110 protein-coding genes and 2 pseudogenes (2 of these 112 cut by a window edge) are annotated in these 115,343 nt (G+C 34.0%); 36 read left to right on the forward strand and 76 right to left on the reverse strand.

Annotated features, from left to right (window positions below):
• A protein-coding gene (locus SOM12_RS03810; RefSeq protein WP_320492442.1) for a pectate lyase family protein crosses the window boundary here: on the reverse strand, positions 1 to 227 show its beginning. The gene continues 889 nt to the left of window position 1, outside the view; 227 of the gene's 1,116 nt are visible here — the first part of the coding sequence; the start codon lies at positions 225 to 227; its stop codon lies beyond the left edge, outside the window.
• A gap of 238 nt (positions 228 to 465) precedes the next feature.
• Here SOM12_RS03810 and SOM12_RS03815 point away from each other — a divergent pair, with 238 nt between their 5' ends.
• The gene (locus SOM12_RS03815; RefSeq protein WP_229352141.1) at positions 466 to 1,038 is read left to right on the forward strand and encodes a Crp/Fnr family transcriptional regulator; all 573 of its coding nucleotides are present in this window, start codon (positions 466 to 468) and stop codon (positions 1,036 to 1,038) included.
• A gap of 276 nt (positions 1,039 to 1,314) precedes the next feature.
• Here the strand turns inward: SOM12_RS03815 and SOM12_RS03820 are convergent, their stop codons facing one another.
• Positions 1,315 to 1,863 carry a HutD family protein gene (locus tag SOM12_RS03820; protein WP_320492443.1) on the reverse strand — a complete coding sequence of 183 codons (549 nt, stop codon included), beginning with the start codon at positions 1,861 to 1,863 and terminating at the stop codon, positions 1,315 to 1,317.
• A gap of 245 nt (positions 1,864 to 2,108) precedes the next feature.
• Complete coding sequence (locus SOM12_RS03825) at positions 2,109 to 2,615, reverse strand: GNAT family N-acetyltransferase (protein ID WP_320492444.1); 507 nt, start codon at positions 2,613 to 2,615, stop codon at positions 2,109 to 2,111.
• 529 nt (positions 2,616 to 3,144) lie between these two features.
• Between SOM12_RS03825 and SOM12_RS03830 the strand changes: the two genes are divergently transcribed.
• Positions 3,145 to 3,918: a hypothetical protein gene (locus tag SOM12_RS03830; RefSeq protein WP_320492445.1), complete on the forward strand. Its 774-nt coding sequence runs from the start codon at positions 3,145 to 3,147 to the stop codon at positions 3,916 to 3,918.
• Here SOM12_RS03830 and SOM12_RS03835 read toward each other — a convergent pair.
• From SOM12_RS03835 to SOM12_RS03845, 3 genes are all read right to left on the reverse strand, one after another.
• Positions 3,915 to 4,148 carry a hypothetical protein gene (locus tag SOM12_RS03835; protein WP_320492446.1) on the reverse strand — a complete coding sequence of 78 codons (234 nt, stop codon included), beginning with the start codon at positions 4,146 to 4,148 and terminating at the stop codon, positions 3,915 to 3,917. The genes SOM12_RS03830 and SOM12_RS03835 overlap by 4 nt on opposite strands.
• The gene (locus SOM12_RS03840) at positions 4,132 to 4,656 is read right to left on the reverse strand and encodes a hypothetical protein (RefSeq protein ID WP_320492447.1); all 525 of its coding nucleotides are present in this window, start codon (positions 4,654 to 4,656) and stop codon (positions 4,132 to 4,134) included. Before SOM12_RS03840 ends, SOM12_RS03835 begins: the two co-directional genes overlap by 17 nt.
• A gap of 343 nt (positions 4,657 to 4,999) precedes the next feature.
• Entirely contained in the window at positions 5,000 to 5,305 is a 306-nt protein-coding gene (locus SOM12_RS03845) for a hypothetical protein (protein WP_129748557.1), read from the reverse strand.
• 163 nt (positions 5,306 to 5,468) lie between these two features.
• On the opposite strand from SOM12_RS03845, the gene SOM12_RS03850 reads away from it, so the two are divergent.
• Positions 5,469 to 5,852, forward strand: a complete 384-nt coding sequence (locus SOM12_RS03850; protein ID WP_320492448.1) for a helix-turn-helix transcriptional regulator — start codon at positions 5,469 to 5,471, stop codon at positions 5,850 to 5,852.
• A 229-nt stretch (positions 5,853 to 6,081) separates the two neighbouring features.
• On the opposite strand, the gene SOM12_RS03855 is transcribed toward SOM12_RS03850, so the two are convergent.
• The 4 genes from SOM12_RS03855 to thrA form a co-directional block, all read right to left on the reverse strand.
• Positions 6,082 to 8,844, reverse strand: coding sequence for a hypothetical protein (locus tag SOM12_RS03855; protein WP_320492449.1), 2,763 nt, complete (start codon positions 8,842 to 8,844; stop codon positions 6,082 to 6,084).
• Positions 8,845 to 9,052: 208 nt separating this feature from the next.
• Positions 9,053 to 10,342: a threonine synthase gene (gene thrC, locus SOM12_RS03860; protein WP_320492450.1), complete on the reverse strand. Its 1,290-nt coding sequence runs from the start codon at positions 10,340 to 10,342 to the stop codon at positions 9,053 to 9,055.
• Positions 10,343 to 10,818: 476 nt separating this feature from the next.
• Positions 10,819 to 11,739 carry a homoserine kinase gene (locus tag SOM12_RS03865; protein WP_198857192.1) on the reverse strand — a complete coding sequence of 307 codons (921 nt, stop codon included), beginning with the start codon at positions 11,737 to 11,739 and terminating at the stop codon, positions 10,819 to 10,821.
• A 150-nt stretch (positions 11,740 to 11,889) separates the two neighbouring features.
• Positions 11,890 to 14,337 carry a bifunctional aspartate kinase/homoserine dehydrogenase I gene (thrA, locus tag SOM12_RS03870; protein WP_095930869.1) on the reverse strand — a complete coding sequence of 816 codons (2,448 nt, stop codon included), beginning with the start codon at positions 14,335 to 14,337 and terminating at the stop codon, positions 11,890 to 11,892.
• A gap of 650 nt (positions 14,338 to 14,987) precedes the next feature.
• Between thrA and hutH the strand changes: the two genes are divergently transcribed.
• The 4 genes from hutH to SOM12_RS03890 all read left to right on the forward strand — a co-directional run bounded on the left by hutH (position 14,988) and on the right by SOM12_RS03890 (position 19,337).
• Complete coding sequence (hutH, locus tag SOM12_RS03875; RefSeq protein WP_320492451.1) at positions 14,988 to 16,502, forward strand: histidine ammonia-lyase; 1,515 nt, start codon at positions 14,988 to 14,990, stop codon at positions 16,500 to 16,502.
• Positions 16,503 to 16,551: 49 nt separating this feature from the next.
• Positions 16,552 to 17,196, forward strand: coding sequence for a DUF47 domain-containing protein (locus tag SOM12_RS03880; RefSeq protein WP_008462731.1), 645 nt, complete (start codon positions 16,552 to 16,554; stop codon positions 17,194 to 17,196).
• Positions 17,197 to 17,226: 30 nt separating this feature from the next.
• Positions 17,227 to 18,567, forward strand: coding sequence for an inorganic phosphate transporter (locus SOM12_RS03885; protein WP_320492453.1), 1,341 nt, complete (start codon positions 17,227 to 17,229; stop codon positions 18,565 to 18,567).
• 362 nt (positions 18,568 to 18,929) lie between these two features.
• The gene (locus SOM12_RS03890; protein ID WP_320492454.1) at positions 18,930 to 19,337 is read left to right on the forward strand and encodes a hypothetical protein; all 408 of its coding nucleotides are present in this window, start codon (positions 18,930 to 18,932) and stop codon (positions 19,335 to 19,337) included.
• A gap of 13 nt (positions 19,338 to 19,350) precedes the next feature.
• Here the strand turns inward: SOM12_RS03890 and SOM12_RS03895 are convergent, their stop codons facing one another.
• The 3 genes from SOM12_RS03895 to SOM12_RS03905 all read right to left on the reverse strand — a co-directional run bounded on the left by SOM12_RS03895 (position 19,351) and on the right by SOM12_RS03905 (position 24,023).
• Positions 19,351 to 19,869, reverse strand: a complete 519-nt coding sequence (locus tag SOM12_RS03895; protein ID WP_320492455.1) for a DUF421 domain-containing protein — start codon at positions 19,867 to 19,869, stop codon at positions 19,351 to 19,353.
• A 99-nt stretch (positions 19,870 to 19,968) separates the two neighbouring features.
• On the reverse strand, positions 19,969 to 21,336 hold the full coding sequence (gene rimK / locus SOM12_RS03900; RefSeq protein ID WP_095930862.1) for a 30S ribosomal protein S6--L-glutamate ligase: 1,368 nt from the start codon (positions 21,334 to 21,336) through the stop codon (positions 19,969 to 19,971).
• Positions 21,337 to 21,476: 140 nt separating this feature from the next.
• Complete coding sequence (locus SOM12_RS03905; RefSeq protein WP_095930861.1) at positions 21,477 to 24,023, reverse strand: ATP-dependent Clp protease ATP-binding subunit; 2,547 nt, start codon at positions 24,021 to 24,023, stop codon at positions 21,477 to 21,479.
• A gap of 257 nt (positions 24,024 to 24,280) precedes the next feature.
• On the opposite strand from SOM12_RS03905, the gene gyrA reads away from it, so the two are divergent.
• Together gyrA and SOM12_RS03915 are read left to right on the forward strand one after the other, a co-directional pair.
• Complete coding sequence (gene gyrA / locus SOM12_RS03910; RefSeq protein ID WP_320492456.1) at positions 24,281 to 26,920, forward strand: DNA gyrase subunit A; 2,640 nt, start codon at positions 24,281 to 24,283, stop codon at positions 26,918 to 26,920.
• 39 nt (positions 26,921 to 26,959) lie between these two features.
• On the forward strand, positions 26,960 to 28,228 hold the full coding sequence (locus SOM12_RS03915; protein WP_320492457.1) for a tetratricopeptide repeat protein: 1,269 nt from the start codon (positions 26,960 to 26,962) through the stop codon (positions 28,226 to 28,228).
• 60 nt (positions 28,229 to 28,288) lie between these two features.
• Here the strand turns inward: SOM12_RS03915 and SOM12_RS03920 are convergent, their stop codons facing one another.
• From SOM12_RS03920 to SOM12_RS03950, 7 genes are all read right to left on the reverse strand, one after another.
• Positions 28,289 to 28,708, reverse strand: coding sequence for an OsmC family protein (locus tag SOM12_RS03920; protein WP_320492458.1), 420 nt, complete (start codon positions 28,706 to 28,708; stop codon positions 28,289 to 28,291).
• A gap of 424 nt (positions 28,709 to 29,132) precedes the next feature.
• The gene (locus SOM12_RS03925; protein ID WP_320492459.1) at positions 29,133 to 31,112 is read right to left on the reverse strand and encodes a DUF349 domain-containing protein; all 1,980 of its coding nucleotides are present in this window, start codon (positions 31,110 to 31,112) and stop codon (positions 29,133 to 29,135) included.
• A gap of 250 nt (positions 31,113 to 31,362) precedes the next feature.
• Entirely contained in the window at positions 31,363 to 32,109 is a 747-nt protein-coding gene (locus SOM12_RS03930) for a lipid A phosphoethanolamine transferase (protein ID WP_320492460.1), read from the reverse strand.
• A gap of 68 nt (positions 32,110 to 32,177) precedes the next feature.
• On the reverse strand, positions 32,178 to 32,930 hold the full coding sequence (locus tag SOM12_RS03935) for a shikimate dehydrogenase family protein (protein WP_095930855.1): 753 nt from the start codon (positions 32,928 to 32,930) through the stop codon (positions 32,178 to 32,180).
• Positions 32,931 to 32,932: 2 nt separating this feature from the next.
• Positions 32,933 to 34,327, reverse strand: a complete 1,395-nt coding sequence (locus SOM12_RS03940; protein WP_095930854.1) for a tetratricopeptide repeat protein — start codon at positions 34,325 to 34,327, stop codon at positions 32,933 to 32,935.
• A gap of 264 nt (positions 34,328 to 34,591) precedes the next feature.
• The gene (locus SOM12_RS03945) at positions 34,592 to 35,785 is read right to left on the reverse strand and encodes an aspartate aminotransferase family protein (protein ID WP_095930853.1); all 1,194 of its coding nucleotides are present in this window, start codon (positions 35,783 to 35,785) and stop codon (positions 34,592 to 34,594) included.
• Positions 35,786 to 35,977: 192 nt separating this feature from the next.
• On the reverse strand, positions 35,978 to 37,657 hold the full coding sequence (locus SOM12_RS03950; RefSeq protein ID WP_414655668.1) for an OstA-like protein: 1,680 nt from the start codon (positions 37,655 to 37,657) through the stop codon (positions 35,978 to 35,980).
• A gap of 286 nt (positions 37,658 to 37,943) precedes the next feature.
• On the opposite strand from SOM12_RS03950, the gene SOM12_RS03955 reads away from it, so the two are divergent.
• Positions 37,944 to 39,815, forward strand: coding sequence for an alpha-amylase family protein (locus tag SOM12_RS03955; RefSeq protein WP_320492461.1), 1,872 nt, complete (start codon positions 37,944 to 37,946; stop codon positions 39,813 to 39,815).
• Positions 39,816 to 39,987: 172 nt separating this feature from the next.
• On the opposite strand, the gene SOM12_RS03960 is transcribed toward SOM12_RS03955, so the two are convergent.
• The 8 genes from SOM12_RS03960 to rsfS all read right to left on the reverse strand — a co-directional run bounded on the left by SOM12_RS03960 (position 39,988) and on the right by rsfS (position 46,737).
• Positions 39,988 to 41,046: a glycoside hydrolase family 130 protein gene (locus SOM12_RS03960; RefSeq protein ID WP_320492462.1), complete on the reverse strand. Its 1,059-nt coding sequence runs from the start codon at positions 41,044 to 41,046 to the stop codon at positions 39,988 to 39,990.
• Between the two features lie 65 nt (positions 41,047 to 41,111).
• Positions 41,112 to 41,891, reverse strand: a complete 780-nt coding sequence (locus tag SOM12_RS03965) for a superoxide dismutase (protein ID WP_095930850.1) — start codon at positions 41,889 to 41,891, stop codon at positions 41,112 to 41,114.
• A gap of 6 nt (positions 41,892 to 41,897) precedes the next feature.
• Complete coding sequence (locus tag SOM12_RS03970) at positions 41,898 to 42,167, reverse strand: acyl-CoA-binding protein (protein ID WP_095930849.1); 270 nt, start codon at positions 42,165 to 42,167, stop codon at positions 41,898 to 41,900.
• Positions 42,168 to 42,821 carry a phosphatidylserine decarboxylase family protein gene (locus SOM12_RS03975; protein ID WP_320492463.1) on the reverse strand — a complete coding sequence of 218 codons (654 nt, stop codon included), beginning with the start codon at positions 42,819 to 42,821 and terminating at the stop codon, positions 42,168 to 42,170.
• Positions 42,811 to 43,701 (reverse strand): phosphatidate cytidylyltransferase, encoded by an 891-nt coding sequence (locus SOM12_RS03980; protein WP_320492464.1) that lies wholly within the window; start codon positions 43,699 to 43,701, stop codon positions 42,811 to 42,813. The genes SOM12_RS03975 and SOM12_RS03980 overlap by 11 nt, the downstream gene beginning before the upstream one ends.
• Before the next feature lies 1 nt (position 43,702).
• Positions 43,703 to 44,308, reverse strand: a complete 606-nt coding sequence (locus SOM12_RS03985; protein ID WP_095930846.1) for a lactate utilization protein B/C — start codon at positions 44,306 to 44,308, stop codon at positions 43,703 to 43,705.
• A gap of 116 nt (positions 44,309 to 44,424) precedes the next feature.
• Positions 44,425 to 46,350: an ATP-dependent zinc metalloprotease FtsH gene (gene ftsH, locus SOM12_RS03990; RefSeq protein ID WP_095930845.1), complete on the reverse strand. Its 1,926-nt coding sequence runs from the start codon at positions 46,348 to 46,350 to the stop codon at positions 44,425 to 44,427.
• Positions 46,351 to 46,365: 15 nt separating this feature from the next.
• Complete coding sequence (gene rsfS / locus SOM12_RS03995) at positions 46,366 to 46,737, reverse strand: ribosome silencing factor (RefSeq protein WP_095930844.1); 372 nt, start codon at positions 46,735 to 46,737, stop codon at positions 46,366 to 46,368.
• A 92-nt stretch (positions 46,738 to 46,829) separates the two neighbouring features.
• Here rsfS and SOM12_RS04000 point away from each other — a divergent pair, with 92 nt between their 5' ends.
• Positions 46,830 to 47,558 (forward strand): biotin--[acetyl-CoA-carboxylase] ligase, encoded by a 729-nt coding sequence (locus SOM12_RS04000; RefSeq protein WP_320492465.1) that lies wholly within the window; start codon positions 46,830 to 46,832, stop codon positions 47,556 to 47,558.
• A gap of 197 nt (positions 47,559 to 47,755) precedes the next feature.
• On the opposite strand, the gene SOM12_RS04005 is transcribed toward SOM12_RS04000, so the two are convergent.
• Both SOM12_RS04005 and pyrE read right to left on the reverse strand, forming a co-directional pair.
• Entirely contained in the window at positions 47,756 to 48,148 is a 393-nt protein-coding gene (locus SOM12_RS04005; RefSeq protein WP_095930842.1) for an orotate phosphoribosyltransferase, read from the reverse strand.
• Between the two features lie 230 nt (positions 48,149 to 48,378).
• Positions 48,379 to 49,023, reverse strand: a complete 645-nt coding sequence (pyrE, locus tag SOM12_RS04010; protein ID WP_320492466.1) for an orotate phosphoribosyltransferase — start codon at positions 49,021 to 49,023, stop codon at positions 48,379 to 48,381.
• 7 nt (positions 49,024 to 49,030) lie between these two features.
• Here pyrE and SOM12_RS04015 point away from each other — a divergent pair, with 7 nt between their 5' ends.
• Positions 49,031 to 49,681: an NUDIX hydrolase gene (locus SOM12_RS04015; protein ID WP_320492467.1), complete on the forward strand. Its 651-nt coding sequence runs from the start codon at positions 49,031 to 49,033 to the stop codon at positions 49,679 to 49,681.
• A 178-nt stretch (positions 49,682 to 49,859) separates the two neighbouring features.
• Here the strand turns inward: SOM12_RS04015 and SOM12_RS04020 are convergent, their stop codons facing one another.
• From SOM12_RS04020 to SOM12_RS04035, 4 genes are all read right to left on the reverse strand, one after another.
• A complete protein-coding gene (locus SOM12_RS04020; protein WP_320492468.1) occupies positions 49,860 to 50,195 on the reverse strand; it encodes a cyclic-phosphate processing receiver domain-containing protein in 336 nt (111 codons plus the stop codon).
• Positions 50,196 to 50,215: 20 nt separating this feature from the next.
• Positions 50,216 to 50,956 carry a DUF6882 domain-containing protein gene (locus SOM12_RS04025; protein WP_320492469.1) on the reverse strand — a complete coding sequence of 247 codons (741 nt, stop codon included), beginning with the start codon at positions 50,954 to 50,956 and terminating at the stop codon, positions 50,216 to 50,218.
• Positions 50,957 to 51,011: 55 nt separating this feature from the next.
• Positions 51,012 to 51,242, reverse strand: a complete 231-nt coding sequence (locus SOM12_RS04030) for a DUF4287 domain-containing protein (protein WP_095930836.1) — start codon at positions 51,240 to 51,242, stop codon at positions 51,012 to 51,014.
• Between the two features lie 119 nt (positions 51,243 to 51,361).
• Positions 51,362 to 52,282 (reverse strand): hypothetical protein, encoded by a 921-nt coding sequence (locus tag SOM12_RS04035; protein ID WP_320492470.1) that lies wholly within the window; start codon positions 52,280 to 52,282, stop codon positions 51,362 to 51,364.
• Positions 52,283 to 52,576: 294 nt separating this feature from the next.
• Here SOM12_RS04035 and SOM12_RS04040 point away from each other — a divergent pair, with 294 nt between their 5' ends.
• From SOM12_RS04040 to SOM12_RS04050, 3 genes are all read left to right on the forward strand, one after another.
• The gene (locus tag SOM12_RS04040) at positions 52,577 to 52,795 is read left to right on the forward strand and encodes a hypothetical protein (protein WP_320492471.1); all 219 of its coding nucleotides are present in this window, start codon (positions 52,577 to 52,579) and stop codon (positions 52,793 to 52,795) included.
• 94 nt (positions 52,796 to 52,889) lie between these two features.
• Positions 52,890 to 54,260 (forward strand): hypothetical protein, encoded by a 1,371-nt coding sequence (locus SOM12_RS04045; protein WP_320492472.1) that lies wholly within the window; start codon positions 52,890 to 52,892, stop codon positions 54,258 to 54,260.
• 10 nt (positions 54,261 to 54,270) lie between these two features.
• Complete coding sequence (locus tag SOM12_RS04050) at positions 54,271 to 54,936, forward strand: hypothetical protein (RefSeq protein WP_320492473.1); 666 nt, start codon at positions 54,271 to 54,273, stop codon at positions 54,934 to 54,936.
• A 72-nt stretch (positions 54,937 to 55,008) separates the two neighbouring features.
• Here the strand turns inward: SOM12_RS04050 and SOM12_RS04055 are convergent, their stop codons facing one another.
• The 3 genes from SOM12_RS04055 to SOM12_RS04065 all read right to left on the reverse strand — a co-directional run bounded on the left by SOM12_RS04055 (position 55,009) and on the right by SOM12_RS04065 (position 57,350).
• Positions 55,009 to 55,233 (reverse strand): cyclic-phosphate processing receiver domain-containing protein, encoded by a 225-nt coding sequence (locus SOM12_RS04055; protein WP_320492474.1) that lies wholly within the window; start codon positions 55,231 to 55,233, stop codon positions 55,009 to 55,011.
• Positions 55,214 to 55,348 (reverse strand): hypothetical protein, encoded by a 135-nt coding sequence (locus SOM12_RS04060; RefSeq protein WP_320492475.1) that lies wholly within the window; start codon positions 55,346 to 55,348, stop codon positions 55,214 to 55,216. The genes SOM12_RS04055 and SOM12_RS04060 overlap by 20 nt, the downstream gene beginning before the upstream one ends.
• A 274-nt stretch (positions 55,349 to 55,622) precedes the next feature.
• Positions 55,623 to 57,350: a M14 family metallopeptidase gene (locus tag SOM12_RS04065; protein ID WP_320492476.1), complete on the reverse strand. Its 1,728-nt coding sequence runs from the start codon at positions 57,348 to 57,350 to the stop codon at positions 55,623 to 55,625.
• A gap of 287 nt (positions 57,351 to 57,637) precedes the next feature.
• On the opposite strand from SOM12_RS04065, the gene SOM12_RS04070 reads away from it, so the two are divergent.
• Both SOM12_RS04070 and SOM12_RS04075 read left to right on the forward strand, forming a co-directional pair.
• On the forward strand, positions 57,638 to 59,002 hold the full coding sequence (locus SOM12_RS04070) for a DEAD/DEAH box helicase (RefSeq protein WP_320492477.1): 1,365 nt from the start codon (positions 57,638 to 57,640) through the stop codon (positions 59,000 to 59,002).
• A gap of 214 nt (positions 59,003 to 59,216) precedes the next feature.
• Positions 59,217 to 59,660, forward strand: a complete 444-nt coding sequence (locus tag SOM12_RS04075; protein ID WP_095927830.1) for a hypothetical protein — start codon at positions 59,217 to 59,219, stop codon at positions 59,658 to 59,660.
• Positions 59,661 to 59,928: 268 nt separating this feature from the next.
• On the opposite strand, the gene SOM12_RS04080 is transcribed toward SOM12_RS04075, so the two are convergent.
• The 6 genes from SOM12_RS04080 to SOM12_RS04105 form a co-directional block, all read right to left on the reverse strand.
• Positions 59,929 to 60,507, reverse strand: a complete 579-nt coding sequence (locus SOM12_RS04080) for a PhnA domain-containing protein (RefSeq protein WP_095927829.1) — start codon at positions 60,505 to 60,507, stop codon at positions 59,929 to 59,931.
• Between the two features lie 76 nt (positions 60,508 to 60,583).
• Positions 60,584 to 61,042: a pantetheine-phosphate adenylyltransferase gene (coaD, locus tag SOM12_RS04085; RefSeq protein WP_250835616.1), complete on the reverse strand. Its 459-nt coding sequence runs from the start codon at positions 61,040 to 61,042 to the stop codon at positions 60,584 to 60,586.
• A 129-nt stretch (positions 61,043 to 61,171) separates the two neighbouring features.
• Complete coding sequence (locus tag SOM12_RS04090; protein ID WP_320492478.1) at positions 61,172 to 61,864, reverse strand: DUF421 domain-containing protein; 693 nt, start codon at positions 61,862 to 61,864, stop codon at positions 61,172 to 61,174.
• Positions 61,865 to 61,909: 45 nt separating this feature from the next.
• Positions 61,910 to 62,086, reverse strand: coding sequence for a hypothetical protein (locus SOM12_RS04095; RefSeq protein WP_320492479.1), 177 nt, complete (start codon positions 62,084 to 62,086; stop codon positions 61,910 to 61,912).
• 53 nt (positions 62,087 to 62,139) lie between these two features.
• Complete coding sequence (locus SOM12_RS04100; protein ID WP_320492480.1) at positions 62,140 to 62,562, reverse strand: zinc-ribbon domain-containing protein; 423 nt, start codon at positions 62,560 to 62,562, stop codon at positions 62,140 to 62,142.
• A 97-nt stretch (positions 62,563 to 62,659) separates the two neighbouring features.
• Positions 62,660 to 63,631 (reverse strand): D-alanine--D-alanine ligase, encoded by a 972-nt coding sequence (locus SOM12_RS04105; RefSeq protein ID WP_320492481.1) that lies wholly within the window; start codon positions 63,629 to 63,631, stop codon positions 62,660 to 62,662.
• Positions 63,632 to 64,059: 428 nt separating this feature from the next.
• Between SOM12_RS04105 and SOM12_RS04110 the strand changes: the two genes are divergently transcribed.
• Together SOM12_RS04110 and SOM12_RS04115 are read left to right on the forward strand one after the other, a co-directional pair.
• Entirely contained in the window at positions 64,060 to 64,680 is a 621-nt protein-coding gene (locus SOM12_RS04110; protein WP_095927824.1) for a PASTA domain-containing protein, read from the forward strand.
• Positions 64,670 to 65,713, forward strand: coding sequence for an RluA family pseudouridine synthase (locus SOM12_RS04115; protein ID WP_320492482.1), 1,044 nt, complete (start codon positions 64,670 to 64,672; stop codon positions 65,711 to 65,713). The genes SOM12_RS04110 and SOM12_RS04115 overlap by 11 nt, the downstream gene beginning before the upstream one ends.
• A 184-nt stretch (positions 65,714 to 65,897) precedes the next feature.
• On the opposite strand, the gene SOM12_RS04120 is transcribed toward SOM12_RS04115, so the two are convergent.
• The 7 genes from SOM12_RS04120 to SOM12_RS04150 all read right to left on the reverse strand — a co-directional run bounded on the left by SOM12_RS04120 (position 65,898) and on the right by SOM12_RS04150 (position 72,058).
• Complete coding sequence (locus tag SOM12_RS04120) at positions 65,898 to 66,515, reverse strand: family 16 glycoside hydrolase (RefSeq protein ID WP_320492483.1); 618 nt, start codon at positions 66,513 to 66,515, stop codon at positions 65,898 to 65,900.
• Positions 66,516 to 66,690: 175 nt separating this feature from the next.
• On the reverse strand, positions 66,691 to 67,914 hold the full coding sequence (locus tag SOM12_RS04125; RefSeq protein WP_320492484.1) for an ATP-binding cassette domain-containing protein: 1,224 nt from the start codon (positions 67,912 to 67,914) through the stop codon (positions 66,691 to 66,693).
• A 16-nt stretch (positions 67,915 to 67,930) separates the two neighbouring features.
• Positions 67,931 to 68,779, reverse strand: coding sequence for a sulfurtransferase (locus SOM12_RS04130; protein WP_320492485.1), 849 nt, complete (start codon positions 68,777 to 68,779; stop codon positions 67,931 to 67,933).
• Between the two features lie 34 nt (positions 68,780 to 68,813).
• Positions 68,814 to 69,614, reverse strand: coding sequence for a hypothetical protein (locus tag SOM12_RS04135; RefSeq protein WP_320492486.1), 801 nt, complete (start codon positions 69,612 to 69,614; stop codon positions 68,814 to 68,816).
• A 56-nt stretch (positions 69,615 to 69,670) separates the two neighbouring features.
• Positions 69,671 to 70,528: a ThuA domain-containing protein gene (locus tag SOM12_RS04140; protein WP_095927818.1), complete on the reverse strand. Its 858-nt coding sequence runs from the start codon at positions 70,526 to 70,528 to the stop codon at positions 69,671 to 69,673.
• 14 nt (positions 70,529 to 70,542) lie between these two features.
• The gene (locus SOM12_RS04145) at positions 70,543 to 70,932 is read right to left on the reverse strand and encodes a DUF1398 domain-containing protein (protein WP_095927817.1); all 390 of its coding nucleotides are present in this window, start codon (positions 70,930 to 70,932) and stop codon (positions 70,543 to 70,545) included.
• A gap of 136 nt (positions 70,933 to 71,068) precedes the next feature.
• Positions 71,069 to 72,058: an alpha/beta fold hydrolase gene (locus SOM12_RS04150; RefSeq protein WP_172426834.1), complete on the reverse strand. Its 990-nt coding sequence runs from the start codon at positions 72,056 to 72,058 to the stop codon at positions 71,069 to 71,071.
• A 282-nt stretch (positions 72,059 to 72,340) separates the two neighbouring features.
• Here SOM12_RS04150 and SOM12_RS04155 point away from each other — a divergent pair, with 282 nt between their 5' ends.
• Positions 72,341 to 73,033, forward strand: a complete 693-nt coding sequence (locus SOM12_RS04155) for a hypothetical protein (RefSeq protein ID WP_250835625.1) — start codon at positions 72,341 to 72,343, stop codon at positions 73,031 to 73,033.
• 94 nt (positions 73,034 to 73,127) lie between these two features.
• Here the strand turns inward: SOM12_RS04155 and SOM12_RS04160 are convergent, their stop codons facing one another.
• The 5 genes from SOM12_RS04160 to SOM12_RS04180 form a co-directional block, all read right to left on the reverse strand.
• Positions 73,128 to 73,565, reverse strand: coding sequence for an acyl-CoA thioesterase (locus SOM12_RS04160; RefSeq protein ID WP_057122622.1), 438 nt, complete (start codon positions 73,563 to 73,565; stop codon positions 73,128 to 73,130).
• 121 nt (positions 73,566 to 73,686) lie between these two features.
• Positions 73,687 to 74,472: a TlpA disulfide reductase family protein gene (locus SOM12_RS04165; protein WP_320492487.1), complete on the reverse strand. Its 786-nt coding sequence runs from the start codon at positions 74,470 to 74,472 to the stop codon at positions 73,687 to 73,689.
• 65 nt (positions 74,473 to 74,537) lie between these two features.
• The gene (locus SOM12_RS04170; RefSeq protein ID WP_095927813.1) at positions 74,538 to 74,993 is read right to left on the reverse strand and encodes an SRPBCC family protein; all 456 of its coding nucleotides are present in this window, start codon (positions 74,991 to 74,993) and stop codon (positions 74,538 to 74,540) included.
• A gap of 57 nt (positions 74,994 to 75,050) precedes the next feature.
• A complete protein-coding gene (locus SOM12_RS04175) occupies positions 75,051 to 75,518 on the reverse strand; it encodes a hypothetical protein (RefSeq protein WP_095927812.1) in 468 nt (155 codons plus the stop codon).
• A 41-nt stretch (positions 75,519 to 75,559) separates the two neighbouring features.
• Positions 75,560 to 76,837 carry a Na+/H+ antiporter gene (locus SOM12_RS04180; protein WP_095927811.1) on the reverse strand — a complete coding sequence of 426 codons (1,278 nt, stop codon included), beginning with the start codon at positions 76,835 to 76,837 and terminating at the stop codon, positions 75,560 to 75,562.
• A 365-nt stretch (positions 76,838 to 77,202) separates the two neighbouring features.
• On the opposite strand from SOM12_RS04180, the gene dnaK reads away from it, so the two are divergent.
• The 5 genes from dnaK to SOM12_RS04205 all read left to right on the forward strand — a co-directional run bounded on the left by dnaK (position 77,203) and on the right by SOM12_RS04205 (position 82,296).
• The gene (gene dnaK, locus SOM12_RS04185) at positions 77,203 to 79,086 is read left to right on the forward strand and encodes a molecular chaperone DnaK (protein WP_320492488.1); all 1,884 of its coding nucleotides are present in this window, start codon (positions 77,203 to 77,205) and stop codon (positions 79,084 to 79,086) included.
• A 204-nt stretch (positions 79,087 to 79,290) separates the two neighbouring features.
• Positions 79,291 to 79,845 (forward strand): helix-turn-helix domain-containing protein, encoded by a 555-nt coding sequence (locus tag SOM12_RS04190; protein WP_320492489.1) that lies wholly within the window; start codon positions 79,291 to 79,293, stop codon positions 79,843 to 79,845.
• On the forward strand, positions 79,842 to 81,098 hold the full coding sequence (locus SOM12_RS04195; protein WP_320492490.1) for a site-specific integrase: 1,257 nt from the start codon (positions 79,842 to 79,844) through the stop codon (positions 81,096 to 81,098). Before SOM12_RS04190 ends, SOM12_RS04195 begins: the two co-directional genes overlap by 4 nt.
• Complete coding sequence (locus tag SOM12_RS04200; RefSeq protein ID WP_320492491.1) at positions 81,098 to 81,847, forward strand: hypothetical protein; 750 nt, start codon at positions 81,098 to 81,100, stop codon at positions 81,845 to 81,847. Before SOM12_RS04195 ends, SOM12_RS04200 begins: the two co-directional genes overlap by 1 nt.
• A gap of 107 nt (positions 81,848 to 81,954) precedes the next feature.
• Positions 81,955 to 82,296, forward strand: a complete 342-nt coding sequence (locus SOM12_RS04205) for a helix-turn-helix domain-containing protein (RefSeq protein ID WP_320492492.1) — start codon at positions 81,955 to 81,957, stop codon at positions 82,294 to 82,296.
• Between the two features lie 491 nt (positions 82,297 to 82,787).
• Here the strand turns inward: SOM12_RS04205 and SOM12_RS04210 are convergent, their stop codons facing one another.
• Both SOM12_RS04210 and SOM12_RS04215 read right to left on the reverse strand, forming a co-directional pair.
• Positions 82,788 to 86,096 carry an ABC transporter permease/M1 family aminopeptidase gene (locus SOM12_RS04210; RefSeq protein WP_320492493.1) on the reverse strand — a complete coding sequence of 1,103 codons (3,309 nt, stop codon included), beginning with the start codon at positions 86,094 to 86,096 and terminating at the stop codon, positions 82,788 to 82,790.
• 63 nt (positions 86,097 to 86,159) lie between these two features.
• Entirely contained in the window at positions 86,160 to 87,047 is an 888-nt protein-coding gene (locus SOM12_RS04215; protein ID WP_320492494.1) for an ABC transporter ATP-binding protein, read from the reverse strand.
• Positions 87,048 to 87,251: 204 nt separating this feature from the next.
• Between SOM12_RS04215 and SOM12_RS04220 the strand changes: the two genes are divergently transcribed.
• Both SOM12_RS04220 and SOM12_RS04225 read left to right on the forward strand, forming a co-directional pair.
• Positions 87,252 to 88,082 carry a sensor histidine kinase gene (locus SOM12_RS04220; protein ID WP_320492495.1) on the forward strand — a complete coding sequence of 277 codons (831 nt, stop codon included), beginning with the start codon at positions 87,252 to 87,254 and terminating at the stop codon, positions 88,080 to 88,082.
• Positions 88,082 to 88,786 (forward strand): LytTR family DNA-binding domain-containing protein, encoded by a 705-nt coding sequence (locus SOM12_RS04225; RefSeq protein ID WP_320492496.1) that lies wholly within the window; start codon positions 88,082 to 88,084, stop codon positions 88,784 to 88,786. The genes SOM12_RS04220 and SOM12_RS04225 overlap by 1 nt, the downstream gene beginning before the upstream one ends.
• Here SOM12_RS04225 and SOM12_RS04230 read toward each other — a convergent pair.
• Both SOM12_RS04230 and SOM12_RS04235 read right to left on the reverse strand, forming a co-directional pair.
• A complete protein-coding gene (locus tag SOM12_RS04230) occupies positions 88,781 to 89,485 on the reverse strand; it encodes a LytTR family DNA-binding domain-containing protein (RefSeq protein WP_320492497.1) in 705 nt (234 codons plus the stop codon). The genes SOM12_RS04225 and SOM12_RS04230 overlap by 6 nt on opposite strands.
• Positions 89,482 to 90,600: a sensor histidine kinase gene (locus tag SOM12_RS04235; RefSeq protein WP_320492498.1), complete on the reverse strand. Its 1,119-nt coding sequence runs from the start codon at positions 90,598 to 90,600 to the stop codon at positions 89,482 to 89,484. Before SOM12_RS04235 ends, SOM12_RS04230 begins: the two co-directional genes overlap by 4 nt.
• A gap of 216 nt (positions 90,601 to 90,816) precedes the next feature.
• Here SOM12_RS04235 and SOM12_RS04240 point away from each other — a divergent pair, with 216 nt between their 5' ends.
• Positions 90,817 to 92,070 (forward strand): S41 family peptidase, encoded by a 1,254-nt coding sequence (locus SOM12_RS04240; protein WP_320492499.1) that lies wholly within the window; start codon positions 90,817 to 90,819, stop codon positions 92,068 to 92,070.
• Between the two features lie 467 nt (positions 92,071 to 92,537).
• Here the strand turns inward: SOM12_RS04240 and SOM12_RS04245 are convergent, their stop codons facing one another.
• Positions 92,538 to 94,046, reverse strand: coding sequence for a PAS domain-containing sensor histidine kinase (locus SOM12_RS04245; protein ID WP_320492500.1), 1,509 nt, complete (start codon positions 94,044 to 94,046; stop codon positions 92,538 to 92,540).
• Positions 94,047 to 94,244: 198 nt separating this feature from the next.
• Here SOM12_RS04245 and SOM12_RS04250 point away from each other — a divergent pair, with 198 nt between their 5' ends.
• Positions 94,245 to 94,436, forward strand: a complete 192-nt coding sequence (locus tag SOM12_RS04250) for a cold-shock protein (protein WP_320492501.1) — start codon at positions 94,245 to 94,247, stop codon at positions 94,434 to 94,436.
• 323 nt (positions 94,437 to 94,759) lie between these two features.
• On the opposite strand, the gene SOM12_RS04255 is transcribed toward SOM12_RS04250, so the two are convergent.
• A complete protein-coding gene (locus SOM12_RS04255) occupies positions 94,760 to 95,122 on the reverse strand; it encodes a winged helix-turn-helix transcriptional regulator (protein ID WP_320492502.1) in 363 nt (120 codons plus the stop codon).
• Positions 95,123 to 95,247: 125 nt separating this feature from the next.
• Here SOM12_RS04255 and SOM12_RS04260 point away from each other — a divergent pair, with 125 nt between their 5' ends.
• Complete coding sequence (locus SOM12_RS04260; protein ID WP_320492503.1) at positions 95,248 to 95,691, forward strand: nuclear transport factor 2 family protein; 444 nt, start codon at positions 95,248 to 95,250, stop codon at positions 95,689 to 95,691.
• Positions 95,692 to 95,974: 283 nt separating this feature from the next.
• Here SOM12_RS04260 and SOM12_RS04265 read toward each other — a convergent pair whose 3' ends face one another.
• From SOM12_RS04265 to SOM12_RS04275, 3 genes are all read right to left on the reverse strand, one after another.
• Positions 95,975 to 96,322, reverse strand: coding sequence for a carboxypeptidase-like regulatory domain-containing protein (locus SOM12_RS04265; protein WP_320492504.1), 348 nt, complete (start codon positions 96,320 to 96,322; stop codon positions 95,975 to 95,977).
• An 80-nt stretch (positions 96,323 to 96,402) separates the two neighbouring features.
• A complete protein-coding gene (locus tag SOM12_RS04270; RefSeq protein WP_320492505.1) occupies positions 96,403 to 97,068 on the reverse strand; it encodes a hypothetical protein in 666 nt (221 codons plus the stop codon).
• Between the two features lie 151 nt (positions 97,069 to 97,219).
• On the reverse strand, positions 97,220 to 98,095 hold the full coding sequence (locus SOM12_RS04275) for an AraC family transcriptional regulator (RefSeq protein ID WP_320492506.1): 876 nt from the start codon (positions 98,093 to 98,095) through the stop codon (positions 97,220 to 97,222).
• A gap of 537 nt (positions 98,096 to 98,632) precedes the next feature.
• Here SOM12_RS04275 and SOM12_RS24120 point away from each other — a divergent pair.
• The 6 genes and pseudogenes from SOM12_RS24120 to SOM12_RS24170 all read left to right on the forward strand — a co-directional run.
• Positions 98,633 to 98,975, forward strand: a pseudogene (locus SOM12_RS24120) (recombinase family protein).
• A 670-nt stretch (positions 98,976 to 99,645) separates the two neighbouring features.
• Positions 99,646 to 99,813 carry a TIGR04149 family rSAM-modified RiPP gene (locus tag SOM12_RS04285; RefSeq protein WP_320492508.1) on the forward strand — a complete coding sequence of 56 codons (168 nt, stop codon included), beginning with the start codon at positions 99,646 to 99,648 and terminating at the stop codon, positions 99,811 to 99,813.
• Positions 99,814 to 99,964: 151 nt separating this feature from the next.
• Positions 99,965 to 101,113, forward strand: a complete 1,149-nt coding sequence (locus SOM12_RS04290) for a lanthionine synthetase LanC family protein (protein WP_320492509.1) — start codon at positions 99,965 to 99,967, stop codon at positions 101,111 to 101,113.
• A 46-nt stretch (positions 101,114 to 101,159) separates the two neighbouring features.
• Positions 101,160 to 104,018 (forward strand): thiopeptide-type bacteriocin biosynthesis protein, encoded by a 2,859-nt coding sequence (locus tag SOM12_RS04295; RefSeq protein ID WP_320492510.1) that lies wholly within the window; start codon positions 101,160 to 101,162, stop codon positions 104,016 to 104,018.
• A complete protein-coding gene (locus tag SOM12_RS04300; protein WP_320492511.1) occupies positions 104,015 to 105,670 on the forward strand; it encodes a S41 family peptidase in 1,656 nt (551 codons plus the stop codon). Before SOM12_RS04295 ends, SOM12_RS04300 begins: the two co-directional genes overlap by 4 nt.
• A gap of 387 nt (positions 105,671 to 106,057) precedes the next feature.
• Positions 106,058 to 106,141 (forward strand): annotated as a pseudogene (locus SOM12_RS24170) (IS1 family transposase); the annotation flags it as partial.
• A gap of 824 nt (positions 106,142 to 106,965) precedes the next feature.
• Here SOM12_RS24170 and SOM12_RS04305 read toward each other — a convergent pair.
• The 12 genes from SOM12_RS04305 to SOM12_RS04360 form a co-directional block, all read right to left on the reverse strand.
• Positions 106,966 to 107,139: a hypothetical protein gene (locus SOM12_RS04305; RefSeq protein ID WP_320492512.1), complete on the reverse strand. Its 174-nt coding sequence runs from the start codon at positions 107,137 to 107,139 to the stop codon at positions 106,966 to 106,968.
• A 128-nt stretch (positions 107,140 to 107,267) separates the two neighbouring features.
• Entirely contained in the window at positions 107,268 to 107,831 is a 564-nt protein-coding gene (sigZ, locus tag SOM12_RS04310; RefSeq protein ID WP_320492513.1) for an RNA polymerase sigma factor SigZ, read from the reverse strand.
• A gap of 33 nt (positions 107,832 to 107,864) precedes the next feature.
• Positions 107,865 to 108,428, reverse strand: a complete 564-nt coding sequence (locus tag SOM12_RS04315) for a hypothetical protein (protein ID WP_320492514.1) — start codon at positions 108,426 to 108,428, stop codon at positions 107,865 to 107,867.
• 73 nt (positions 108,429 to 108,501) lie between these two features.
• Positions 108,502 to 109,074 carry a Crp/Fnr family transcriptional regulator gene (locus SOM12_RS04320; protein WP_320492515.1) on the reverse strand — a complete coding sequence of 191 codons (573 nt, stop codon included), beginning with the start codon at positions 109,072 to 109,074 and terminating at the stop codon, positions 108,502 to 108,504.
• A gap of 34 nt (positions 109,075 to 109,108) precedes the next feature.
• Entirely contained in the window at positions 109,109 to 109,240 is a 132-nt protein-coding gene (locus SOM12_RS04325; protein WP_320492516.1) for a hypothetical protein, read from the reverse strand.
• A 6-nt stretch (positions 109,241 to 109,246) separates the two neighbouring features.
• Entirely contained in the window at positions 109,247 to 110,332 is a 1,086-nt protein-coding gene (gene arsB, locus SOM12_RS04330) for an ACR3 family arsenite efflux transporter (RefSeq protein WP_320492517.1), read from the reverse strand.
• Position 110,333: 1 nt separating this feature from the next.
• Positions 110,334 to 110,948, reverse strand: coding sequence for a protein-tyrosine-phosphatase (locus SOM12_RS04335; RefSeq protein WP_320492518.1), 615 nt, complete (start codon positions 110,946 to 110,948; stop codon positions 110,334 to 110,336).
• 42 nt (positions 110,949 to 110,990) lie between these two features.
• Positions 110,991 to 111,464 (reverse strand): DUF6428 family protein, encoded by a 474-nt coding sequence (locus SOM12_RS04340; RefSeq protein ID WP_320492519.1) that lies wholly within the window; start codon positions 111,462 to 111,464, stop codon positions 110,991 to 110,993.
• A 31-nt stretch (positions 111,465 to 111,495) separates the two neighbouring features.
• Positions 111,496 to 111,981, reverse strand: coding sequence for an N-acetyltransferase family protein (locus SOM12_RS04345; RefSeq protein ID WP_320492520.1), 486 nt, complete (start codon positions 111,979 to 111,981; stop codon positions 111,496 to 111,498).
• A gap of 10 nt (positions 111,982 to 111,991) precedes the next feature.
• Entirely contained in the window at positions 111,992 to 112,324 is a 333-nt protein-coding gene (locus SOM12_RS04350) for an ArsR/SmtB family transcription factor (RefSeq protein ID WP_219071321.1), read from the reverse strand.
• 358 nt (positions 112,325 to 112,682) lie between these two features.
• On the reverse strand, positions 112,683 to 114,119 hold the full coding sequence (locus SOM12_RS04355) for a TolC family protein (protein ID WP_219071325.1): 1,437 nt from the start codon (positions 114,117 to 114,119) through the stop codon (positions 112,683 to 112,685).
• Positions 114,109 to 115,343, reverse strand: partial view of an efflux RND transporter permease subunit gene (locus SOM12_RS04360; RefSeq protein ID WP_320492521.1) — the end only. Its footprint extends 1,972 nt past the window's final position; the window shows 1,235 of its 3,207 coding nt (coding positions 1,973-3,207); the start codon falls outside the window, past its right edge; its stop codon occupies positions 114,109 to 114,111. Before SOM12_RS04360 ends, SOM12_RS04355 begins: the two co-directional genes overlap by 11 nt.

Genomic DNA, 115,343 nt, shown 5'->3' on the forward strand with positions numbered 1-115,343 from the left:
TCAGCAGCAGAGCCACCACCAGTTGTACCTCCGTTTTGAGAAGCCCATCCTGGAACCTCAGCGCAGTTTCCGATTTTACCCGTTGGGTTGGTTGCAGCTGTTTCAACGGTTGTTTCATTGCTTTGAATCCCTGCTTCTGTGTTTGAAGCGATTTCTTCAGAATTACATGCTGTAAATCCGAAGATCAATGCTGCAGCGAACATTGAAAGTTTTGATTTTAAGTTCATAATAAGTTTGGTTATTTAAAAAAAGTTTAACAGGGCAAAACTCAGTATTATTTGTAGGAAAAAAGTTGAACAAGTTCAAACTTTTACAAAAAAATCTACGAAATGTGTTTTTTTAACACTTGTAAATTTACAAAAATGCACAAATAGCGTATTTTTACGTAATCGATTACATTGGTTAAGCCCCTAATTAATGATGAAGCGATAACAAACTTATTCCTTAAACAAAAACCACAAAAAAATGTACAACCTACTAAGAAAAAACATTGAAAGGAAAATTCCGCTCACGGATGAAGAATGGGACATTATTGTCTCTAAAGCCGAATTGATAAAGCTGAAAAAGAATCAGTTTTTGCAAATTCAAAATTCTCAGAATAGTTATGAGGGATTCATTTTAAAAGGATCATTTAAAACCTACATTCTAAACGAAAACGGAACAGAAACGGTTATTTTCTTCTCTTTCGAAAATGAATGGATGTGTGATCTAGAAAGTTTCTACCACCAAAAGCCCACAACGTACAACATTAAAGCCATTGAAGACAGTGAAATAGTGGTCATCAATAAAATGCAAAAAGCGTATTTGTTTGCTGTAATTCCGAAACTTATTAAGTTTCATGTCCTGATGATCGAACGAGCCAATGTTGCCATTCAGCAGCGGCTTTTAGATGTGCTCAACAAAACCTCAAAACAGCGTTATCTTGATTTTAAAGAGCGTTATCCGCAAAAGGTAAGTTCTATAAATAATAAGAATCTTTCGTCGTATTTGGGTGTTTCGCACGAGTTTCTTTCGAAGATAAAAAGAACAGTTTCTTAGTTTTTGAGGTTCAAAGTTGCAGAGATTCAAAGTGACAAAGGTTTTTCTGGAGAGACGCACTGCGGTGCGTCTAGGAATTTGCCACAGATTAAAGAGATTAAAATGATTTTTGTTTCACGCAGATTTTGCAGATTAAGGCAGATGTAATTTAATAAATGATCTATTTTAAATCTGCTTAAATCTTTTTAAATCTGCGTGAAAATCTCTGCGTCTTTGCGAGATTAAAAAACTTCCCGCCTTTGTGTCTTCGCGGCAAAACGACTTAAAAACAAAGAATTAAAAATCCAATATCCCAAACAAGCATTCATTAGAAAAATGAAGCATTATATTTTCTTTTTCTTCATTTTCAATAACCAATAAATCATAAGGTTCTAGATTATATGGTTTCTCATCAATTGTAATAACTGTTGAACGCAAAGAAAATAAAATTACTACGTCAGCATTACAATTCTGATTACTATTAGTTACTTCCAGTTTATGATGGGATATTTTTTCAGAAACCATCCAATTAAAATCAGTGCCTTTTGTATAAGAAGTCACATTATCATCGGAGTTAAATTCCATGATTTCATATTTCTTGTATGTTTTCTTTTCTTTGTTTACCTCAACTTTTAAGTCTTTATCAAGCATAACCAGGTATCGATAATAGCCTTTAAATTTGGTAAACTCTGAAGACACTTCCTCTATTGTAGCACTGCTTATTCTAAAACCAAAATCTCTACCGGCATAAATGGCTGTTTTTGGAAAGATCATATATTCGTATGTCAATCCGCCACTCCAAATAGAGGGTTTAGTGTTTTTTTTAGAGAAAAGCTGTATGTTCATTTATTGAATATTTTAATAATTTAGCCTCATTTTTTGTCCTCCTGAGCGAAGTCGAATGATTATAAGTAGCTCGACAAAGAAAAAAACTTTGCTGAATAGCTTGGCGATCCTTCGACTTCGCTCAGGAAGACAAACCGTATAAAAAAAACTTCGCGTCTCTGCTCCCGATAGCTATCGGGATTGCGAGATTTAAAAAAAAATAGCGAATCTCTGCGTAATTCTTTGCGAATCTTTGCGGTATAACCCTACAACACTTTCTCCAAATAAATAAACTCCAAAGGAACTTCAGAAACTGTAACATGAATTTCACTTTCAGGGAAAGCCTCACGTTTTCCAGTATCTACATAACCATGACGTTTGTACCACGCTACAAGCTCTTCGCGAACCGAAATAACCGTCATAATGATACTCGATAATCCCAAAGATTTTGCATGATTTTCGGCTTCTGCCAACAGTTTTTTCCCGATGCCGCTGTTTTGAAGTTCTGGCGAAACCGTCAGCATTCCTAAATACAATTGATGCACTTTTTCGACCAATAAAACCGAACCGATAATCTTGTCATTCTCTGTAAATTTCAGAATCGTATTTTTTGGATCAAGAAAGATTTCGGTCATTTCTTGTTCGTCGGTTCTTTTTCCTTCTAGTAAATGCGCTTCGGTTGTCCAGCCTTTTTTTGAGGTTTCGCCTCTGTAAGCGGAGTTTATTAAGATGGTTAATGCGGGAATGTCTTCGATTGTTGCTTTTGTAATCATGTTAATCTGTATTATAAATAGAAATGATTTCCAGTTTTAATTGGAAAATATATGAATTGTCACCAGCGTTAACTGGAGAAACAAAATTACATTAGAAAATGTCTTTCGGTTCAATTATCGTTTAATATTCTTTTGTTTGCGATTTATCAAATAACAATAGGTTAAATGAGATGTTAAAACTAATACCAAACCAATGTTCCAATAGATTTCAAAATAGGCAAAGGCATTGTATAAACAAAAAAATGAATTTTTGGTTTCATCTACAATTTGAAAATGAAGAGGAAAAACAAATAAAAAAAGCATTAGAAAAATAGATAGGACGGTAAGACGGCCATATTTTATTTTATAAAAGTCAACTACTCCGTAAGATAACATTTGCATGATTAATATAATTACAAAAAATCCTTCCATTTTTATTTAAGTTTTTATGTACGATTATATTCTTTTTACTTTCAAAAATTTATTAAATGTAGGGAAATATTTAAATAAAAATTCTTGAAATTTGTATAGATCACAAAATCAATAAAGTATGGGCAGAATACATTTATTTGAGTTCGAAGACCAGCAATGGCTTCCAGAGTTTATTAGAAATTACATGACCGATTTTTTGCAGTTTCTTTCGAATAAAACAGCCATGTATAAAGGCATTGTTCCTATAATTGAAAAAGCTTTAAAAGAAACCCAAACCAATCAAATTATTGATCTCGCATCAGGTGGCGGTGGCGGACTGATTTGGCTGAATAACGAATTGCGAAAAAACAATCCCGATTTAAAAATTCTGCTGACCGATTATTTTCCCAATATTCCCGCATTCGAACATACACAAAAACAAGCCGATAATTTCGATTTTGTAAAAACCTCTGTTGATGCCAGAAACGTTCCTGAAAACCTAAAAGGACTCCGAACGCAATTTTTATCCTTTCATCATTTTAAACCCAAAGATGCACAGAAGATTCTGCAAAATGCGATTGATAGTAATAGTTCCATCGCGATTTTTGAAGGGCAGGAGAGGAGCGTTCCGAGTATTGTAGCGATGATACTGTCGCCGATTTCTGTTTTGCTGACAACGCCTTTTATTAGACCTTTTAAAATTGGCAGAATTATTTTTACGTATCTGATTCCAATTGTGCCCATTTTGGTTTTGTGGGATGGTGTGGTTTCTTCTTTAAGAACCTATTCTGTTGAAGAAATGAACGAATTGATTTCTAAATTAAATAATAAAGAAAGTTTTAATTGGGAAGTTGGAAAAGTAAAATCTGGACCCGCAAAGATTTTGTATTTGTTGGGAACAAAGAAGAACTAATTATTTTTCTGTGATTCAATCAAATCTAAACGATTTTTGATTCGTTCAATAATATCTAAATCATTGTCCCCATGAATATCTCTAATATTATAACTTGGATTTCTAGGATCAGTAGTTTTCTGAAATTCATTAATATTAAGATTGAACAATGCCTGTCCAAATCTCTGAGTTGGATTTTTTTCCAAATAAGATTCAAGTAACTCAAGGATAAGTTTATGCTCTGGTTTCATCTGTATTATTTTTACTTAAATCTTCAAAAAATTGTATTGGATCATTTAAAAATCTTGTAGCATTCGAGGCTTTAATACTTTTGAAAATATCGTGTAAATTTGGTTGGAAAATTTCTCCCTTCAAGTCAATTAAAATCAATTGATTTTTTTTGCAGAGATCTAAAACGGATTGCAAAACTTCTGTAATGTTGGAAGATTTTCTAAGATCAATTCGAAATTGAAAACTTTCAATTTTTGCTTTATCATCGATTAAACAAATACAAGCATCATTATCTTCCTCATCATTTCCATTTCCTTTCCAATTCAAATAAGTATCATTCCCCCAATTTGCCTTTGGAATAATTTGATCAAGCTCTGAAATGATTGAAGAAATGTCACCATTAAAATTTTTCCAAAAAACATCAGTCTCTGGTAGAAATTTTGTTTTGTTATTTTTAAATATACATTCGTAATTGCTATCAATAGAATCTTTAGGAACTACGATTAAAAGGTATTGCCAAACTGCCATTTTAGGATAAGATTAATAATTGGTAATTATTCTAGAGCTGGCTAATATAGAAATTATGAAAATAGTATCTTACAAAAACAGCTTTCTTTTTTTACCGAAACTCATGCTGTGCGAAGTCTCGTAACTTCGTACACGCTTCTATATTCCGTTCCAATATATTGTAATTTGCGTTGTGGCTAATTGGAACGGGTGCGAAGTCGGGAGACTACGCACAGCGATTGTAATACTTCGTAGAACGGGTTTACACTGATTAAATTAAAAAATCCTTATAATCCGCGCTATCGGAGCAACTTTTATTAATAACGGTGTTCCGTGATCGATCTTGCAAAATTGTCTGCTAGTGTTAGTCATGAAGCACTTTATACAACTCATCCAACAATTCCATTTCATCAGAAGGCAAAAGCTGTATCGCGATTTCAAGAAGAAGCATAACATCAATGGCAGTTTTAGAATCTTCCTGTTGAAGCGTGTTAATACTTGTTCTTAATAGCGAAATAATGGTTTGCATTAATTCGTTGTAACACGATATCGTCATTTTGGTTTTAAAAGAGTTTCTGTTCTTTTTACTGGGTTTTAATTGTGTAAAATAGTTAACTCTGGCTGCAAATTCTAAAAAATCGGTTATTGATAATTTACTTGATTCTGTCATGGCTTATAGTTTTAATTGATGTAAAAATCTTACTTTTGTATGATTAGCGGCAAGTAAGCCAGAGATTTTGAGTTACAAAAATATTTACGTTTGTATATCACAAATGGACTTAGTTTTTTACAAAAATCTATTTTTCCTTAAGAATTTTAAATATCTTTGAATTATGAGTACAGCAACAAAACCAAAACATATCGGCAGAAATATAAGCCGTATCAGAGAGCTTAAAGATATGAAGCAGGATGCACTGGCACTGGCTTTAGGGATAAGTCAGCAGATGGTTTCGAATATTGAAAACAGCGAAACGGTTGAAGAACCAAGACTAAGTGAGATAGCAAAAGCTCTTGGTGTTTCTGTTGAAGCAATTAAGAACTTTTCGGAAGAAGCGGTTTTTAATATTATTGGAAATACTTTTCAAGATCAAAGTGCAGTTTACAATTGCAATTGTACTTTTAATCCTTTAGATAAAGTTGTTGAACTTTACGAACGTTTGGTGCAAGCTGAAAAAGATAAAGTTGAGTATTTGGAGAAATTATTGAATGGGAAATAAACGTTTTTAAACATATATTAATTGTAAAAAAGAGATCTTAATAAAGATCTTTTTTTATGCTTTTTTCTTATGCTGTGCGAAGTCTCCCGACTTCGTACCCGTTCCAATTAACCACAAAGCAAATTACAATACATTAAAACGGATATTAGGAGCGGGTACGAAGTCGGGAGACTTCGCACAGCGATCGTAATACTTCGTAGAGCGGGGTAGATTGTTTCAAAAATATATTTTAATATTGATCAATTTCTATAATCTCAGTAGCAGCATTTGGTTTACCTGGAATATTTAAATCGATAAATTTTATTGCTAAAGAGTTTCCTTCCTTGATATAACCCCATCTGTTCCAGCCTTCTTCAAAGTTATTTACAGAAAGATAGAATTCTTTATTATTATCATTTTTAGCAAACATAAAAGTTGACATCCCATATCCTTTATCTTCAGGAATGTGATAAACTTTTACAATTTCATAACCATCGGCAACTAATTCCTCAATATGTTCCTTATCATAAACATTTTCTGTTTTATCTGAAATAAACCATTTTACACTATGTATAGGATTGTCTTTTATCTCGCAGTTATATAGTTTAGTTATAAATTCTTGATTTTCAGGACTATTAATCGTTTCGTTCCTTAGCTTCGAAATGATGTTAAAATAATGAATAGACACAAAATTTAAATAGATATTTATAATATTGTTTGAATATTTATATGAAGGATTAATTATAAAAATTAATTCTTTAATAATTTTATTTGATTCAACACACGCTGTTTCAAAATAAGTTTCACTTGTAAAAATATGATGAAAAATATTTAGAATTTCAATAATGATATTTTCTATACTTTCAGAAGAATTATATTTATGTTCTATTTTTCTTTTAAGGGCTGTCGCTCTAGAAATACCAAGAATGCCAGACCAAAAATCTTCAGATTTCCAATTACTTGTCTTATCTATAATTTTGTCATATTCGCCCAAATAAATTAGTGATAAATAATAAAGTTTAATTACTGTAAAACTAAATTTTTTATTTGCTGTATTTGGATTATGAAAATTGTGATCAAGTAAGTATTCAAAATATGGTACTGCATCTTCATAGTCATTGTTTTGAAAATATCTGATTGCAATTGCTAGTTTTATTCGGGGAGAATCTGAAAGGAAATAGTCAGCTTTTAAAAGATAGTTCAATTCATTAGGAGTATCTTTAAGAGCTTTAAATATCCTTGAAAAATGAAATAAAATTAAAGCATCATTGTTTTTATATCTAATTATTTCATTGAATCTATCTTTAATTGCTATTAATTCAGGATGATTAGAGAATTGACCATCTGTTTTTCCTATGCATTTGTTAAGATCAGCTATGAGGCTATATGTTGAACTATCAATGTTTTCAGGAATATACTCATCATCAAATTCCGATAATCCTAATTGTTTAATTCTTGTCGATTGTTCTAATATTTTACTTTTTCGTCTTTTTATGTCTTCGGTTATATTATTTCTAACCTCGATATTTTTAGGATTAGTTAAAAGTAGATCTCGAATTGAATCGCTTAATTTATATGAATCATTACCGAATTCATCAGTACTACGAATAATTAAACTAGTTTTAGCTAATTCATTAATTGATTCAATAATTTCATCTTTACTTATACCAATGAAATCCATTAAATCTGATTTATTTGGATTTCCTATAGCGTAAATAGCTTCCAAAATTGTTATTGAAGTGGATTTTAATGATTCAATTAGATTTTTGTAAGAGAATGATGCAATATCCTTTTGAGATTTGTTTATGGAGTGCGAGATATCGCCACCTTTTAAGTACAAATCAATTGTTAAACGAATCGCTAAAGGATTATTATTAGCAGTATCTGCGATCTTTTCTAAATCTTCAAGTTTGAAATCGACAACTCCTCTTTTTTTAAGATAATTTCTACTTAAATTAACTGCATGTCTTTTAACCAAAGGCTCAATAGGAACAGTTGTTGCGGAATCGATTGATATTCTGCTTGTTACTAAAACTCTCCATTTTAAAGGTAGTGATTGGTTAAATTCTATAAATTCTTTTTGAGAATCAATTAACAAGGTTTCTAAGTTATCAATACAAATTAAGATTTTTTCATCTTCTAATTTTTCTTGAGCATCTTCAAATGAATTAAGTTGAAATTTTGAATAAATTTTTTTTAAATCCTTTAAGATTGATTCTTTTATCTGTTCAATACCATTTAATGCATCAATAGCTTCTATACCATTTACTGTTAATTTTTCATTTTTAAGCGTGCAAAATATGATAGAACTTAATTTTGAAGACCATGCAGGACTAAGACTTAAATCTTTTAAATATTGTAAAACTAAAGCAGTTTTACCAATCCCACCTGGTGCCACAATAGCAATTAGATTGTTTCTCTGCTTAGATAACACACTTTCTAAATCTTTAAATTCTTTATCTCTTCCTAATAAACCTGTAATTTCATGATCGAAGGAAGAAGGAAGGGTATTTGGGATGGCCCAATTAACATTATCTAACCACTCATCAGGAGGTATATTTAAGTTTTCCTCAATCGCAGAATTTAAAGCATTTCGAACAGAAGTTAAATTTAGTTTCTCAATTAGAGGATCACTAGCAATTGTGGCTGCTCTAAACCAATATGAATCAGGGAAGGGTCTGTTAGGATGACTTACCGCGTTTCGTATATTAAATATTCCTAAAATAGAGCAAAGTTGCTTTAATTCAATCATATGTAAATTTAAACTGGTTCCTTCAGTTATATTTATTGCAAAATTGAAAATTTCATCAAGATAACTTGCTTCAATTATTAAATTAAAATCTCCTTTGCTAATTTCATTTCCTCTACTTTTTTCTCTTTCAACAATAGAATCAAAAGAAGTTTCAGGAATTGTATTTATTTGCTCATTATCCATGATGTAATTACCTAAAGATAGCTCAAGTTCATATACGATCATAGCAGTTTTTATTCTTAATTTTTGAGTATAATCCATCTATCTTTTTAGTTAAAAATTTTGATTAATAATGAGTAAATAATTTAAAAAATTGAGTAAATTTTCATGTAATTCTTTTTATTTTTATCAAACATAATAATTTTACTTACAAAAAACTAATTCCATTTATAAATAAAAAGACCACTAATTACATCAAAATAAATCTGTGTAATTAGTGGCATATAAAATTTATAAAGAAAACAAATATTTACCCCAAAAACGCCTTCAATTCCTCATAAGTCTTAATCTTCACACTAACTTTATCCTCATTCATAACACTTTCAATTTGTGTTGGAATTGGAAGCGTAATTCCCAAAGCAGGTTCAACTACATCTAAGAATTTAATAGGATGTGCTGTTTCTAAGAAAATACCAATAGCGTTCGGGTGTTTTTCTAGTTCTTTTTTCAAACCTAAATAACCAACAGCACCGTGCGGTTCTGCAATGTAACCGTCTGTATTGTAGATTTTCTTTAGCGCTTCAAGCGTTTCTTCGTCAGTATAACTATAAGAAGAAAAGTCTTTTTCGAAAGCTTTTAAGTCGTTATTGTATAATTCCTGAATTCTAATAAAGTTACTTGGGTTTCCAACGTCCATGGCGTTAGAGATTGTGGCTTTAGAAGGTTTCGGGTCGTATTTTCCGTTTTCTAAGAATCTTGGCACGGTGTCGTTTACGTTTGTAGAAGCAACGAAATGTTCAATTGGCAAACCTAATTTCTTTGCCATAATTCCAGCGCAGATATTCCCGAAGTTTCCGCTTGGGCAAGAGAAAACTAAAGGTTTGTTTTGGCTTTTCAACGCTTTGTAAGCAAAGAAGAAATAAAACATTTGCGGTAACCAGCGCGCAATATTAATAGAATTTGCCGAAGTCAGGTTTTTGTGCGCTAAAGTTTCATCTAAAAACGCTTTTTTCACCATATCCTGACAATCGTCAAAAACACCGTCTACTTCAAGCGCTTTAATGTTTTGCCCTAAAGTAGTCAATTGTTTTTCCTGAATATCGCTCACTTTTCCTGACGGATATAAAATAACAACATCAACGCCGTCAACGCCTAGAAATCCGCTGGCAACAGCTCCACCTGTGTCTCCAGAAGTGGCTACTAAAACCGTGTTTTTAGCGTCTTTTTTATCTTTATTGAAATAGCCCAGACAGCGTGACATAAATCGTGCTCCAACGTCTTTAAATGCCATTGTTGGTCCGTGAAATAATTCTAGCGAATAGATTCCGTCTTCGACTTTCACAACCGGAAAATCAAAAACTAAAGTTTCGGCAATGATTTCTTTTAGTTTTTCTGCAGGTATTTCGTCACCAACAAATTGTTTTATCGCTTCAAAAGCAATTTCTTCGTGGCTTAAACTTTCGATTTTATCAAAAAATGAAGGATCAAGCGGTGTTATGCTTTTTGGGAAATATAATCCTTTGTCAGTTGCTAATCCTTGTATAACAGCTTCTTGAAAAGAAACTTTTGGGGCATTATGGTTTAAACTGTAGTATTTCATTTCTAAATTTTAGATTTTAGATTTTAGATTTTAGATTTTAGATTTTTTGGAGAGTAAATACCAATGCTAAAATTCCAAAATCCAATGGTTTGTGTTTTTAACCGCAAAGAGCGCAAGGAATTGGTTTCTTTTGAAAACGCAGAGTTCGCAAAGCTTTGTGGTTATTTAAATTGTTTTTTTATTTCAATAGTTATTTTTAAGCATTTTTGTCATTTCGACGTTAGGAGACCCGAGCGTTAGCGAACAGGCGAAGCAAATCTTCGTAAGTAACTCCGCAACGTTAATCCAATCTTTGTCGAGCTTCTCGTGTGATCCTTCGTTCCTCAGGATGACAAACTGTGCGGTTATGACAAACTGCAAGGTTATGTATTGTGTCTATACTTTGCGTGGGCTTCGACGGAGTTTATCCTGAGGAACGAAGGGCTCAGCCTGACAAACTTTGTCTTAATACTTAATTCTTTGTACTTAATACTCTTCTACAAAATTCTTACACCATCAGGATTTATCTTCGAAACATGAATCTCATACGGTAAATTCATTTTTTCGTAAACGTCGCTCATGGCTTTTGCGATTTGGTCGGCGGTTTCTTTTCCTCTGCTTAAAGCGAAAATTGACGGGCCAGAACCTGAAATTCCAGAACCTAAAGCGCCGTTTTCGTAAGCCGTTTGTTTAATTTGATCAAAACCTGGAATTAAAACACTTCTTAAAGGCTCAACAATTTCGTCATGAAGCGAACGCCCGATTAATTCGTAATCTTTAGTGTAAAGACCTGCAACTAATCCGCCCACATTTCCCCATTGCATAATGGCGCTTTTTAGGGAAACATTTTGTTTTAAAACCGAACGAGCGTCAGATGTTTTCAATTCAATTTGCGGATGAACCACTGTTGCGTACAATTCCTCTGGACTATCAATTCTGATAATATCAAGTGGTGCATAACTTCTTACTAAAGTAAATCCGCCTAAAAGGGCAGGAGCAACGTTGTCGGCATGCGCGTTTCCGCTGGCCAGTTTCTCGCCTTGCATCGCAAACTGAACTAAATCTTTACGAGAATATGGTCTTCCTAATAATTCATTAATTCCGAAAACCGCTCCGGCAGAACTTGCAGCACTGCTTCCGATTCCGCTTCCGGCTTTTATATTTTTATAAATTTCGATTTCAAATCCAAAATCTAATTCATCTAAAGTTTCTAACATTGCCAAAGCCGCAACTCCAGAAACGTTTTTCTCGGTTTCCAAAGGCAAATCGGCACCTACAATTTTAGTGATTCGAACTCCTTTTTGATCGACTTTTCGAACAATCATTTCATCGCCCGCATTGTCTAAGCAAAGTCCGAGTACGTCAAATCCGCATGAGAGGTTGGCAATAGTTGCTGGGCAAAAAAGTTTAATTTCCATTTCTAAGGTTCTGAGGTTCTAAGATGCTAAGATTCTAAGGTTTCTATAGCAACTTTTTATTTTTTAGTTTCTAAGGTTTCGAGATTCTAAGAGGCTAAGATTAGTTTTGAAAAAAACTCAGAACCTTAGCATCTTAGAACCTTAGCACCTTTAAATATTCCCTATTCTAATTACATCTGCAAAAATTCCCGAAGCTGTTACTGCTGCTCCTGCACCGGCTCCTTTGATCAATAAAGGCTGATCTACGTAACGATCTGTGTAGAACAATACGATATTATCTTTTCCTTCTAGGTTGTAGAAAGGATGATCTTTTGGAATGAATTGCAGACCTACGCTTGCTTTTCCGTTTTCGAATTGCGCAACGTATTTCAATCTTGAATCTTTGGCTAAAGCTTCTTTATAAATACCTTCAAAATGAGCAGCGTGTTTGATTAACGATGCGAAAAAGTCTTCGTTGTTTGTTGTTGCTAAACACTCTGCTGGCAGGAACGATTCGTTTGCAATGGCGTCAATATCCATTTCGTAACCGCTTTCGCGAATAAGAATCAGGATTTTACGAGCTACGTCGATTCCGCTTAAGTCAATTTTTGGATCTGGTTCTGTGAAACCTTGAACTCCCGCTTCTTTTACCACATCGTGGAAAGAATTATTTTCGTCAAAATTGTTGAAAATAAAGTTCAAACTTCCAGATAAAACCGCTTGAATTTTATGCACTTTATCTCCAGATGCAATTAGATTTTTTACTGTATCAATAATTGGCAATCCCGCACCAACATTCGTTTCAAACAAGAAAGGAGCATTGTATTGGCGAGATAAGCTTTTTAATTTTTTATAATTGTCGTAAGCAGAAGAACAAGCAATTTTATTGCAAGTTACAACTGCAATACTTTCTTTTAAGAACTTTTCGTAAGCTTCAGAAACCGTTGCATTTGCAGTAATATCTACAAAAATACTGTTACGTAAATTCAATTCTTTGGCTTTTTTAATGAATTCTTCAATACTCGCTGGTTCACCTTCGCTTAAAGCGGCATCCCAATTTTTTAATGAAATTCCGTCTTCATCAAATACCATTTTTCTTGAGTTTGATAAAGCAATTACGCGAACATTAATCTTTAAATTATCTTTTAAGAACTTTCTTTGATTGTGGATCTGTTCGATGAATTTTTCTCCCACATTTCCAACTCCCATTACAAATAGGTTCAGCTGTTTTGTGTTTTCTTCAAAGAAGTTTTCGTGTAAAGTATTCAATGCTTTTTTAACATCTCTTTCGTTAATTACAGTCGAAATATTTCTCTCAGAAGCACCTTGCGCAATGGCACGAATGTTTACGTTGTTTTTTCCTAAAGTCGAGAACATTCTTCCGCTTAAACCTTGGTGGTTTTTCATGTTTTCACCCACCAAAGCAATAATGCAAAGATCTTTTTCTACATAACAAGGATCGATTTTGTTCTGCGAAATTTCGATTTCAAAAGCTCTGTTAATCGCAATTTCAGCATTATCAGCATCCGAATTCAAGATTCCGATACAAATTGAATGCTCAGAAGAAGCCTGAGTAATAAAAATTACGTTGATTTTTTCTTGAGACAATACTTCAAACAAACGTCTAGAAGAACCTGCAACTCCAATCATTCCTGGACCTTCAAGTGTAAGAAGCGAAATATGATCGATATGGCTGATTCCTTTAACGACAGTATCTTTAGATTGAACATGACTAGAAATTAAAGTTCCCTCAGCTTCTGGCTCAAAAGTATTTTTGATTAAAATTGGAATATTTTTTCTTAAAACAGGCTGAATGGTTGGCGGATACAACACTTTTGCACCAAAATGCGACAATTCCATCGCTTCCTGATACGAAATGTTTGCAATTGGCTGTGCTTGTTTTACAATTTTTGGATTTGCAGTAAACATTCCGTTTACATCAGTCCAGATTTCCAGTTGTTCAGCATCGATTGCTCCCGCGATAATGGCCGCAGTATAATCAGATCCGCCGCGCCCTAAAGTCGAAGTGATTCCGTCTAAAGTTTGCGCAATAAATCCTGGAAGAATATTTATTTTTGATTTATTCGAAGCGAAATATTCCTGAATTAACTGATTCGAAACTTCAAAGTTTACCACAGCTTTTCCGAAGTTACTATCCGTTTTAATCAATTCACGGCTGTCTTTGTAAACCGCATCTTTTTCAGTTTGCTGAAATGCCTGAGCAATGATAAAGGAAGAAAGCAATTCTCCAAAACTCAAAATGGTATCGGCAGTTCTTGGAGATAATTCACCTAATAAGAAACATCCGTCTAGTAAAGTCTCTAAATGGTTAATGATTCTTTTTACATGACTCAACAAACTGCTTTGCTCGCTTACCGGAATAAGTTCTTTTAATGTATCAAGGTGTTTTTTCTCGATTTCGGCAACCACTTCTCTAAAGCTTTCGTCGTTTGCAGCTGCTTTTGCCGCTGCCAATTGCAGTAAATCAGTCACTTTGCTCAGGGCAGAAACTACAACGACTAATTGGTCTTGTTTTGTTTTTTGGTTAACAATTTCGAGAACGAGTTTTATATTTTGAGCATTGGCAACCGAAGTTCCGCCAAATTTTAATACTTTCATTTTGTTTGATATTTTTTAATAAGGTGCAAAGATTTTGAGTAACAAATGTTCAAAGGTTATCAACTGCGAACTGAAACTGAAAACTGCAACTATTTTTTTTTCTTTGTAAATGTTTTTTATGTATCCAATAACTCTCTTCTTTCAAGAAAAAAGTATAGGTAACCTAGGATGATATGTAAAAATGTATACCCCTAAGGGGTAGTAGTTGTTGTAGTAGAAATAATGGTAGCAGCAATTGCAACTCTCGTTTGAGCTGTAATAATTGTAGATTGATATTTTATGCTGTTACTTTTCATTTTTGATTTTTCAAAAGTACAGCTTTTTATAAGAGTTAAAAACTTAAAAGGCTTTTTTACGAATATTTTAATAATTCAAATCTCTATAAATCAATATTGAGTATTTGTTAAAATTGCAGATGTTAAATTGATGTTTTAATATATTTAGGACAGCGTTTTTTTAAGATTTAACCCGCGCAAGAGATTGATGTTTAGCCCAAAAAGAACTTAAAAACGGGATATAGCTGGATATTTTGATTTGAAAAGCAATTAAATGTATGTTAAGAGTTCTTATAGAAATTTTAATTATTGTGATAAAATGTTGCTTTTTAATATTGATTTGTTGAATTTTGGCGTTTAAAATTTAAAATCATCATGAGAGAGATCCATTATATAAGTTCAGAAACCATCACTTTAGAAACGTTACAAGAAATTTTAAGCCAAAATAAAATACTTGAATTATCTGAAGAAGCTAAAGTAAATGTTCAGAAATGCCGTGATTATTTAGATAAAAAAATGGCATCGCATACGGCGCCAATTTACGGAATCAATACAGGTTTTGGATCTTTATATAGTGTAAAAATCTCAAATGAAAACTTATCTAAGCTTCAAGAGAATTTAGTAAAGTCGCACGCCTGCGGAACAGGAGAGGAAGTTCCTACGGAAATCGTGAAAATGATGCTTTTGCTTAAAATCCAATCTTTAAGCTACGGACATTCTGGAATTCAGTTAATCACATTGCAACGTCTGGTTGACTTTTACAATAATGATATTCTGCCTATTATTTATACGCAAGGTTCACTTGGGGCTTCAGGAGATTTAGCGCCGCTGGCACATTTGTCTTTGCCTTTAATTGGAGAAGGAATTGTATTGTTTGAAGGAAAAAAAGTGGCTTCTGCTGAGGTTTTAAAGCATTTCAACTGGGAACCGATTGTACTTCAATCCAAAGAAGGTTTGGCTTTACTGAACGGAACGCAGTTTATGAGTGCTTACGGAGCTCATATTTTAATTAAAGCGTATAAATATTCGTATTTGGCAGATTTAATCGGAACCATTTCTTTGGAAGGTTTTGATGGAAGAATTGAACCATTCAACGAATTGATACATTATATACGTCCGCACAAAGGACAAATCGTAACGGCACAAAGAATTACAGAATTTTTGGACGGAAGCGAAATCATTACTCAAGAGAAGAAACACGTTCAAGATCCGTATTCTTTCCGTTGTATGCCACAGGTTCACGGAGCTTCAAAAGATGCGATCGATTATGTTCGCAAAGTATTCAAAACAGAAATCAACTCAGTTACCGATAATCCAAATATATTTATAGAAGCCGATCAGATTATTTCTGGCGGAAATTTCCACGGACAGCCTTTAGCTTTAGCTTTAGATTTTATGGCAATTGCTTTGGCCGAATTAGGAAGTATTTCAGAAAGAAGAACCTATCAGTTAATTTCAGGATTGCGTAATCTTCCAGCATTTTTGGTTGATAATCCAGGATTAAATTCAGGTTTCATGATTCCGCAATATACGGCTGCTAGTATTGCCAGTCAGAACAAACAATTGGCAACTCCAGCGAGTATCGACAGCATTGTTTCAAGCAACGGTCAGGAAGATCATGTGAGCATGGGAGCAAATGGAGCAACAAAAGCCTTACGTATTTTAGATAATTTAGAGCGCATTTTGGCAATTGAATTATTAAATGCTTCACAGGCTATTGCTTATAGAGAGCCTCTAAAATCAAGTGATTTTATCGAAATGTTCTTAAATAGTTATAGAGAAGTTGTGCCTTTGGTAAAAGAAGACAGGATCTTACATAATGACATAGAAAACACAGTGTTATTCCTTGAGAGTTTTCAAATTGAAAACGATTTGTTAACAATGGCTTAACACTGAAACGTGTTATTGAAGGTAATTTTGCACTATCAAAAATAAAACAATGTCAATAAACAGTATTTTCCAATTTTTAGTGCCGAAAGACAAAAAATTCTTTCCACTTTTTGAAGAGGCTTCTAGCAATTTAATTGAATTAGCTTCTAACTTACACGAAGCTGTAAATTTACCATTAAAAGAAAGAGAAATTCTTTTTCAAAAGATTGACGAATTAGAACAAAAAGGAGAAGACATTACTCGTCAGACTAACCTTGAGTTAAGCAGAAACTTTATTACTCCATTTGATAGAGAAGACATTCACACGTTAATTACTTCAATTGACAACGTTGCCGATTACCTTCATGGTGCATCTAGCCGTATGAGATTGTATCAAGTTGATAAGATTACAAAATCTATCAGAAAGATGACAGAAATCAACCTTGAAGCTTGTCAAAACATTGACAGTGCGGTAAAAGAGTTGAGAAACTTACAAAATTTTAAAGTTATTAAAGACGCTTGTGCTAGAATCAACAAACTAGAAAACAAGTCTGATAACGTATATAACAAAGCAGTTTTTGAAATTTTTGAAAACGAAACAGACGCTAAAAATATCATTAAATATAAAGAGGTGTTATCTGTTTTAGAATCAGCAACAGACAAATGTAAGAGTGTTGCGAACATACTAGAATCTATTTCTGTAAAACATTCTTAATTCAATTTTTCAATCTGAAGTTATAATTTTATGACGCTACTTATATTAATTATAGTATTAGCCTTAATTTTTGATTACATCAATGGTTTTCATGATGCGGCAAATGCTATAGCGACTGTTGTTGCAACAAAGGTTTTGACACCTTTTCAGGCGGTTGTCTGGGCAGCATTTTTTAACTTTCTGGCTTATTGGGTTTTTGGATTTGGTGTTGCGGATACTGTTGCCAAAACAGCGCACACAATGGAAATTAACCTTGTTGTTATCCTAGCCGGAGTAATTGCAGCAATCTGTTGGAATTTATTGACTTGGTGGTTAGGAATCCCTTCAAGTTCTTCGCATACCTTAATTGGAGGTTTCGCAGGAGCAGCTGTAGCGCACGCTATTGCCGTTCATGGTTTCTCTGGTTATGTTGGAGAAGACGGAGCAACTCACTACTGGTACGAAATTGTAAGCTGGTATAAGGCTGGTAAAGATGGCGGAATGCCCTCGGGAGTCCTCATTATTATTGCTTTTATTGTATTAGCGCCGCTTTTAGGAGTTATTGCATCTTACTTAATTTCTATTTGGTTATTAAATGCTTCACGTAAAAGTATCGGACCAAAAATCTTTACTGTTGCTTTAATGCTTGCAACTATTTGGTTTGTTTACGTTCAAATGGTTTCTTATGAAGAGATTCTAGAGCACGGAAAACCTCGTTTCGAATCTCATTTCTGGAGCGTTGTATTCGATTCTCATAATATTAAATGGTTCTTAGTAGCCTTCATTATCTTAACAGTAAGCGCATTTTGTTTAATATTCAGCAGTTTGAATCTTCATCAGGCAGATGCTGCTTTAAAGAAAATGCAGTTATTATCTTCTGCGGCATTTAGTTTAGGTCACGGAGGAAACGATTCTCAAAAAGTAATGGGTATTATCGCTGCTGCTGTAGCGGTTTATATTAATACAAATCCAGGAGTTCATATGGATGCTTGGTTAGATGTTGTGCTTCCAAACGATGACGCAGGTATTAAAGGTGTAATGCCAAGTTGGATTCCTCTTGCGTGTTATTCTGCTATTGCTGCAGGAACTTTGAGCGGTGGATGGAAAATCGTTAAAACAATGGGTTCTAAGATCACTAAAGTAAGTTCGTTTGAAGGTGTTGCTGCTGAAACTGCAGGTGCTTTGACACTTTACTTTACAGAACACTTAAAAATTCCAGTAAGTACAACGCACACCATTACGGGATCTATCATTGGTGTTGGATTAACTAAACGTGTTTCTGCTGTAAGATGGGGAGTTACGGTAAGTTTAATCTGGGCTTGGATCTTAACTATTCCAATTTCGGCTATTTTGGCAGGTTTGGTTTATTTTATTCTAAGTGTATTTATGTAATAAAATGATGATTGTAAAATGATGATTGTAAAATGTGAGATGTAAATTGCATTTTATCTAAATATTTAAAAAGCCGATTTCAATTTGAGATCGGCTTTTTTGTTGGGTCAGATTAATAAAAAAATGTCTTCAAATAACATTTTTTTAATTTTTACTAGCAATTGTTAGTATTCTATAGATTGATATTTGCGCAATTATTCATGGTATGTTTCATTAGAAAAAGTTATTGAAACAGCTCTGAGCAACAGCAAATTTCAAAAGGAATGTTCAGTATAAAAAATATTATAAGTTCGAGATTCTATTGCTTAATTATTGTTTTTTCATTGTTTTCTTGCCAAGAACATGATATAAGAAGAATTCGTTTGCAAGTAGATCAAAAGAAGGTAACGAGTAGTCCAAATGAAGAGTCAGATTTAATTTCATATTTTATTAAAGAATCAATCAGCAGGTCTTTAAAAGGGATAGATACAGGTAAGTTAAAATATTATTCAGTAGAAAGAAATGATACGATCTTGGTAATAGTTAAAGTTACTGATATGATAGGAATTGAAAAGTCTTCACGGAAGAAATTGCTATTTGTAATTAATGACTGTTTTTTAACTTCTGAAAGTTACAACATGAAAAAGATTTATATTGATGTGGAAGGGAATTTTAGTACATTACTGGTAAAAACTCCTTTACAGTATGATCTTGATGGAAAGTTTGCAAATGAAGATTTACTTCTATCTTTTTATGGAAAGTCAAAAAGTTCATTTAAAAATAAAAGATAATTTTTTTTTGCGATTAAAATTTTTGAAGGTTTTTATGGTTATGCTTGCGTTTGTAATGTGTCTGTTTAAGGTGTTTTTGATCTTTAGAAATGATGCTTATGGTGCCGTCAATTTCAAGCATGGCGAGTTTAATATCAGTTAAATGTTCTAAACCATGTTCACGCGCAGCTTCTTTTAATTCTTCGTGCGAAACATCTAATCGGCTCAAAGTTTTAAAATCTAACACACCGTCGTGAATTAATATTTCTGGTTTGTCGAGCAATAAGTCGCCGAGGGTTTTGAATCTCTTTGTCAGTTTTTTGATAGCAAAGTTTATGGTAAACAAAACTAAAGCTGCGACTAGACCTCCAATAAGACTGGTGTCAGGACCAACCATTGCATTCTGAACAGAGTTGCTTATTAATAAAATCAAAATAATGTCGGCAGTATTTAATTGTGAAAGTTCTTTTTTGCCGAATACGCGTAAAGCAATTGTCATGAAGAAATAAACGGCAACACTCCGAATAATTATATCTAAATAAGGAAAAGTCATGTTTTTTATTTTAAAGTTAAATAAAAAAGCTTTGCCAAGTTTTAAAGTTCGGCAAAGCTTCTAAATTATTTATGGGAAATTAAGTTTAAATGAACTTAATTATAATTTAAAATTTTTCTCAATAGCTCTAATCATTTCTCCTGCCACATCTTTATTAGTTGCACCTTCAATTCCTTCCAAACCTGGAGAAGAGTTTACTTCAAGCAATAACGGACCTTTAGACGAACGGATAATATCAACTCCAGCAACTTTCAAATCCATTGCTTTTGCTGCTTTAATGGCTATTTTTTTCTCTTCGGCAGTTACTTTGATTACAGATGCAGTTCCGCCAAGGTGAATATTAGCTCTAAACTCGCCTGGCATCGCTTCGCGCTGAATTGCGGCAACGACTTTTCCGTCAATTACAAAACAACGAATATCTTTTCCGTTAGCTTCCTTAATAAATTCTTGAACTAATATATTGGCATTTAAACTTTTAAAAGCATTGATTACACTTTCTGCCGCCTTTTTCGTTTCGGCCAAGACAACGCCTTTTCCTTGCGTTCCTTCTAATAATTTTACAATTAGTGGTGATCCGCCAACCATTTTAATTAAGTTGTCTGTATCAAGCGGAGAATTGGCAAATCCGGTAGTCGGAATATCGATTCCGCTATTCAGTAATAATTGTAAAGAATATAGCTTATCTCGTGATTGCGTTATGGCTGTAGCCGAATTTAAAACAAAGACTTTTAAAGCTTCAAATTGACGTGTCAAGGCGCAACCATAAAAAGTGATACTTGGGCGAATTCTCGGAATAATAGCATCAAATTCGTTTAGGATTTTTCCGCCGCGGTAATGAATTTCAGGTTTTTTTGCATCCAATTTCATGTAGCATTCCTTGATGTTTAAGAAATGCATTTCATGCCCGCGCATTTCCCCGGCTTCCATAATTCTTTTATTACTGTAAAGCTCTGGATTGCTAGCTAAAAGACCAATTCGTAGGCCTGTAGTTGCTTTTTCTGAGTTTTGGTACAATTCTTTTAAAGATTCTGCTGTTGGCTGTCCTAAAAGATATTTTTGCTCGGGATCGACTAAAACCCTGCCGCTCATAGCTTCGCGTCCTAAAAGCATTCTAAAGCCCATAGAATCGCGATTGGTCAAAGTCATTTCGATTGGCCATTTGGCATCTCCAATTTTTAAGTTGGTTTGGATCACATAACGATGTTCTCTAAATCCGCTCGAACTTTTTACAATTCGTTTATCAACCAAAGGCGCTTCACAATGAATAATGGTTTTGATATTATTCTGAATCGGATTAATGTCGAATTTAACCCAATTGGCATCATTTTTTATAAAAGGAGCTATGTTTAAAGCGTGCATTGCCGAAGTTTTGGCACCAGAATCGACACGAGCCTTAATTGTCGGGATTCCAAGTTCTGGAAATGAGCACCATTCTTCGCTACCTAAAATGACTTTGTTTTGAAGCATATTTTGTTTTTTATTATAGAATTTAAATTCAAAAATAGCTATTTGCTTTTACTAAAGATAGTGATTTTTGATAAAAAAAATACCCGTTATGTTATGAAAACGTAACGGGCATATTATGAATGTTATAAATTTTGACTAATTTATTGATTCGTTGGCTCTTCGGCTTTATGAATCTCAACGGATAATTCTTGAGAATCTTCTTTTAAGTCCATCATAATTTCATCACCAGAATGTATTTTAGAAGTAATGATTTCTTCAGCCAATAAATCTTCAACGTATTTCTGAATGGCTCTTTTTAGCGGTCTTGCTCCAAATTGCTTATCAAAACCTTTTTCTGCGATAAACGCTTTTGCTTTATCAGTTAAGCTTAATTTGTAGCCTAACTCTGCAATGCGAGAATACAGTTTTTTCAATTCGATTTCGATAATCAAATCAATATCAGCTTTTTCTAATGCATTAAATACAATTACATCATCAATTCTGTTTAAGAACTCAGGAGCAAAAGTTTTCTTCAAAGCGTTTTCGATAATGCTTTTTGAGTTTTCATCGGCCTGAGCTGTTCTTGCAGCTGTACCAAATCCAACACCTTGTCCGAAATCTTTCAACTGACGAGCACCAACGTTAGAAGTCATGATAATGATAGTGTTTTTAAAGTCAATTTTACGACCTAAACTATCTGTTAAATATCCGTCATCTAAAACTTGAAGCATCATGTTGAATACATCTGGGTGGGCTTTTTCGATCTCATCTAAAAGAACCACACAGTATGGTTTTCTACGAACTTTCTCAGTCAATTGACCACCTTCTTCGTATCCTACGTATCCTGGAGGCGCTCCAACTAAACGAGAAATCGCAAATTTCTCCATGTATTCACTCATATCAATACGAACCAAAGCATCTTCAGAATCAAATAATTCTTTTGCTAATACTTTAGCCAACTGTGTTTTACCAACACCAGTCTGACCTAAGAAAATGAATGAACCAATTGGTTTGTTCGGATCTTTAAGTCCAGCTCTGTTACGTTGAATAGAACGAGCGATTTTTAAAACAGCTTCATTTTGACCAATTACTTTATTTTGAATCAATTCAGGCAATTGAGCCAATTTGTTGCTTTCTGTTTGAGCAATTCTGTTAACAGGAATTCCAGTCATCATAGAAACAACATCGGCTACATTATCTTCTGTAACTTCAATTCTGTTGTTTTTAGAATCTTCTTCCCATTGTTCTTGTGCTGTAGCAAGATCTTTTTCAATACGTTTTTCATCATCGCGAAGTTTGGCTGCTTCTTCATATTTTTGCTTTTTAACAACCATATTTTTCATTTCGCGAACTTCTTCTAACTGACGTTCTAAATCCAAAATTTGTTTTGGAACATCGATGTTAGTGATGTGTACACGTGAACCTGCTTCGTCCATCGCATCGATCGCTTTGTCTGGTAAGAAACGCTCAGACATATATCTGTTTGTTAGCTTAACACAAGCCTCGATTGCTTCTGGAGTATAAGTTACGTTGTGGTGATCTTCGTATTTATCTTTTACGTTGTTCAAAATCGCGATTGTTTCTTCAACAGAAGTTGGTTCCACAATTACTTTTTGAAAACGTCTTTCTAAAGCACCATCTTTTTCAATATATTGTCTGTACTCATCAAGAGTAGTAGCGCCAATACATTGAATTTCTCCTCTAGCTAAAGCAGGTTTGAACATGTTTGAAGCATCAAGCGAACCTGTTGCTCCACCAGCGCCTACAATAGTGTGGATTTCGTCAATAAAAAGAATAATATCGTCGTTTTTCTCCAGCTCGTTCATTACGGCTTTCATTCTTTCCTCAAATTGTCCTCTGTATTTTGTACCCGCAACTAAGCTTGCAAGGTCAAGAGTTACAACACGTTTGTGGAAAAGGATACGCGATACTTTCTTTTGGATAATACGTAGCGCCAGTCCTTCTGCAATAGCAGATTTACCAACTCCAGGTTCTCCAATAAGAAGCGGATTGTTCTTTTTTCTACGGCTTAAAATTTGCGATACACGCTCAATTTCTTTTTCACGTCCTACAACAGGGTCTAATTTTCCTTCTTCGGCCATTTCTGTTAAATCTCTCCCAAAATTATCTAAAACCGGAGTCTTAGATTTTTTGTTTGACTTATTGGCGGGATTATTAAAGCTGCTTTCTTTAAGACTGTCATCTTGTCCTGAATCATCATTATATGATTCGTTTCTTGGCAAGTTTTCTAAGAATTCTTCTTCGTTTGGAGTCATATTTAAATACTGTTCTTTAGCTACGTCATAATCTATTTTTAGTTTATTCAATAGCTTGGTTGTTGGATCGTTTTCGTTTCTCAAGATACATAACAGCAAATGTGCCGTGCTTATCGATGAACTTTGAAATACTTTTGCTTCAAGAAAAGTGGTCTTCAGGGCTCTTTCTGCCTGTCGGGTAAGATGAAGGTTTTTCTTTTCTGCATTTACTTCAACGCTCAAGTTGGCAGGGCTAAGTACTTCTACTTTTCTGCGTAAATGATCTAAATCGACAGCTAGGTTATTAAGTATATGAATAGCTTTTCCGTTACCATCTCTTAAAATACCTAGCATAAGATGCTCTGTGCCAATAAAGTCGTGCCCTAAACGAAGAGCTTCTTCCTTACTGTACGTAATTACATCTTTTACTCTTGGTGAAAAATTATCATCCATAATATATAATTGGTATTGTAAATTTAGTGAATTACTGTTTTAAAAACAAAAACCGTACCTTCAAGAACTACTGTCAGCTAATAGACGAAAAAAAAGAGAATAAAAGAGTTAAAAAACGCTTAATTTATTAACTAAAAGCCGAAATAAAGTTGTTAATAAATCATTTAAATAAGTGTAAGGAAATAGCTGAAAAAATTTTAAAAAAACGTATCTTGGCACGCTTTGAAACTAATGTAATTATTAAAACATAACAACTTATGTCTGAAGGAGAAAAGTTAATTCCTATTAACATTGAAGATGAAATGAAATCAGCTTACATCGATTATTCGATGTCAGTAATTGTATCGAGAGCGCTTCCTGATGTTAGAGATGGCTTGAAACCAGTGCATCGAAGAGTTCTTTACGGAATGTATGATTTAGGTGTAACATCAAGATCTGCCCACAAAAAGTCTGCGAGAATTGTAGGGGAGGTTCTGGGTAAGTACCACCCGCACGGAGATACTTCTGTATATGATGCAATGGTGCGTATGGCTCAGGAATGGAGCATGCGTTATTTATTAGTTGATGGTCAGGGTAACTTTGGTTCTGTCGATGGAGACAGTCCTGCAGCAATGCGTTATACTGAGGCCAGAATGCGTAAAATCTCAGAAGATATTATGGCAGATATCGAAAAAGAAACAGTTGATTTTCAGCTGAACTTTGACGATACTTTATATGAGCCAAAAGTAATGCCTACACGAGTTCCTACTTTATTAGTAAATGGAGCAACTGGTATTGCGGTTGGTATGGCGACTAATATGCCACCACACAATTTAACAGAGGTTATCAATGGTACTTTAGCATACTTAGATAATAATGATATTGAGGTTGACGAATTAATGACACATATTAAAGCTCCTGATTTTCCAACGGGAGGTGTAATATATGGTTATGAAGGCGTTCGTGAAGCTTTTAAAACGGGTAGAGGGCGTATTGTAATGCGTGCTAAAGTTGGTTTTGAAGAAGTGGACGGAAGAGAGTGCATCATTGTTACTGAAATTCCATATCAGGTTAACAAAGCCGAAATGATCAAACGTACGGCTGATTTGGTTAACGAGAAAAAAATCGAAGGTATTGCGAACATTCGTGACGAATCTGACAGAAACGGTATGCGTATCGTTTACATCTTGAAACGTGATGCTACACCAAACGTAGTTTTAAATACCTTATACAAGTATACGTCATTACAATCTTCTTTTAGTGTAAATAATATTGCATTAGTAAAAGGCCGTCCGCAAATGTTGAATCTGAAAGATATGATTCATTATTTTATTGAGCACCGCCACGAAGTTGTAGTTAGAAGAACACAGTTTGAATTACGTAAGGCAGAAGAGAGAGCTCATATCTTAGAAGGGTTAATTATTGCTTCTGACAATATCGACGAGGTAATTGCGTTAATTAGAGGATCTAAAAATACAGATGAAGCTAGAGAAAAATTAATCGAAAGATTTAAATTATCAGATATTCAAGCTCGTGCTATTGTTGAGATGCGTTTACGTCAGTTAACAGGTCTGGAGCAAGATAAATTAAGAGCTGAGTTTGAAGAATTAATGAAGTTAATTGAGCATTTGAAAGCTTTATTGGCAGATGTTAATTTGAGAACAGATTTGATTAAAGAAGAGCTTACAGAAATTCGTGATAAATACGGTGACGAAAGACGATCTCAAATTGAATATTCTGGAGGAGATGTGAGTATTGAAGATTTGATTGCTGACGAAAATGTGGTTATTACAATTTCACACGCAGGTTACATCAAACGTACAAACCTTACAGAATACAAAACGCAAAATAGAGGTGGAGTTGGGCAGAAAAGTGCTGGAACAAGAGATCAAGATTTCTTAGAGCACATGTTTGTGGCAACAAACCACCAATATATGATGTTCTTTACCCAAAAAGGAAAATGTTTCTGGATGCGTGTTTATGAAATTCCAGAAGGAAGTAAAACAGCAAAAGGTAGAGCAATTCAGAACTTGGTAAACATTGAAAGTGATGATAAAGTAAAAGCTTTCATTTGTACGCAAGATTTAAAAGACAAAGATTATATCAATACGCATAATCTTGTAATGGTTACCAAACAAGGTCAGGTAAAGAAAACTTCTTTAGAGAAATATTCTAAACCAAGAGCAAATGGAGTTGCTGCCATTACAATTAAAGAAGGAGATGAATTAATTGGAGCTCAGTTGACAAACGGAGAAAGCCAAATTATCTTAGCGGTTAAATCTGGTAAATTAGTTCGTTTTGAAGAAACTAAAACACGTCCGATGGGAAGAACAGCTTCTGGAGTTCGTGGAATTACTTTAAAAGATGAAACTGACGAGGTAATCGGAATGGTTACTGTAGATAAAAACGATATTTCTACCTCTCAAATCTTAGTTGTAACGGAGAACGGATACGGAAAACGTACTAAATTGGTTGACGACGACGGAGAAGACGTGTACAGAATTACAAACCGTGGAGGTAAAGGGGTTAAAACACTTAATATCACGGATAAAACAGGTAAATTGATCTCGATCAACGCTGTTACTGATGCAGATGACTTAATGATTATTAATAAATCTGGATTAACGATTAGAATGGCAATCGAAGATTTACGTGTTATGGGACGTGCAACTCAAGGTGTTCGATTGATTAATCTTAAAGGAAAAGATTCTATCGCTGCTGTAACAACTGTAATGAAAGATGATGCCGAAGAAGTAGAATTGGATGAAGATGGAAATGTAATTGGTGCAATTGAGAGAGTTAAGCCAGATTTGGAGGTTCTAGAAGATGACGGATCTGTAGAAGAGGAAGATGACCCTGATGATGAAGTAGAAGAGGAAGACGATGCTGAAGCAGAAGACGAAGAGTCTGAAGAATAAGTGAAAACAGAAAATTAAATACAAACAAATAATACCATTATGAAAAGTAAATATGTAATACTTGCATCAGCATTACTGATCTCTGTAGCTACGTTTGCTCAGAAAGATCAAATTAAGAATGCTGAAAAGGCATTAAAAGGCGGAGACGCACAAGGCGCTATTGCTCAATTGAAAGATGCAGAGAACTTAATTGCAAATGCTAAAGATACAGAACAGGCACAATACTATTTCGTTCAAGGAAATGCTTTTCTTGACCTTGCAAACAAAAAGGTTGAAGAAGGTAAAAACTTATTAGCAGCAGCAGACAGCTACAAGAAATTAATTGATGTAGAAAAAGCTTCAGGAAAACAAAAATATTCTACACAAGCAGCGGCATCAATTACTAACATTAAAGGATTATTAATTAATTCTGCAATTGCTGACACGCAAGTAAACAAACATGCTGAAGGTGCAAAGAAATTGTTTGAGGCATATGAGTTAGATAAAAAAGATACAATCAACTTGTATTATGCGGCTTCTACAGCTGTAAATTCACAAGATTACGATCTTGCTTTGCCAATGTATGAAGAGTTGAAAAAATTAAACTTTTCTGGAAAAGGAACTTTATACTTAGCTGTAAACAAAGCTAACGGAAGCGAAGATAACTTTGCTAATGCTAAAGAAAGAGATTTAGCTGTTAAATTAGGAACTCACGAAAAACCTAAAACGGAAGCTATTCCTTCTAAAAGAGGTGAAATCTACAAAAACTTAGCTTTAATTTTAGTTCAGAAAGGACGTACTGAAGATGCTAAAAAAGCAATCTCTGATGCTAGAAAAGCAAACCCAGAAGATTCTTCTTTAATTCTAACTGAAGCGAATTTATACTTAGAAAGCAAAGATTACGAGACATACAAAAAATTAGTTGGTGAAGCTTTAGAAAAAGACCCAAAAAATGCTGATTTAGTATTCAATTTAGGAGTAATTAGCTCTGGAGCTAAAAACAATGCTGACGCAGAGAAATATTACTTAAAAGCAATTGAAATCAACCCTGAGTATACAAATGCTTACTTAAATCTTGCTGCTTTAAAATTAGAAGCTGAAAAACCAATCATCGACGAGATGAATAAATTAGGTACTTCTGCTAAAGACATGAAACGTTACGATGTTTTAAAAGCACAAAGAGAAGCTGTTTTCAAAGGAGTTATTCCTTACCTTAAAAAAGCTAACGAATTAGATCCTAAAAACGAGGATGTTTCTAAAACATTATTAGGAGTTTACAACGCTCTTGAAATGACTGCAGAAGCTAAAGCTTTGAAAGCAAAAATGTAATTACAAGTTTTAAAATATAAAAAAAACCATTCACCGCGGTGAATGGTTTTTTTTATGCTTTTAGCTGATTAATTCAGCAGATAAAGTAATGGTGGTATTTAATAGTTTTGAAATCGGACAGATTTCTTTTGCTTTGGCAGCTGTTGAAGTAAACTCTTCTGCAGAGATTGAAGGAACTTTTCCTTTTAAATCTAAATGAATTAAAGTGATAGATCCGTCTTCAAAAGTTACTGTCGCTTCTGTGGTTAAATCATCGGCTGTAAAGCCTGCTTCGTTCAATAAAAAACTTAATTGCATGGTAAAACAGCCCGAATGCGCTGCTGCAACCAATTCTTCTGGATTTGTACCAACGCCATCAGCAAATCTTGTTTTAAAAGATAGTTGTGCATTATCTAAAGTGGTGCTTTGCGTGCTTATTGTTCCTTTTCCTTCCATACCGGTTCCTTGCCAGTTGGCGTGTGCTTTTCTTGTAAATTTCATATTCTCCTTATTTAAAAATTAGTATTAAATGTTATTTGTTTGATTGCCAGTTAATAGTGGTAACTCAAATATAATCAATATTTTGCAGAATAGTTTTATGAAATTTAATTGTATTGTTAAGTTTTGGGTTTTAGGCTGGAGTGATTTTTAACCGTAAATGCGCAATCCCGATAGTTATCGGGAACGCAAATCACGCAAAGTTTTTAAGTTTGTTCGAGGTTTTGTAATCTTTGTCAAAGTTTAAAACTTTGACAAAGTTTTGTATCATAATATTAAGACAGCATTTTGCGAACTTTGTGGTTTAAAAAAAAAGATGCAATGATACTCATTGCATCTTTTAAATTATAAAGAAAATAAAATTCCAAATTCCAATTAAGCGTTGCCAATTGGAATTTGGAATTTAAAAAATTGGAATTTCAAGTATTTATTCTTGTCCCAAGTTTCTTAATTGTTTCAATTTATCTTTCCAAACTTCAAGGCTTTCTTTGTGAATGGCAATGTTTTTACGAACCTCTGTAACTATTGAATTCTCTTTTTTAGCATTTTTAGTATTGGTAAAGAACTGAATGTTGTTTTCTAACTGGAAGATTTCATTTTGAACTTCTTCAATTTTACGCATAATAAAGATTTTTTCATTGTCTAATTTACGCGTATCATTGCTGTCAGATAAAGAATCAATTCGGTTTGCAAAACGCATCATTTCAGATTCTTTTTTGCTTAAGCTTAGTTTCTCAAAAAGAGCATCTAAGATTTTATTGAACTTCCCTTCGATATGCCTTCTAGAGAAAGGAACTTTACCAAATCCTTTCCAAGTTTCAATATGTGCTTTTATGGCATCCAAATCTGTTTTGTGATCTCCAGTCAATTGGAAAGATCTTAAAGTGTCTAAGTATGCTTTTTTGTTGTCAAAAGCAGCAACTTCTTCACTGTTTTCTTCCGATTTATGCTCTTTTAATTTATCAAAATAATGGTTGCAGGCATCCTTAAATTCTTTCCAGATTTTATCGGAATATTTTTTAGGAACATGGCCAATTTGTTTCCATTCTTCCTGAATCTGTTTCATTACTGGAGTTGTAGCTGAGAAATCAGTGCTTTCCTGTAATTCTTTAGCTTTTGCAACAAGAGCCAATTTTTTATTTAAATTATCGTTTTGGTCTTTTTTGATATCCTTATAGAAAGAATTTTTGAAAGCGTTGAAGTTTCGAACAGCAGTTTTAAAAGTAGCCCAAGTTTCTTCATTTACTTCAGAAGGAACTTTTCCTGCAGCAAAAAACTCGTTTCTTAACTCTTCTACTTTCTGAATCTGAATAAGCCATTGTGAATGAGAATTTACTTTTTCGCTTCCAAGCGCTTCTATTTTAGCAATAATTTCTTTTTTAGTTTCAAGATTTTTTTGCTCGTTTGCTCTTTGGCTTTCAAATAAAAGTTCTCTTTTATCGTGTATTTTTTTAGTCAATTCGCTAAATTGATTCCAGATGGCATCACGGTGCTCTTTAGAAACGGGGCCGATTTCTTCTTTCCAGATTCTGTGTAAATCCTGTAATTCGCGGAAAGATTTACTTACATCGGTATCGTTTACCAATTCTTCAACGCGCGCTATAATCTTTTGTTTTAGTTCTAAATTATGTTTAAAATCTAAATCTCTAGCCTCGCGATCTAAGTGTAGATAATCGTAGAAGTTTTCTACATGAAAATGGTAATTGTTCCAAACGTGATTGTATTTGTCTTTTGGAATTGCTCCAGCATTTTTCCATCTTTCTCTTAATTCATTAAAATGCTTAAGAGTGTCTTTGATGTTTTCTTGCGGATTGATTAATTCCTTTAATTCTTCAACAATAGCCAGACGATTCTCTAAATTGCTTTTTAGATTGGTCTGTAAATGTTTAAAATGAGCATTTCTTTTATCTCTAAAAACATTATAATATTCGTCAAATTTTGATTTTAAAGGAAGGTGATATTCAAATTCTTCATTAGGATCTGGATTAGAAGCTAAAAATTCTTCTTTTTTCTCCTCTATAAGATGGTGATACTGTAGTAAAAATGCTTTTTTGATTTCTTCAATATGATCTTTTACAGACATTACTTTGTCTATATTAACCAATTTTTTAAGTTCATCAACAAGAGCATCAAGTGAGAAAGTGTTGTAATCCTGCATAGGAATGTCATGACGATCCTTTAAAGTTTCGTCCTCACTTTCAGCAGCATTTGAATTTGTAATGACATCTAATGCTTCTTGATGATCATTTTCTTGTTTTTCTACTTCATTTTCAGTTTCTGAGACCAAATCTTCGGTCAAAGTTTCAGAATCTGATGTTTCGATTGCATCATTTGCTACAGAATCATTTATTTCGATTCCAGATTTTCCGTCTGCTTCATGCAGGTTATCATTCTTTTCTTCTAACATCTTTAAAATGTATAAGGTTTTTATTTTAAACAATGCGAAAGATAGTAAAGGTGTTTCTAACTACAAAATAAATCACTTGTTTATACGGTATTTTACGACGAAATTCCTATTCTTTCCGGAAGTTTTCTAGTATGTTGAATCTGTTTTTAGTGAATTACTGAAGGATATATAAATTCAAAATTGGCATTGTATCTAAAATAGACTCTTAATAATCCATTTTTTTGGGACTTATATTGCTATTTCTTTAAAATTAAAAAAGAATCAACACTCCAACTTCCATTCCCCAATTATAGGTTCTGTTAGGGCCGAAACCAGCGCTGGGGTGTATGTAAACAAGATTTGAGGGTGTAATTTTTCGTCCAAATTCAACAAAAGCATTATTTTGGAAACCTTTAATAACAGTATTATATCGAAGTGCTACATCTCCAGAAATCCAGTTTTTTCCAAAAAAATGCATTAATAGATTTTCTAAAAGAGCAGTACTAATGTCGGAACGATCACTATTTCCGGCAAAACTCTGCTGATATTCAACGGTAGTTAATAGCAGAAACTTTTTTTGATTGAAGTATCTTCCGTAAACCATAGCAGGCATGACAACCCATTTTCCGGTTCCAAAATTTGGATCTTCGGCTGTGTTAGAATAAACTCTGGTTCTTACCGCAATACCATTGTTATTTCTTAAGTAAGGAATAAAACTGATTCCGCCTCCAACATCTCCAATGGCCGTCTTGTTGGTTGAAGTTGTGTTGGTAGAAACCAAAGGAAGATCAAAACGTAGATTCCAGGCTTTATTGCCAATTGGCAGTAAAAATCGAACCTGTGTGGTGTTAAAAGAACCTTTATCGGTATCTAGATACTCATTGTAAAACAGAATTGTTTTAAGAAAATAATGGTAACGAGGCTCAGATAACGGACTTTTGAGAGTGTCTGCGTTTTGAGCTGAAAGTAGGTTGTGTAATAAAAAAAATAAAATGCTAAGTAATTGTATTTTCTTCATAACCACTTGTTAGTTAGTGGATTAAAAATACAAAAAATACGTTAACATTTTATTTTTTGATACTTATTTTATTTGTTCCAGATTTTCCATGCTTTTTCAGCTTGAAAAATAAGCATATCGTGCCCATTTTTAATTACAGCTCCCATTTCTTTTGCTTTTCGTAAGAAAGTGGTTTCTGCTGGATTGTAGATTAAATCGTAAGCAATGTGTTTTTCTGTGAAATACTCATACGGCAAATTCGGACAAGCTTCAATATTTGGGCTTGTTCCAACTGGCGTACAGTTGATTATAATTTGAAAATTGTCAAAAGTGGTAGCATTAATTAAATCATAGTCAATGATGTTTTCTTTCGCTTCTCTAGAAACAAAAGTGTACGGAATATCCAATTCATCCAAAGCAAAAGCTACGCCTTTCGAAGCGCCTCCTGTTCCTAAAATAAGCGCTTTTTTGTGATGCGGCTCTAATAATGGCTTAAGAGACTTTTTGAATCCGTAATAATCGGTATTGTAGCCTTTTAATTTGCCGTTTTTGGTAAATTTAATGGTATTAACAGCGCCAATTAAAGTGGCTTTTTTTGATAATTTATCTAAGAATGGAATAACTTGTTCTTTGTACGGAATAGTAACATTTAAACCCTTTAAATCAGGATTGTTTTTAATTAATTCTGTGAAGTAATTAATCTCCGAAATGTCAAAATTCTCATAGCTGTTACCAGCAAAAACTTCATTATTAAATTTTTCTGTAAAATAACCTTTTGAAAAAGAGTAGCTTATGTTGCGTCCTAATAATCCAAAACGTCTTCTTAATAAAATATCAACCATTCTTATTTACGATGTTTTTCTATATAATTTTTTACTGTTTTTTTTGCCCAAACAACAGGGAATAAGTCTTCAATTAAGATATAATTATCAAAATTTAGACGTAAGCCATTGCTTAAGTGAAATTTAGCTTTTGTATTGTCTTGAATCATAAAATACAATCCAGCCAAACGATATTCAATTTCGTTTTCTTCAGGGAAATATTCTGAAGCTTGCAATAAAGTTTGAATAGCCGTTTCAAATTCTCCTAAAAACTGAAGAATATCAACCCAGTACAGCCAAGTGTCTAATGCATAATCTCCAAATTCAACCGCTTTTCTAAAACCAAATTCGGCTTCTTCAAAGAAATTCATTTGTTTGTTGATTGTAGCATATCTTTTCCAGTACAAACGATTCTGATTGTCAATCGCTAAAGCTTTATTCACAAAAAATAATGCTTTTTGATAGTTTTTCTGGCGAAGGTGAAAATCTGTAATCGCAATCCAGCCTTTGTCTAAAAGCGGATCTTCATGTACAGTTTGGTTATAATATTGAATTGCTTTCGCTAAATTTCCAAGTTTTTCATAACATTTTCCAATTCGAAGAAGGGCATACGAAGTCGCATCGTCCAATTCGATGGTTCTGTTATAACTTTCAATTGCTTCATTGTATTTTTTTAGACGCTCGTAAGCTTTTGCTTTTTCCATAAAAGCGCCTAAAAATTCATCATCAATCAGAGTTGCATAATCAAATGCACGAATTGCTGCTTCATATTCTTTTATGCCATAATGAAGGCGTCCAAGCTGATGCCAAGCGATTTCGCTGTAAGGGTTTCTGTTGATATAATCGTTTAGATAAATAATAGCTTCTTGATTTTGGTCTAAAAACTCAAAGCAATACACTACGTTATAGAGAGCAGATTGATCTTCTAAGTCTTCTTCAAGACATTTGATAAAACTGTCCTTTGCAAGCTCAAGGTTATCCATAAAAAGATATTCCATTCCGATCAAATTGTACACATCAGCGTAATCATCAGTATATTGAAGTGCGATTTTTAACAGTTCAACCGCTTTTTCGTGCTGATCTCTTTTTGAGCAGATATTGGCTTTCTGGATGTAGATTTCCTCGTTGTTGGGTTCAATTGCGTATAACTCATTCAAAAGCTTTTCAGCAATGTCGAGTTTGTCATCATAAACCAGCATTTCTACTTGTACTAACTTTAAGCCTGTAGATTTTGGATGCTGGTCTAATGCAAGTTTTAAGGCCTTTTTTGCTAAATTAGCCTTACCTATGTCTAAGTAATGAAGAATAATTTCTTCGAATTCTTCAGAATCAAAAAAGAGCACTTTGTTAGTTTTTAACATCGACTCAAATTTGGATAGGGATAGGTTATAATCTTCTTCTTCGTTGCTTAATTGCATACTTCGTATATTTGAAATTAGCCTGTTATAAATTTAGGCAACCATATAATCGCTGTAAGGATAAGAAATTAATTGTTTTGAACAATTTAATTAACAATATATGGCGTTTTTTATTCTGTTTTGGGAAGAAATCTCTTTTGTTGTCAAGGGATTAGCTTCGGTTTTGTCATTTTTTTATTTGTAGCAGAAGACTTTTTTGAAATAGAAATGGAGATTTAATTTCTGTCAGTTTTATTAAAACAGCGCTCCAAATAGTTTTGTATTTTAGTTATTGCTCTTCTGCATTATTTCGTCCATTACGTCTAAAATAATGGCACAACCTTCTCTAATTTCGTATTCAGAAATAGTCAAAGGAGGTGTAATTCGTATCGCGCATCCTTCAAATAAAAGCCAGAATAAAATAAGTCCTCTGTCTTGACAGGTTAAAATGACTTCGTTTGTAATATCTGCCGATTCTGTCATAGCGGCAAGCATTAATCCTTTTCCTCTAACTTCTTTAATCAAAGGATGTACCAAAAGCGATCTGAAGAGTTTTTCCTTCTCCAACGTTTCTGCCATTAAATTTGTTTCAGTTAATTCTTGCAAAGTAGCCAAGCAAGCTGACGCAATGACAGGGTGACCTCCAAAAGTGGTAATATGTCCCAGTTTTGGATTTTCTGTTAAAAGATCCATTTTTTCGGCAGAAGCAGTAAAAGCACCAACCGGCATTCCGCCGCCCATTCCTTTACCCATAACCACAATATCTGGAACAACATCATAATTTTGGAAGCCAAAAAGTTTTCCTGTTCTTCCAAAACCGGGCTGAATTTCATCTACAATCATTAAGGCTCCAACTTCATCACAGCGTTTACGGACTTTTTGAAGGAAATTATCTTCTGGCTGAATAAAACCAGCGCCTCCTTGAATAGTTTCTAAAAGAATGGCTGCCGTTCTTGTAGTGATTTTTTGCAGATCTTCTTCGTTATTGAAAGTAATAAAATCAACATCTGGAAGCAAAGGTCTGAAAGCTTGTTTTCTTTCTTCAAATCCCATAACGCTCATCGAACCCATGGTGTTTCCGTGATACGCATTATGACATGAAATAAGCTGACTGCGTCCTGTAACTCGTTTGGCTAATTTTAAAGAGCCTTCAATCGCTTCTGTACCAGAATTGACCAAATAGGTTTTGTTTAAAGATTCTGGAAGTAGAGAGGCCATTAATTTGCAATATTGAACGGCTGGACTCTGAGAGTATTCTCCGTAAACCATTACATGAGAATATTTGTCTAATTGATCTTTTATCGCCTGATTTACTCGTGGATGCTGATGTCCTAAAGTACAAGCTGAAACTCCAGCAACAAAATCTAAATATTTTTTATCGTTTGTGTCGTATATGTAAGAGCCAATGGCATGCGAAACTTCCATTCCGAGTGGGTAAGGAGAGGTTTGCGCTTGGTATTTTATAAAATCTGGATTCATTTTTTTAAGTTGCTAAGGTACTGAGATACTATGATTCTAAGTTTTTTTAACTTTACGCTTAAGTTAACTTTTTTTAGACGTTCAAAGTTGTAAAGGTACTGAGGTTCTAAGGTTTTTAAACTTTACACTTCAGGTTATCGTTCATGAACTAATTATTCTCAAACCACTGTAAACTATGACTGTGAATGAAAACTACTTAATTTTAGGCTTCGGTTCCGCTTTGGCAGCTGGTTTCTTCTTGTCGTAATTCAAGGTTTCTTTCCTAATTTTCAGTGGAACGTTTTTGCCTTTTTCCTCTTGATCTTTTCCTTCTTTAATCAGTTTTTCATTGAGTTCATTATCTTCTGCAGAAAAAATATCCTCTTTAGATTTTATTCTTTCATCGCCTCGCCATTTCATTCCTCGAAGTTTTCGAGCATTTTCTGGAAGTTCATCTTCAGGAAAAATATCACCGTCCACTTTATTAAAGAAAGTAATGGTTTCGATCGCATTATTTTCCAATATCATGTTGATTTTACTGCTGACATTTTTATTGATACCAATTAATTCGTTGGCATCATTTCTCATGTAATAAATGACTTCGGTGTTTTTAATGACATCAACATCATGCAGTTTTCCATCCCGGAATTTTCCAAACAAATTAATTCCCTTGACCTGATTGAAACCTGTTCCGAGCGTGTCCTTGGAGAGGACAAAAGTATTATTTAGCACCTTCAAAGAATCAATTTTCCTCGTTTTATTGTCGCCAATTAAGTGCATTACATCGCCCGTAATTTGGTTGTCGCCATTCCAAAGAATCGGATTTCCTATAAGTTTTGTCAAAGCGCTTTTAGAATCTGAATGTATAGAATCGCACTTACCGCTCATATCTGTTTTATAAAAACGGACATTGTTAAAAGCGCGCAGAATTCGTTCGCCTTCTTTTCCTGTTACCATTAATTTTTTTCCGTGAATGTAAACCGAGTCATTCTCAACTAAATTGATGGCAACAGCTCTTTTGGTTACAAACATCGAATCCTTGAGTTTGTAAAGCTCTGCATAATGGCCTTTTACGATTCCTTTGTTAATCGAATCGGTAATTTTTACATTCCGCGTTGCCGATGCAAATTCGATATTTCGATTATAATACAAACTATCACCTTCTATAAGTCGGTCATCGTACTTAATGTAGGACCTTCGTAGAAAATGGGCTAAGTTTTTCTTTGTATCATAAAATCCTTTTTCAGTATAAATGTAATTGGCTTTACTTGTAATGGTTGAAGGACCAAGAAGATACGTATGTCCAGAATTGCTGTAATAATCCAAATGGTTTGATTTAATCACATATTTCGGATTCGTAATCGTAACTTCAGTCAAGAACTGGAATTTCTTTTCTTTTACATAATATCTTCCAGATTTACTCACCAAAGTATTGTCTTTGTTTACAATCGTACCTTTTGTATTATAAAATGCTTCTTGAATATTTCTGTCAAAATTAATGGTATCAGTTTGCAAAGTGGCGTCAGGAGAAGTTAAAACCGCATTTCCTGTAGCAAAAGCTTTTTTTTCATTTCCGCTATATTCTGCATATTTACTATTCAAGAATAAAGTATCTCCTTGTACTAATTGTACATTTCCGAATGCTTTTAAATAATTTTCTTTTTGAAAAAAGTAAGCTTTGTTGCAAGTTAGCACAACACCATCATGATTCACTTTTACATTTCCAGTAAGTAAAAGCGCATCAGGTACATTAACTTGATCCACATCAGAAAAGTCAGCATTCTCGATGACAATTGTTTTCGGAGATTGAGCAGGTTTTTTTGCTTGCGCGAAAGTGAATTGAACGCTTAAAAAAGACAGACAAGTAAATATGAAAAAGAGTGATTTCTTCAACTGATTAAATTTTTGTCAAATTTATAAAAAAGGATAGAACCTGTGGCGGTTATTAGCATTAATTTATAATTAGTCATTAACAGTCTCAAGTTGAAATTGGGCATTATTTAATTTTTCAACAAAATAGCAAACTCTCACGTTGTAGTAGTTGTGTTTTGAGCTGAAAACGGTGTAAATTAGATAAATCGTTTTCGAAGTTTTAAAAAATGAGCTATTTTTAGAAAATTGTTTTCATGCTTTTTAGCGATGAAACCAAAGAGACAGGATAAGAATAGCCCAAAAAAATATGATAAGTAAAAAAATAATAGCAGTCGGAATTACATTAACTGTACTTTTTTCAGCCTGTAAGACAAAAGATTTAAAAATGAGTACTGCAAACGAAAATGCTACAACAGATAAAAAAGTTGTAGTCTATCAAGTATTTACACGCCTTTTTGGAAATAAAAATACAACTAATAAACCGTGGGGAACTATTGAGGAGAACGGTGTTGGAAAGTTTAATGATTTTACAGATAAAGCTCTTCATGAAATAAAAGATTTAGGGGTTACTTATATTTGGTATACGGGAGTTCCGCATCATGCTTTAGTACGTGATTATACGACGTACGGAATTTCAAATGATGATCCAGAAGTGGTAAAAGGGCGTGCAGGTTCTCCTTATGCCGTAAAAGATTATTATAATGTAAATCCAGATTTGGCTGTAAATCCTGCAAAGCGATTAGAAGAATTTGAAGCTTTAATAAAACGCACTCATAATGCCAATTTGAAAGTGATTATTGATATTGTACCCAATCATATCGCAAGAAAATATGAAGGAAAATCGAATCCAGAAGGGGTAAAAGATTTTGGAGCAGATGATGATATTACGGTGGAATATAAACGAGACAATAATTTTTACTACATTCCGAAACAGCATTTTGAAATTCCAGACGGAGATATTCCTTTAAACGGAGAAAAAAATCCAATGATTGATGGTTTTTTTGACGAAAATCCGGCAAAATGGACAGGGAATGGTTCTCGTAAAATTAAACCAGATCAAAACGACTGGTACGAAACGGTAAAAGTAAATTACGGAGTGCGTCCAGACGGAGCTAAAGATTTTCCTGAACTTCCTGCTGGCTTTGACCAGAAATCCTATCAGGAACATTTTGCTTTTTGGCAAGACAAAGAGGTTCCCGATTCTTGGAAAAAGTTTAGAGACATCGCGTTATACTGGACAGCAAAAGGTGTCGACGGATTTCGTTACGATATGGCCGAAATGGTTCCGTATGAATTTTGGAGTTATATGAACTCTTCGATTAAAATGAAAAATCCGAATGCATTTTTGTTAGCTGAAGTCTATAATCCAAATGAATACCGCAATTATATTCGCTTAGGAAAAATGGATTATCTGTATGATAAAGTAGAGACGTACGATAAGCTGAAAGACGTTATTCGCGGAAAATCTTCGCCTGATGAATTAACAAAAATCCAAAACGGAATGTCGGATATTGAGCATCACATGCTTCATTTCCTAGATAATCATGACGAACAGCGTTTAGCAAGTCCAGAATTTGCAGGAACTCCAGAAAGAGGAAAGCCTTTAATGGTAGTTTCGGCAACAATTAGCACTTCGCCAACAATGATTTATTTTGGGCAAGAAGTAGGAGAGGCAGGAAATGAAGATGCAGGTTTCGGAAAACGCTCGAGAACCTCGATTTTTGATTATATCGGAGTTCCAAATCATCAGCGCTGGATGAATGAAGGTAAATTTGACGGAGGAAAGCTTTCTGACTCAGAAAAAGAATTACGTGATTTTTATAAACGTTTATTGAATTTTACAATCAAAAGCAGTGCTTTAATGGGAAGTTTTGAAGAGATTCAATCTGCAAATAGACAAAATAATGAAGGTTACGATGCGCTGTTGTATTCTTACGCACGTTGGTCTGAAAATCAAAAACTGATCGTAATTGCTAATTTTTCTTCTGAGAAAGGAAATGAATTCAATTTGAAAGTTCCGTCATCGCTTATTTCAAAATGGAATTTAAAAGATGGAGAATATCAATTGAAAGAGCAACTGTATCAAAACAAAACATTGGTATTGAAAGTGCAAAATGGAGAAGGAGTAGCCAAAGTTTCTATTCAGCCTTCAGAATCTTTGATTTTGGAATTAAAATAAACTAGCTCATCTTTTGAGTTGATTTTTAACACATAGAAACATAGCTTAGAAAGCTTGAAAAAGGCGTTTCACTAGTTTAAATGCATATAGTTTATGTGTGGAAACTAGTTTCTTTCGTATTCTTTTTTTAGTATAAAATCTATGTTTCTATGTGTTAAATATTTTTTTGTTTTTAAATCTTTTTAAGCAACGAAAGAATCTCTTTAATAGAAAATGTTGCGCCGCAGACAAATTCGTCCGAAGCGCCGTAATAAACAGTTAGTGTATCGCCATCTGGATCAAGAATATGACCGTTTGTGAAAACGACATTTCCAAAGAAACCGCTCAGTTCGTAACTTGTTTTAGGAAACATAATAGGAGTTTCGGTTCTCGAAATCACTTTTGTGGGATCTTCTAAATCCAATAAAAAAGCGCCTAAAGAATATTGATGAAATTCGTTGGCTCCATGATAAATTTCTAGCCAGCCTAATTCTGTTTTTATCGGTGCGGCTCCTGCGCCAACTCTTTTGCTGTCCCAACTATCTTTTCTGGTTTTGATAATGCATTTATGATTTCCCCAATGAATTCCATCTGGAGAAGAAGCAATCCAAATGTAATTTCCGCCAATGTCTACACTACTAGGGCGATGAAGGGCATAAAACAAGCCGTTTATTTTTTCTTCAAAAATGGCACAGTCTTTATTGTGAGGAGGAAATATCAGTCCATGTTTTTCGAAATTCTTCCAATCGGTTGTGGTTCTTAAGCCAACGCCCACGCCGCTAGGAGAAACAGATGTAAAAGTGAGGTAATATTTTCCTTCAATGAAAGAAACCCGGCAATCTTCAATTCCGAACGTTTCTAATATTCCTTCGCCAACCAAATGCGGATAATCTTCAGGTTCATAAAATCGTTTTCCGTCTTCGCTGCATAATAATCGAATGTGCGATAAAGTGGTTAAATAATCAATGCCTTGATAATTAATGACGCGTGCATCTGTTGCGATAAGTTCAGGATGATCTTTTAAAATTTCAATAATCTGAATGGTTCCTGCTTCTGTTAGTATCGGAAAGGAAATAATGTTTTGAACTTGCTTTGGTCTTTCGGCAACACGCACCGCTAGCCAGATTTTGTTTTGAAACTGAAACACACCCGGATTCAATAGACAGGTAATTTCGAGACCTTCTCTGCTTGGCGGTATATCCGACGGCGATAATATTGGGTTTTCGGTAAAACGATTGGCAATGTCTTTCATGATCTTCGTTTAAGTACCTAAAAGGTATAAAAAAAAGCTGATACTTAATTGCATCAGCTTTTTTTCTATACTTTTTTAACCTTTTTGAGTGCTTCAACGTAATATTCGTTCACTTTTTCCCAATTTATATGATTGTAAAAAGCGTCAATATAACTGCCTTTTCGGTTTTGATAATCTAAATAATAAGCATGTTCCCAAAGATCAATTCCCATAATTGGAGTTCCTGGAATCAAAGCATTCTTCATCAATGGATTATCTTGGTTGTCGGTTGTGGTAATTTGTAATTTACCATATCGGTCTACAACCAGCCAAACCCATCCAGAACCAAACTGCTTTTCTGACTGTGCTTTAAATTGATTGGTCAGATTGTTAAAAGAACCAAATTCTTTATTGATAGAACCAGCAAGAGTGTCTTTTGGGGTCTGCTCTTTTGGTGTCAGAATATTAAAATAAAGCGTATGATTGTAATATCCTCCAGCATTCTGACGGAGTTTTAAATTGGTAAGAGGCATTTTTTTTAAAATGTCTTCAATAGGCATGTTTTCAAACTCAGTCGAAACAATTTCTTTATTAAAAGCGTTGGTGTACGACAGGTAATGTTTAGAATAATGTGTTTCTAAAGTTAAGGTTCTAATGTCGGGAGCAAGACCGTCATAATTAAATGGCAGTTTTGTCATTTCAAAAGAGCCTGGATCGGCTTTAACATCATTTGGTGAACCAATAGTAATTTTTTCTTCTTTTGTTGGAAGAGGAACTTCAACTACTTCTGTCAGTTTATCTTCTTTACAAGAAAATAATAGTAAAAATGAAGTTAAAGTGCTTAAAATAACAACGTTTTTCTTCATAATGTTTTATTTTGATGTTAATGAATTGATGATCTCGATATAATTTTCTTTGGCTTCATCTACAGACATGTGGCTAATTTGCATCCAAGCATTGGTTTTAAAAGCATCTCTTAAATCAAAATTTTCAGATTGATTATAAACTGCTGTTCCAAAAGTAGCTTGTTTGTAAAAAGCGTAAAGTCTTAACTGCACGTCTTGCGGCAGCGAAGCCTGAGTCATAGTCAATGCAACTTCTACAGCTTCAGCAAAGCGAATATCTAAATCTTTATCAGTCATTTATGCTTTTGTAGCAATAATTGTTTTTCCGCCAATTGCTTTTTGATTTAACTCCACATTGATTGGTGTACCTAAAGGTAAAAATAAATCGACTCTTGATCCAAATTTAATGAAACCAGCATCAGTTCCTTGAACAACCTGCATTCCCTCTTTAGCATAATTTACAATTCTACGAGCCAATGCACCAGCAATTTGTCTATATAAAATCGCGCCGAAAGTTTCATTTTCAATTACTACTGTAGTTCTTTCGTTTTCTTCACTTGCCTTAGGGTGCCAAGCAACAAGGAATTTTCCAGGGTGGTATTTGCTAAATTTAATGATTCCATCCATTGCGTAACGTGTTACGTGCACATTGATTGGCGACATAAAGATAGAAACCTGTAAACGTTTATCTTTAAAATATTCTCCTTCATAAACTTCTTCAATAACCACCACTTTTCCATCTACTGGAGCAAGGATATGATCACTGTTTCTAATTGCAATTCTTTTCGGATTTCTGAAGAATTGTAAAATAATAATTAAAATTACAAGCGCTGCAAATTGCACAAGCATTCTCAGCCAAGCAATATCAATGAATTTATCAGCAATTAAAAGTACAGCTACAGTAAATACAGTACCTAATAAAATGGACGGGCCTCCCTCTTTATGAAACATAATATAAAATTTGATAAAATAAAAATATAATTGGTGCTACAAATATAACACTATCTAATCGATCTAGAATACCTCCGTGACCAGGCATTATCGAACCGCTGTCTTTTATGCCTGCAATTCGCTTGAATTTGGATTCTATTAAGTCTCCAATAGTTCCAAAAATGCTGACAATTAATGCAATAATAGTCCAGATTAAGATTGATGTATTGCTAAATTCAGGTTTAGGCTGAATATAGAGTTTAGAAATCAAAAAACCGGCAAAAGCGGCAAACACAACACCACCCAGGAAACCTTCAATTGTTTTTTTAGGAGAAACTCTCTCAAATAATTTGTGTTTTCCCATTGATTTTCCAACTAAATAGGCAAAAGTATCATTGGTCCAGATTAAAACAAATAAACCAATAATAATTTTCGGATTATAATCATTTGTTCCAAAAGAGATTTTTACAATAAATACAAAAGGAAGCGTAATATATCCAAGCAGATATAGGTATTTTGAAGAAGTGCTTACTTTTTGAACTGAATCGTAAAATAAAAATAGGATGCATTTTATTGAAACGACAATAGTTATAGCCAGAAGAATTAAATCGAGCTGTTTAATATTGGTTTCTAAGCTAATGTTAGTGTTAAAGGTATCGTTAAGAAACTTGGTTGTCTGTTTGTTGTAATGACTTACCAAAACAATTGAAGTATAAACTAAAGTTCCAAAAAGAATAGAGAACACTTTGTTTAAGTTTACGATATTAGAAAACTCGTATATCGTGATAATTAAGAAAACGCCAAAAAGAGTAATGAAGCTTTCGGTAGAAAACAATATCGAAGTTAGTAATAAAGCGATATAAACAGCACCAGAAATGGCCCTCTTCAGTGTTTCGTTCATCTTAAAGATCTTCTAAAAGCAGTAAATAAAGGTTTTTCGCAACACTTCCGTATTGTGTAAAATCTTCGTCTTTCGCTTTTTCGAAATATTTTATTGTAGTGATATTAGTAGGATAGTCTCTTTCGTATTTTCGTTTTATAGCGCTTAATCCGTCGCTTTTCATTGGAAGGATTTGGCTTGTGGTTGCTATAATAACAATATTTGCAGGTAATTCGTTTGGTTTATTTTGTCTGATTTGTTTTGATGAAAATAAGATAGAACCTTCATCGGCTATAAGGTTTTCGCAGCTAGCCAATAAAAATTTTGGGTTAGTTGGAGCGATATAAAATAATTTATTTTCTTCCAGTAGGCCAAATAAGCCTTGCTCATAGCATAAAACTTCATTCTCGAACCAGTCGTTTTCTTCTAAAATGTTTTCAAACTGTTCAGCAACTTCTCCCATGTTTTCGCAATACAAGAACTTTCCTCCATTTTTTTTGAAGTTGAAAATAAATTGCTCGTCTAAAGATAAATGACTGTTCTGCGCAGATGAACCTGCATATTCGCTTTCGTTCTCTTCGTCAGAAGCGGCTTCACTAGAGCCAAATATTTTTTTGAAAAAATTCATTTTTTATATGAAATGCTTTACATGTTAGTTGAAAACGTTCAAAGATAAAAAAATCTTAATTCAAAAGTCCCTTTTGAATTAAGATTTTAAAAATTTATTACGTTTTTCGTAATTATTTATGAAACTACTTCTTCTAAATTTTTGTCAAAAGTACGTTTTCCGAATATGTTTTCTAAGTCATCTTTAAAGATTACTTCTTTTTCAATCAGAATATCAGCAAGTTGATTTAACTTGTCTTTGTTTTCCTCTAAAATCTGAATCGCTCTCTGGTATTGACCTTCGATTAACTCTGAAATTTCTTTATCAATAATTTTTGCAGTTTCATCAGAATACGGTTTAGAGAAATTGTATTCATTTTGTCCAGTTGAATCGTAATACGTAACGTTTCCAATTTTATCGTTCAATCCGTAAATAGTTACCATTGCACGGGCTTGGCGTGTTACTTTTTCTAAGTCGCTTAAAGCACCAGTCGAAATTCTATCGAAAGTTACTTTTTCAGCCGCTCTACCGCCCATAGTTGCACACATCTCGTCTAACATTTGATCTGTTCTTACGATTTGTCTTTCTTCTGGTAAATACCATGCAGCTCCTAAACTTTGCCCACGAGGAACAATTGTAACTTTAATAAGTGGAGCAGCATGCTCTAACATCCAACTTACAGTAGCGTGACCAGCTTCGTGAATTGCGATTGCTCTTTTTTCGTCTGGAGTAATGATTTTGTTTTTCTTCTCAAGACCACCAATAATTCTATCTACAGCATCAAGGAAGTCTTGTCTGTCAACAGCCGCTTTGTTGTTACGAGCAGCGATAAGTGCAGCTTCGTTACAAACATTAGCAATATCAGCACCAGAGAAACCTGGAGTTTGTTTTGCTAAGAAATCTAAATCAAGACCTTCAACTTTTTTGATAGGAGCTAAGTGTACTTTGAAGATTTCTGCTCTTTCGCGAATGTCTGGTAAGTCAACAAAAATTTGTCTGTCAAAACGTCCTGCACGCATTAAAGCTTTGTCTAAAACGTCAGCTCTGTTTGTTGCTGCCAAAACAATTACGTTAGAGTTTGTACCAAAACCATCCATTTCTGTTAGTAATTGGTTCAAAGTGTTTTCTCTCTCGTCGTTTCCGCCAGACATATTGCTTTTTCCTCTTGCTCTACCAACAGCATCAATCTCATCAATAAAGATAATAGCAGGAGATTTTTCTTTTGCTTGTTTGAATAAGTCACGTACACGTGAAGCACCAACTCCAACAAACATCTCAACGAAATCTGAACCTGATAAAGAGAAGAACGGTACTTGCGCTTCACCAGCAACAGCTTTTGCCAATAAAGTTTTACCAGTTCCCGGAGGTCCTACCAATAAAGCTCCTTTTGGAATTTTACCTCCAAGATTCGTGTATTTTTCAGGGTTTTTAAGGAATTCAACAATTTCCTGAATTTCTTCCTTAGCACCTTCTAAACCAGCCACATCTTTAAACGTAGTTTTGATATCTGTTTTTTCGTCAAAAAGTTTCGCTTTAGATTTTCCGATATTGAAAATCTGTCCGCCACCTCCAGCGCCTCCGCCAGACATTTTACGCATAATAAAGATCCATACACCAACAATGATGATGATAGGAAGTAAGCTGATTAAAATATCGCTCCAGTTATTTTTTTGAAGGAAGTTGAAATCTTTCAGTTTCCCCTCAGTAACTGCTTTTTCTAATTTAGTTTGAAAGATTTGATCGTTACCAATTTCCAAAGTATAATGTGGACCTTTGTTTGGTTGTTTGAAAATATCTTCAGCTACTTTTTTGTTTGCTGGGTCTTTAAGAGCCGCAGCATTTAAATATACCTCAGCTTCTGCTTTGTTGTAAACAATTACTTTTTCAATCTGGCCTTTTTCCAAAAGCGTATTGAACTTAGAAGATGTTAATTGAGCAGGTTCGCTTAGGCTTGATCCTCCTGTAGCAAAACTTATGAATAAAAAAACTAAAAGTATTGCGGTATATATTAACCAAGGACTTATTTTAAATTTATTCGGATTTGGATTATTATCTTTAGCCATTTAATGAAAGTTTCTTTAGTATTTGTTCTCGATTGAAGTTATTTTGGCATCGCCCCAAAGGCTTTCGATGTTGTAATATTCGCGAATGTGCTTCTGGAAAACGTGTACCACAATGTGTACATAGTCCATAAGAACCCATTCTGCATTATCTGTTCCTTCTACGTGCCAAGGTTTATCTTTTAAGTCTTTTGATACAATTTTTTGAATTGAGTTTACGATGGCGTTAACTTGGGTGTTTGAGCTACCATTGCAAATAACAAAATAGTCGCATACAGCTGTATCTATTTCTCTTAAGTCAAGAATATCGATATCATTTCCTTTTACTTCCTCAATCCCTTTGATTATGTTCGCCAGTAGAACATCATTATTAATAGTCTTTTTCGCCATGAATTATTTTATATGAATTTGTAAAGTTACCAAATTTTGTGATTATTTTTGAACCTTAACAAAATATTAAATTAAGATATTTAAATTATTTAATGAAACTAATCAAACTCGATGCCATAGATTCTACAAATGACTTCTTAAAAGCTTTGTCAAGTCAGGATGAACTGGAGAATTTTACAACGGTAACAGCTGAAAATCAGACAAAAGGGAAGGGGCAAGTTGGAGGCTTATGGAAGACTGAAGCTGGTAAGAACTTAACTATGAGTGTCTTGGTGAAAGATTTTCTGTTTAATAACGACGAAGTTTTTAATTTAAGCGTCTTGGTTTCTTTATCGGTTGCAGAGGTTTTAAAATCGTTAAATATTCCTAATATATGCATTAAATGGCCAAACGACATTCTGTCATACAATAAGAAGTTGGTTGGCATATTAATCGAAAATACCTTAAAAAGCGATGGCAGAATCGTGTCAGTTGTCGGAATCGGAATCAATGTCAATCAAACCGATTTTGACGAATTGCCAAATGCTTCTTCGTTGGCAGTAATTTCAGGAAAAACTTTTGACAAGGAAGAGTTGGCAATCTTAATCGTTGAAAAACTAAAAGAAAAAATTCAATCTTGGAACACCTCATCGCAGACTTTCTGGGATGACTACTTTAATTTTTTATTTAAAAAAGGAATTCCAACTGCATTTAGAGACAATAATAACCAAGATTTTATGGGAATCATTCAAGGCGTTTCTACATTTGGAAAACTGCAAGTTTTATTAGAAGATGATTCTGTTGTAGAGTTTGAGATTAAAGAGGTTAAAATGCTTTACTAAGTTGCTAAGGTTCTGAGATGCTAAGATTCTAAGTTTTTTATTTTAATCTCGCAAAGTCGGTAAGGCGCTAAGTTATTAATGTTTTATCTTAAAAAAAATCTTTGCGTCTCTGCAGCTTTGCGAGAGCATAAAAAAAAAAATGCCCAACAAAAGTCGGACATTTTCATTTATAATTCACAATTAATAATTTACCATTATTAAAGCTTGTGCATATTGTTTGCTAAAGTTTCAATAAACTTACTGATTGGACCTTTAACCATCATCGCCATCATAGCGTTGAATTCTCCTTCAAAGAACAATTGAACAGCACTTTCTGAATCAGAAATAGTATCAATGTTTGAAGTTAGTGTAAACGGAAGTTTATCACTTGCAGCACCCAAAACAATTTTGTTTGGAGCTACTTTATCTTTCATTTTCAATTTGATTTCAGGCATCCCTTTCAATCCAAAAATAAAAGCGTCTTCGCCAGTCACTTCAAATTTAGCGATATTGTCTGGCATTAATTTTTCGAAATTCTTTACGTCAGTCAGTTGATCAAATAAATCCTGTGCTGATTTCTGAACAGTAACTTTTGGACTTTCTAAGTTCATATAGTGTTTTTTGTTTTGTTTTTTACTGTATGTTTTTTTACCGCAAAGGGCGCAAGGTTTTTTTTATATACTTTGACTTTATTTAAGTTCGCAAAGCTGAAATTTTTAAATAAAATCCCAATTTTTTAAATCCCAAACTCCAAAAGGAGCAAAGCGACTTTAAAATCTAAAATCTAAAATCTAAAATCTAAAATCTAAAATCTAAAATCTAAAATCTAAAATCTAAAATCTTACTCCTGTCCCCAAGTCGATGGGCTTACGCTCCATTCTTGCAGAGTAGACTGCTGATCTTCTGTGATGTATTGTTTTTGAACTGCTAAGTCTAATAGGTTCTCGTAGTTGCTTAAAGTGAACAAATCAACATTAGCTTCTTTGAAGTTTTCTTCGGCAACGCCAAAACCGTAAGTAAAGACAGCTGCCATACCTTTAATGTTTGCACCTTCGTTTCTTAAAGCTTCAACAGCCATTAAACTGCTTTTTCCAGTACTAATTAAATCTTCGACAACCACAACATTTTGTCCTTTTTGTAAAAAACCTTCCACTTGGTTTTGTCTGCCGTGTTTTTTTGGCTCTGGACGCACATATACGAACGGAAGACCTAAACTTTCGGCAACCAAAATTCCAACTCCAATGGCTCCAGTAGCAACACCAGCGATCACATCGGGTTTTCCAAATTGTTTTTCGATGTTCTTAGCAAACTCATCACGAACATAGTTTCTGATGCTCGGAAATGAAAGAATTAACCTATTATCGCAATAAATAGGAGATTTCCAACCAGAAGCCCATGTAAAAGGATTTTCGGGATTCAATTTAATTGCATTTATTTGCAAAAGCAATTCGGCTGTTTTTTCGGCAGTATCTTTATTAAAAATCATAGTACAAATGTATAAAGTTTTTGTAAACGACAAACCACTTTTTTTGACAAATGAAATCTCGCGCGAAACAGATTTCCAATTGTTCTTGTTGGAGAGTATTGATATCGAACAGCTTATTATAAAAATTTTTCAAAATAAAATTCAAAAAGCCATTCTATATCATCCCGACGAAAGTGAGATCATGAAAACCCTTAAAGCCAAGATTCCGGTAAATAAAGCGGGTGGAGGCTTTGTCTACAATAAGAAAGGCGAAGTCTTGTTTATCTTTAGAAACGGAAAATGGGATCTGCCAAAAGGCGGAATCGAGAAAGGGGAAGACATTGAAGCGACGGCTATGCGTGAGGTAGAGGAGGAGACAGGAGTAAACCAGCTTCGTATTACGAATAAACTTCAAAAAACCTATCATATCTTTAAACGCAACGGAAAATACAAACTAAAAATCACGCATTGGTTCGAAATGCAGTCTGATTTTGAAGGAACTCCACACGGACAAATCGAGGAAGGAATCGAAAAAGTTGCCTGGTTAAACCCAGAACAAATCAAAGAAGCACTTAAAAACTCATACGAAAACATCAAATTGTTATTCGAAGAAGAAAAAAAGCCAATAGAAAAAATGACGGCACCAATTGCTTATCGCTCGGGCCCAGATTCTAAATAAACAGATATTTAGAATTTTTTTGAATTTGATTTTAAAAAATTGATAATTAGCCATTCGGGCGTGCCACCAATAAAAAAAAGACCCAATAAACTTTGCGTTCATTGGGTCTTTTTTTTATTGCTGTCGGGCTTTCGCCGCTACTTCGGTAGCTTGGCTCTATCCCTCACGCAGAGAAATACTAACCTTTCAAATGCCTAATATAATTATCAAGCAAACTTTGAATCTGTACACTTGCAACAGGATTGGCAGAATGGACATTAAACTTTAAGTTACTTAAATCTAATCCAGATTCGTAAACTAGCCATTTGGCACAAGCATAACCATCTTCTGCAACATTATCATTTTCGTCAAGACCAAGATCATTGTCGAAACTAATTAATTCAGGAAGGCCTTTTTCTGAAATTACTTTTTTAAAATCAAGAAAATTCCTGACGACGATAAAATCGTCGTCAGTCAGGGTTTTGTAAACCATTGGAACATCTCGTAAATCGTCAAGAAAAAGTTTGTATGACATCAGTTTAGAATTTACTAATCTTAAGAATTACCATTTAAAGCTGTCAAAAGATTATTTTCGTTAAACACGGCATTAATGATATTTCCGTCTTTTTCTGCTTTAATTTCATTTCCGTTTGGAGTCAATTCATAACCTTTTTGAGAAAGATAATTGGTAAAAGCATTTCTGTGATTCTGAATTTCAAATGTCGAAATCAACTCTGGGAAAACAGTCAGAATTCTAGAGAATTCCTCACTTTCAGAGTTGTCAATTGCATCATCTTTTATCGTAACCACCATTGTTCCTTGACCGTAATTTCCAAGATAATAGCCGCTCAAATTAAACATTTCAGTTGCAATCATTCCTATTAAATGCAAATCGTTTTGCACAGCATCAAATTTTCCAACGCTTAATAATTCTATATTATTTTCTTCACCATATTGCTTTAATAAAAGCGCCTGTTGCATAATAGATTCTGCATAACCGCCCACTTTGTTATCCCAAAGCCATAGCCAAGTTTCTGACGAATGCGAAAAAGAGCCCAAAACCTGCATTGGAAAAGTAAGATCGTCTCCAAAAGTAATTTCTTCCTTGTTCATGTCAACATTCCAAGAAAGTTCACCAGTTACGCTGTAAAGATTTCTTTGTTTTTCTAAAGCTAAAGCTCCATATTTTTCTAAAAAATCATTTTCAGAGGTAAAATGTTTAGCAACATTTAGCTGATTTGTATTTGATTCTGTATTTTCTTCTTGCTTTTTAAAAAGATTATTGAATATTCCCATTTTTTTGTGGCTTGTATAATTATAAAATTGAAATTCTTGATTTTCTAGCTAAGTTTTATTCACTATCCTCATTTTTAATGCCTTTTAGAAGAGCATAAATGGCCATTGCATGCCCTTGTCCTAAAGCAAAATCATTTTTAAGCCAGTTTACAATATCTCCGGCTTTTACTTCTGCTTTTAATTCTCCGTTTGAGGTAAACCCTTTTTGTTCAGCGAGAGTTCTAAATTCAGCTGGACCATTTCCTGTTTTTTCTTTAATCGTTTTTAGATATCCTTGAAATGACATAAAATAGAATTTAAATAGTTAAGCAAGACGAATGTACAAATTAAAGTAAGATTAGTATTCGCTTTTCAAAATTTCTTTAGCTCAACTTTGTCAAACAAATGGTGTTTAGAACTTTTTTATCACTTATAAGTATATAGATATTCAGTTCTAACTGTTAAGGGGCTATATTTTGTGCTGTAGCGCACATTTGTAATAGTTTTTTTCTCTAAAAGATTTTTGTCATTTATCACATAATCATATTTAATATGATTATTATGTAACGCAGGATTACTGGGTACAGAAATAGTTCTGTATTCTGATATCAGGTTTTTAGAAAAGCTAAATAATGCGTCTCCCTCACCAGTTGTAAGCCCAACTGTATACCCAATAAAGTATTTATTAAACTTCCATTTTTCTCCATATAAAAATTTACTGTAGTCATATTCGTTTTTTAACGAGCTGTAAGAGTACGTTGTTGTATTTGATGACATATCGGGATCAAATGATGTAGAACTTACTATATTGCCATTATCATAGTTGTATTCTTTCGAATAGGAACTTGGTTTATTGATTTTTTTGGGTTCTTGGTTTGAGTTTAGCAAAAACTCTGAAGAATTCATGAAATTATTCTTGTAATAAACAGAAGAAACAATTTTATCAGTCAGGTACGTAAAAGTAAATTTATCATCGAGATTATTTGTTTCGCTATTTGGTAGGTCTCTTTGGCTGTTAATTTCAACAATTCGTTCTTCGTTATCATAATAAAAAGTAGTTACAGTGTAGAGATTTTCGGGGTATTGATATCGTACTGCTTTAGAAAGTAGTCCTTTGCTATTGTAACTGTAATTCTCATAATTTTCTTCAGTTCCGTTGCCAGAATACGTAACCTTTGTTAGTTTATCATTGGAGAAATGCATGATCTTAGAATAAAGAAAAACATCATCTCGATACTCATTAACCTTAATAGTCGACAGATTGCTGTTGACCTCGTTGCCAATTGGTTCATCGTTTATACAGGAAACAGCTGTGAACCCTACTAAAAACAAAATAAATTTTTTCATTTTTTTATCTTTTAAGTTATACACTTAAGTAAAAAAATAATGAAAAGGTTGCGCTTACACCTTAAAAATGGAGTTTATAGTAAAGTGGTGAAATTTCTTGGTAGTTTAAATAAGGTCTCGAAGAATAGCATGAGATCTTTTATTTTTTCTAGGATATAGAAAAGACTAACAAAATTGTTTTTATTAGTCTTTTTTTTGCTGTTTTAATTTATATGCTTGTCGCTAGCGTGAGCTTCCCGCTCGTGACTATTTTGAATTATCTTATATTTGATTTACTTAAAAAAAACATTTAATATGAAAATATATGTTCTATCTATATTTTATTTCTTTTTTGTGAGTAAGATATTCTCTCAGAAAAAAGACACGCTTTATTTTGATATAGATAAATATTACACCATTTCACCCACAATTAATCAAAATTTAGAAAACGAAAGCTCGCGCAAGCGGGGGACTATTTTACGTCAAGCAGTTGGCGATTTCGGTGTTTTTGGGCTTTTTGGAAGACGCGTATAGTTTAATCCCGTCAGTTAGCAAAAATGATTTTAAGCCTACCTATAAATTAAAATAAATCTTACATTAGCAAAACCAAAAATACAGTTTGATAGTTATGGATTACTTTGATGAACAAAACTCAAAATTTTACGATTTCCTTAATGAAACATTTAAGATTAATAAGGAACGAAATTGGGATAACATCGCTAAACAAATTACTAAGGAAAAGATTGTTCGAACATATCGATATTTTTCAAAGCTATATCCGCTAAATTTTAATTATACAGAGGAATTGGTAAAATCAAATACCGATTTTACGAACATTCATTACAGCACCCTAAAAGGCAGTAAAATAATTGATGAGGTTGTTAGGTTTTCCCTTTACTCAGATAAAATAATAGTTTTCCATCCTCTTCAAAATCCATCAGTGACTAGTCACGCTTACGACCCAACAAAAAATCCAAAATTGTGGTTACCTGATTTTTTAGAGTCTTTATATTTTTATACGGTTCTACAAAAGTGGGTAAGAGCAGGTATAGTAAAATTAATTGTTAATCCTTGTGAATATAATTTAAAACTTCGGAGCGAAATTGATACTCTTACTAAAAAAAGATTTTCAGAAGCAGTTAAAGCAGATATTACAAAAGATAGAATTTTTCAAAAGGAAATTCTACAAGATTTAGCCACCCAATTTGCGGATATTTTTCACAATAAAAATAGAGAGCAAATAATTGAAAACCTTTTAGTGATAGAACAGCCTTCATTTAGCATTCAGGAAGCCGAAGATTTTGCTGATAGAATTATAGAAATAATGCCTAAAGCTAATCCTCTTTATAAGAGCTTAAGTAGTGATTTAAAAGGGAGGCAAACAATAAATCCTACAAAAGGCGGTGGTTCATTAGATTCTCTTCTTTATGTTGCTGATAAAACAGGAGGTAATTTATACACTCCATCCGAAACTAATTGGAATATAATTAAAAGTTTTGGAGTAAATGATTTTTGGGTTAAAACGAACAAACTGTATTCGGATATTCCTCTGCCTTTTTTAAACAATGTCGATACTAATTTTGCTCTTGAGTTGAAAAAGGAGAATCGATTAGCAGGTGTTCGGCAAGAATTAAAAAAGATTTATAAAGAGCTTGATAGTACTACAATAGATAATTTCAACCCTCAAAAATTGAAATTTATACAGGAGGGTTTTATGGAAGAGATAAATAAAGCAGAATCAGAATGGAAATTAATAAGAAAACAAGCTGAGACATCTAGGACGCAATGGTTAGGAGCAAATTTAGCTGTACCTATTGTGACAAATCATATTTCACTATTACCCTTAGTAATCGGTTCGGCTGCTTGGTTTTATAAAAATGAAGTTGACGTTAAAGAAAAGCTTAAAAATTATCGACAAAAATCTCCAGTTTCAGTTTTTGTAGATTTAAAAAATCAAAGACAATCTTATTTTACGGAACTTAAAAATTGTATATTTTAAAAAAAACGGAATGACACATACAGACAAATGTAGATTAGATGTTTTAAATTATTCTTTGGCACTTGAAACAACAGCAAGTTATACCTTGGGATTTATATTTGATAGAGAAGATTTTCAAAATACAAAAAGCTTCGGTAATACATCTTACTGTTTATCATTTAACCAAAAAATGCTTTTGCTGCTTGATTATGGGGCAATTGAAAAGGATGATAAAACTATAATGAATGATGTGATGAGCATTCGAAATCAATTTCTACATAACGCTAACTGTCTAACTTATCAAGATGCTTTTAATTCATTAGATGGTTTGCAGAATAGATTTATGAAATTGTTTAGTAATAATTTCGTAGATGATTCTGATATAGAAAAAAATCTAGAAAAAAGTGTTGCAGATGCCTTTGAATACTGTAAGAATGTTTTTATGTTCATAACACTTAAAGGAGGAATAAAAGATAAGTTAATGATGAAAGCGGAAAGAGACACTTACAAATTAAGTTTCGAGAAAATATGCATTCTTGGCGTCTTTAAAATGGATGAATTTAGAACTCAAATAATCAATGATGAATTCCAATTTAGTAGCAAAGATATTCTCTTAGAAAAATTTGATTCTTTAATTCTAGATGTATTCAGAATTAAAGAAGAAGATTTAGAAGAACTCGATAGCGCGGATTTGTAATCCATGCCCACAAAGAAAAGCAACCTTGCTTTTTATAGTTGTTTTAGTTACAGGAATGATTGCTAATTTGCACTATTGTGATTTCAAATGTTTAATATAATTATCCAATAAACCTTGAATTTGCTGGCTAGCTACAGGATTCGCAGAATGTACATTAAACTTTAAATTTTGCAAATCAATTCCAGATTCATAAACCAGCCATTTGGCGCAAGCGTAACCATCTTCTGCAACTTGATCATTTGCATCGAGACCTAAATCATTGTCAAAACTAATTAATTCAGGGAAGGCCTTTTTCAAGAATTACTTTTTTAAAATCATCGAAATTTCTAACTATAATAAAATCGTTGTTAGTGAGGTTTTTGTAAACCATATTGACATCTCTAATATCGTCAAGAAAAAGTTTGTATGTCATTTTTAAAGGTTTAAAAATTATTTAATATTTTGTCATTTCGAGGAACGAGAAATCACACTAGTAATTCCATCCAGAATATTGACAATCTTTGTCGAGCTACGAGTGTGATTTCTCGTTCCTCGAAATGACAAACGTTGTGCAACAAAACTTTGAGCAAGAATTTTGACAAAGTTTGACATGTACAGCTTTGCGTTCTTATCGCAAGCCAAACCCAATCTAAATCAAAAAAAACTTAGCGCACTTTGCGTTAAAAAAAATCAGGTAATCAAAAAATCTACAAAACTCGATAAACAGGATACTGCATATGCGCCTTTTCATAATAAACAGAATGTTTGTAAATCCAATCCAATTGCGCTTCGGAACTTTTAGCAAACTCGCGGTCGTTTTGTTTTTTGGTTTCTAATTCTGCTTTTAGAGCTGGGTTATCTTTTAAAAGCTGTCCAGCAGTATCTTCAAAAATATATTCTGAGTAATGTTCTTTTTGCTGTAAAATAGCATCGAAGAAATTCCAGTTAAAGAACGAATCAACGCCTTCGGGTTCAAAAGCTTCTACGATATATTTTACGCCCTTTTGGTTCGTTGGCACGATGTAATCTCCTTTGGCGAAAGCCATTTTAACGATTTTAGAAGTTACGGTAGTGTTTCGGTGTAAATAATGCCCTTCGTAAGCAGACGGAACGGTTTTAAAATCGGCAATTCTATAGCTTTCGACTTCTATAATCGTATCGTTTTTAATTGGTTTAAACGAGATATTATTGTTTTTCAAAAGTTCAATAATATTCCAATATCCTCTCGGAATAACATAAGCCGTAGGAATCACAACTTCTTTAACCGATTTAAATTCTTTGATGTACGGAACATCTTTTTTATACGGTCTGCTTCTGTCGTAATACAAACGATTTCCTGTTGTAGCGTCGCTTTTTTTGTAACCGGCTTCATAACCTAAAAACGAAAAAGTAGTCGCTTTTGTACTGTCCAATTCCCATTTTAAAGTGTATGATTTTTTTGGCTGATATTGCTCTAAGTTTTTTACTTTTAAATCTTTTATTTTTTGGTAATTTGCATCAGTAAAATCCAAAGTCGATTTCATGTATTCGTAGGTCATTTTTACACGCTCGGCATATTTTTTCAGCATATGTGTTTCGACCACAAAACCAATCGTATTAAATAGCGAAGTATACCCCGTTGTATATCGCGGACTATCCACAAATTGTCCAAAACCTTTATCTGGAGTATCTTTAAACGAATCGACATAAGGCGTAGTTTCGATTTTCTTTTTCTGAAGATCTTTTACCAAAGCCGGCATCATTTCATTATTCATAAAATCACCCAAAACGGTTCCAAGTTTGTTGTGCTGCGTCATAATGTACGTCAATTTGTATTGATAATCAGAACCATTACTTACGTGATTATCGATAAAAACATCGGCGTTTATTTTCTGAAAAATCTCCACAAAACTCTTTGTGTTTCGCGTATCCGATTTCATTAAATCACGATTCAAATCGTAATTTCTGGCATTTCCTCTAAAACCATAAATCTCAGGTCCGTCCTGATTGGCGCGCGTTGTCGAATTTCTATTTAAAGCACCGCCAATATTATAAACTGGGATGGTAACCAAAACAGTATTTTTGGGCGCTTTCATTTTTCCTGTTGCCAAATCTCTGTAAAACTGCATAGTTGCATCGATTCCGTCTGGTTCTCCAGCATGGATTCCGTTATTTACAAACAGAACAGCTTTGGTTTTCTGGATTTTGTCAAAATCAAATTCCTTGTCAGGATTGAAGGTAATCATGTGCAAAGGTTCACCAGAATCCGTTAGTCCCATTTCTTTCATTTGAATAGTCGGAAAATCGGCAGCGAGCATCTTCCAATAAGCAATAGTTTCTTGATACGAAGCAGATTGATTTCCGTTTCCTTTCTCAAAAAAAGTATCGTATTTTTTATTGTTTTGAGCAGTAATGGCTACAGTAAAAAGTGAAAAGAGAATGGTAAAAAGTTTCATGGTTTTGGGTTTAATAGGAATCAAATATATAGTTTTTTGTTTCAGATTTCAAGTTTCAAGTTGACAAGCTTTGCGTTTATTGGTTTCACGCAGATTTTACAGATTTGAGCAGATTAAAAAAAGATTTTTAAAAATAATAAAAATAAAAATCTGCCTAAATCTGCAAAATCTGCGTGAAATAGTTTTTTACGATTTCTGCATAAACTTGACTCAAGACTGAAAACTGCGACTGAAAACTGAATACTAAAAACTGTACACTGCCAACTATTTTTCTCTACTTTTGCAAAATGAATAAAAAACACCATTCCAACGATATACTTTCAAATTTAGGGATTAAAAGCCTAAACGAAATGCAGGAAATGGCACATGATGCTATTTTAAACGAAAACAATACTTTATTACTTTCTCCAACAGGATCTGGAAAAACATTGGCCTTCCTGCTTCCGATATTGGAATTATTGCAGCCAGAAGTGTTGTCTGTTCAATGTTTGATTTTGGTTCCGTCACGCGAATTGGGACTTCAAATTGAACAGGTTTGGAAAAAAATGGGAACGCAGTACAAAGTCAATATTTGTTACGGCGGGCATTCAATAGAAACTGAAATCAAGAATTTAAGCAATCCTCCAGCGGTTTTAATTGGAACGCCTGGAAGAATAGCGGATCATATTGAAAGAGAAACTTTTAGAACAGATAAAATTCAGACTTTAATTTTGGATGAATTTGATAAATCGCTTCAATTAGGGTTTCACGAACAGATGTCTTTTATTATTGGAAGATTATCGAAAGTGAACAAAAGAGTTTTGGTTTCGGCGACGTCTGATATTGAAATTCCGAAATATACTCGAGTTGTAAATCCGGTTGTTTTGGACTTTATTCCAGAGGAAGAAGAGAAAACCAATCTTTCGATGAAAATGGTGATTTCGCAAGCAAAAGATAAACTGCAAAGTTTATTCAATTTGATTTGTTCTTTAAAATCAGAATCGGCAATTATTTTCTGTAATCATCGTGATGCTGCAGAACGCATTAGCGATACTTTAAACGGAAAAGGAATCTATTCGGTGTATTATCATGGCGGAATGGATCAGGAAGAACGTGAGCGTGCCTTGATTCAGTTTCGAAACGGAAGTGTTACGTATTTGGTTACAACCGATTTGGCTGCGAGAGGTTTGGATATTCCAGAAATGAAACATGTTATTCATTATCATCTGCCTTTAAAAGAAGACGAGTTTACACACCGTAACGGACGTACAGCGCGTATGCAGGCAACAGGAACGGCGTATGTAATTATTCACGAAAGTGAAAAACAATTAGACTACATTGATTACGAAATGGAGGTTTTGGATGTTGAAGGTAAAGTTTCTTTACCAAATCCGCCTCAGTTTCAAACTATTTATATCAGTGGCGGTAAAAAGACCAAACTGAACAAATTTGATATTGTTGGATTCTTTTCGCAAAAGGGAAAACTAGAAAAAGACGATTTAGGTTTGATTGAAGTAAAAGATTTTGTCTCGTTTGCAGCTGTAAAATACAATAAAGTAAAAGATCTTCTGAAGAATATTAAGGATGAAAAAATGAAAGGGAAGAAGTTTAAAATAGAAGTCGCTCGTAATGTCATCAAGAAAGAAGAAGAGGAGAAGAGAGGGAAGTATTAATTTCTGATTTTAGATTTTAGATTTTGAATTTTGGAATTTAGATTTTGGAATTTGGAATTTGGATTTTACAATATTTATTTTATTGTATTTCAATAGTTTAGGATTGCTTGGCTAAGTTTTACAATTTTATGTTAAAAAAATAACGAATTGATAGGTGTTTTTTCAATATTTCTGTGTTTTTTTGTGTTCGTAAAATTGTAACCCCAAATACTATATGAAAAAGATTATTACTCTTGCCGCATTGTTTTTTACTTTTATTTCGTTTGCACAGGTTAAGGTTCTAGAAACGGTTCCTGTAGAAAAATTAGGAAAAGTAAATAACAACTACATTCAGAAAATTGGTGACGAATACACGGTGTATTACACTATTGTTCAAAGTGATGACGATTCGACTTTGAGAAAATTTTCATTTAAGAACATCGATAATGCTTATAACGCTTTATACAACATTATCATGGGCGGATTTACAGCTTCTCCGTTGTACGATATCAAATTAGAGTTACCTAACAACTACATTTGGTTACACTACACAGGAAACGTGGTTCCAGACAAAGCTACAGTTCAGTTTATGGTTTCTGGTAAAGAAAGAGACGCAGCAACAAACAACGTTTCTGAGCCATTCGTAAAAGATCAGATCAATAAATTATTCCAAAAATAATTTTTAGATATATGTATAAAAAGCCGTTCTATTTGAACGGCTTTTTTTTGTTTCAAGTTTCAGGTTGATAAACTTTGTCTTTAATTTTAACGCAAAGCTCGCTAAGTTTTTTTTCTAATTTTAGGCTTTATAAAACGCAAAGTTCGCAAAGCTTTGTGGATAAAACTTTGCGAACTTTGCGTAAATCATTGTGTGCTTTGCGGTTAAATAGTTAGTATTCTAAAAAAAAACTTAGAATCTTAGCACCTCAGTATCTTAGCAACTTTATTTAAATCTTCTTCACATACTGTGTAATAATCACAATCTGCTGTCCATCTACTTTTCCTTCAATGTATTCGGCGTTTTCGTGATCTAAACGGATGTTTCTAACAGCAGTTCCTTGTTTGGCAACCATGCTAGAACCTTTTACCTTAAGATCTTTAATTAAAACCACAGAATCTCCATGTTGTAGTACCACGCCGTTACTGTCACGGTGAACTAATTTATTTTCGTCATCTTCGCCTTCTCCTGTTGCTTTTGCCCATTCTAATATATCTTCATCTAGGTACATCATATCTAGTAATTCTTGTGGCCATCCTGCAGCGCGCATACGGCTTAACATTCTCCAAGCTACAACTTGTACGGGAATATTTTCGTTCCACATACTGTCGTTAAGACATCTCCAGTGATTTAAATCAACGTTGTCTGGATTTTCAATTTGGTCAATACAAGTGTTACAGGCTAATACAGCTTCATCAATTCCGCCTTTTTTGGTTGGCAGGACTTGATAAACTTTTAAATTCTCTTCATTACCGCAAAGTTCACATTTAGATCCGCTTCGTTTGCTTAATTCTCTCTCGATACTCATTGTTTGGGTTTTATTTTAAAAATGCGAAATTACTTATAATTTGCTTCGCTGGCAAGTTTTATGGTTTGTTATTGCTTTATTTCGCAACTCTAACCGCATCTGGAACCAGCATCTCATATTCGCCACCATGGCGCAATACATCGCGCACAATGCTCGAACTGATAAATGAGGTACTTGCAGCTGTCAATAAGAAAACGGTTTCTATTTTAGACAGTTTTCTGTTGGTGTGTGCAATTGCTTTTTCGAATTCGAAATCGGCTGGATTACGTAGGCCTCTTAAGATGAAATTGGCTTTTTCTTTTTTAGCCAAATCAATTGTTAGTCCTTCATAAGTAATTACGGAAACTTTTGGTTCGTCTTTGAAAGTTTCTTCAATAAAGCGTTTTCTTTCTTCTAGTGAAAACATGTATTTTTTTTCGGCATTGACACCAATGGCAATCACAATTTCGTCAAATAGAGGAATTCCTCTTTTGATAATGTCTTCATGTCCTAACGTAATTGGGTCAAATGATCCTGGAAATATGGCTTTTCGCATTTCTTTATGTTTCTAAGGTTGTGGGATGCTATCCCGATAGCTATCGGGACTAAGTTTTATTTGGATGGTGCTGAATCTTAGTTTTTCTTTGTTTTGGAATTTGGAATTTTTCTTTTTTGGAATTTATTTTTAAGTTATTCTAAGGGTATTTATCGCTTCGACCCATTCTTCTTTTTTACATACATCACATTTTGCTGTTCCTTTTTTAACTTCTTGTGTGTGTCCGCAGAAAGAACAAGCATAGATTCCGTCGGTTGGAATAAATTTGTTCTTAGCATTAAACATAGAAGGTAAAATAGGAAGTCCGTATTTTACTTTCTCATCTGGATAAAAGAAGACGCTTATCTCGCCACTGGTTTCTATAAAGGCGTGCTGTACTTGTCCTAAATGCTCAATTGATCTAATGCGCAATTCAGCAAAAAACTCGTCTTGCGCCAGACTTTCTTTTTTGAAAGTAGAGATTGAAAACTTCCCGTCATTAATTAAACATTCGGTTTTACCTTCTATAAACTCTTCAAATTTTTTGCTTTTTCCTGTGAGCCAAGTTACAGAACGATACAAAATAATAATGACCAAAAAGACAATTGCTGCCGGAACAATTCCGACATCTTCATAAAACATAGGATCGCCAGCAGCAGAACCTAATGCAATTATGATTACGGTTTCGAAAATTGATAATTGTTTAACACCTCGTTTACCAGCCAGTTTAAGCGTTAACAGTAAAATGGTGAACATTACTGTCGAACGAAATATTACTTCCAAAAGAAAAACTTCTGGCAATTCGTTAAAAAATAGTCTATTCCATTCGAAGATTTCTTTCATTTTTTTTAAGGTGCTAAGGTTCTAAGTTGCTGAGATTCTAAGTTTTTATTTTGTTGCTGGAATTTTGTATTCAAGTTCTTTCGCTTCTAATGGGTATTTAGCTCGTTTGATTTTTATTATTTCATTATTATCATAAAGTTCAATGATTGCTTTTTTTGAATAAGATACTTTTCGATCTGAATAGTTTTCATTTTTATCTAAATCATCTACTTCGTAAGGCATATAAGCATCAAAATCATTATGTGTTGTAAAAATGCTGTCGGTTGTTATTCTATCTATTTAAAAGATGAATAATAACCGTTTGAAAACTTTAAATTATAAACATCACCTACCTGAGGTTTTTTTATTAAAATTGCTGTTTTGTTATTGTTGTTAATATAAGTATTTATACTATAAATAATGGCTAAAAGCATTATAATGCTTCCAGAAAACATCCAAACTGAACTTTCTAATTTTTGATTTCGTAATTTTTCTTGTGCGTTGGAAGATAAATCATTGTAATCAAATAAAATTTCACAGTTACCACATTGTACATTTACATATTTCCCGACGGGAAAAAGAGGAATCATAGTAATATGAGTATACGTTTTGTATATACTAAAATGCAGTGTGTTTTTAATCTCGCATTTGGGACATTTTTCATTTGAAATTATCCCATTTTTCACATTTGAATCTCGAGTTCCGACTAGAAAGAGCATATTTTATTAAGGTTCAGAGAGGCAAAAAATTAAATTGTTTTATAAAAAACAAAGATGCTAAAATCTTAGAATCTTAGCACCTTAGTATCTTAGCATCTTATTTCAAAGCTAACTCAATCGCATTTGTGAATAAATCTTCCAGAGAAATTCCGGCTGCTTTTGCTTGCTGCGGAATTAAACTTTCTGTTGTTAAACCTGGAATGGTATTCATTTCAAGCATATGAGGCTCGTCATTTACGATAATGAATTCGCTTCTAGAGAAACCTTTCATTTTTAAAACTTCATAGGCACGTTTTGCTGTTTCGCCAACTTTTCTAGTCATTTCGTCAGAGATTCTCGCTGGCGTGATTTCCTGCGATTTCCCTTCGTATTTTGCTTCGTAATCAAAGAAATCATTGTCTGATACAATTTCTGTAATTGGCAATACTTTAATTTCTCCTTGATAGTTAATTACGCCAACAGAAACTTCAGTTCCGTCAAGGAAACTTTCGATAATAATTTCGTTATCTTCTTTATACGCTACTTCAATTGCGATTGGCAATTCAGCTTCGGTTTTCACTTTTGAGATTCCGAAACTTGAACCTGCTTTGTTTGGTTTTACGAAACAAGGAAGCCCAACTTTTTTAACGATTTCTGCTGTGTCGATTTCGTCTCCTTTGTTCAAGTAATAAGAAATAGCTGTTTTGATTCCGTATGGTTTTAAAACCGACAATAAATCTCTTTTATTGAATGTTAGTGCCGATTGGTAATAATCGCAAGAAGATTGTGGCAGACCGATTAATTCGAAATAGGCTTGCATTAATCCGTCTTCGCCTGGAGTTCCGTGAATGGCGTTGAAAACACAGTCAAAAGTAATTTTCTCGCCGTTTACGGTAACTGAAAAATCATTTCTATCGATTGGGAATTCGGCATCATTTTGATCAACATAAACCCATTTTTCTTTAAAAATGTGAATACGGAATCCGTTGTATTTTGTTTTGTCAAGATATTGATACACGACATTCCCGCTGATTAAAGATATTTTGTATTCGCTGGAATAGCCGCCCATGATGATGGCAATGTTTTTCATTGTATATTTTTATTTTTTAATTGTTTCAAGTTTAATGTTTCAAGTTTTTGCCACAATCTAAGCTATAGCTAAAAGACGGAGCGGGTGAACTAATTTTCTTAAACGTTTTTTTATTCGTTTTGATTGTCAGACTGAGCGAAGTCGAAGTCCCGCGTGCTGAATCACTTTGTATGACTTCGACTTCGCTCAGTCTGACAATAAGAAAACGTTCTTATGAAACCGAGTGTCCTAGCCCCGATAGAGCCGGTATCCTTTTTGGCTGCTTTTTCTGCAGACAAAAAGATATAGGCGAAAGCGGGAAACAGCTTCTGAAAATTATCCTTAGTCTTTACTCAGGATGACAATCTCGGGACTTTCTTGTTTTAAACAAAATTATCATTTTTTTTGAAACGAAATACTTTATCTTTGTCGCTATTAAAAATAAATTTATGAGTTTACGTCAGTATTTAACAAGCCGAGTTTTTTTCTTGCAATTGCTTGCGGCCGCAGCTATTATTGCGGTTATTGGTTATTTATTCATGCATTGGTTAACTTTTACAACAGATCACGGTCACGAAATTGCGGTGCCGAATTTGTCTAAACTAACTGAAGAGCAAGTTGAAAATAAATTGGATGAACTGGATTTAGATTATGTTCTTTTGGACAGTGTTGATTACAGAAGTGAATACCCAAAATATAGCGTTGTAGAGCAAGATCCACTGCCTGGAACGATGGTAAAAGTGGGTAGAAAAATTTATATTAAGATTAATGCATCTGGTTTTTCTTCTGTGAAAATTCCAGATTTAATCGAAAAAACATATCGTGAAGCTGTGCCAACGTTGAAAGCGTTAGGTCTTGAGCCAGGAACGATTACGTATATTCCGAATCTTGGAAAAGATATGGTTTTGGAAATGCGTTTAAAAGGAAGAAACTTAAAAGTAGGAGATCGCGTTTTGAAAGCGTCTAAAATCGATTTGGTTTTAGGAGACGGAAAAGCAAGTTATGTAGATGAAAGTCAGGCAACAGATAGTACTGCAGCGCCTGTAGAAACCCCAAGTGATGAACAATAATATTGAAGAAAATTTAGATCTGGAAGACGAATTATTTGAGCACTACAGATTTGAAGTCCCAAAAGGTCAAGCGTTTTTGCGTATTGACAAATATTTAATGTATTTGATTCCGAATGCCACACGAAATAAAATTCAGAATGCGGCAACTAATGGAAACATTTTTGTGAATGAGATTCCAGTAAAATCAAATTACAAAGTAAAACCTTTTGATGTGATTACGGTTATGTTGTCGCATCCTCCGTTTGAAAATCATATTCTTCCTGAAGATATTCCGCTGAATATTGTCTATGAAGACGATGCTCTTTTATTGATTAATAAAGAGCCTGGAATGGTTGTGCACCCTGGTCACGGAAATTACACTGGAACTTTGGTAAATGCTTTGGCGCATCATTTTGATAATTTGCCAATGAACAGCAGCGAGCGTCCAGGTTTGGTTCATAGAATCGACAAGGATACTTCTGGTCTTTTGGTTGTGGCCAAAACAGAAGCTGCAATGACGCATTTAGCAAAACAATTTGAGGCTAAAACTACCGAACGTGAGTATATTGCTCTTGTTTGGGGGAATGTTGTGGCTGAAAGCGGTACAATTGAAGGAAATCTAGCGAGACATTTAAAAGACCGTATGCAAATGGCGGTTTTTGATGATCCAGAGATTGGAAAACCAGCTATTACGCATTATAAAGTTTTGGAGCATTTTGGTTATGTAACTTTAATTTCTTGTAAATTAGAAACAGGTAGAACGCACCAGATTCGTGCGCATATGAAACACATCGGACATCCGTTGTTTAATGATGAGCGTTACGGTGGGCATTTGATTTTGAAAGGAACGACTTTTACAAAATACAAACAGTTTATTGAGAATTGTTTTAAAGCTTTACCACGTCAGGCGCTGCATGCAAAAACGCTTGGATTTGTTCACCCAAATACGGGAGAATTAATGCGTTTTGATACAGAATTGCCTCAGGATTTTCAGGATTGTATTGAGAAATGGCGTGTTTATGTGAAGTCGCATAACACGGAAGAAGAAAATTAATTAGATAATTTGTCAATTTGAAAATTAGATAATTCTTATACTAAATAAAAAAAAGCTCCTTGTGGGAGCTTTTTTGTTTTATCGTAAATTTCATTGTCGTTCCAATATTCTGTAAAGATGCACTGCAGTGCGTCTCTACTTTGTGTTCTAATTGTCACATTGTCTAATTGACAAATTATCTAATTTAATTCTGAATATATTTAATTCTTAAATTGGTTATTTTAACTTCTCCGTTGGTTATGAAACCTAGTTTTCCTTTTTGATTTAGATTGCTTTTTTCGAGCGAACATTCTAAAGTTGTTTTATCGTCTACAGAAAAGAATAATTGGTTGTTTAAAACTTTAATTTTTACAGCATACCACTTGTTGTTTTCTAATTTCATTGTTTTTTTGAATAAGGTTTTTCCACCTCGTTTGCCATATGAATCGTCTTTTTTATCATAGATCCCGTCACCAATTACAATGTTTTGATCAATTTGGTATAAGTAGGTTCTAATGTATTTTCCTTTATCCAAATTGAGCATGATTTCGAATAAAGATGAATTTGTCATGTTGACTTTAAAATCAATTTCATAATTCTTTGGAAGCTGTTTTTTTGAAACCAAGACTCCCCAAGGCGAAAGAGAACCGTTTCCTGTCAGGGTATCATTTTTTAAAATCCATTCTTTAGAATCGATTGTCCAATTTGATTTTAGTTTTTTTGAATCCTGTAAAATGTATTCTTTTTTAGAAGTCGATATCGTGCTTGAACACGAACTTAAAATCAGTAAAAAAATAAATGTAATGCTTATTTGCTTTATCATAATTTGGTGTCGTTCCGGTATTGCGTAGGGGTGTATTGCTGTATGTCTAACGTATTGTGAATATTCGTTGCGGAGACGTACTGCAGTGCGTCTCTACAGATATGCTTTGCGTTCTGTCGATAATTATCTAATTGACCTATTATCTAATTAACTCATTTTAATTTAATTCTGATTGCTATTTTATTTTTCCGGTTGATCCCGTTTCTGATGGAAAAAGTTCGAAAACAGAAGTAGGAGCAAGGCCTTGTTCAATTCGGTGCGAAACGTAGAGTATAGAAACATTGATTTCTTGTTTTATGGTGTTGATAAGCTGAATTACCAAATCTACATTTTCGTCGTCTAAACCTTCTACAGGTTCGTCTAGAATCAATAATGGCGGATGTTTTAAAACGGCGCGAACAATTAACGCCACACGCTGCTGCCCGATAGAAAGATCTATAAAACGCTTTTTGCGCAAATGCGTCATTTCAATCACTTCGAGCCATTGCGTTACAATATTTTTCTGATGTGTTGTAGGTTCTGTATACAATCCGATTTGGTCAAAGAATCCCGATAAGATCATCTGTTCTACCGTATGGCCCTTCTGAAACAGATCCATCATAGAAGTAGTGTAAATCCCGATTTGTTTTTTAATATCCCAAACACTTTCGCCAGTTCCTTTTTTTCTTCCAAACAAAAACAAATTCTGCCCAAACCCTTTCGGGTTATCTCCTGTAATCAAAGATAAAATTGTGCTTTTTCCAGAACCATTTGGACCAATTAACTGCCAGAATTCGCCTTGTTTGATTGTCCAGGAAATGTTGTCGAGAATCTTTCTTTCGTCATAACTTACCGAAACATTTTCAAGCCTTATTAGCTCATCTTCTGGAAAAGTATGAGTTTCTGTTGCTTTAGGAATTGCAGTTGTATTTAATGTTTTGAAATGATTTTCGGCTTTTTTAAATGGATGCAATTCGAATGTGTTATCTTTAATTTGAGCTTTATTGGGCACAAATTCAAGTACATCAACAGTACGATTTAAAAGCTGAATAATTGCAATATCATGGGTTAGATCTTTTAACGAATCGGCTAAAATTACTCTTGAAGCCTGATCCAAATGATCAAAAGGATTATCGAAAATAATGTAATCTGGTTTTTGATTGATGCAGTATTTTAAAAACTCTTTTTTACGTTCGCCAGACGAAAAAGTGCGAAGTTGTCTGTGCGAATCTGGAGAGGCTTCTACGCTGTCATATTGAAATTCTTTTTCGATGAATTTTTCGATAGCAATATCAGAAAACAGTATTCCTTTTTGATTATTAAAAACGGCTAATTCTCCCGTTGCTTCGCCATTTAATATATTGTCTATTAATTTCTTTTTATTTACCTGATTTGATAAAAGTATATCCCAGTGTTGCATTATATTTTTGTAAGTATTATTTATTTTCTTTCAACGCCATTTCGCGATCGTTTCTTGACCACTCGCTCCAAGAACCTGCATATAATTTCGGAATTGGAAGTCCAGCGTAATCCATCGCCAATAACGTATGACAGGCTGTAACGCCAGAGCCGCAATGGACAATTGTATTTTCTGGTTTTATATCTTTAAGAACAGCTTTGTATTTTTCTGCCAATTCTTCGGCAGATTTAAACAATCCGTTTTCGTCTAAATTCCCAGTTAAAGGAACGTTGATAGCTCCAGGAATATGTCCAGCAATTAAATCCAGAGGTTCTATTAAACCATCATAACGGTTTTTGTCACGAACATCGATTACGATATTTTGATCGTTTTTACGAGCTTTTTCGACCTCGTCAATATCGGCTAAAAGTAATTTCCATTCTTGAGAAGGATAGGCTATTTTTTCAAAAGTCTCATTTCCAGAATTGGTTGGAAAATCAGCTTGAATCGCAGCTTGATAACCGCCATTTAAAACCTGAATCTTTTCATGTCCAATGGCACACATCATCCACCAGAAACGTGCAGCGAAATTAGAGCCATTTTTATCATCGTAAACGACAACATGATCGGAAGGTGAAATTCCTAATGCAGAAAGTGTTTTTGCAAATTGTTCAGGAGAAGGCAAGGGGTGTCTTCCGCCATTTGCAGGATTTTCTGGAATTGCTGCCAAATCACGATTTAAATCGACAAAACGAGCACCTTTTAAATGCTCTTTTTGATAATTTTCAAAAGTATTTGCGCCAGGCCGAGCATCAATTAAGATAATTGAATCTTGAATCTTTAATAATTCTTCAATGTTTATAATAGGTGAAAATGTAGTAGACATGTTGAAATTGTTTTCATGATTTATTTTCAGTTGATTAGTCAGCAAATGCCTGACTGTAAAAAATTAGAAAAGTATTAGTTGTTTTATTATACTTCAGACAATCCCAATTATTGTAAACAGGGCTTGTCGAAATACAAAGTGTGTTTTCGAAGTTTTTTTTGGAAGCTTTCTTTGAAAAACATCCATCTTTCAATGCAAAATTTTCGTCTTTTGATATATCAGTAATCTTAACTGGTGGTGACTCTAAATAGTATTCGGGATTTATTCTAATAGCGTCTTCATTTGTAATTAAATGCTCGACAGCAAATTGATAATCTAGCGTTCCAAAAGAATAACTGCCGCAATCGGCATTTTCTAAGCCATTTTCAACTTTTATATCTTTATAAAGCTCTGCATATGTATTTGTTGTGGCATTAAACAATAAAATTTTGGTTCTATTATTTTTTGCATCATAAACTATAAAAATATAATCTTCACTGTTATTTTGAAATATACTGCCTTTTGCAAAAGAAAGCAGTTCGTAATCTGCGTTTGTTTTGAAAAATTGATGCTGTTTTTCATCTAGTTTTGCTGTGAACTTAGCACTAATATTTGAGAAGAGCTTTTCGTTAGAAAGTTGTTTTAAGCTTTCTCGAGTGTCTAAAATTCTGTCTGTAAATTGAGGATCATCATAAACCGAGATTTCATAATGAGCTGTCTTTGCAGTATTCTCAGTTTTATTTGCTTTACTGCTTTCTTGTACAATTTCTTTTTTAGGATTATTTTTCTCTTGCTGTTTGGAATTACAGGAAAATAAAGCTAGTGTAATAAGAACGAAAGCAATTTGGTTTTTCATAAAAGAATAATGTTTTTGGGTATTATAAATGGTTTAATTTTGGTTGTTTGTACAATTTATTTTTTCTTTGAATTTCCAAGCCAAAGCAAGGCATTTAAAATTAATTGACTTTGTGTTTTGTTTTCAAAAGTATATGATAATGTTTTGTTTGTTCCGCCTTCATAATCAATATCATTATGTCCCATATTTACGTACAGCATTTTGTATTTTTTGTTTGTCCAAACCACAGGATAGTAACCGCTATGCCAGATTTCGTGGGCTTTTGGACCAGTTCCGAGTGGAAAACTAGATTCGTCAATAGCTACTAAAATTTCGATATCTGGATTTTTGGTTAAATCATTCGACCATCTGTACCATTCATTTGGAGCAGAAGAGAAGGTTTTAGGCAAATTTTTGGTTACAGGGTGCTCATTTTCTACTCTTAAAACTGCCGAAGTTGGTTTCCAAGTATTGCTTCCATATTCGCCAGCACCTAAAAAGGTGTTGTGATACCAGTTCCAATCTTGATTGTAGCTAGAATCATTTAAAGCGAATGCAGAGAAATGAAATCCAATAAAACCGCCGCCATTTTCCATATACTTTTGAAAAGCTTCTCGCTGTTCTTTTTTCTCAGGTCTTGTATCTAAAAATAAAACAACCTGATATTTCGCTAAAAACTTAGCATTCAAATTATCCCAATTGCTTGTAGAATCGTATTTAAAATGATTTTCTGCAGCTAATTTTGGAAAGTATTTATTGGCTTCGTGCACAAAACTAATATGCGCCTGATCGTTTTTTGCCGTATAAAAAGCAATGACTTTAAATTTTGAATGTTCTTTTTTGTTTTGAGAAAAGCCAAAGAAAGAAACTATTAAAGCTAAAAGTAAAATGCTTTTTTTGAAGATGGTTTGGTGGTTTTGGTTGAAAATAGTCATGAATATTGAAGCAATTAAACAGGAATTTTTTCGATTAAAATTTCATGTTCCGATTTATCAAAATAAGTGCAAGTCATTTCAATAATATCAACACGCCATTTTGCAATTCCAGCTTGTGCGCAATGATTGCAGAAAGTCATATAATCGGTTTCGCCATGCTGATGTTTTACCAAATTTTCTATAAAAAGTTCTTTGTTTGGAGAATCAGCAACTTTAATTTCTGGATATTTTTCTTCGGCTGCTGCGGTATAATTATTTAATCCGTAGTAAACAGTGCTTCCGTCGTGAACGTAAGTATCATATCCTTTTACGCCTAAAATGATTAAATCCTGGATATAATTTGGAAAATCTGCACCACTTTTTACTTTTCCATGCGCTTCTTTTATTTGTTCGATTGTAAACATATTTTTAATTTTAGATTGTTGATTTTAGATTTTAGATTTTGCCACGACCCGAGCGATAGCGAACAGGCGAAGCAATTACACGTATTGGCACTAATTTTATTTTAATTAAAAGAAAAATTAATTCATAGCTGATAAATTATTTCAAAAATACGATTAATGATTTTATAAACGAATCAAAAGATTCGATATGTGGCAAATGCCCTGTATTTGGAATTTCTACGAGTTTTGCATTTGGAATTTCTTTCTGTGTTTTTTTACCCAACTCAGCATAATTTCCCATTGTTTTTCGCACTTCTTCAGAAACCAGTGGTTTTCCTAAAGCAGTTTTATCTCTCGTTCCTATAATTAATAGCGTTGGACATTTAATATTTTTAAATTCGTACAAAACAGGTTGCGTAAAAATCATATCGTATAACAGAGCAGAATTCCAAGCAACTCGATCATAGTCTGGTGCCGTTGTCCATCCTGCACCCAGTTCTGCCCATTTTTGATAATCTGCATTCCACTTTCCATCGTAATAATTTGCCATTTGGTATTGTTTGATGCCTTCGTAATTCTGTTTTAATTCCGATTCGTACCACCAATCAACAGGCTTGTACGGAACAACTAATTTCCAGTCTTCCAAACCAATCGGATTTTCTAAAACTAATTTTTCTGTTGTTTCAGGATACATCAATGCAAAACGAGTTGCCAGCATTCCGCCCATAGAATGTCCTAAAATGGTCGTTTTTTGAATTCCCAAATGATCTAAAAGCTTCTTGGTGTTTTCGGCTAACTGCTGAAAAGTGTATTGAAAATGGTCTGGTTTTGTCGATTTCCCAAATCCAATCTGGTCGGGAACAATTACACGATAACCTTCTTTTGTCAAGGCTTTAATAGTAGTTTCCCAATAAGCGCCATTGAAATTTTTTCCGTGAAGTAACACAATATTTTTTTGATTGTAGTTTTCTGGAATGATATCCATGTAGCTCATTTTCATGTATTGGCGCTGACTGCTCAATTCGATAAATTGAACAGGGAATGGATATTCATAATTACTTAAATTAATATCCAGTGCTTTTATATTTCCTTGCTGGCCAAAACTTAAGAAAGGAATTAGTATAAAGAGTAGTTTGAGTATTTTCATTTTAATGGCATTTGTTATTAAGACTTATAAAATTAAACCGAACCATTTTTAAAACAAAGTATAATATCTTAAAGTTATCAGAAAAAAAGCTTTCAAAATATTTTCAATGTTTTTAGTGTTAATAATCGATGATTTATTGAGTTTTTATCGATTAAATGAAGCTGATTATGAAAATAATGTATTTTGACGAGTAATGTAGCACTTCAAAGAACTTCTTTTATTAACAGGAAAAATGTATGTAATTTAGTATCAGAATGTTGTAAGCCTTAAAAAAATAGTATTATGAAAAAGACACTACTTTTGCTCCTGCTCACTGTCCCCACATTTGCCCAAGAACTCAATACTTTTGATTTCGCCGTTATAAACTCAACCTTAATTTCTCCCAATATAGATCTCGATAAAGGCCGGAGTGTCGTCGCGGCAAATCAAGATCAATATTCAGCTTATTTTCAGTATGCTCTTACCATGTGTGAAGACGATATCATTTTTGGTGCTGGAATTGACAAATCCGAAATCGATCGCACTTATGTGGGTTACATAGGGAAAATTTGCGAAAAATTTAGAGCTACAATTGGTATCGGTTATGTAGATTCTAGAAGCGGTTATGAGGGAACTTTTACAGGTTTCAGTATCTCATGGCATTTTTCTGAAAACACCTATATTGGCGGAAATCTTGAAAATTTGCATTCGTCAATTATTGATTATGAAACTGACGAAAGTTTTGATTATTACAAAAAACTGGTTCCCAAAGTTTTTGGGAGTTATGAAATTATCCCGCATGTAATTGCTTTTGGGCAGTTGAGTTCGAGGGTAAATGATATTGCTTTAAAATATCAGGTTCGCCGATTTTCTGCTGGTGGATTTTATTCTGGACATTCAGTTGGCGGAATTTTCGGAACTGTTAATGTCGGAAGATTTGCCTTTTCATGCAGTACTACTTTTGAAAAAGTAAACTTTGGATTAAAGTTTGAATAACGAAATTAAAAATACAGTTTGGTTAAGAGAAAAATCCCAAAAACAATATTTAAAATTGTTTTTGGGATTTTTTATAAGATTACAATTTGCTGGTTTATAGTCCAACAAAATCATCACTTTTCGGGAAAATACTCAAAGCCTGAATCGCGATTTCTGGCGTTGGAGAAGCTAGTTTTCTCAGTTTTGTGTCCATCCACGCACCATCAACCGTGATTGTTGCGCAAAGTGTATCGTCTTCTCTTCTAAATTCGTGAATGATTGACCAACGAGAAGCATCGGCTTTCATTTTTGAAGTTTTAGTATGAATAAATATTTTGTCTGAAAGTTTTAACTCTTTTCTGAAAACACATTCTTCTCTAAACAAAACAGGACCAAAACCTTGCGTTTGCATTACTTTTAATGTTAAACCCAATTCTTCTAAAATTTCGATACGATGTTGTGCACCAAAATCATAATAAGCGCTGTGACGAACGTGAAAATTAGGATCAAGATCTGACCAACGGAAAGATATTTCTTTTGTAAATGAAGCCATTTTTAATATTGTATTTTATTGAAAAACCGAAATTACAAATAAAAAACAAACGAATAGCACAAAATTACTATGCATGCATAATTTTTTTTCATTTTCACTTTATAAATAGCGGTCCAATAATCTATTTTGAAAGCAGTTTTTTAATTTCGCTTGCTATCTTATCTAGGTTTCCTTCCGCATTTCCTACTGCCACATATTGTATAATTCCGTTTTGATCGATTAAGAAGTTTTTCGGAATTGCATTTGTAGCATATTGATTCCATATTATATTATTTGGATCAATGCCGAAATTAAAATTAAGACCATCATTTTTTAACTTCACTACTTTTTTAGCCACTGCAGTTTCTTTTTCTCCGCTTGAGATTGCTAAAAAGACAAAATTATCATTTTTAAAAGGTTCGAGAATTTTTGATGGAATATCGTAAAACTCTTGTAAGCAAGGTGCACACCAGGTTGCCCAGAAATTAACCAGTACCACTTTTCCTTTTAAGTCAGAAAGTTTTACCTCTTTGCCGTCGACAAGTTTTAAGGTAAAGTCTTTGGCTTTGTCGTTTACATTTAAGAGAAATTGTTTTTGTTCGACTTGAGGTTTTGGATCTAAGGCAGTGTCTTTAGTCTTTTTATCGTTTTCGATTTTTTCTTGTTCGGTAAAAACTTCTACGACCACTATAAATTCTCTGTCGCCAATTTTATCGCCAAATTTTTTTGCTAGTTCATTTCGCTTTTCTTCACTAACGCCTTTATTCATTGATTTGACATAACCCTCATTGCCATATTTCATAACTTGATCCATTGTGGCAATTTCGTTGTTGATAATAATAACGGTTTCAGGTTTTTTTGCGACTTGGTTTTGCGCATAAAAGGATTGAGCAATTAGAAAAATTGCTAGAAGGATAATTTTTTTCATGTGATTGATTTTTGATTGTTTAATGATTGATGATAAGGTAAAAATACGGAATTAAGTTTTCATAATTACATTTTAGATAATTCAACTTCCAGTTTGTCAAAGTTTTCTTCGTTTTTATCGACAACATAAGGCTTTAATTTCTGGCATTCTGCTTCAGTTTCAAAAAGCATTTTAAAAATTACTTTGGTTTGATTTTCGGCAATAGTTTCAAAAGTGGTTAAGATTTGAAAAAGTGGTTTCGAATGGCGTTTCCAAGCAATAAGATTGGGTTTGTCTATTTTGATGAATTCGCATTCATTGGCATAATTTCCAACTTCTGGGCCATGCATAATGAAGCTCCATTTTCCGCCTTCGCAAAAGTTAAACTCATGAAAAGTATTGGTGAAACCTTTTGGTCCCCACCAATTTTGTAAATGTTCTGGATCGCTCCACGCTTTAAAAACAAGTTCTTGCGGGAAATTCAGGATACGTGTGGTTACAATTTCTGAATCTGATGTTGTAGTAAGAATATCTGAAGTCATTTTCTTGATAGTTTTTAAATGAAACAAAAATGCACAGTTATAAAATTACGTTATTTTTTAGATGCTTTCAAGATTATCCCATTCGTATTCAATTTTATTGATTTTCATATAATAAGGAATAAGGAGTAGAATTTCTAATCTAAAAGAAAAATGGTCTTTTCCTGCACTAAAAGGAAGTATAAACAAAGAAGCAACACATATTGCAATACCCACAAGTGCATCTATTTTGGCAATCATAATGGCATTAGGTTTTTCGAACCAGAGGGAAAATGCTGCAAATGCTTTTAAAAGCATAATAGAAATTATAAAAATTCCAGTTCCAGAATAAGCGGTGTCGGTTGAAAACCCGTAAAGTGATAAATTTACATTCGGAACAAAAAGATTTATAATTAGAGAACCTATTGCACAAACTCCCATGAGCATAAAAATCCAACAGAAAACTTTTATCCACCAAGGAAGAAGTTTACGTCTTATTACTTCCGGTTTTTCAAATTCGTCGAAGTGGCCTTTTAGTTCATGTTCCATAGTTTTTGGTTTAAATTGGGTTAGTTAGTGTAGTTATAAATTTATTGGTTTAGCTGTTTTTTTTCTTCAATTTCATTTATTTTTTTGACAATCCACGGCAGTGTTAATCCTTGCCCGATTAATGTCAATAATACAACTGCAACAGAGATAAATATAATAGCATTTCTGAGCGGAAAAGGAGTTCCGTCTTCTAGAAATTTGGGAAGTCCAATGGCAATGGCCAGTGATACTATGCCTCGCATTCCAGACCAGCTTATAATTAAGCTGTTTCCAAAATCGAGAAGAGCATTTTCGCTTACTTTTCTTTTTCCGTTTTTATTCTTCTGAAAGGCTTTTTGCAGGTTTTTCTTTTGAAAAAACACTCTTGTCATTCTAGTTAATAATGCAACGATTGTAATTATTATGGCATAGCCAATATAGGGTAAAATCATTCCGTCGTCGATGTCTTTTAATATATATCGAAAATTGAGTCCGATTAAGATGAAAATCAATCCATTGAGTAAGAAGATAATAACATCCCAAAGACTTTTAGAACTGTTTTTTAAGCGCTCAGGAAAAACTTTATTGCTTAAACGCGCCATTGCCAAACCTAGAATAACAACTGCAATTACTCCAGAAACATTTAGGTGCTCTGCGACAAGATAGGTTACAAATGGCATTAAAAGCATAAAACTTACAACGACATTAATGTTATTTCTAACCGTCCTTAGTATGATTCCTAATATTTTGCCCATTATCGCACCAACCAAAAAACCTCCTCCCAATAAGAAAACAAATTGAAAAGCGGCTTTCCAGATTATAAAAGTAGCACCCATAACAGCAGCAACTGCAAAACGATAAGCAACAAGAGCAGAGGCATCATTTATAAGACTTTCACCTTCTAATATTGTAAGTGTTTTTTCGGGTAAACCAAGACCTTTTGTAATGTTTATTGCTGCAACGGCGTCTGTCGCAGAGAGAATGGCGCCTAGTACAAAAGCCAAAGGCCATGTCATGCCTGGAATCATATAGTGAGAAACAACTGCAATCCAAAAAGTAGTAAGAAATACAAGTGGAATTGCTAATGTACTAATAGTGCTAAGATTTGTTTTAAAATGTTTGGGTGAGATATTAAAAGAAGCATCATATAACAATGGCGGAAGAAAAATCAGGAAAATAATTTCTGGATTGATTTCTATCTCCTGCATGGTAGGGATAAATCCGATGGCCACTCCCACAATTACAAGCAGAATCGGGTAGGGAAGTTTGGCTTTGTCTGCAAAAGCTGATAGTCCTATTACGATTGCAAGTATAAAGATGATAATGCTGTAATTTTCCATTCTTTTAATTTTGAGAAATGCTAATGTAATTAATTTCGACTTAGTGAAAGTATCCTAAATTTTATAAAAATAAGTTCTTATGAAAACCGATGCCCTAGCCCCGATAGAAGCGGCATCCTTTTGTGCCGGGGTTCGGCATAAAAGATAGAGCGGATAGCGGGAAACAGCTTCATAATAGCTTCATAATGACATGAAAAAAATATGTCGTGCCACGAATGTCAGGTTTTAAAAATGTCATGTTGTCAGATGATTTTTAGGGCACTGACGCTAAAACTGACAATTTTATTTAGTTTTTTATATTGGCACAAAGATTGACTTATGCCACCTGAGTTATAAAATTAAATCAAAAATTAAATATATAAAAAATGGGTAAAATAATCGGAATTGACTTAGGTACGACGAACTCTTGTGTTTCTGTAATGGAAGGTAACGAAGCAGTTGTTATCCCTAACGCAGAAGGAAAAAGAACTACACCATCTATCATCGCTTTTGTTGAAGGTGGAGAAATTAAAGTAGGTGATCCTGCAAAAAGACAAGCAGTAACGAATCCTACAAAAACGATTGCTTCTATTAAACGTTTTATGGGACACACTTTTGCTGAAACTCAAGAAGAGGCAAAAAGAGTTCCTTACAGTGTTGTAAAAGGTGACAACAATACTCCACGTGTGGATATTGACGGTCGTTTATACACTGCTCAAGAATTGTCTGCTATGACACTTCAAAAAATGAAAAAAACTGCTGAAGACTATTTAGGTCAAACAGTAACTGAGGCAGTTATTACTGTTCCTGCATACTTTAACGATGCTCAGCGTCAAGCTACAAAAGAAGCTGGAGAAATCGCTGGTCTTAAAGTTATGCGTATCATCAATGAGCCAACTGCAGCTGCACTTGCTTACGGATTAGATAAAAAAGGAAATGATCAAAAAATTGCTGTTTACGATTTAGGTGGAGGTACTTTTGATATCTCTGTTCTTGAATTAGGAGACGGTGTATTTGAAGTATTATCTACAAATGGTGATACTCACTTAGGTGGTGATGATTTTGACCAAGTTATTATTGACTGGTTAGCTGACGAATTCAAAACTGAAGAAGGTATTGACTTACGTTTAGACCCAATGTCATTACAGCGTTTGAAAGAAGCTGCTGAGAAAGCTAAGATTGAATTATCATCTTCTGCTGAAACAGAAATCAACTTACCTTACGTAACTGCTACTGCTTCTGGACCAAAACACTTAGTGAAAAAATTATCTAGAGCTAAATTTGAGCAATTATCTGATACTTTAGTAAAACGTTCTATGGAGCCAGTTGCTAAAGCATTAAAAGATGCAGGTTTATCTACATCTGATATCGACGAAGTAATCCTTGTAGGAGGTTCTACTCGTATGCCAAGAATCGCTGACGAAGTTGAAAAATTCTTTGGTAAAAAAGCTTCTAAAGGTGTTAACCCTGATGAGGTTGTTGCTATTGGAGCTGCTATTCAAGGTGGAGTTTTATCTGGAGATGTAAAAGATGTATTGTTACTTGACGTAACTCCTCTTTCTTTAGGTATCGAAACTATGGGTGGTGTATTGACTAAATTAATCGAGTCTAACACAACTATCCCAACTAAAAAATCTCAAGTATTCTCTACTGCTGCTGATTCTCAACCATCTGTTGAAATCCACGTATTACAAGGAGAAAGAGCAATGGCTGCTGATAACAAAACTATCGGTCGTTTCCACTTAGATGGTATTCCACCAGCACCAAGAGGAGTTCCTCAAATCGAAGTAACTTTCGATATCGATGCTAATGGTATCATCAAAGTTTCTGCAACTGATAAAGGAACAGGAAAATCTCACGATATCCGTATCGAAGCTTCTTCTGGATTAACAGCTGAAGAAATCGAAAAAATGAAAAAAGATGCTGAAGCTAACGCTGATGCTGACAGAATTGCAAAAGAAAGAGCTGAGAAATTGAACGAAGCTGACAGTACTATTTTCCAAACTGAATCTCAATTGAAAGAGTTAGGAGATAAATTGACAGACGATCAAAAAACAGCTATCGAATACGCTTTAACTGAATTGAGAATGGCTCACCAATCTCAAGATCTTGACGCAATCCAAAAAGGATTAGACAATGTAAATGCAGCTTGGAAAACAGCTACAGAAGCAATGTACGCTCAAGGTGGTGAAGGACAGCAAGCTGCTCCACAACAAGAGCAGTCTTCTGGAGATAACGTTGAAGACGTTGAATTCGAAGAGGTCAAATAAGTACTGATTAACATCAGTTAACAATAGTTATTAAACCGCTGTAAACGAAATGTTTACAGCGGTTTTTCTTTTTTGTTCTTTTTCGTTTATGCTGTTTTTTAGTCGTTTTTTATCATATATTTGTACCATATTTGTACCGGCACTTAAAAGGCGATAATGTGGCACTTATGTATACTTATGGCACTTAAATTGGGGATAAAGGCGATGAAAAGAATAAACAAACAATGTCTTGTATGCGCGGAAGTGTTTCTGCCCAAGACCGTAACTTCTGTCTACTGCTCGCCAAAATGCAGTAAAAAAGCATACAAGCAGAAGGTGAAGCAGCTTAAAAATGAAGCTGATATCAAAGCGATGATAGAGAAAATACCGCAGGATAGGGCATTTCTTTCCGTCTCTGAGGCTGGCATGCTTTTTGGAATTGCCAAAAGAACCCTCTACAGGCTTGTGGGGCAGGGAAAAATTCCGTCAGTTAATCTTGGAACCCGCCTTGTAAGGATCGACCGCAGAGTAATGGAAGGGATGTTCGGCCCTGCCCGCAGCCTGCCGCAGGTTGAAAGCCAACCGAAGAAAAAATTATACAGCCTTGAAAAAGAAGACTGCTATTCCATCGGTGAAATAGCTGAAAGATTTCAGATATCTGAAGGTTCTGTCTACAGCCATATCAGGAAATATTCAATACCTACCAGGCAGATCGGAAAGCATGTATATGCTCCAAAAAGCGAAATTGATAACTTGTATAACGGAAATGATTTTATATGAAACAATTAGCAAAAACCAAGGTGACTGTGCGTCTTCGAAAAGCAGAAGACCGAGAGGAATGGTATGTCTACATAGAAAGCTATCCTGTTGAGGTTTCCGGAAAGAAAACGCCACAGAGAATCCGTGAATACTTAAACAGAACCGTAAAAACCGTGGAGTGGGACAAGCAGAGAACCGCCCGTACAGATGCGCAGGGCATAAAATCCTATAAGCCCAGACGCAGCGATAACGGAATAATAATCACCAGAAGCGAAACCGACCGTGAAATTATGCTCTATGCCGACGGAGTGCGTAAAATCAGGCAGAAAGAATATGATAATACAGATCTGTACAGTGATGCTGAGAACCTATTGGCTGAACAGAAAGAAAAAGCAAAAGAGGATTTTATCAAATACATTGCCTCTGTGGCAGCAAAAAGGCATGCCCGAAGCTCAAAATCCATTATGATCAATTGGGAGCGGACCATAGAGTTTTTAAAAAGCTATTCCAAAGGCAGGCTGGTGTTTTCCCAGATTGACAGCAGAATGGCGGAAGATTTTAAGCTGTTTCTGCTGGCTGCGCCGCTCGGAGGAGGCAAAAAAGGAATACTTTCCCGCAACACTGCAGCAAGGTATTTTTCCATATTTAAAGCGGCTTTAAAACAGGCCTTTATCGACGGATATCTAACCGTTGATTTGTCTTCAAAAATAAAAGGCATACCTGAGCAGGAATCAAGACGCGAATATCTTACCATTAAAGAATTGAACGTGCTGGCTGAAACGCCCTGCGAAAAAGATGTCCTTAAAAGAGCCGCGCTTTTCTCAGCGCTTACCGGCCTGCGGCATTCCGACATTCAGAAACTCCGCTGGAAAGAGATAAGCTTGGAAGACGGCATGGCCAAACTGCATTTCACCCAGAAAAAAACAAGGGGTGTCGAATATATGCCTATTTCTGAGCAGTCTTTGCAGCTCTGTGGAGAGCCAAGGCTTCCCGGGCAGCTTGTTTTTGAGGATCTGCCGGACCCGTCGTGGATTTCAAGACCTCTGAAAAAATGGGTTGAATCTGCCGGCATTAAAAAAAACATTACATTCCACTGCTTCCGCCATACATTTGCAACACTGCAGCTGTCCAGCGGGACAGACATCTATACGGTCAGCAAAATGCTGGGGCATACCAACGTAAAAACTACTCAAATCTACGCCAAAGTAATAGATGAGAAGAAAAACAGAGCTTCGCAGGCAATACAATTGGAATCTTTAAAGAAAAGAGCGTAATGAAAATAAAGTACTTCGAATATATTACAGTTTACCTGTCTGTTTTTTTAGTCTGTTTTTTTGTCGGTGCAATCGGAAGACTGGTGCTCTTGGAAAAAGGTGCGGATGAATATACGGCCGGTGTTTTTTTTTGGATCAGCACTGGATTTGGAGTTTTAATGTTTGCAATTCTAAGCCTGTTTCTAAACGAATTGGCTGCAGGAATACTGAATCGTTTTTTGAAGGCTGAAAAAAAGCAATCGCCTGAAAGCCTCATTACAAGTGAGGACCTTGTAAAAATAGAAGAAGGGCTTCAGAATGGTTTAATTAAGCCCGAAATGCCTGAAAATAAAAATTCAGCCCTTGATATTGAGAAGATAAGGGAGGAGCGTCAAAATGCAGTCAGAAATCAAAAACAGGAAAGGATTGATACAGCCATCCGTTATGCAAAGCGGGAGTTTGCGCTGTACGTTTCGGATGAAGATCTGGAACAATTGGGAAGGAATATAATCATATATGCTGAAGGCATAAATTTCGAAAATATTAAGCCGGTAAAAGTAAAAGATCTGTCCAATCTGGATCTGTATCATTTTGGCTGGAATATCTGGAATTGTTTTAAAGCCAGCAGGCAGGACAGAGCCGCACAATTTTTAAAATTGACTTTTGCCGACGCTTTAAAAGATGTTGAGCAGAAAAGCATTAAAACGCATCTGAAAGATGATGAACAGAAAGGTCTTTTAAAGATTGTTGAAGATCTTACATATTTTTAAATGCCGATACTTGTAAATCACTGTGTTTTTCAGGTGTTTCTCCCGTGAAGAAGGACACAGCAGAAACACTTTTTTCATTTGCAACATAACTATTAAAAACGACAGTTATGGACACAAACGAAATCTCTTTTGAGAACCTGCCCAAAGCAGTAGCGCACTTAGTGAAAGAAATTGCCGAGATCAAAGTTCTGATTCAGAATGTGCAGGTATATGAATCTAAAGAAAAAAGCATTCCAATCGGCATTCATGAAGCAAGCCGGCTGATAGGGAAAGCGAAGCCTACAATTTACGCTCTTGTGCAGCAGAGAAAAATTCCCTGCTATAAATATGGCAAAAAGCTGTATTTTTTTGAAGAAGAGCTTTTAGAATGGATTTCTAAAGGGAAAAGGAAAACCGTAGAGGAAATCGAAACAGAAGCGATGAAATTGAATCATAACCGGAAGAAATAGCCGGCAGGAATACCTTTGCCGCTCGATTACATCCTCAAAAAGAAAAATACAGCTTCTTTTTAGTATTTTGTGCTTTAACACGATTTGAACCGTTCCAAGAGCAGGATTGAACCTTAAGCCCGAAACCGCTTTCAATGCAGCTTCTGTTTAACGTTAACTAACTGATTAACGGTGGTATGTTTTTGTTAGAAATTTATTAAAAATACTGGATTCTAAACTAAATTAACCCAGCTTTTAAAATCCCCATTAACATTGATCCAAATTTCATGAAGCAGGAAATGAGTTGCATTTCATGCCAAAATTTGTAATGATTGATTTCTGCTGGCTGCAGACTTAACTTTTAGCCACAAAAAAAGTATTAGCTCTACCTTTAATTTTCAAAATACTTGCCCGAAAATGTACAGGCAAGTATTGTTATGAAAATAATTCCAGCATAAATTTTAGCCATTATTATTTTATTTTTTTACTGCGAATAATTAATAAAATAGGAATCATTTATCGCTAAAAATAATATTGCTATCGAATTCCGTTTTTTCAAACAAACTATACACTTTATGACGCAAAGAAATAGGGGTAACTTCAATAAAATAAGTAAGCAGTTCTTTTGTTGTTGGGTAATTAGGAATCTTTGATTTCAATTTTCCGTTAGAGCTGTTCCAATCACGAATAAACCTTTTTAAAGCAAGATTCACCTTTTCTTCGCCAATGTAATTTTGAAGAGCTGACATTGCTAAAATTCCTTTTGCATTGAATATATAATCTTGTTTTTCAACTAATTCTAAAGGAACTTCTTGTTTGTCGTATCTTTTCTTTGCCTGCATATAGACTTCTTGTTCTTTTTGCAAAAGCTGCTCTATTTTTTCTTTGGGATATTTCTTTTTCATGACCATTAAAGCAGAATATTGGGCCAGGGTTTCCAAAATCATATTTTTTCCTTGAACATTTGCCGCCTGCAGCTGCATTCCCCACCATTGGTGTGCTAATTCATGCGCTGTTCTGTAGAGAATAATATCGACATCTGATTGGTCATCAATATTGAACATAAACTCATTGGATTCAGAGAATGGTGTTGTTCCGGAGAAAGACTCTGCTTGTTCCATGTAATTAGGAGTTTCTATGATACGCATATTGCTATGTTGATAAGAGCTAAAATTCGTAGAAAAATAATCAAAAGATAATTTGAAAGCCTGGGTCATTCTGTCCACGTTATAGTAATGTCCTTTTTGATAATAGATTTCTAAATCTACCGGAGTTGCCGAACGATCATTTTTAGGAAACCATCTGCTCTTGGAAACTTCATAATCTGCCGATATTATCGCATACTGATTTACTATTGGTTTATCTGTTTTATAATCAAAATAGGAACGATTACCTACTGTCCATCTCTTTTGTAAAGTGCCAGAAGAAATTGCTTTTTGACTTTTGTCTGTCCCGATAGTAACTTCAAAATTGATTAAATCAGCGCTGCCTCCAGTACTTGAATAAGTTAATTCCGTTTTATCGTTTCTTTTGGGCATTCCTTTTGCAGGCGGCAGTTCAAATTCTGTCCTAATTCTAGTATCATCAAGCTCATATTCTTTGCTGTAGCCCAGAGTTGGTAACGTTTTATTTGTCAAGTATGCACCATTTTGAAGGACACTCTTATTAGAATCATTTTCTTTAAAACCTTTAGTTGTATACCTCTGCTTAAATTTCATTTTAACAGCTTCACCTGCTTGTAATGGTTTTTTTAAGGTGTAAATATAAAAGCCGTATTGGTTATATTGTTTATCTGCAAAAGCTTCTCCCTCAAAACTGACTTCTTCTAAATTTATTTCTGATCCTATCGGTTTTTGCAGATAGATTTTATAAATAGGTTCTTTTAAGGTATTGGTAAGTATGTAATAACCTTCAAGGGTATAATCTCTGGTTTTTGGATACAGCTCAACTTGCAGCTTAACATCCGTAATTTTAGGCTGCGGCAGATATTCAAACCTTTTCAGCATTTTTTCATAATCTGCCCTAAATTCTAATTTATCATCGGTACTCTCATATTTGTTCAGGATATTGGTATTGTAGAAAATATAACTTCCTAGTAAAGCAAATACCAGTAATACTGACAATACAAATTGGAGCATGGGTTTTGTTAATCGCTGCATGCCAAACTCGATACGTTTTTTAAAACTGGTTTCAGTGCCTCTGACAGAGAGAATCGAAGCGAGGATTAGCAAGAGAATGCCAAATGCAATCCAATATGCCTTAATCCACAAATAAGATACTAGAAAGTGACCGTAACCGTTCATGTCTGAATAGGAATCCAAACCACTCCCGCCAAATTTGTAAAGATCGTGCTCGAAGCCAAAAAAATCCAAAACAGTATTTAGGATAACAAAAAACATTACTAAAATAAAGCCTGTGAATTTATTATTTGTTAGCGCCTGAAAGAAAAAAGATATAAAGGTGTACAAAACCAGAAAAGGAAAAAACTCAATAAAAAAACCATAGAAATAAACATCCAGTTCATAGTGATACCAGCCATTTGCCGTTTGAAAGGCCATCCCAAATATAATCAGAGAGAGTATCAATACGATGTATATCAATAAAAGGCCAAGGAATTTGCCCAGTAGGATTATAATATCTGATATGGATGCTGCGCCATAGATTAGATCCAGCTTAATTTCTCTTTCTTTCCAGATGAGCTCGCCTGAATAGAAGATCAGTATTATTGCAAAAAAGTAAAGCGATAATTCTTTTAATTCTTTTATAACAAGATAGGTTGTAGGATAACTGGCAACATCATATGCAATATTCAGATTAATAGAGTTTATTAAAATGATAATTAATGCACAGATGATAATAGCCCAGAACGATACCTGCTTACAAATGGATATAAAATAAAACCATGTAAGCTGTAATAGCTGAATACATTGTGATTTAAAATTATACTGTATTAATACTAACGGTATTTTGAGATTCTCGTCAGCGGCAGTATTTAAGTCATGAATAGTCTTTATTTTTTTTTCTTTAGGTTTTTTGTTTTTTGCTGTGCTAAAATTAAACTTGAAGTACCCTACTATTAAAATAAGCATCCCTAGAAAAACCCAGAATAATTTATTGTAGAGAAGCACGCCACTAAAAGGAACAAGCGTTGAATTGCGTTCTGCCGCTGTAAGCAAGGTATTCATATCAGTGAGCGTTGTCAGGGAAAAAGGATCTAAAAGGGCTTGCAGGAAATCGTTCTTTATAGATTTTGTCAATAGAAAGGGAACAAAAAGAAGTACTCCCTGTGTATAGACTACCATTAAGTTTCTGCTTAAAGCGCCACTAACAAAAAACAATGCCGATGCAAAAAACAGCATGGGCAGCACTACAATTATAAAGGGCTGCAGATAAGCTAAAAAGTTAAAAGGCATTAAATTTTCCGGATAACGCCAAGGCATAAATTCCCCAAGGGTAAATCCTAATAAAAGCCCTGTAAATACAAACAATAATACTGCAAAAGAGCCTAGAAAGCGGCCTAATAAATAATCCCGCTTTTGTATTGGATTAACAAATAGTAGAGATTCTATATTGTATTGATAGTCCCGCAATACTGAAACACCCATAATCAAAGAAGTCACCATCATTAAAATTGCGGTAACAGCAGCCATAGCTTTTGCTATAACTATAGGCGCATTTGTTTTTACGGAACCCATATCAATCCCTTGAAAGACAAAGTCCACACCCGCAAGGGAGAAGAAGAATATAAAAATAAAAAAGATATAGGTGTCAGGGCGTTTTATTCTGTATTGGATTTCGAATTTAAATATGTCGTACCACATGGTTAATCGTTAATTTTAATAGATTAGAATAGAAAATTTTACTTGATTAAGTATTCAGGAGAATTAAAGTTTCTTTTTAGAACTGGCAAGAATCTGCGAAAAGTACACATCTTCTAAACCGGCATTTACTGAGATAAAACCATTTTTCGGATTGTTTTCACTGATGACATGAATTATAGGTTTTCCAAGAAATAATTTTTCTGCAATTACGTTGTATTCTTTCTTATACTCTTCCAATTCATTTTTATGAATTGTTTTTTGATATATTTTTCCTTCAGTCTGGTTTATTAGTTCCAAAGGATTTCCTTTAAGAAGCACTTCTCCCTTATTGATGATGGCCATGTTGGTGCACAATTCCTTTACATCATCCACGATATGTGTTGATAGTATTACCACTGTGTTTTCACTAAGCTCGCTTAAGATGTTATAAAACCGGTTTCTTTCAACAGGATCGAGTCCGGCAGTGGGCTCATCAACAATAAGTAATTTTGGGTTATTGAGTAATGCCTGCGCGATGCCAAAACGCTGTTTCATTCCGCCTGAAAATCCGCTGAGGTTTTGGTTTTTTACTTCATATAAATTAGTCTTATGCAATAGCGCATCCACTATTTCGCGGCGTTCTTTTTGATTAGTAATTCCTTTTAACACCGCTAAGTGGTGCAGGAGAACTTCAGCAGAAATTTTAGGGTACAAACCAAATTGCTGGGGCAGGTATCCCAATACTTTTCTTAGTTCATGTTTCTGCGTAAGGGCATCTATATCTCCGAGTTTCACGCTGCCGGAGTCTGCCTCTTGTAATGTGGCGATTGTTCTCATTAAAGTTGATTTTCCTGCACCATTGGGACCTAAAAGGCCAAACATGCCTAGCGGAATATCCAGCGTTATGTTTTGCAGTGCGTTTACACCATTAGAATAGGTTTTGGAGAGATTGGAAATACTAAGACTGTTCATTTGTTTGAGTTTAAATTTTAAACAAACGTATTTTCTTAGCTGATATCAATAAAGTAAATGTGATGAACCAGTGTGTTTTGTGATACAAATATACAGGGTGCTCATAAAGTGTTTTCATCACTTATTTCTGGCCGTTGAAAGGGCTGTGCGCATTGTTTGTCAACTTATTTTATCAATAATTTTTATTAATTTACATTTGTGATTATGATTTTAACAACTAACAATAACAAGAGGAATATCATCGGGGCAATTGCTTTAGTTTTAGCAGGAGTTCCAATAGTGGTAATATTTTTTATAGTAATTACCTCGAATAAGGATTCTGTAGTACTTTTTGAAAACTATAGTCCAAAAGTCAGCATTCCGATTATCAGTTTTTATTTCCTGCTCTATCTGGCATTATTTTGCTTTGGCATTTATTGGCTGGTAAAACAAATTTTGTTTATTATTAAATTAAAAAACGAAAACGGAAAAATGGAACTGCTGCATCTGCAGAATCAGGTAAATCCCCATTTCTTTTTTAATATGCTCAATAATTTGTACGGCTGGGTGGCAAAGGATCAAAAAAAAGCACAGGAGTTAATTTTGAAACTTTCCGATATGATGCGTTACAGTATTTATGAAGGCCGGAAGGATTTTGTTACGATAGGAGAGGAAATTGCCTATTTAAAAAACTACATCGACTTGCATACTTTACGCTATCACAAAAAGATAAACGTAAATTTTGAAACTACTGTGGAGGATGATCAGCTTAAAATAATTCCTTTACTTTATATAATGCTTTTGGAGAATGCATTTAAACACGGTGTCGAAAATTTAAGAGAAAATGCATTTGTTACTATTAAACTTAGTTCAAATAATAATACTATATCTTTTAAAGTAGAGAATAACTATGATACGGATTTAGTAAGTCAATCATCTGGTATCGGTATTAAGAATTTGAAAAGAAGATTAGAATTGGCTTATCCAAAAAAGCATGAGTTCTGGGTTTCAAAAAATGATACTATATACAAAGCAAATTTAATCTTAAAAGTGTAATGATCAGGTATTTAATTATAGATGATGAACATATAGCCCATGCTATTATTGAGGAGTACTGCAGCATGCTTCCCAATATGCAGTTAAAAAAGAATTGTTATGATGCCTTAGAGGCCCTTGATTATTTAAGAAATCATACTGTAGATTTAATTTTCTTAGATCTAAATATGCCCAAATTAAAGGGATTTGATTTTTTAAAAACACTGGCATCTGCACCCAAAATTATTGTTACGACGGCTTACCAGGAGTACGCAATTGAAGGTTATGAACTAAATATTATTGACTACCTCTTAAAACCATTTGGTTTTGAACGTTTTTTAAAAGCGATAAACAAAATTTCCAGTTTGACTTCTAAAGTAAGTATCAATCCTGGGCAGGATGAATATTCAAGAAGCATTTTTTTACGTGCAGATAAAAAACACATACAGATTTTTATTGGTATGATCTTATATGTCGAAGCATCGGGAAACTACGTTAAAGTAATTACCAAAAATGACAATTCAATACTTGTTAGAGAAAAACTCTCTGATTTGATGGAATTACTGCCTAAAAATGATTTTATGCAGGTACATAAATCCTTTGCTGTTGCCATTAAACATATTAAAAGTGTGGAAGGAAACAGGATCAAAATCGGTGATTTTACAATTCCTATTGGTAAACTGTATAAGATAAATGTAAATGGGTTATTAAATTCAAAATTATAAAAGCATCATAATGTTTTCTTTATAAGTTTGTCCAATAGGTACTTTATATTTATCAATTAACATCCTGTTACCTTCAATCTGTTTAATTTTATCTTTTGCAGCAATAAAAGATTTATGGGTTCTTATAAAATTAAATTTTGGAAGAAGCTGTTCAAAATCTGAAATTTTCTGATGGCTTATAATCATGTCATTTTTTAGATATACTTTACAGTAATGTCCATAAGCTTCTATAAACAGTAAATCGTCAAAATGAATTTGATGGTGCTTTTTATCACCTCTTAAAAAAAAGCTATTTATATTTGGTTCTATTTCGTTTGGCGGCAATGCAACACTACTTTTTTTATTTTGAGCACTATCAAATGTCTTGTTAATGGCTTTTAGAAATCGGTCAAAGCTAAAGGGCTTTAGTAAATAATCAGAAACATTAAGTTCATAACCCTCTAAAGCAAATTCTTTATAGGCTGTTGTCACTATTATTTTAGGTGGATTGGGTAATGTTTTTAAAAAATCGAAACCGGATAATTTGGGCATATTGATATCTAAAAATAGCAAGTCTACTGCATTTTCATTTAAGAATTCCATAGCTTCAAAGGCATTATAGCAATTTCCTTTCTTTTCCAAATGGTGCAAGTTTTCACAATAGTTTTCAATAATACGATGCGCAATAGGTTCATCATCTATAATTAAATAGTGTATCATGTCATTTCTATTTTTAGATGTAATTTATAAATAGAATCTGTAATGTCAATTTTCATTTGGTGTTTGTTAGGATATAATAGTTTTAAACGCTGTCTCAAATTGTTTAATCCAATACCGGGAGTTTGAGATTCCCGCGATTCAAAGTTATTCTCAATGTCAAAACAGATTAGATTATTATAAGTTTTTAGATTAATGTGAATATAAGCATATTCCGTTAAACGCTCTACTCCATGTTTAAAGGCATTTTCTAAGGGAATAATAAAAAGTAAAGGCGCAATTTTATAGTCAGCCTGCCCATCATGACTAAAAGTAATATCGACCTTTTTTTGATATCTTATTTTATGCAGCTCAATGTAATTCCTTAAATATTCTATTTCATCCTTTAATGGTATGATATCTTCTTTTCCCATATAAATGGTATAGCGCATTATTTCAGATAATTTTAAAACAACATATGGAGCATCCTCGGATTTCTCTATTATTAGACCATATAGATTATTTAAAGTATTGAAAAAAAAGTGCGGATTGATTTGGCTTTTGAGTAACGATAACTCTGCTTTGGCTTTTTTTGACTCAATTGTTTTGAGCCATTTCCATTGCTGATAGAACCAAATTAAAAGTAACACGAAAAAGGGAGCAGTCAGGATAATTTTAATCTCTTTTTCCTGCTGAAAATAATTATTAAAATTAGTATGAACCCTTATATAGTAGAAGTAGCCTAGAGCCAGAACATAAAAACCGAGTACAATCAATGCATGCTTCTTAAAATAGGAAGGCGCTATAATGGAAAAAAAAGATAATCCAATACCAACTAATCCTATAAATGTTACCGGATTATCAATTATTTTGGAATTCATGTCGTTTATAATGATTGCCCAAAAAAAGGCAATCAAGATAAGCAGCTTTAAGCTAGTGGCTTTATGCTGTTTTAAAAATGAATAATAATGAATAGGCAGTGAGATTATCAGCCAGCTAAAAATGAAACTCAGTGTGTTGGACAATAGGGCGGTATTATCAATGTAAATAAAATGAAAATATAACAAAACAACCACTATTATCCTTTGGATCACCAATCCATATATAAAAGCTTTGTACTTTTTAAGAAATTCAGCCATGAGTCAAAATTAACAAAAATTGACTTTTTTTCTCTTCAATGTGCATCAATTCACTAAAATGAGACATAAACACTAATATTTTCGACTTCAACTAGATTTGATTATGCAAATTAATTGTATGTGCTAACTATTTAAAGGTTCATGAAAAAAGTTTTAAACCATTTTAGTCTGCAGATAGGTTTGCTGTAAATTATAAATATTTAAAAATAAAACATTATGAAAAACCATTTTAAAATGATGCTGCTAATGCTGCTTTTAATTGTACAAAACGCAATGGCACAAGACAGTAAACGGCTATTGGATACAAAAGACAGAAAGGCCATTGTATCGGCAGTGAAAACTCATATTGAAAAATCTTATATCGATTTAGATTTGTCAAAAAGAATGACAATTGAACTGGATAAAAATTTAAAGTCTAATAAATATAAAGAAATTACAAGTCCTGTTGAGTTCTCTAAAATACTAACCCAAGATTTACAACGTATCAGCAAAGATTTACATCTAAAAGTTCGATTTGAACCTGAGCATATTGCCAGGGAAAAGAATGTTATTTCTCAGGAAGCGCAATTAGAAATGGAGAAAAGAATGGCTTTGCAAATGGCCGAAATTAATTACGGATTTACAGAGGTAAAAATATTGGACGGAAATATTGGCTATTTAAATTTAAACCAATTTGCAGATATAAAATATGCAGAAGAAACAGCAACAGCTGCAATGAATTTTTTAAGCAATACCAACGCATTCATTATCGACCTGCGCGCTAATGGAGGAGGTGTTCCAAATATGATGCAGTTATTATCGAGTTACTTCTTTGAAGAAAAACCTGTTTTATTAAGTGATTTTTATGAACGGGAAACCAATCAAAAAACACAGCTATATTCGTTTGAAAATGTAAACGGAAAACGAAGTGCAAACAAGCCGCTTTATATTCTAACCAGTAAGCACACTTTTTCGGCGGCAGAAGCATTTACTTATACTTTAAAACATTTGGATAAAGCTATTGTAGTTGGCGAAGTTACCAAAGGTGGTGCCAATAGAACTAAACGAATTAATTTGAATGACGGATTCACAATATCAGTGCCTTACCTGCGGTCGATTAATCCGGTTACAAAAACAAACTGGGAAGCAAAAGGTGTTCAGCCCGATATAGAAACTAGTGAAAAAGAAGCCTTTGTCTATGCGTATATAGATGCTGTAAAAAAAACAATGAAAAAAAATAAGAGTACTGTATTGAACAAAATTGGCTATGCGTTTTTACAAGATAAACAAATGGATAACGCACTGATTGTATTTCAGGAGAATGTAAAATTATTTCCAAATGATTCCAATTCCTGGGATAGTTTAGGTGAAGCGTATTTTCTAAATCAGGATAAAGAGAACGCATTGAAATCGTATAAAAAAGTTTTAGAATTAGATCCTAATTCAGAATCAACAAAAGCAATGATTCAGAAATTAGAAAGTATGAAGTGATACGAAATCTATAAACAAAATTAAGATGAATGTATTAATCCAAAAAATATATAAAAAATGGCGCCAATTGTCTTCAATCGGCGCCATTTGGCTATAGTGGCAGGAACGGACAAATTTCTATAAATTTTATGGAAGATTTGCGGAAATTGGCGTACTACTGGTAGGGCGTGACTTTCAGTGGCTTGGGCAATTTGATGCTGACTGGCTCACTGTAATTAATGAGGCTCAAAGTATGACAATATTTTTAAGGACTAATCGTCCACGTCCGGATAAATAAAGAAATTCATATTATTGATCTGTCAAATGTATTTAGATTTCATAAATATTCCCAGTGCTATTGAAAGTACGTCCTTGTATATTCTAATTGGTATGTTTGATTTATGTTGTTGTTTTATTTCTGAGACATTTATAACAGCGTTATTTTATTTCCATTACAGCAGTGACGGCAGGCTTTGATAACTATAGCTTTAAATAGTATGCTTTGCATGTATTAAAGGGAGTATCACGGTAAATTCAGCCCCACTGTCTTTTTCGCCAGATGCACTAATTCTTCCATTGTGTCTTTTTACTATTTTTTGGCACAATGCAAGCCCCAGACCATTGCCCTCGTATTGGTCTTTGGAATGGAGACGTTCAAATGGAGTAAATATTCTTTCACTAAATGCCGGATCAAGCCCGATACCATTGTCCTTAATTTTGATCTCTACAGATTTTATTCCTTTATGATCGATTAGTGCTGAAGAAATGATTACCCTTGGGGGCTGGTCTGCTTTTGAAAATTTTAAGGCGTTTTGCATCAGGTTGTAAAAAAGCTGGCTGATGAGAATAGGGGCCCCTTCCATTTCAGGGAGTTCACAAGTAATTAAAATAGCATCTTTTTCTTTAATGACAAGTTCAAGATCCGTTTTAATATTTTCAATAATTTGATTGAGGTCAATTTTCTCGAAGGGCTGACTAGTTTTGTCAAGAGTAGAATAGGTTAAAATGCCTTCTATTATATTTTCCATTCTCTTTGCGGACTGATCAATTTTTAATGTATATTTTTCTGAATTTCTATAAAAACCAGATTTGCTCTCATCACTAAGCAGCGTATTGAAAATTTTAATTTTTCGAACAGGCTCCCGGAGATCATGGCTGACAATTCCTGCAAAATGAAGAAGATCATTATTGGAGCGTGTCAGCTCTTCTGTCTGATTTTCAACCTGTTTTTTTAGCTCTTCTTCAAATGCTCGGTGTTCTTGAATATCCTGAATGACACCGATAATAGTTTTGGGAATGCCGTTTTCATTATTTATGATTTTACCGCTAATTTTGACCCATTTTGCAGATTGATCATTGCTTATAATTCTGGCTTCATAGCTTATTTCTCCGGTATTCAGAGCCTCCTTATGCGCCTTTTCCCGTACAGGCAGATCATCGGGATGCAGTCGGGAAATCAGTTCATCAGTGCTTATTTCTTTATCAATAGAGCAGATGGCATTAAAATTCCCGGAAGTTTTAATTTTTTTTGTGGCCAGGTCAATTTCGTAGGTTCCTATACCCGAAGCGTCAATTGCCATGGTAAGTTTTTCATTTGAACTTTTCACCTCTTCTTTAGCCTTATTAAGATCTGTTACATCGGTTCCTGTATTGAGTACACCGTATACTTCTCCCTTTTCATTAAATAGGGGAATAAAACAGTAATTAAAATAGTGTTCGGTCATGATACCCTCGATAATAAGGTCCACTTTTTTATTTTTGGCATGAAATGCAATGCCGGTTTTCAGCACAGTCAGCGCCTGATCAAAAATTTGCTGATCCTTAATTTCAGGGACTATATCAAGATAGTTTTTTCCAATTACCTGATCTCCTTTACCCCAGGTCTTAATCATGGCAGGATTGGCAATCTCAATGGTTAAATTATTTCCCACATACACTGCAACAGGCAGGGGAAGGGAATCAACTATATTATTCAAAAGCATCGGATTTTGGTACATAGCGATTTTGTTTTGGTACCTGCGAATCTAACTAGAATTTTTTAAAGAATCTTTACATTACATTTTTAAAGTGTTTCACAATTTAAATTAAAATATTAAAACTATTCAATTGTATATTATTTGGTTTTAAAAATAAAAATCTCAATTTCAGTAAGTTCCGATTAAATAAGCTATCTTTAAGCAATTAAATACATTAAAATGCAAGAAGGTACAGTAAAATTTTTCAATGAAGAAAAAGGTTTCGGATTCATAACTCCTAATAATGGAGGGGACGAAGTTTTTGTTCATGCTTCAGGTCTATCAGAAAACATTCGTCAAAACGACGAAGTAAGATATGACATCGAAGAAGGCCGTAAAGGTCCAAACGCAGTAAACGTAGTTGTAGCATAATATACTATCATAGTTAACTTATAAAGGCACCTCTAATCAGGTGCCTTTTTTGTTTTATGGATGTGGTGTATATATTATTAGTATTTATTTTTCAGGAGCTCTTCCCGCTGTAAGATGCACCCGAGCGACAGCGAACTGGCGAAGCAATCTTTTGCCCAGCCTCGGGTCAATTGTATGTAATATTATTTTTTAGGAGCTTTTTCCCGCTATTCGCTGCAATCTTTTGCGCCGAACCCCGGCACAAAAGGATTTCCATTGCACACAAGCGAAGCGAACTGGCGAAGCAATCGGGGCTAAAGGCCTATGGGGCCTTATTTTAGAATTCATTCAGCATATAAAGATTTGTGGCGTTTTCCCCACTGTTCCATCTGCTGGATTATCGGTTTTAATTCACAGCCGATTTCTGTCAGCTCATATTCTACTTTAGCAGGGATCTGGGCATATGCCTTCCTCTTAATGATATGATCCTGTTCCAGTTTTCGCAGCTGCAGGGTCAGCATACGCTCTGTTATATTGGGTATGGATTTTCTTAATTCGCTAAAACGCATTTTGCCCTGCAGCAGCCAGGAACAGATTACAAGTGACCACTGGCCGCCAATTATGTTTGCCGCGTAGACCTCTGAACACTCTTCTCCCAGGATTTTCTTATTTTCAAAATTGGTGCTTGTCACCTTAACTTTCGACATAACTTACATTTTTGATAGTACCTTACAATTGGCTGTCCATACAGCCGCTATGGCTTTTATGTTATAGCTTTGCAGCACTATTTTAATTAAATAATATAAAGTTCAAAATTAAATCAAAAAAGGCAATGATGAAAAAAGGCTTCACAACTATTTTATTATTGACGGGGGTACTCAGCATTTATTCTCAAAATGAAAACCTGAAATTAAAAAAGACAACGAACATGAAAAACACAGCTTTATTAGTTAATGCAAACCAGCATGTAAGAAAAGGAGAGTACGAAGCGTATCTATCGTATCTCACTGAAGATACCAAATGGGAATTTGTAGGGGAAAGGACCCTTTTAGGAAAAGAAGCAGTTAGGCAGTATATAAAAGATTTTTACCTTGCACCGCCGGTATTTGATATGGAAAAAGCCATAGAACAGGGCGACTTTGTAACGGCGACAGGCAGCATTGCCCTCAAAAATGTAAATGGAGAGTATGATCACTATTCCTATTGTGACATCTGGCGGTTTGATAATGGTAAAATAGCCGAACTCAAGGCATTTGTTATTGAGAAAAAATCCTGACTTATCTAAAAACTGCATGTTATGCCTGCTAATTTTTAAAGAAAAAAAGTTTCAGAGTTTGATTTTGTGCTAATGAAGAAAAAAAAGCGTGCGTGCCGGCTCAAAAGGTGCGCATTTTCTCTTTCACGAATTATCCAGTGCACCATCCTGACAATCTTTAATTTTTTAAATAAGGCCAGCAATATTTATAGGGAATTTAAAAAAAGTAATTAGGCGCCAAAAAAATATATTTAAAATTTTTAATTTCCCCAATATTTTTCCAGTAATCCTTGGTTTTATAATTTTACCAGGTATTTTGTAAAACGATTTCTCCGACTGATTCGTTTTTATTTCCAACTGTTTTTATAATGCTGTACCTTGTATAATTTTCAACTGTAACTTCAATAAGATAAGTTCCTGAGTTAAGGTTTTTTATTAAAAATTCTCCATTATCATCTCTGGCTTTAAAATCTTGGATTATTTTTTTTTGATTTGTAAAAGTATTAAGTTCAAAAACCTTAATCGAGAATGATTCAATAGGACTAAATCCACTATCTACAATCCTTCCCCAGATGTTAAAAGTTTCCTTCAGTGATGGAGCAGCAAAAAGGGGAATAGAAAGCAAGATAATGAAAAGTATTCTTTTCAGCATAACATTATAGGGGTTAAAACAGTTGATAAAGAGTTTTTATACGAAAGCGAAACTCTATGATTAGAGATTAGGTAATGGTTTTATTTTTTATAATTTATCTTAATGATTTTAAAGTCTCCTCCGCTGCTGTCTGCTGTAAACAGCCCTATTTTTCCAGGTGTTCGATTGTTTAGTTTTTCAACCATCAGCGAAGGGTCGGTTGCATTGTTTATATATGCTTTAACAGTTGTTCTGTCAATTACTAATTTCATGATAAACCAATCATTAGGGTTTGGTGGATTGATGATTTCTTTCTCAAAAACCGCATTGCTTTCCTTTCTTAATTTTTCCCAGGTAAAATCGGGATGCGAGATGTATTGCACAGCATGAATTCTCCGGACAGAATCTTTAGCAAAAAAATTGAAAGGACGGCAGTAAACAGCATCATAATTAATATCATCGACACCATGAAAGGCAATCCCAATAAAACTTCGCTGGAAAACATCCTGTCCCCGCATTTCGATTTCAATTGTGCCGTTTTTAAAGTCCCGGACAGGCAGCCAAACTATGCCTTCCTTTTTACTTTCCATTATTTTTAGATAAGCGCCGCTGTCACTGGAAACGATTTTGATCTCTCTATTTACTGATTTTAGCTTTCCTTTTTTGTACAGGCTCGCGAGTTCGAGGGTTTGTTGTCGTTGGCCCAATAAAAAGCAGGGGAGTAATATCAAAGTGAAAATAGAGCTAAATTTGATTTGCTTTTTCATTGAAATGCTATTTTAATTGTCTGCTAGTTTAAGTGTCCTACTGAGAATAGACCATATTTACTAGTGATTTCGATAAGGATGCTTGCTGTCTTTTGATAAAGATATTCTCATGTACAAATATATCATACATGTAAAATAGAATAGTTACCAGTTAGATAACAGAACTACCATTTTGATAAGCATTTCTGAATTCTTTTGGTGAGATCCCTGTCTGTGCCTTGAAGAAACGTGTCAGATGATTGGCTTGGGAGAATTGCAATAGGTATGAAATTTCATTTATATTAAGGTTGGTATAAGACAGCAGGGACTTTATTTCAAAAAGAATAAATTCATTTACCATTTCAGAAACGGTAACCCCGAACTGCTTTTTGATGCATTTGTTTAATGTTACCCTGCTGATACCTAACTGCTGCGCGTAATGGTCTATATTTCTTGTCGTGCGGACTTCATTTTGCAGAATCTCTTTAAACATAAATGCAATGCTGTTATTTTCTGTTTCTGAAGACAGAAGGTAATGCTCTGCATAGGCCCGGTTGAGTTTGATTAGTATAAAGTACAGCAGTGCCCTTATAATATGTTCGCTGTCGGATCTAAATGTTTTGATCTCACTGAGCAGCTCCTGAATTATATTCGTTAACTGTTTAAAGAAGTCATCATTAACCTTTAGATAGAGCGGTTTGGTTTTGTTGTAGAAAAACTGCAGCCTGAAAGAGAAGAGTTTATCTGAGAAGAAATTAGATAGGAAGCTGTCCTGGAAAAAGAGGAAATAACATTCGATCTTATTCTTGTCCAAAAACCATCTTCTTTTTTGAAATGGGGAAATAAAAATGACTGTATTATCTGAAATTTCAATTCTCTGCTGGTCCAGTTCTAAACAGCCGTTTCCTTTAGAGAAAAATATAAGTTCATAAAAATCGGTATGATGAAGCTCACTTTCAAAAAAATAATGGGGGATGTCTTTATACGTGCCAATATCAATTAGGAGCTCAACATTATATTTATTTTTTAAGAATTTAAATCTCTTCATTTTTAACGTTTTTCTCATTAGTTAGATGCGGATATTTAAATTGTAAGATTGACCATCTCATTTTGCTAACGATCATCGATACAAATCCAATGCAAGCCGGTAAAAATAGTTATTTAAACGCAAATTATGCGATAGGTTTGCATTCCAAGTTTGCACCTATCCAGGTTTTGAGAGCAGCTATTCATAAATCTACGTTTTTTATCCCAGAAGCATAACCGAGAAATTCATCGTAACTTATTTGGTGAACTTCGACCAGTCGTAATCAAAAAGGCCTTTGCTCGCTCTCTTAAAAACAAAGTATAGGTCATGTATGCCTGCCTGCTTCCCGGTAAAAGTGTGCTAAAAGGGTAAATGATAAATGTTTTAAGGAAACTGGGTGTAGAGCCGCAGGCTATTGAACAGCCTGACCTCAGTGTTCCGGAAAACAAAATGATGCTGGCTTTTTATTTGGCTGCACCTGAGGTTGAAAATGACAGAAGAGCACTAAATACATTTCAAGGGCTTAGACGTGGAAAGAAAGAGGGTAGGCATATGGGAATGGCTGCTTATGGATACGCTAATAAAATAACGGAGGATGGAAAAAAGTATATTGCCATTGTACCGGATAAAGCTGTAAAGGTTATTTGGATTTTTGAACAGATTGTAAAAAATATTTTTAGTACGGAATCTATTTATCAAATGGCCAAAGAAAAAGGTTTTGCTATTTCTAAGAATAACTTGTGGCTTATTATAAGAAATCCACTTTATTGCGGAAAGATTGTTGTTCCTAAGTACAGAGATGAAGAGGAGAGATGAAGAGGAGAGATGGGGCAATGGGCAGCATGAGCCAATAATCAGTGAGGGATTATTTTATCGGGTACAGGATGTTCTTGGACCTTGACGGGATTCGAACCATTACTTTTTACTGGAGATTTGAAGCTTCTACCGTAAAGATTAGTTAGTTAGTTAGTTAGTTAGTTAGTTAGTTAGTTAGTTAGTTAGTTAGTTAGTTAGTTAGTTAGTTAGTTAGTTAGTTAGTTAGTTAGTTCTTGTTTTCTTTTTGATTGTTTTTAATTTTTGTTTTGGCCGGTGAAAGTGGGGATTGTTGGAGTGGCTTTTTATTTTAATATTTTGGCTGCTTTGTGAAATATGTCGTGAAAGAATTGTTGATATTATTTTGGAGCAGGGATTTAATACAGTTTCGAACCTAATTTCGTCAGCAATTGATTTTATTGGATTTAGAATTTTCCAAAAGCCAATGTGCCACGATTCTGCCACAAAACTTTGAGAGGAGAAAATCTTAAAATTCACCTTAGTTATTTGTTTGAAAAAGGTCCACCCCAAATTGAAATGGACCAAGATTTTACAATGAAACTGAAATAAATGTTCAGTGCTGAAAAAAAAATCTGACAATGTGGGAAACCGTAAGGATATCTGATTTAATAAAAATACTTTTGATTAAACTGATTCAATTCTTAATAGAAAGAACTAAGTGCACGTAGTTAAAAACTGATAGAATTGAGCAATTTTAATGTCATCAAAATTAATAATAACCTTTAACAAAATTAACAATGAAAAAATTAGAATTAAAAAATTTGACAGTAAAGAAATTGAATAAGGAAGAATTGGCTACAGTAAAAGGAGGAAATATACCTGCGCAGACATCTGGTCAATGTAATCAAGATTCTGTGTGGCCAGTAAAATGTACATCAAGAGCATGGAATTGTACTACTAACTAATTATTTCAGAATACTTTGTTTATTCACTATTGTTAAATAAACAATTGTATTAGATAAGAGTAATTTTCATAATTAAATGGAAATTGCTCTTTCTTATATATATAAATATTTATAAAAAAGATAAATAAAATTGCTTGTAGAGTTTTATGATATGGATGAAATATTTTTAAAGATAGAGCAAAAAATTTGGGAGAGTTTTCATGACGAAGGAAAAATAGGTTTAATGGATGGTCTTTCGGGAATAGCTCTTTTTTATAATAGTCTATTTGAAGTTTTTGGAAATGAAGAGCATCATGATAAGCTTTTAAGTATTGTCGAAAAAATTAATAACCTCATTCAAGAGGAGAATACTTCAATGACTCTCTGTAGCGGAATAGCAGGATATGGCATAATGCTTTTAAGAATAAAAAATAATATTATCAATGTCGATAAAGAATATTTTGAAGCTATAGATTTATTGTTGCAAGAAGAACTTAATGAGCAAACAGTAGATAATAATTATGATTATTTACATGGTTCAATGGGGATTGCAAAATATTTTATAGAGCGTTACAAATCGACCAAGGATTCTCTAGCACTTGAAATCTTGAGCAAATTTACAAAAGAACTTATAGAAAAAATTAATTATAGTTTTGATGATGTAGTAGTTCAGTCCGTTTTTTCAAACAAGCATTGCTATTATTTTGGTTTGGCACACGGTGCAGCAGGGTATATAAATTTTTTAATTGATTTAAAAAGAAATGTTCCTGAAATAGAGGACGACATCGAAATACCATTAAAAGCTATAAAAGTTTTTTTAAACAATTATAAAAGGACAAATGGCTCAAAACAATTTTACCCGAATTTAATTATTTTAGAAGATAATTCACAGTTTGATCCATTGATTAGCTGGTGTCAGGGAGATTTGGGTATTTCTAATGCATTATTTAATTTAGGATTATATCTTAATGAAAATTCTATTTCTGAGGAAGCGCTAGAATTAATTAGAAATTTAGAAGATATTTCACTAATTGATTCTGGTGTAAAAGATTATACGATGTGCCACGGTTCGATCGGAATTATCCTTCAATATGATCTGATCTCTCAAGTTTCTGATACCGATTTCAATTATTCAATAAATAAATGGAGAAACATTCTATCTATTCAAACAAACGATTTTAATGAATTTTTAACCTATCATAATGGTTCATACGTGAAAGAAACTAATCTAATAACGGGCTTGGCAGGTGTAGGTATGGGAGAGCTTACCTTAAAAAAACACATTTCATCCCAATGGCTAAATATATTTAATTTACATTAATGTCAATTATTCCCTGATTAAAAAACAAAGTAAACCTACGTAAAGAATGATTTTTTTTGATAATATAGTAAAAAGAGTTGCAAATTTTTCAGTCCAATCTCATAATGAAAATAGAAAAAATAGAGTTGATTTTTTTAAGAATAATCAATTATTCAGACTTTCGATTTTAATTTCTTCAAGATCTTTATATGAAGATGTCAATAAAAGTAAGGATACAAAAGTTAAGAAATCTCTATCTAAATATTTTATCAGGGCACATTTTAATCCCACTCCATTTGGAGTATTTAATAGTGTTGGCGTGCTGAATTGGGGTAGCTCCACTTCGATAAAAAAACAAGAAGCATTGGCATTATCTGTTAAATATGACAGCCTGTTCTTATCAGGTCATATCCATTCAGATTCTGCGGCAGATTGGTTAAATAAAAGTTATTGTTTAAACCCTTCAATACATTTTTTAAATAGTACGAGAATTAGCTTTTATAAATCGGATGTTGAAAAGGGGGACAAAGTAGAGCTAAAATATGTGGAAATTGATTATGACGATAATTTAGAATGGGTAGTAAATAGATTTAAAAAAGCCGTTTTGCTTGAAGAGATACTAAACGAGATAATTTTAGATGGCTTTCAGAGAGATGAGGTAGAGCATTATTTAAAAAACATTATTGACTGCGGATTAATCATTGAATGTTTTCTTTTTTCTCCCTATGCAGAAAAATTATCAAAACCTAATTTCTATTTGCCTTCAGACCTTATAAAAAAAGATTTTCATCTATTGCACAATACAAGCGAAATTAATGATTTTTCGAAACAATATCTACTTGAGCAAGATGCTTTTTTCAAATCTAACAATTCAGGTGTAAAATATTCTCATGCGGTTAATTCATTTGATAGGGAGTTGGGGACTTTAGATTTTCATTTTAAAGAAAAAATTAAGCGTTATATTGATTTTGCTATTCAGTATAACTCGCACTCCACGCACAGGAATGATTTGCTAAACAAATTTAGCAGCAAAATTTCTGAACGTTACAATGATGGATTTATAGCGATGAGTAAGATATTTAATCCATATTCAGGTTTAGATTATACCTCTTTAGCTACACAATATGAGTTAAAATTAGATAGAAAAGTACTAGGGAAAATATTGGCTGAAACCGAAAACAATATCTATATGGATCTGCCTATTGATCCCAATATCGGAAAAAAGACGACCAAACTTCCCGCTAGCTTTAGTATTATGGCTGAAATACTAGTTTGTAAAAAGACGAATAAAGAAATTTTATATATTAAGTCATTAGGTTCTACTTCAGCTTTGAATTTAGTGGCTCGTTTTAGTGACATAACAAATGATCTGTGTCAAGAAATTGTTAGTTTTGAGAAAGAAATCAATGAAGGGAAGATAGTAGCTGACATCAATTGCATAGGTACATTTAGAAGTATAAATGTTTCGGCTAAAAAGCAATTTTATGACTTTTCAATACCTATTAACACGTCTGTTAATGAGGTAAATTCTATTTTAATGTCTGATATTTTTCTACATTTAAATGGAGGAGAAATGCGACTCGTATCTAAAAAGTATAAAAAACAGATTCTGCCAAAAATTACTTCCTCACTAAATCCTAATCTATCTGATTCTGAAGTATATAAATTTTTATATGATTTCGAATTTTATAACCAGGAAATTTATGGGATTAATTTTGATTTTAATTCGTATAGTTATTTTAAACCTTTTGTTCCAAGAATCTATCTTGAAAAGGATGTGTTGCTTTATCCGGCACAACTTTTATTGGTAGATAGAGATTATACTTTTGAGGAGTTTAAAATTTATTTTTCAGAAAATATCAAGGATTATAAATTCTCAACACTAATTAATTTATCTGAAGGCAGTGGTCAACTTGTGCTTGATACAGAAAATGAAGATGACATTAAAATCATTTTTGAAAAAGTCAAGGAGAAGAACTTTATTTATATAGCTGAATCCTTATATGATTCTTTTTATCCGGAAATTAGAGATAAGGCAGATTCAAATTATGCACATGAATTAGTTATAAGCGTTAAAAACAATGAATATTTTAGAAGCGACATTTCGTATGAAAGTATTGAGGAATTGTCCAACTGTGACCAAACAATTCCCATAGTTTCAGATTGGCTTTATTTGGAGTTATTTACAAATTCGTATTCTAGTAAAGATATTTTAAAATACGTTAGTAATAATATTCTAATAAATAAAGAAATATATTTATTCTTTTTTGTTAATTACCATAATCCTGATAGATGTATCAGATTAAGATTCAAAACTAATTCGCAAAAATGTAAAGAAGATATAATTAATAAAATTCACCATCTTAAAAATATAAATCTTATAAGTAATTATCATATAAAATTATATGATCAGGAAATTCAGAGATATGGTGGGATTAAATTAATGGAATTAGCCGAAACAATCTTTTCACTGGATAGCAAAAATGCTATAATGATGCTAACTGAAGGAGAATTATCGGATGAAGATGTTAAAATAGGGGCTATACTTAAAATAAAAAGTTACCTTGAACTATTTGATTTTTCAATAGATGAGATGATTGAATATTGCGAGCAATCAATTAAATTTTTCGAAAATGAATTTGATTTAACAGCAGATTTAAGAAAATCACTGAATAAAGATTTTTTAAATTTAAAATCTCAAATAAATAATTTTGCTTTCAATAGCTATTTGAGTAGCGATTGCATAAAAAGAAATATCGAAACAGAATTAGAAATTAAAAAATCGTACAGGCAGCGTTACGTTTCAATTTTGATACATATGAGTATGAACAGACATTTTGAAGATAATCATAGATTTAATGAATTTAAAACCTATTATTTAGCTAAAGCCTATTTAAACCAAATTAAATTTACAAAAAACGCATGATGAAGAAAATATTATTTATAGCATGTGTTTTCTTTTTCCAATTTGGATATTCTCAAGATAAAGTTAGTGAGGTTGAAAAGTTAGCATTAACAGCAAAGGTTTGGGGTTTTTTAAAATACTATCATCCAAATGTTGCAGACGGAAGCAAAAATTGGGATAAAGAATTGTTACAGATGCTACCTCAAATTGAAAAGGTGCAGACAGCAAATCAATTCTCAAAAATCATTGAAGATTTGGTAGACTCATTGGGAACAGTAAGAGAAGAAAATATTATTTTTTTGAAAGATGTTGCCTATTTTGACAAAAATTTTGATCTGTCTTGGATAAGTGAAAATAAGATCTTCTCGAACGATCTTTCCCGTAAGCTTAAGTTTATAGAGAAGAACAGGTATCAAGGCAAGCCCTTTTATGTTGGTCAAACGGAAGCAGGCAACGTATTTTTAATGAATGAAGATATTTCCGGCTTTAACTGGCAGAAGCAAGATCTGCGTCTTTTAGCACTTTTTAGATATTGGAATGTCATCGAGTATTTTTACCCATATAAATATTTGATGGATAATAATTGGAGTAAAACATTAGAACAGATGCTGCCTAATTTTTTAAACTTTAAAAATGAAGACGATTTCAAAATAGCAATGCTGAAATTAGTTGTTAGGATTAATGATACCCATTCAAGTTTTTATTTCACATTATCTAAAAACAGCGGAAAAATTAGAAAATTTCTGCCTATGAAGTGTATAATTTTGGATAAGAAAATGGTGGTAACTGAGATTTTAAGTGATACTTTGGCTAAACATTATGATATTAAGATTGGAGATGTTATAACCAAAGTAGATAATAAAACTATCTCGCAAATAATGGAAAATGAAAGAGATTATATAAGTGCTTCTAACGAGTCTGCATATCTTCGAAATCTAGTTTCAGAAATTTCTTCTAGTTATAATGATTTTATGGATTTAGAAATCTCACGTAACAAAATTATAACTAATAAAAGGATTGAATGTTCTGATTATAATTTATCACATAGTAACGAATTTAAAAAATCAAAAAGCGAAAAATATTATTTATTAGAAGATAATATTGGTTACGTAAATATGAGCAAGCTTAAGATTTCTGATGTTGCCGATATGTTCGCTAAATTTAGAGGCACACAGGCTATAATTTTAGATTCTAGAAACTATCCTAAAGGAGCAAATTTTGAAATTTCAAATTTTCTAAATTCCACATCCAAAGCTTTTGCGAAATATACTATTCCCGACCTTAGCTATCCTGGTAAGTTTTACTGGCAGAAAGAACTGCATTTTTGTGGTGCCCAAAATAAAGATAACTATAAAGGAAAAGTAATTGTACTGGTCAACGAAAACTCAGTAAGCCAATCTGAATGGGCTACAATGTGTTTTCAAACGGCAGATGATGCCACCGTAATTGGAAGTCAGACGTCAGGTGCAGATGGTAATACGAGCCATATTGATTTTGTTAAAGATTACGATGCTCCTTTTTCAGGAATTGGCGTTTACTATCCAGATGGGAGAGAAACTCAAAGGATTGGAATTGTTCCTGATATTAAAGTTGAGCGTACAGTTTTGGGTATTCAAAATGGTAAGGATGAAATTTTAGACCGTGCCATTCTTTTTATTAAGGATAAAAAATGATGATAAATTGATTACAGAATGTCTTTATGTTATGACCACATAATGTACCGCACTAAATTTATAGCGAAATGGTTGAGTTTATAAATTTACATGCTGATTCTGTCGCATCAGTTGCATAACCATTATCTTTAGGCCTTGAAATATATTAAATGAATACCAAAGGTCATTGTTATCCCAACGCTATTATTTTGCAGACCGTTTATCTCAAATTGGGTAATGTTGTGGATTAGGTGTTTTTATAGTTTAAACGATTGACTGACTGAAAAAGAAGATTAAATTTTAATTATTGAATAGATAAAGAGACGTTCAGCAGATCGTCTCTTTCATTTTTGTCTTTTAATGCGCTTTAAAATGCTTTTGCCTTTCCTTAGCGTTTCAATTCGGGTCATGAAAATAAGATGTAATTTCTGCAATGGGAAATGCATAAAAAATGGATTTCAATCTAACGGAAATAAACGTTGCAAATGTTGCGTTTTGAATGGTGATGGGCGATAGGGCTGGAACGTCACTTTATTTAAAGAGCAGATTATTAAATTCTCTTTTAAGCTTTAGTTAGTTAGTTAGTTAGTTAGTTAGTTAGTTAGTTAGTTAGTTAGTTAGTTAGTTAGTTAGTTAGTTAGTTAGTTAGTTAGTTAGTTTAAGATTTTTTTTATCTTTATTTTGGCTGGTGAGAGGGGAGTTGGGAAAAGAGTGCGGTTGATTTTACTGGCAGATGTATTTGATAGTTATTCGATTTCTGACGGTTTCATAAGATTTTGCAAGAAATGGTTAGAGTTTTATCCCTTGCAAAAGAGATTTTTTAGTTTTCTCCATCTCTTTATTTTTACTTTGATTTTTTATGCGGATTGTAATCTCATTTGCAAGATGCAGCTCGACTAAGGCTTAAATTTGGTTTGCCTTCTTTCAGAACACACAGTGACCTCGACTGAACAATTTACAAATCATTTTATGAACGATTTAGAGAAATTAGTCTATTTTCAAGTTAGTTTGTTAGATATTTACTTTAAATTTTAATTATAAAGCGGTTTGTATATATCGTAAGGGTCAAATGTTAAAATTCATTAATTTTGATGAACACTAAAAAATGAACAAAAAATCAAATTTTTACAGATAAATTTAAATTATAATTTTGAAAATATTCATATCAAAATTTGTCGAAGATAAATTTTGATTCTTATTATTTTGTTTTTTACAATTTTCAACAATTTCAGGAAAGGTAAAAGTCAAAATTATCAATGATTAAGTAAAAAAAAGACAACTTGAAAAGTTGTCTTTTGAGCAGTAAAATAGAAAAGTTACTTTTTGCAATCTTTCGGAGCACAAGTACCCGAATTGTCATTACAGCAATGCGTTGAACATTTTTCAGTGCAGCTTTTCTTAGTATCAGTTTTTGATAAGTTCGCATAAGCGAAGATGCTTCCAGCAGACAATACCAATGCTGCAAGAGTAAGGTACATTTTGTTTTTCATAATTTTAATTTTTAATGATTAATATTACTTAAGACGTACTAATCTAAAAATGATGCAAGCTTTGCTGATTTTTTTTCTAACAGCCTGAATTTTGTATATAGGAAGCTTCCATAAATGATTCTTGGATATCAGCATTTTCCTCCGCTGCATGATTTTTTAGAGGTAACATTCATAACATTTCCACGGCGGTCTAATTCAATACTGCAGCAGTCCAGCAGCATTTCCTTTAATCTGGATCTGCCTCTCTGCACCCTAGATCTTATGGACGGATAAGCAAGGCTGTATTTTTCTGTTAAATCTTTCTGTTTGATTCCATGTATTTCACTATCCATGATAATATCCCGATAGTCTTCCGGCAGCCGCTCAATGAATTTTATTAGACAACAGTCCAGACTTTCTGTATTATCAAAATCTGTTTCATGCATTATTTTTTGCATGATGCATTCGGTCAGTTCTGATTTCTTTTGATTGGAATTTTTTCGGTAATAGTCAATAATGGAATTTCTTGTGATGGTGAAAATCCAGCTTTTTAATTTGCTTTCATCAGTCAGTGAACCTAAATTCTCGTTTATCTTTATAAAAACTTCCTGCAAGACATCAGATGCATCGCCCGTATCATTTATACGGGCCTTAATATATTTGCCCAAGATGATGTAAAACTGATTGTGAATAGTATTTATTTCCAAACTCATAGATTTTATGCTCTGTCTATACAGAAAGTTAGATTAACAACAATTGATTTTACTTCTTAAATTATTCCAGATATGGGCTGTTTTTGGCATGCATAAGAAAACATGAAGAATTGCCATTATGCTAGCTCCCGGCAAAAGATTTATAATTAATAAATTAAAAAAGTTTGGAGATTGATTTATATTAGAAATCATTAATTCCCCATTTTCAAAAGTAAATCTGATGGAGAGGTACACTGCAATTGACGCAAAATGAAAGCCATTTACGAATAAATGGACAATATATTCCCAGCGTGGCAGGCCTCCCATAAACTGTCTGCTGTCTTTTTCTATAAAAGCGTCGTAGCCGAGTACCATTATATCTAAAAGGACAATGATTAAGCCTATTACAAAACTAGTATGATTATCTTGTTTCAAGAACAAAAAATAAAGGATGGCTGGAAAGAAAAGAGCTCTCAAAGTATGGGTAATGTGCTCGGTTTTACTTTCTTCCCGATTGTGGAGCTGGTATTTGAAAATATGCAGATAAAAGCCGTCATACAAGGCCAAGACTGCAAAAAGGACAAGAAAGAAGGATGAAATGATAATTGCTGTTTCCATTTTATTTATAATTGATTATAAAAGCAAAACTATTGGAAAGTATAATTAGCAAAAAGGACAAATGTCCTCGAATTTACTGGGCAATTTCTTTTCTGATCCTGCTCAGCGTCCTTCGTGTAATCCCTAGATAGCTTGCAATATCATTTACTGAAGCCTTGTTTACAACTGCAGGCTGTTCCTTAAGCATGCGCATGTATTTTTCCTTTGCGCTTTCATTGCACAAAACACTTGCATACTGTTCCATCACCATATACTGCTGCTCGGCAATTGTTCTTCCGATATTCTGCCAGAGAGGACTCTTTTGATAGAGAATCTGCAGGTCATTAAAACTGATTGTTATAAGTTCCGTATCTTCTACAGCCTGAATGCAAAGTTCTGAAGGCTGCTGCGAAATAAAGCTCTTGTAGGAAGCTGTCAAATTATTTTCTGCGCAGAAACACGAAGTCACTTCTTCGGATTTTTCATTTATATAGTAAGTTCTGAGCAGTCCTTTTTTAATAAAAGCGGCTTCATGTGAGGTTTTGCCTAATTCTGCAAAAAAACTGTTTCTAGGTAATGTCCTTGTTTTGAAATACGGGCTGTAGTTTTCAAATTCCTGATCGCTTAGAGGCACTACGTTCTGTAAAAATAATTTAAAATTTTCCATAACAGGCTTTTTTTTCAATGTATTAATGTGCTTTTCAAACCATAAGCGAATAAACATCGGGAAAAGAACTCTCTTCAATTGCTCTATTCTGCTCTTCAATACTTTTTAAAGTCTGCTCCAATGCGTGGAGGTTTGCATGCATATCCGATATTATTGCAATTCTCATATTCTTTTAAGCAGTTTCTGCTGGCAACTGTTTTGTGAAATATTTCTTTCTGAACCAGAATGCAAGGTTTACCAGTGCAATAAGAGCAGGCACTTCCACCAAAGGCCCGATAACACCTGCAAAGGCCTGGCCGCTGTTTATTCCAAAAACTCCGATTGCCACGGCAATTGCCAATTCAAAATTATTTCCGGTTGCTGTAAAAGCGATAGAGGTGGCTTTTGAATAGTCGGCACCAAAATATTTCCCTGTAAAAAAGCTGATGACAAACATCAAAGTAAAGTAAATCGCCAGCGGTATTGCAATACGCACAACGTCCATTGGGATCTGAACGATCAGTTCCCCTTTCAGGCTGAACATTACAATGATCGTAAAAAGCAATGAAATTAGAGTAATCGGTGAGATCAACGGCACATACCTAGTTTCGAACCATTCATAGCCTTTCAGCACAATAAGTGCATAACGGCTTATGATTCCAAGAGCAAAAGGAATACCTAGATAGATGCCGACACTCTCGGCAATCTGGGCAATACTAATATTCACCTCGAAACCGTCATATCCAAAATAGGGAGGAAGAATGGTAATAAAGATGTACGCGTATACACTGTAAAGCAGCACCTGAAAAATACTGTTCAGGGCAATAAGTCCAGCTGCATACTCACGGTTTCCGTCGGCCAGATCGTTCCATACCACAACCATTGCAATACAGCGAGCCAGGCCGATCAGAATCACTCCAATCATGTATTCAGGATATCCGCTTAAAAACAGGAGCGCCAACAAAAACATCAAAACGGGGCCTACGATCCAGTTCAGGAATAAAGAAGCACCTAAGACTTTAGTGTTTTTGAAAACCTGACCCATCTGCTCGTATTTTACTTTTGCCAGAGGCGGGTACATCATCAGGATAAGTCCTATTGCCAATGGAATGTTTGTGGTGCCGCTGGAAAAAGAATTGATGAAATCTCCGCTTGAAGGAATAAAGTATCCTATTGCCACGCCTACAGCCATAGCAAGGAAAATCCAAAGGGTTAAGAAGCGGTCAAGGAAGCTTAATTTTTTGCGTCCGACCACTGGTGCACAGTTATCTGCTGCCATTTTATTTTTTTATTTGTGAGAATACGTAAAACATTTCAGTTCCTATCTGCCCGCTGCGCTCCAGATAAGTTTCTTTCTGCTGAGGGGTTCCGTCAGAAATTTTTGGATCTTCAAAAGTGAGCGGGATTCTTTTCTCAGCGCCTGCTATAAACGGGCACCCGCCGTCAGCCTGCGAGCAGGTCATTATTGCGGCAAATCCGCTTTCAGGATTGAAATCATCATCATAGGTTTTGGAAAAACCGATGACAGGAAGTTCGTCAGCTGCATATTTTATGGAATAAACGGGGTTTGATCCCTCTGAAAGCGTTTTGATTCTAAATCCCGAATCCTTCAAAGTTTCAGCGGCCATCGGGAACAGGGCAGTAGCTTCAGTTCCCCCTGAATAGCATGAAACGTTTTTGATATTGTAATAGGCAGCCGCAGTCTGCGCCCAAACCTGCGAGAGATGGCTTCTTCTGGAATTGTGCGTGCAGATTAGGTTTAGTCTGGTTTCCAGATTGCTGTCCACTTTAGTCTGAATGAAGTCGATTAATGGCTGCAGGACTGCTTTGCGATCTTCGGAGATCTGCTTAAAATCAAATGATTTAACGGTATTCTCAATTTCTGAATATAACATAGTTTTTTGGCTGTAAAGGTTTGTTAATTATCTGTTTAATGATTAGCAGCATCCTCCGCCCGGAGTGCATGAATTAGCATTGTCAGTATTTAACTGAGATAATTTTACTTTAGGCTTATCAGATGGAATACCGCATTGCTCCTGAGCAAGACAGGCTGTCTGTTTATTTAGTAAAGTGAAGTTTTTACCGTTAAAATCCAAATCGTATTTACCGATAGTAGTGTTCTGGTATTCCACTTCAATTTCGTTGTCTTCAATTCCCAATACTTTTTCTGAAAGCTCAATGATGTGGATCAGCTTCTGTGGTTTAAGCCTGTGCTCGTAGTCGTTGGCATCCCAAAGCTGGAAGTTTACAGCAGTTTCTTTTCTTAGTGTTCCTCCGCAGTCGATGAAGTTTTTGGTAACTAAGCCTACTTCGGTTACGTGAAAATATTCCGGTACAAATGTGCCGTCCGGCAGTTCAAAATTTACAGCTTCCACTGTTTTAAGCACTTCTTTAATTTCTGAAAGTTTCATATTTTTATATTTAGTTAGACTATATTTTTTATTAAATAATTAGGGAGCTTCTTCTTTCAAGAAGCGCAGTATCCCTCCAGATACCATTCTGTTTTCCGATTTTCTCCCTTGTTCCAAGTATCCTGAAGCCTGCTTTTTCATGGATGCGCAGGCTTGCTGTATTCTCGGGAAAGATCCCTGCCTGAAGCGTCCAGATTCCTTCCGCTTCGCTCTGTCGGACAAGTTCATTTAAGAGGGTAAGCCCAATTCCCTTTCCCGAATGTGCAGGATCCACGTATACACTCACTTCTGCAACTCCCGCATAAACGCAGCGGGAAGAAACAGGGGTAAGGGCAGCCCAGCCAATCACTTTGCCATCTTCCTGCATTGTAATTCTGCAGGATGCCAGATGGGACTGGTCCCAGTCTTCCCATGAAGGGGCGCTGGTCTGGAAGGTGGCATTGCCGGTGTCGATTCCTTTTTGGTAGATTATTTTTACCTGATCCCAGTGTTTGTCCGAAAGTTTTCTGATTTCCATATCTTTTAGATTAACAGCATTCGCTTCTCTTTTTTGCAAGATTTGCTGATATATGCTCAAAAAAGCCTTTTATCTTTTCCAGTCCGGGTTCATTGATGCAGTAGCAGATAGAATTTCCTTCGATGCTTCCTTTAATCAGACCTGCATTTTTCAATTCTTTCAAATGCTGTGAAACTGTCGGCTGCGAAAGGGGAAGTTCGTTTACAATATCTCCGCAGATGCAGGCATCCACTTTTAATAAGTATTCCATAATAGCAATACGCGCAGGATGGCCTAATGCTTTGGCTAAAACAGCCAGCTCATTCTGGCTTTCTGTAAAGTGATCTGTTTTTGTTGTTCCCATCGTCTTATATTTATATTGCAATATTACGATATACAATTTAAAGAAAAAAAGATTTTATGTTTTTCTTTTGCTGGGTAAGATGCATGATCCGCAGAGGGCGCCCAGATTGTCCATAGCCGCGGTAAAGAAGGAAAGCAGTACCTGAATTATTTTTTAACGGCAGCTGAAAATGAGGCAGAGCTTATAAAATCATAGGTGCGGCGGAAGATTGCGGACAGACTCTATTGCCTGAGGGGCATACGCTTAGGAATTATACAGCTGGATTAGTTTTAGATTTGATCCGGGATTAGGTGGTAAGCAGAAAAGGAGCCCTGTTAAAAAACAGGGCTCCTTTAAAAAAAAATAAAAATGAAAACTACTAATTCCAGCCGCCGCCTAAGGCTTTATAAACATTAACAAAAGCATTCATCTGCTGTTTTTTGGTTTCGATAAGTTCAAACTTAGATTCTAAAGCATCTTTCTGGGTCAGTAAAACTTCCATATAATCTGCCCTGGCAGAACTAAATAAGTTATTGGATATCTGAACAGATTCGTTTAAAGCATCAACTTGTTTTGACTTCAAATCATAGCTTTTTGCTGTATTTTGAATTTTAGAAAGCTGATTCGCAACTTCAACATAAGCGTTTACCAAAGTTCTTTCATAATTGTAAACTGCCTGAATTTGTTTGGCGCTTGCAGTAAGATAACTTGCCTTAATAGCATTTCTGTTGATCAGAGGAGCAACCAAATCTCCGGCTATGGAATACAATAGAGATTCTGGAGAAGTCAGCAGATACTTGGCATTGAAAGCTTCATAACCAATTCCTGCTGAAATGCCCAGCGATGGATAAAATTTAGCTTTAGCGGCCTTAATGTCGAGTTTTGCAGCGATTAGTTCCATTTCTGCTTTTTTAATGTCGGGACGATTCTCCAGAAGCTGAGAAGGCACTCCGGCATGAATATCTGCAGGAGTTATAGAACTGAATGTATTGCTGTTTCTGGCAATTTTTTGAGGAAAACGCCCCAACAGGAAATTGATTTTATTTTCTGTTTCGGTTATCTGCTGCTGTATGTCAAACTGAATGCTTTGCGTGCTTAAAATCTGAGCCTCAAACCGGCGTACAGCCAGTTCGTTTACCCTTGCCGCTTCTTTTTGTATTTTTACGACTTTTAATGCATTGGTCTGAATGTCAATATTTTGTATGATGATTTTCAATTGATTATCCAACGCTAAAAGTTCGTAATACGAATCGGCTATTTCTGCAATCAAATTGGTAACTACAAAATTCTTTCCTTCAATAGAACCTAAATAACGGTTTAAAGCTGCTTTTTTAGCATTATGCAGTTTGTTCCAAATATCGATTTCCCAACTTGAAGTCAGCGCAAAACGATAATTAGGAAGCGGATCTGGTGTTTCTTTCCCAGGCATAATTTCTGTTGTAGCTTCACCAGAACCTGTGCTTGTGTATCTTCCTGACTTCGTTACATCTGCACCGGCGCTAAAACCTACAAAAGGCAGGTATTCTCCTTTTCGTGCTTTTACTTCGCTTCTGGCAATTTCAATTTCCTGAAGTGTGATGTTTAATTCCTGATTGTTTTTTAAAGCGATATCAATCAGATTTTCTAAATTTTCGTCTGTAAAATAACTTCTCCATTTTACTTTTCCGGTATTTAGAGTGTCTAAGCCAGTGTCAGCATAGTTTTCTGGCAGTGTTTTGTTTTCTGTTTTTTCTACAATAGTTGTCGTTTTACAACCCGCTATGGTGAGTAATACGCAGGCAAGACCTGCGTATTTTATATTTCTGTTATTCTTCATTTTCCTCCGTTTGATTGTTTGTTGAAAAATCATGTACATGATGCATAAAATCATCAGATAATGAACTTTCTTCTTCTCCTTTAATTAGTTTTCGGCCTTGAGCCAATGAACCAAAAATGTAGTATAGCCCGGGAACAATAATTACTCCGAAAATGGTTCCGAAAAGCATTCCACCAAGCGCGGATCCTCCAATAGTTCTGTTACCGATTGCACCCGCTCCAGAAGCGAAAATCAACGGAATCAATCCTGCAATAAAGGCAAATGATGTCATTAAGATTGGTCTGAAACGAACCTTAGCGCCTTCAATAGCGGCTTCGAGAATGGTAGCGCCCTGCTGGTGTTTGAGGACGGCAAATTCGACTATCAATACGGCATTTTTACCGAGCAGTCCGACCAACATAATTAATCCGATTTGCGCATAAATATCGTTTTGTAAGCCCATCATTTGAAGAATGACAAACGAACCTAAAATTCCAACAGGAATCGATAAAATCACTGAAAACGGAATAATAAAACTCTCATATTGCGCAGCTAACACAAAATAAACGAAAGCCAATACGACTAAAAAGATGTAAAGTGATTCGTTACCTCGTCCAGCTTCATCATAAGAAAGACCTTCCCATGCAATATCATATCCTTTAGGCAATGTTTTAAGCGCTGTTTCCTGTACTGCTTTAATGGCATCAGCAGTGGTGTATCCTTTTGCAGGCTGACCCTGAATAGCAGCAGAATTATACATGTTGTAACGCGTGATCTCATTAGGTCCCTGTGTTTTTTTAAGCGTCATAAAAGCAGAATAAGGCACCATTTCTCCATGATCATTTTTTACATAGAGATTCAATATATCTGACGGAAGTCTTCTGAATTTTGGATCAGACTGCACGTATAATTTAAAGAAACGTCCAAATTTGATGAATCCTTGTTCGTAGGTACTTCCGATTAGAATGTTGAGGTTTTCCATCGCTTTACCAATAGAAACTCCTTTCTGCATCGCTAAATCATTGTTGATCTCTAATTCATACTGCGGATAATTGGCAGCGAAGAATGTAAACAAACCAGAAAGCTCTTTACGTTTGCCTAATTCGGCCATAAACTGCTTGTTGATTTTGTCAAAGTCCTGATAATTGGTATTGGTTGTTTTGTCTAACAAACGCATAGAAAAACCTCCAGAAGAACCAAATCCTGGAATTGCAGGCGGTTCAAAAAACTCTACAACAGCACCCA

Origin of the sequence: Flavobacterium sp. CFBP9031 (assembly GCF_034044945.1) — a bacterium.
GTDB lineage: Bacteria > Bacteroidota > Bacteroidia > Flavobacteriales > Flavobacteriaceae > Flavobacterium.

What these genes read in the sequence shown, in the direction of transcription:
- SOM12_RS03815 (WP_229352141.1), top strand. Translation starts at nt 466, where the DNA reads ATGTACAACCTACTAAGAAAAAACATTGAAAGGAAAATTCCGCTCACG.
- SOM12_RS03820 (WP_320492443.1), bottom strand. Translation starts at nt 1,863, where the DNA reads ATGAACATACAGCTTTTCTCTAAAAAAAACACTAAACCCTCTATTTGG.
- SOM12_RS03825 (WP_320492444.1), bottom strand. Translation starts at nt 2,615, where the DNA reads ATGATTACAAAAGCAACAATCGAAGACATTCCCGCATTAACCATCTTA.
- SOM12_RS03830 (WP_320492445.1), top strand. Translation starts at nt 3,145, where the DNA reads ATGGGCAGAATACATTTATTTGAGTTCGAAGACCAGCAATGGCTTCCA.
- SOM12_RS03835 (WP_320492446.1), bottom strand. Translation starts at nt 4,148, where the DNA reads ATGAAACCAGAGCATAAACTTATCCTTGAGTTACTTGAATCTTATTTG.
- SOM12_RS03840 (WP_320492447.1), bottom strand. Translation starts at nt 4,656, where the DNA reads ATGGCAGTTTGGCAATACCTTTTAATCGTAGTTCCTAAAGATTCTATT.
- SOM12_RS03845 (WP_129748557.1), bottom strand. Translation starts at nt 5,305, where the DNA reads ATGACAGAATCAAGTAAATTATCAATAACCGATTTTTTAGAATTTGCA.
- SOM12_RS03850 (WP_320492448.1), top strand. Translation starts at nt 5,469, where the DNA reads ATGAGTACAGCAACAAAACCAAAACATATCGGCAGAAATATAAGCCGT.
- SOM12_RS03855 (WP_320492449.1), bottom strand. Translation starts at nt 8,844, where the DNA reads ATGGATTATACTCAAAAATTAAGAATAAAAACTGCTATGATCGTATAT.
- thrC (WP_320492450.1), bottom strand. Translation starts at nt 10,342, where the DNA reads ATGAAATACTACAGTTTAAACCATAATGCCCCAAAAGTTTCTTTTCAA.
- SOM12_RS03865 (WP_198857192.1), bottom strand. Translation starts at nt 11,739, where the DNA reads ATGGAAATTAAACTTTTTTGCCCAGCAACTATTGCCAACCTCTCATGC.
- thrA (WP_095930869.1), bottom strand. Translation starts at nt 14,337, where the DNA reads ATGAAAGTATTAAAATTTGGCGGAACTTCGGTTGCCAATGCTCAAAAT.
- hutH (WP_320492451.1), top strand. Translation starts at nt 14,988, where the DNA reads ATGAGAGAGATCCATTATATAAGTTCAGAAACCATCACTTTAGAAACG.
- SOM12_RS03880 (WP_008462731.1), top strand. Translation starts at nt 16,552, where the DNA reads ATGTCAATAAACAGTATTTTCCAATTTTTAGTGCCGAAAGACAAAAAA.
- SOM12_RS03885 (WP_320492453.1), top strand. Translation starts at nt 17,227, where the DNA reads ATGACGCTACTTATATTAATTATAGTATTAGCCTTAATTTTTGATTAC.
- SOM12_RS03895 (WP_320492455.1), bottom strand. Translation starts at nt 19,869, where the DNA reads ATGACTTTTCCTTATTTAGATATAATTATTCGGAGTGTTGCCGTTTAT.
- rimK (WP_095930862.1), bottom strand. Translation starts at nt 21,336, where the DNA reads ATGCTTCAAAACAAAGTCATTTTAGGTAGCGAAGAATGGTGCTCATTT.
- SOM12_RS03905 (WP_095930861.1), bottom strand. Translation starts at nt 24,023, where the DNA reads ATGGATGATAATTTTTCACCAAGAGTAAAAGATGTAATTACGTACAGT.
- gyrA (WP_320492456.1), top strand. Translation starts at nt 24,281, where the DNA reads ATGTCTGAAGGAGAAAAGTTAATTCCTATTAACATTGAAGATGAAATG.
- SOM12_RS03915 (WP_320492457.1), top strand. Translation starts at nt 26,960, where the DNA reads ATGAAAAGTAAATATGTAATACTTGCATCAGCATTACTGATCTCTGTA.
- SOM12_RS03920 (WP_320492458.1), bottom strand. Translation starts at nt 28,708, where the DNA reads ATGAAATTTACAAGAAAAGCACACGCCAACTGGCAAGGAACCGGTATG.
- SOM12_RS03925 (WP_320492459.1), bottom strand. Translation starts at nt 31,112, where the DNA reads ATGTTAGAAGAAAAGAATGATAACCTGCATGAAGCAGACGGAAAATCT.
- SOM12_RS03930 (WP_320492460.1), bottom strand. Translation starts at nt 32,109, where the DNA reads ATGAAGAAAATACAATTACTTAGCATTTTATTTTTTTTATTACACAAC.
- SOM12_RS03935 (WP_095930855.1), bottom strand. Translation starts at nt 32,930, where the DNA reads ATGGTTGATATTTTATTAAGAAGACGTTTTGGATTATTAGGACGCAAC.
- SOM12_RS03940 (WP_095930854.1), bottom strand. Translation starts at nt 34,327, where the DNA reads ATGCAATTAAGCAACGAAGAAGAAGATTATAACCTATCCCTATCCAAA.
- SOM12_RS03945 (WP_095930853.1), bottom strand. Translation starts at nt 35,785, where the DNA reads ATGAATCCAGATTTTATAAAATACCAAGCGCAAACCTCTCCTTACCCA.
- SOM12_RS03955 (WP_320492461.1), top strand. Translation starts at nt 37,944, where the DNA reads ATGATAAGTAAAAAAATAATAGCAGTCGGAATTACATTAACTGTACTT.
- SOM12_RS03960 (WP_320492462.1), bottom strand. Translation starts at nt 41,046, where the DNA reads ATGAAAGACATTGCCAATCGTTTTACCGAAAACCCAATATTATCGCCG.
- SOM12_RS03965 (WP_095930850.1), bottom strand. Translation starts at nt 41,891, where the DNA reads ATGAAGAAAAACGTTGTTATTTTAAGCACTTTAACTTCATTTTTACTA.
- SOM12_RS03970 (WP_095930849.1), bottom strand. Translation starts at nt 42,167, where the DNA reads ATGACTGATAAAGATTTAGATATTCGCTTTGCTGAAGCTGTAGAAGTT.
- SOM12_RS03975 (WP_320492463.1), bottom strand. Translation starts at nt 42,821, where the DNA reads ATGTTTCATAAAGAGGGAGGCCCGTCCATTTTATTAGGTACTGTATTT.
- SOM12_RS03980 (WP_320492464.1), bottom strand. Translation starts at nt 43,701, where the DNA reads ATGAACGAAACACTGAAGAGGGCCATTTCTGGTGCTGTTTATATCGCT.
- SOM12_RS03985 (WP_095930846.1), bottom strand. Translation starts at nt 44,308, where the DNA reads ATGAATTTTTTCAAAAAAATATTTGGCTCTAGTGAAGCCGCTTCTGAC.
- ftsH (WP_095930845.1), bottom strand. Translation starts at nt 46,350, where the DNA reads ATGGCTAAAGATAATAATCCAAATCCGAATAAATTTAAAATAAGTCCT.
- rsfS (WP_095930844.1), bottom strand. Translation starts at nt 46,737, where the DNA reads ATGGCGAAAAAGACTATTAATAATGATGTTCTACTGGCGAACATAATC.
- SOM12_RS04000 (WP_320492465.1), top strand. Translation starts at nt 46,830, where the DNA reads ATGAAACTAATCAAACTCGATGCCATAGATTCTACAAATGACTTCTTA.
- SOM12_RS04005 (WP_095930842.1), bottom strand. Translation starts at nt 48,148, where the DNA reads ATGAACTTAGAAAGTCCAAAAGTTACTGTTCAGAAATCAGCACAGGAT.
- pyrE (WP_320492466.1), bottom strand. Translation starts at nt 49,023, where the DNA reads ATGATTTTTAATAAAGATACTGCCGAAAAAACAGCCGAATTGCTTTTG.
- SOM12_RS04015 (WP_320492467.1), top strand. Translation starts at nt 49,031, where the DNA reads ATGTATAAAGTTTTTGTAAACGACAAACCACTTTTTTTGACAAATGAA.
- SOM12_RS04020 (WP_320492468.1), bottom strand. Translation starts at nt 50,195, where the DNA reads ATGTCATACAAACTTTTTCTTGACGATTTACGAGATGTTCCAATGGTT.
- SOM12_RS04025 (WP_320492469.1), bottom strand. Translation starts at nt 50,956, where the DNA reads ATGGGAATATTCAATAATCTTTTTAAAAAGCAAGAAGAAAATACAGAA.
- SOM12_RS04030 (WP_095930836.1), bottom strand. Translation starts at nt 51,242, where the DNA reads ATGTCATTTCAAGGATATCTAAAAACGATTAAAGAAAAAACAGGAAAT.
- SOM12_RS04035 (WP_320492470.1), bottom strand. Translation starts at nt 52,282, where the DNA reads ATGAAAAAATTTATTTTGTTTTTAGTAGGGTTCACAGCTGTTTCCTGT.
- SOM12_RS04040 (WP_320492471.1), top strand. Translation starts at nt 52,577, where the DNA reads ATGAAAATATATGTTCTATCTATATTTTATTTCTTTTTTGTGAGTAAG.
- SOM12_RS04045 (WP_320492472.1), top strand. Translation starts at nt 52,890, where the DNA reads ATGGATTACTTTGATGAACAAAACTCAAAATTTTACGATTTCCTTAAT.
- SOM12_RS04050 (WP_320492473.1), top strand. Translation starts at nt 54,271, where the DNA reads ATGACACATACAGACAAATGTAGATTAGATGTTTTAAATTATTCTTTG.
- SOM12_RS04060 (WP_320492475.1), bottom strand. Translation starts at nt 55,348, where the DNA reads ATGACATACAAACTTTTTCTTGACGATATTAGAGATGTCAATATGGTT.
- SOM12_RS04065 (WP_320492476.1), bottom strand. Translation starts at nt 57,350, where the DNA reads ATGAAACTTTTTACCATTCTCTTTTCACTTTTTACTGTAGCCATTACT.
- SOM12_RS04070 (WP_320492477.1), top strand. Translation starts at nt 57,638, where the DNA reads ATGAATAAAAAACACCATTCCAACGATATACTTTCAAATTTAGGGATT.
- SOM12_RS04075 (WP_095927830.1), top strand. Translation starts at nt 59,217, where the DNA reads ATGAAAAAGATTATTACTCTTGCCGCATTGTTTTTTACTTTTATTTCG.
- SOM12_RS04080 (WP_095927829.1), bottom strand. Translation starts at nt 60,507, where the DNA reads ATGAGTATCGAGAGAGAATTAAGCAAACGAAGCGGATCTAAATGTGAA.
- coaD (WP_250835616.1), bottom strand. Translation starts at nt 61,042, where the DNA reads ATGCGAAAAGCCATATTTCCAGGATCATTTGACCCAATTACGTTAGGA.
- SOM12_RS04090 (WP_320492478.1), bottom strand. Translation starts at nt 61,864, where the DNA reads ATGAAAGAAATCTTCGAATGGAATAGACTATTTTTTAACGAATTGCCA.
- SOM12_RS04095 (WP_320492479.1), bottom strand. Translation starts at nt 62,086, where the DNA reads ATGCCTTACGAAGTAGATGATTTAGATAAAAATGAAAACTATTCAGAT.
- SOM12_RS04100 (WP_320492480.1), bottom strand. Translation starts at nt 62,562, where the DNA reads ATGCTCTTTCTAGTCGGAACTCGAGATTCAAATGTGAAAAATGGGATA.
- SOM12_RS04105 (WP_320492481.1), bottom strand. Translation starts at nt 63,631, where the DNA reads ATGAAAAACATTGCCATCATCATGGGCGGCTATTCCAGCGAATACAAA.
- SOM12_RS04110 (WP_095927824.1), top strand. Translation starts at nt 64,060, where the DNA reads ATGAGTTTACGTCAGTATTTAACAAGCCGAGTTTTTTTCTTGCAATTG.
- SOM12_RS04115 (WP_320492482.1), top strand. Translation starts at nt 64,670, where the DNA reads ATGAACAATAATATTGAAGAAAATTTAGATCTGGAAGACGAATTATTT.
- SOM12_RS04120 (WP_320492483.1), bottom strand. Translation starts at nt 66,515, where the DNA reads ATGATAAAGCAAATAAGCATTACATTTATTTTTTTACTGATTTTAAGT.
- SOM12_RS04125 (WP_320492484.1), bottom strand. Translation starts at nt 67,914, where the DNA reads ATGCAACACTGGGATATACTTTTATCAAATCAGGTAAATAAAAAGAAA.
- SOM12_RS04130 (WP_320492485.1), bottom strand. Translation starts at nt 68,779, where the DNA reads ATGTCTACTACATTTTCACCTATTATAAACATTGAAGAATTATTAAAG.
- SOM12_RS04135 (WP_320492486.1), bottom strand. Translation starts at nt 69,614, where the DNA reads ATGAAAAACCAAATTGCTTTCGTTCTTATTACACTAGCTTTATTTTCC.
- SOM12_RS04140 (WP_095927818.1), bottom strand. Translation starts at nt 70,528, where the DNA reads ATGACTATTTTCAACCAAAACCACCAAACCATCTTCAAAAAAAGCATT.
- SOM12_RS04145 (WP_095927817.1), bottom strand. Translation starts at nt 70,932, where the DNA reads ATGTTTACAATCGAACAAATAAAAGAAGCGCATGGAAAAGTAAAAAGT.
- SOM12_RS04150 (WP_172426834.1), bottom strand. Translation starts at nt 72,058, where the DNA reads ATGAAAATACTCAAACTACTCTTTATACTAATTCCTTTCTTAAGTTTT.
- SOM12_RS04155 (WP_250835625.1), top strand. Translation starts at nt 72,341, where the DNA reads ATGAAAAAGACACTACTTTTGCTCCTGCTCACTGTCCCCACATTTGCC.
- SOM12_RS04160 (WP_057122622.1), bottom strand. Translation starts at nt 73,565, where the DNA reads ATGGCTTCATTTACAAAAGAAATATCTTTCCGTTGGTCAGATCTTGAT.
- SOM12_RS04165 (WP_320492487.1), bottom strand. Translation starts at nt 74,472, where the DNA reads ATGAAAAAAATTATCCTTCTAGCAATTTTTCTAATTGCTCAATCCTTT.
- SOM12_RS04170 (WP_095927813.1), bottom strand. Translation starts at nt 74,993, where the DNA reads ATGACTTCAGATATTCTTACTACAACATCAGATTCAGAAATTGTAACC.
- SOM12_RS04175 (WP_095927812.1), bottom strand. Translation starts at nt 75,518, where the DNA reads ATGGAACATGAACTAAAAGGCCACTTCGACGAATTTGAAAAACCGGAA.
- SOM12_RS04180 (WP_095927811.1), bottom strand. Translation starts at nt 76,837, where the DNA reads ATGGAAAATTACAGCATTATCATCTTTATACTTGCAATCGTAATAGGA.
- dnaK (WP_320492488.1), top strand. Translation starts at nt 77,203, where the DNA reads ATGGGTAAAATAATCGGAATTGACTTAGGTACGACGAACTCTTGTGTT.
- SOM12_RS04190 (WP_320492489.1), top strand. Translation starts at nt 79,291, where the DNA reads ATGAAAAGAATAAACAAACAATGTCTTGTATGCGCGGAAGTGTTTCTG.
- SOM12_RS04195 (WP_320492490.1), top strand. Translation starts at nt 79,842, where the DNA reads ATGAAACAATTAGCAAAAACCAAGGTGACTGTGCGTCTTCGAAAAGCA.
- SOM12_RS04200 (WP_320492491.1), top strand. Translation starts at nt 81,098, where the DNA reads ATGAAAATAAAGTACTTCGAATATATTACAGTTTACCTGTCTGTTTTT.
- SOM12_RS04205 (WP_320492492.1), top strand. Translation starts at nt 81,955, where the DNA reads ATGGACACAAACGAAATCTCTTTTGAGAACCTGCCCAAAGCAGTAGCG.
- SOM12_RS04210 (WP_320492493.1), bottom strand. Translation starts at nt 86,096, where the DNA reads ATGTGGTACGACATATTTAAATTCGAAATCCAATACAGAATAAAACGC.
- SOM12_RS04215 (WP_320492494.1), bottom strand. Translation starts at nt 87,047, where the DNA reads ATGAACAGTCTTAGTATTTCCAATCTCTCCAAAACCTATTCTAATGGT.
- SOM12_RS04220 (WP_320492495.1), top strand. Translation starts at nt 87,252, where the DNA reads ATGATTTTAACAACTAACAATAACAAGAGGAATATCATCGGGGCAATT.
- SOM12_RS04225 (WP_320492496.1), top strand. Translation starts at nt 88,082, where the DNA reads ATGATCAGGTATTTAATTATAGATGATGAACATATAGCCCATGCTATT.
- SOM12_RS04230 (WP_320492497.1), bottom strand. Translation starts at nt 89,485, where the DNA reads ATGATACACTATTTAATTATAGATGATGAACCTATTGCGCATCGTATT.
- SOM12_RS04235 (WP_320492498.1), bottom strand. Translation starts at nt 90,600, where the DNA reads ATGGCTGAATTTCTTAAAAAGTACAAAGCTTTTATATATGGATTGGTG.
- SOM12_RS04240 (WP_320492499.1), top strand. Translation starts at nt 90,817, where the DNA reads ATGAAAAACCATTTTAAAATGATGCTGCTAATGCTGCTTTTAATTGTA.
- SOM12_RS04245 (WP_320492500.1), bottom strand. Translation starts at nt 94,046, where the DNA reads ATGTACCAAAATCCGATGCTTTTGAATAATATAGTTGATTCCCTTCCC.
- SOM12_RS04250 (WP_320492501.1), top strand. Translation starts at nt 94,245, where the DNA reads ATGCAAGAAGGTACAGTAAAATTTTTCAATGAAGAAAAAGGTTTCGGA.
- SOM12_RS04255 (WP_320492502.1), bottom strand. Translation starts at nt 95,122, where the DNA reads ATGTCGAAAGTTAAGGTGACAAGCACCAATTTTGAAAATAAGAAAATC.
- SOM12_RS04260 (WP_320492503.1), top strand. Translation starts at nt 95,248, where the DNA reads ATGATGAAAAAAGGCTTCACAACTATTTTATTATTGACGGGGGTACTC.
- SOM12_RS04265 (WP_320492504.1), bottom strand. Translation starts at nt 96,322, where the DNA reads ATGCTGAAAAGAATACTTTTCATTATCTTGCTTTCTATTCCCCTTTTT.
- SOM12_RS04270 (WP_320492505.1), bottom strand. Translation starts at nt 97,068, where the DNA reads ATGAAAAAGCAAATCAAATTTAGCTCTATTTTCACTTTGATATTACTC.
- SOM12_RS04275 (WP_320492506.1), bottom strand. Translation starts at nt 98,095, where the DNA reads ATGAAGAGATTTAAATTCTTAAAAAATAAATATAATGTTGAGCTCCTA.
- SOM12_RS04285 (WP_320492508.1), top strand. Translation starts at nt 99,646, where the DNA reads ATGAAAAAATTAGAATTAAAAAATTTGACAGTAAAGAAATTGAATAAG.
- SOM12_RS04290 (WP_320492509.1), top strand. Translation starts at nt 99,965, where the DNA reads ATGGATGAAATATTTTTAAAGATAGAGCAAAAAATTTGGGAGAGTTTT.
- SOM12_RS04295 (WP_320492510.1), top strand. Translation starts at nt 101,160, where the DNA reads ATGATTTTTTTTGATAATATAGTAAAAAGAGTTGCAAATTTTTCAGTC.
- SOM12_RS04300 (WP_320492511.1), top strand. Translation starts at nt 104,015, where the DNA reads ATGATGAAGAAAATATTATTTATAGCATGTGTTTTCTTTTTCCAATTT.
- SOM12_RS04305 (WP_320492512.1), bottom strand. Translation starts at nt 107,139, where the DNA reads ATGAAAAACAAAATGTACCTTACTCTTGCAGCATTGGTATTGTCTGCT.
- sigZ (WP_320492513.1), bottom strand. Translation starts at nt 107,831, where the DNA reads ATGAGTTTGGAAATAAATACTATTCACAATCAGTTTTACATCATCTTG.
- SOM12_RS04315 (WP_320492514.1), bottom strand. Translation starts at nt 108,428, where the DNA reads ATGGAAACAGCAATTATCATTTCATCCTTCTTTCTTGTCCTTTTTGCA.
- SOM12_RS04320 (WP_320492515.1), bottom strand. Translation starts at nt 109,074, where the DNA reads ATGGAAAATTTTAAATTATTTTTACAGAACGTAGTGCCTCTAAGCGAT.
- SOM12_RS04325 (WP_320492516.1), bottom strand. Translation starts at nt 109,240, where the DNA reads ATGAGAATTGCAATAATATCGGATATGCATGCAAACCTCCACGCATTG.
- arsB (WP_320492517.1), bottom strand. Translation starts at nt 110,332, where the DNA reads ATGGCAGCAGATAACTGTGCACCAGTGGTCGGACGCAAAAAATTAAGC.
- SOM12_RS04335 (WP_320492518.1), bottom strand. Translation starts at nt 110,948, where the DNA reads ATGTTATATTCAGAAATTGAGAATACCGTTAAATCATTTGATTTTAAG.
- SOM12_RS04340 (WP_320492519.1), bottom strand. Translation starts at nt 111,464, where the DNA reads ATGAAACTTTCAGAAATTAAAGAAGTGCTTAAAACAGTGGAAGCTGTA.
- SOM12_RS04345 (WP_320492520.1), bottom strand. Translation starts at nt 111,981, where the DNA reads ATGGAAATCAGAAAACTTTCGGACAAACACTGGGATCAGGTAAAAATA.
- SOM12_RS04350 (WP_219071321.1), bottom strand. Translation starts at nt 112,324, where the DNA reads ATGGGAACAACAAAAACAGATCACTTTACAGAAAGCCAGAATGAGCTG.
- SOM12_RS04355 (WP_219071325.1), bottom strand. Translation starts at nt 114,119, where the DNA reads ATGAAGAATAACAGAAATATAAAATACGCAGGTCTTGCCTGCGTATTA.